Consider the following 115343-nt stretch of genomic DNA (forward strand, 5'->3'; position numbering starts at 1 on the left):
CATAAGCATATGTTTTAGCATCATAAATCGTTACCGCTTTAGAGATTGCATTAGTTACGTACAATTTGTCATTTAAAACAACACTGTAACGTGGGTTCTCAAGTTTTTCAGTAATTGTACCAAGACTTTTAAAAGTATAACGGTTTACTACTTCTACTTCATTAGAATTGTTTACTACAATAAAAGCTTTTTCATTGCTAAAACTTAGAGATTGTGCAACGTCTCCCAAAATAGTTGGAGCGTTTACTACTTTAAAAATATCATTTTGAAAAGTAGCTAAGTCATTCGAAAGATAAGATACCGAAGCATTTACATCTTTAAAATTTCCTTCATTTAAAATAAGTACTCCGTTGTCATATGCACCCAATGGAACATCATTGTTCTCGTCATCATTGCTACAAGAAGCAAATAGAAAAGCAGATGCTATAATTCCTAAATAAAGATTTTTAAATTTCATGTTATTAATAATTAAGGTTTAAATAAATGGTTAAATTTCGTCCAGGCATAAAGCGATTTGGTAATGCTTCGTATTTTTCATTCCAGATATTGGCCGCTTTAACACCTAATTTGAAAATATTTTTTTTGCTAAAATTGTAATCAACCCCAATGTTTGAAACATTATAAGCATCCAATATATATTTAGGATTATTATCTGATGTAGTGAAGATTTCTCCCGTATACATAATTTGATAATAAGCTGAAAGTTTTTTGTAATAATAAGATAACGAACCTGTAAGTTTATGATAAGGAACGTAAAAAAGCTGCTTATCTGTTTTGTCATCCAGTGAAACGTTGTAGGCATAAGTTCCGCTAAAATAAAATGTATGTTTATTGAAGTTCTTTTTCCATCCTAAAAGCGCTTCAGCACCATAAATGGTAACTCTGTCAGTGTTTACAGGTGACCAGTTTCCGGTATTATTAGGCAGCCAGCGAATCATGTCTTTAATTTTCATTCCGTAAGCAGTTACAGTCAATCGGAAATCTTTATATTTAAACTCATTTCCTATCTCGGCCTGAAATGAACTTTCGGGTTTTAAATCAGGGTTTCCGCTGCCTTCCCAATACAAATCGTTGAATGTTGGAATTCTGAAGTTTCTGGATACATTAAATTTAAGCTGATAGAAATCTGAAAAATTGTATCGGGAACCGGCTGAAAAAAGTACAGGACTTTTATAAACATCAGAAACTTCTTTTCGGGCACTCAATTCATAATTCCATTTATCTGTAAGCTGGTGTTTCCATAAAAGACTTGCACCGCCAATTTCTCGTGTGCTGCGACCAATTCCGGAACCAACTCCATCATTTTTAGTATAATCTAAAATAGTACTGATTTTCATTTTAGACGATATGGTGTAATCTAGATCGTATTTTCCAATAAAGCTTTTAACTCCGCCAGAAGTATACCCATTCCGATTTATATCTTCAAAATAATTGTAATGTTCGGTGATGTAGGCCAATTTTACGTTTGATTCGAATTTACTAAATGAGCTACTCCACGTTAATAAATTACGGGTATTATAATCCTGATATTTAGTTTTGGTTTCGTTTGGTGATGTCAAAGAAAAATGGCGTTCACCGTCAAATATTTCACTGTAAAACTTAAGACTGTTTTTATCGTTTATTTTATATCCAATGGCAGCATCAAGGGTATTATTGTAATACTGCCCATTTTTATTCCAGACTTCTTGACCAACAAATTTAAAATCATTGTCGGAACTGTTTCTGGTAAAACTGGCATCAACACTCCACTTTTTAGTAGCAGCAGTAATACCATAAATAGCGCTTAAAGTATTGAAATCGCCATAATAAATTTGAAAATCATTTTTGAAAGTGTCTGTAAACTTCAAATCATTATTTAAATGAATGGTACCACCAATTGCACCGCTGCCATAAACGACACTCCCACCACCGGCTTTTACATCAATAGAATTAAAACCACGTGTTGAAATGGTATTGAAATCAGCCTGTCCTAAAAGCTGTGAGTTAATGTTTATTCCATTCCAGACCACGACAGTTTGTTGCGAAGTCGTCCCTCTGAATGAAGGTGAAGAAGTCATTCCTAATCCATTTTCTTTGAAATATATAACCGTGTTATAATTTAAAAGTGAGGTTAATGAGGATTGGTTTTTGTTTATGATGGAATCATTTAATCGTTGTAACGATTGGGTATTCGAGAAACTTTTAAGATTATTATCTGAAACTACAACTTCTTTTAATTTTGTAATAGAATCGTTCTGCGCTAAAATTAATTGGCACAAGAAAAAGAAACAGAAAGCAAAGCGTATTTTTATAGTCATAATTTCTACACTCTTTTTCCCGAGAGCTCGATATTAGTTACAAAGGCAGGTCTCCTGGCTTGCGTCTTGTTGTTTACCTTCCCATTCGCCGGGGCGAGCAGTGGCTTTGCAGTTTACAACAAGCATTCTTTTCAGAACTAAGCTTACAGTTGCGGGTACAGCTCAAGATTTAACTTGATTCCCTTTTAATGTGTCTATTTATAACACAACCTTAATTTTGTGCAAAGATAAAGTTAAAAATGTCGAATTTTCAAATTTGCAATGCATTTTAGATCAAATTATAAATAAAACCTTTGTTAGGCCTCAATTCTTATAACCTGACCAAAATCGACTTTATTCTGAAAAGCTTCTTTTAATGGTAATGCACTTTGATGGCATAAAATACTTCTAACGACACCTGCGTGCGCAACAATCACAATTGGATGTGTGGTGTTTGCTGGAATTTTTTCAGACAGAAAATGACCAACTCTATCATGTAACTCAACAAAAGATTCCCCATTTGAAACCTGAATATTAACAAAATCTTCCATCCAGGGATTTAATTGTTCCGGCGAAATTTCGTCCCATTTTTTTAGTTCCCAATCTCCAAAATTCATTTCCATTAAACGTTTATCTTCCTGATAAGATATGCTTTTAATGTTTTCTTTAATATGATTCGCCAAAATTACACAACGTTTTAAAGGACTTGAAAAAATAATTGCTTCTGATGGCAGCTGCGATACTATCTGATCAAAAATAATAGTATAAGGTTCTGCGATATCAACATCAGATTGTCCGTAGCAAATTCCCTTTTCACAGATTGTTTCAGTGTGTCGAACTAAATAAATTTCCATATCAAAAGAAGACTTAAATAAAAAATAACTTCGCAGACTTGTTGTGTTGCTCCCAGACAATCGCCTGTGTAACCGTCAATCCATTTTTGGAAATACCTTGCTAAAAAATATCTGGTCAGGAAAACCGGAATTAAAACCAATAGTATTTCGAATTGAAAACAAGAATAAGAGAACACTAATAAAGGAAGTAAACCAAAGAAGAAAGATCCTGATATTTCTTTCCAGGTATGTTTTTTTGCAATAGGTTTACTTTTACTAGTTGCGTCATCTCTCGAATATTCATGTGTAAAAATGATACTAATGGCAGCCAGACGGCTTACAGAATGAGCTGAAATAAAAATCAGGAAAACCAGTAAATAGTTTTTGTGATTTATAAAAGGCAAAATGGATTCTGAGAGCATTTTAAATTTAATTAAAAAGAGTAAAACCAGGCCAATTGCTCCATAAGCTCCAATTGCACTGTCTTTCATAATTAGGAGAATTTTTTCTTTGGTCCAGCCTCCGCCAAAACCATCGCAAACATCAGCAAAACCATCTTCATGAAAGGCACCGGTTGTTAAAACAGAAGCTATAATAGCAAAAATAACTGCTGTTTCAGTCGAAAGAAATAAAGAAAAAATGTAAAAAGCAAGAAATGAAATACTGCCTACGATCCAGCCAATAAAAGGAAAATATCTTGTTGCCTTATTTAGATAATCCGGATCATGATTAATGTTTTTAGGACATGGAATTCGGGTGTAAAACATTAAACAGGTAAAAAAAATATGTAGTTCTTTTTTCATTTGGAGTGCGTTTAATTTGGCTAAAGCCTTTTTTATTGTCAATATTAGACCAACATCTAAAGATGTTGGCAATTCATTATTGTTTTTTTTGAAGAGGCTTCAGATTTATTTTGGGATATTATTAAACCACAAAGAAAAGAGCTTTGGCTAAAAAATCAAAATTAAGTGATTTCGAACATATTTTTGAATTGCTTTTAATTTGTTTGTAACACATAATAAGGGTCTAAAGAAAAGGACTTTACTCAAAAAAAGAATTAGATTATATAAAAACACTCTTTTTAATTGCCTTATGATTTGCTTGATTAAATTAAAGGATAAAAGTTTTACTCAAAACAATAAATAACATCGATCATGTTTTGAATTGCCTCCAGATTTATCTGGAGGTTATAAAAGTATGCGGGGTAAAGGCTTTAGCCAAATTCTATTGAGCGGTTTTATTAAAGCCAAATTTGATTATAAATTCATCATATTCTTCCTGAAAAGTTTTTCTTTTATGATGCTCTTCCTGATTTTTTATATATTCCCGAACTTTGTCAATTATTGATTCTGAAACAGAAACAGCAAAATAATCGTCTTGCCATTCGAATTTTTCTTGTGTTAATTGATTTTTATTAATCCAGTAAGAAGATTCTCCTTTTAATAATTGTATTGTTTTTTGAATGGTCTGATTGTTTCCTAATGAAATTAAACAATGACAATGGTCAGAATATCCATTTATGTAGTCAAGATATATTTCTTTTTTTAATGCATTCTCTTTTATATGATGCCAGACTTTTTGACGTAAATCAATTGAGTTTAAAAATGGAAACCTGTTTTTAGTACTCCAAACACAATGAATATAAATTTTAGTAAATGGCATGTATGAGAATTTAAATAAAAATTGAATATAGCATTCAAAATTACAAATTCAGAAAACAAATAGCAAGTTATTTCCTACTTACGCCAGCGCTCTCAAAACTTGCCATTTCATTCAAAAAAGCTTCAGCAGATTTTAGAATAGGGAAGGCAATTGCACATCCTGTTCCTTCACCTAAACGCAAATCAAGATTTAAAATAGGTTTTGCATTCAAATACTCTAGTAGTTTTTGATGTGCCTGCTCTGCAGAACAATGACAAAAAACAGCATTTTGTATGATTTCGGGATTTAATTTAAAAGCGATTAAAAATGCTGCACTGCAAATAAAGCCATCCACTAAGATTAGCATTTTGTAATCAAAAGCCGTTAGCATTCCGCTGGCCATTTGTAAAATTTCAAAGCCTCCAAAATAAGCCAGTTGGTCTTTTAATTCGGTTTGACCGGAATAATTATCAATTGCTTTTTTTAGAAGACTTTGCTTGTGGAGTAGTTTTTCATGATTAATTCCGGTTCCTTTTCCAACACATTCTTCAAGAGGTAAACCGGTTAAAAGACTCATTAATACAGATGCTGTTGAGGTATTTCCAATTCCCATTTCTCCAAATCCAATGCAGTTAGAGCCAGTTTTTGCAATTTCTTCAACGATCGATTTCCCTTTTTCAAAACATAAGTTAACTTCGGCACTGCTCATTGCGGGAACGTGAAGAAATGATTGAGTGCCTTTGGCGATTTTTGCATTAATCAGTTTTGCGTTTGTTGGAAAATCGTAATTAACACCTGAATCTACAATTGATAATTCAATTTTATTCTGATTACAGAAAACATTTATTGCTGCGCCGCCATCAAGAAAATTAGTTACCATCTGGCGTGTCACATCTTGCGGATAATCACTAACGCCATGATTTGCAATTCCATGATCTGCTGCGAAAACTACAATATTTGGATTTGTTATTTTTGGAGTTAACGTATTAAAAACCGTTGCCATCTGAAAAGCCAGTGTTTCTAAAGTTCCTAAAGCGCCTACTGGTTTGGTTTTAGAATCTATTTTTTCTTTTAAGAGCGCACTGAAATCTTCGGTTATGTGATTTGAAGAAGAAGTATTTAAATTGATTTCTGAAACTGAATTTTTGCTAAGATTTTTGATTTCTGTACAAACTGGAGTTTCAGATTTTTGTTTCCAATGCAATTGTTGCAGCATTGGTTGATTGTTGTAATTTGTTGCTGGTTTTCCAATGCAGAAATAACCGAGAGGTTCTATGTTTTCTGGCAGGTCCAGAATTTTTTTAAACTGGTAATAATTCAGAATAGAAACCCAGCCCATACCATAACCTTGTTCAGTTAGCGAAAGCCAAATATTCTGAGCCGCACAAACCGAACTGAATTTTACCGCTTCATTACTACCAACGGTTCCAATCGTGAATTGATTCAAAACCGAGCGATCATAGGCAATTATTAGTCCAATGGGAGCCTCTTCAATCGCTTCTAATTTCAATGATTTGTAGAGCTCTTTTTGTTCAGGATTATCAGTAAGTTCTTCGGCTTTTTTATTATAATCTAAAAACAGATTCTTAATAGCGTTTTTAACTTTATTAGATTTTATAAGATAATATCTCGTTGCATCTGTCAGACCAACAGAAGGAGCCCAGTGCCCGGCCTGTAATGCTTTTTCAATTACTTGATCAGGAACTTCATCGTTTGTAAAATGTCGGGTATCACGGCGTGATTTTAAAATATCGTCTAAACTAGTCATAAATTCCAATTTTTTAAATCTCAAATTCCACAATCAATTGCAATGTCAAAATTCAATATCAGTTTTGGAATTCCTGTAAAGATACTTCACGATATTGGAATTCGGAATTTTAATATTGGAATTTAACCCTTTATTTTAACCGGAATTCCGGAAACCATTAAAACAACTTCATCTGCATTTGAGGCTAAAAACTGGTTCATCCAGCCCTGAAGTTCAGTAAATTTTCTGCCAATATGAGTTTCAGCATGAACACCCATTCCAATTTCATTTGTTACAATAATTAGAGTCGTATCTTGTTGTGCTATTTTATTAAATTCAGCTTTGGCTTCTTCAAGAGATAATGATACATTGTTTTTAGTATCAATAAAAAAGTTTGTCAGCCATAAGGTTACACAATCGATTAGTGCTACTTTTCCTGAAAAATCAATTTCACTTAAATGTTTTTCTTTTTCAATATTAGTCCAGCGTTCATCTCGTTCTTGTTGATGTCTGTCGATTCTGTTCTGGAAATCGGCATCCCATTTTCTGGCCGTTGCCACATAAATTGGTGAATTAGAAAGTTGCAATGCTAAATTTTGAGCATAACTGCTTTTTCCAGATCGTTCGCCACCGGTAATAAGATAAATCATTTTTTTTGTCAAGTTAAAAGTTATAAGTCATAAGTTATGAATTTTGAGGGGAGTTTAATGTACTGTTTGTTATTTACAAACAGTAATTTATTATCTCATAATTTATAACTTTTAATAAGGGCAATGTCGGCAATCATTCCCACAACAGCTACCTCTTTTGAGATGGAACCAGGGTTTGAAAACATAATTTCCATCTTCAATATAATAGTCAATTCCTTCGATTAGTTTTTCGGTTGCAGGCAGGGATTTTGCTTTATTGGTTAGTGCTTTTTTAGGAGTCATCGTTTCGATGTAAGCATCAATTTTGTCTTCGCAGGCTTCTTTGAAACAAACCGGACAAAGACAATCTCCTCCTTCAGAAAGATTAAAAATGGGTGGATAATCATTACACCAGCATTTGTTTTCAACTGAACTATCTCCACAGCTGAAAGTAGATTCACAGCTTGAGCAAATTTTTGTTTTTGTGGTATTCATTTATGTAAAGATGCAGTTTGTTGAATTTTGTAAGAATAAAAGTAAACAAAAAAATTAGAAAATACTTTACCTTTGTCCTTATCCAAAACGTTAAATATGAAATTTTATTTACCTAAGTTAATATTTTTTATTTCTTTTTTTATCCTTACAGGGTGTAAAAAACAAGAAAATATCGAGGTTGCTAAATCTGATACCGCAAAAAACAGTGTAGAATTTGCTTCTGGACTCTCAATTGTAAAATACGAAGGATATTCGGTTGTCACAATTTCAAATCCCTGGCCAAATGCCAATAAAAATTTCAAGTATATTTTAAAAGAGAAAGAAGCCAAAGTTCCGGATAGTCTTCAAGCTTATGCTACAATAAAAGTGCCTTTGGAGTCTGTTGTCGTGACTTCGACTACAAATATTCCTTATTTAGAAATGTTGGAAGTTGAAGATAAACTAGTTGGTTTTCCTCACACCGATTATATTTCTTCTGAAAAAACAAGAGCGCTTATTGATAAAGGTTCTGTGAAAAACGTTGGACAAAATGAAAAATTAAATGTTGAACAATTAATAGAATTGTCTCCGGATTTAATTGTGACTTTTGGGGTTGATAATAACAATCCCATGCTGGATAATTTGAAAAAAAGTGGTTTAAATGTTTTAATTCAGGGCGACTGGATGGAACAATCACCACTTGGAAAAGCAGAATGGATAAAACTTTACGGAGCTTTATTTGGTAAAGAAGATAAAGCCAAAGAATTGTTTGATAAAATCGTGACAAGTTACAATCAGGCTAAAAAACTAGTTGCTGATAAACCGGCAACTTCAAAAGTTTTGTATGGTTCAATGTACGAAGATGTTTGGTACGTGGCGAAAGGAAATAGCTGGGTTGCACAATTTATGAAAGATGCACAGGCAGATTACTTGTGGAGTAATTTAAAAGGAACAGGAAGTGAAGGATTGTCTTTTGAAAAAGTTTTAGATAAAGCAAAAGCAGCAAATGTATGGATCGTTTCCGGTTCTTATAAAACGCTGGAAGAATTGCAAAAAGCAAATCCGCATTATAGCGAGTTTGATGCTTTTAAGAATAAAACAGTTTATACTTTAGAAAGTAAATTAGGAGCAACCGGAGGAACAATTTATTATGAATTATCACCGAGCCGACCGGATTTGGTTTTAAAAGATTATATCAAAATTTTTCATCCGGATTTATTGCCAGGTTATGAGTTTACTTTTGCACTAAAACTGAATTAAATTGGCAAACAAAAAACGGAATACTATTTTATTTGTGATTTTGGCTTTGGGGCTCCTTCTAATGTTCTTGGCGAGTATTAGTCTGGGATCTGTCACAATCCCATTAAAAGATGTTTTTACAAGTTTAACCGGAGGTCAGGCATCAAAATCAACTTGGGAATATATTATCATTAATTATCGTTTGCCAAAAGCAATTACGGCTGTTTTAGTTGGAACAGGGCTTTCTATCAGTGGACTTTTAATGCAGACTTTATTTCGAAATCCGCTTGCAGGCCCTGATGTTTTGGGATTGAGTTCCGGAGCAAGTTTGGGAGTGGCTTTTTTGATTTTGGGTGCTGCATTTTTACCGTCGTTTTTAAGTGCGATTGCCTTGTCTTCGTACGGAATTGTTTTAGCATCTACAGTAGGGAGCACATTAGTTTTATTATTGGTTTTATTAGTTTCACAGAGATTGCGGGATACAATGGTAATTTTGATTATGGGATTAATGTTTGGAAGTTTTACCATAGCAATCGTTAGTGTATTAACTTATTTTAGTACCGCAGAACAACTTCAGAAATTTACTTTCTGGTCTATGGGAAGTCTTGGAAATCTCTCATGGTCAACAATTGGAATCTTGACTTTTTGCGTTTTAACCGGTTTACTTTTAAGTGCCAATAGTATTAAACCTTTAAATGCATTGCTTTTGGGGGAGAATTATGCAAAAAGTATGGGGCTTAATTTTAAACGCTCAAGGTTAATCATCATTTTTGCTACCAGTATATTATCAGGAAGTATTACAGCTTTTGCGGGACCAATTGCTTTTATTGGTTTAGCGGTTCCACATATTGCAAAGCTAACATTTCAAACTAGTAATCACACGATTTTGTTTTGGAGTACTTTGTTTTTTGGATCTATAATCATGTTGTTTTGTGATATTGTTTCACAAATGCCGGGATTTGATGTCACACTTCCAATAAATGCAATTACATCTATTATTGGTGCTCCGGTTGTGATTTGGCTTTTGGTACGAAAAAGAAATTTCCAATAGATATTGGCCCACAGATTTTACTGATTAAACGGATATTCACAGATTATTTTTAATCATTTTAATCCTTTAATCTGTGTCAGAAGAAAAAACTTAGCCGCTTAGTATCTCAGAACCTTAGCAACTTTAAAAAAAATGATAAGTATCTTAAAAACATCAGATTTAAATATTGGATATAAGTCCAAGAAAGGAGTTACGACTATTGCTGAAAATCTAAATTTAAATTTAGCCTCTGGAAAACTGATTACATTAATAGGAGCAAACGGAATAGGAAAATCAACTTTGCTGCGCACGATCACCGGAATTCAGAAACCATTGTCAGGAAATGTTTATCTGAATGACCAAAATATCTCGGCCTATAAGCCTTTAGAATTAGCTCAGAATTTGAGTCTGGTTCTAACCGAAAAATTACCGCCAAGTAATCTTTCTGTTTTTGAATTGGTGGCACTAGGCCGTCAGCCTTATACCAATTGGGTAGGAACCTTAACTCCGGAAGATATTGTAAAAGTAAACGAAGCTTTAGCATTAACTCAAATCAGCCATTTAGCGCGCAAAAAACATTTCGAAATTAGTGACGGACAACTGCAAAAGGTGTTAATTGCAAGAGCTTTGGCACAGGACACGCCATTAATTATTCTGGACGAACCTACAACACATCTTGATTTGTTGCATAAAGTCTCGTTATTTAAATTATTGAAAAAGCTAACTCAGGAAACTCAAAAGTGTATTTTATTCTCGACTCACGATATAGATTTGGCAATACAATTAAGCGACGAAATGATTGTCATGACACCAAATAATGTTGTTCAGGATCAGCCTTGTAATTTAATTTCAAACGGAAGTTTCAGCGCTTTGTTCAAAGATGAACATATTATTTTTGATGCTGAAAAAGGGAAGTTTATTGTGACTTAATTAGATTGTTTTCTCGATTATATCTATTTCGGTGTATTGTTAGAGCGTGTCCTAATTCACTTGAGTCTGTGCTTAATTTATTAAGGTTAAATTTCATTATTTGACTTGGTTCAATAATATAATAATGAAAGTAATAATTATCATTTTTTTGATTTATATATTCACGTACGATTCTTTCATTTTCGATATTACTCCATGGAACCAAAGGATCATCTCTATATTGAATGCCTTTAGAATTAATCCGAAACTGAATTTCATCAATTCTTTTTATTGCTTTGATAAGTAAAGGAAGTTGAAAAACAAAAAGACAAAATAATGCTGAAACTACAATAAGTTGGTTTTGTGTATAAAAGTAAACAAAGCCTATAAGAGCTCCAACGACAAATAATATTCTCTGAATAATTTCTCCTCTTGTATAATAAATCAGGAATTCTTTAGAAAAACTAAGGTTATTTTCGTCAATGAGTGGTCTCATGTTATTTTTTCAATCCGATCTGTCTTTTAGCTTCACCAACAACAAAAGCAACAGAATTTGCAATATTAAAACTGCGAATTAATTTAGACATCGGAATCGTTAAATGGTTTTCAAATAAAGCTAAAACTTCTTTGCTCAGCCCAACACTTTCTTTTCCGAAAACCAGCCAGTCGCCATCCTGAAAATCAGTTTCCAGATATGATTTTTCAGCATGCGAACTCATCAAAAAAACGCGGGATTTATCCGGAATCTGTTGCATCCATTCTTCCACACTCTGATATTCGGTTACATCAAGATGTACCCAATAGTCCAATCCGGAACGTTTTAGATTTTTATCATTAATTACAAATCCAAAAGGGTGAATTAAATGTAATCGACTTTCTGTACCAACGCACAATCTTCCAATATTTCCGGTATTATTTGGTATTTCTGGTTCTACAAGAACAACGTTTAGCATTTTTTTGAATTATGAGTTATGAATTATGAGTTTTTAAAAATTATCTAATTATCAAATTGATCTACTTCTAAAACTTCGCCGGCTTTTAGGTTTTGCAAATATACATTTCCAATCCGAACGCGAACCAATCGTAGAGTAGGAAAACCGACTGCGGCGGTCATTTTTCTAACCTGACGAAACTTTCCTTCATTTACGGTAATTGAAGCCCAGCTGGTGGGGCCATGACGTTCGTCTCTGATTTTTTTTGCTCTTGGACCAAAATCCGGAATTTCAGTGACTATAAAAGCAGAGCAGGGTTTTGTTTTGTATTTACCGCCTTCAAAACCTATTTCTACACCTTTTTGTAATTGTATAATAGCTTCAGGAGTAATAATACCGTCAACCTGAACGTAGTATTCTTTGTCAACTTTTTTGCTCCTTATTTGTTCGCTTACTTTTCCGTCAGTTGTTAGTAAAAGCAAACCTTCAGAATCTTCATCCAATCTACCAATGGCCATTGTACCTTCAGGGAAATCATGCAATTCGCCCAAAAGTTTTTTCTTTCTTTTTAATTCATAAATAAATTGGCTCAGATAGCCGTATGGTTTAAAAAGAATAAAGTGTCGATGCATGTTTAATTTTTTGCAAAGATAGTTTCTTTAGTAAAACTAGAAGAGAAAGTTTAAGCTTTGATTTTTTTTATCCATAAATAGATAAACCAAATTACTGTTATTGTAAAAATGACAAGTAGTTCAGGATAATAGTTCTTGAAAAAGTCATGAAAATAACTTCCCACTAAAATATAAGCAGATGCCATACATAATTTGATTAGAATAAATTCGGCATTCGACCAGCTGGTTTTTATTTTGAAGAAATTCATAATAACACAATATTAAGTTGTTTTGATTAAAGGTACTAAATTTTGAAAAGTGGTAATTATAAAACAAAGACAATGTGAAACCATAATTTTTTCAAAATCAGAATTCGTAATATTATAATGAGAACACAAAATAATATTAATTATGGAAACGAATAATTTAGGTTCAAAAAAGATAAACGGTGCACAAAAAAATATAGGTGAATCGAAAGGAAAAAACATATCGCATGATGGTGAATCTGATGCTGTAAATTTGAAAAAAGAAGTAGTGACAGATGTTAAAGGGAATAAAGAGATTGTAGAAAGAGCGCGAAACGAAAATGAAGAAATTAATGCAGTTGCAGATGAGGTAAGTCCAGATAATGCAAACGCAAATCGGGGAGTTGAAACAGAAGAGGAAGCAAAAAAAACGGTTGAAAATAAAGATAGAAATTCGGATATTACTCCAAATCGATATCCAAACTCACATCCTGACAATCATGAAGACAGAGGAAATATGAAATTAGACGAAGATGAATAATGGTTATACGGTTTTTTTATGGTATCTGGAGACTATTTAACATCAAATAACATTTGCTTGGCAAAACGGGTTAATGTTATTATAAACTGAGGTTTTGAGGGTGCCCAACGACTAATATCTTCATAAATTGTAGTTTCAAATTTAAATATTAAGAATATGGCACTTTTAGAAAACAAAGTAGCTTTTGTATCTGGCGGAGGTTCAGGAATTGGACGCGCCGTGGCAAAAGCTTACGCTCGAGAAGGAGCAAAAGTAGTAATCTCAGATATTAATGTTGAACACGGAGAAGAAACCGTAAAAAGTATAAAGGATAGCGGTGGAGAAGCCTTTTTTGTAAAAGGAGATTCTTCTGTAGCAAATGATAATAAACACATGGTTGAGGTTGCAGTTTCAAAATATGGTCGATTGGACATTGCATGTAATAATGCGGGAATTGGCGGCCAGGCAAAACCAACCGGAGAATATGATCCTGAAGCATGGGATCGTGTAATTGCACTTAATTTAAGTGGTGTTTTTTATGCCTGCCGTTATCAGCTGGAACAAATGGAGAAAAATGGGGGAGGAAGTATTGTAAATATTGCTTCAATTCATGGACAGGTTGCTGCTCCAAATAGTCCTGCCTATACTGCTTCTAAACATGGAGTGGTAGGATTAACTAAAAATATTGCGGCAGAATATGCTTTAAAAAATATTCGCTGTAATGCTGTTGGTCCTGGTTACATAGAAACAGCTTTGTTAAAAGACAATCTGGCACAAAACGTAATGGATGCTGTTGCAGCAAAAGCACCAATGAATCGTTTAGGTACTGCAGAAGAGGTTGCCGAACTGGTTACTTTTTTGAGTTCTGAAAAATCTTCATTTACTACCGGAAGTTATATTATTGCCGATGGCGGATATACAGCAGTATAAAATTCTATATAAATTATTGGTAAAAACCGTCTGAAGTTCAGACGGTTTTTTTGTTTTTTGAATAAATTAATCGTTTGATGTTTAAATTGTTAGAACTTATAAGAGTGCGTATTACAGTAGTTAAATAAGAAAAATAAGAGAATTAAAATTTAACATCTAATAGTTAATTTTCTGAAATAACTTACAATTAATTTAAGTTTTTACAATATTCTCTTAACTTTAAACAAGATAAATTTGAACTCTAAAACTCTATTCGAAAACGTATGAAAAACAATTACTCTTTCCGTCATTTAATGACTTTTTTAGTTTTTTTATTTTGTTTCGCACTAAATCTGAGTGCGCAAACAATGCCAGCAGTACAAGATTTACCCTTTAGTCAAAATTTTGCAGGATGGGCGGCAAATTCTACAACTTATCCGAACGGTTTTCAGGGCTGGGTTGCAAATACCAGCGGAAATACTGGTGTATACAATACCGGATTATCAGGAGACAGAATTATTATTGGTAGTAGTAATGCGACACAAACTAGCGGTAACATACACAATTATAATGGTATGATTGGGTTTTTAAATACAACCAGTGTCGATCTGGCACTTGGTCTTGCATTTTCAACTTCTAGCAGTAAAGACATAAAAGTAGAATATGATGCTATGGTTTTCCGAAATCAATATGATGGAACGACGGTAAATCGCCTTCAGGAAATGTCTTTGCAATATCGTATTGGAATTACAGGAGCTTTTACTACATTACCTGGTACAGCTTATTCAAACAATAGTACAGTTGCCAGAACTGCGGCCAATCTTCCGGATCCGGTTGCAACAAGATTCGCTGTTATATTGCCGGCTGAATGTAATTATCAACCCATAATTCAAATAAGATGGATTGCAAAATTAATTTCAGGTTCTGCTGGCGGGCGTCAGTCTTTTGCAATTGATAATATTGATATTAAAAGTGATGATAAAGCTCCGGTTAATGCTACAGGTTATCCAAAAACAGGAAATGTCTTAACAGAGAGTTTCGACTATATTCATAAAATAAATGAAATTGGGAAAACATATTATGTACTGTTGCCTTCAGGAAGTGCAGCACCAACCATCGCTCAGATAAAAGCAGGTCAGGATGCAAGTGGAACTGCGGCTTTGCAATCAGGAATTTTTGATGTTACCGATTTTAATAAGGAATATGTAAAAACTTTTGCAGGATTAAGCATCAATACTCCATATTCTGTTTTTTATGTTTCTGAAGATATTATTGGAAATATATCGACAGTAAATAAACTGGATGCTTCTACGGCTCCTGTCTTAATTCCTTCATTAGCTCCAACAGTAGCATCATTAGATTTAGGGTTTTCTGAAGTGGGCTACGATTCAGAAATTTTTAGTTACCAGATTGCAGCTACTAATCTTACTAATGATGTAGTGGTTTCTTCTCCTGCAAACTTCACAATATCCAAAGATAACAATATGTTTGCATCCTCTTTAACATTTGCTGCAGCTGATTTTGCTTTAAATGCTACGCCTACAGTTTATGTGAAATTTACGCCAAATGCAGCGGGAAATTTTACAGATTCAATAACTCATGAAACGGTAGGAGGTACAACAAAAACAGTTAGTTTAACAGCTCTGGGAGTAAATCCTTTTGTGCAGAATTTTGATGATGTAAATATTTTTGTAAATAGCAAATGGTTGCAATACAATGAAGCGGGACCTATAAATAAATGGTCACACACTACTCAGTCACGAAATGTTAATTCTGGAATAGGAGCGGTGTTAATGAACGGATTTTCAGATAGCGGAGCGAGTAAAGATTGGTTAATTTCTCCAAGGTTACGTTTGGATAGTTTTAGTCAAATTCCATTATTATCTTTTTACTCTCGTAAATATTACTATGGACCTTCTTTAAAATTAATGGTTTCAACTAATTATGATGGAGTAAGTGATCCAAATACAGCAACTTGGATACCATTGGATGGTAAGTTTCCTGATGCTACAGGGACTTATGTAAAATCTCAGTATATTAATTTAACAGCTTATAAAACAGACCATACTTATTTAGCTTGGGTTTACGAAACAACTGCGGGCGGAAGTGGTAAGGCAGCAGAATGGTCTTTGGATGATTTTGCAGTTACAAATGTGTCACAATATGTTGATTCGAATCCGATTTTAGATTTTGCAGATGTGAGTCCAAATTCGGTTTCTGTTAGTCAGTCTTTTGTTTTTAAAGCAGCAGGCTATGGTGATATAACAATTGAAGCTCCGGCTTCGTACCAATTATCATCAGATAATATTTCATTTGCCTCAAGTATTATTGTTTCTTCTGCAGATGCACTGGCAGGAAAAACAGTTTACGCAAGATTTGTACCAACAACAAAAGAACCAACAATTTCGGGTGTGTTAACCATTACAGGAACATCATTGAATAAACAAATTGGCTCATTTACGGGATCTTCAATATTAAAAGCAGATACTTTTGATGTTGTTACGTATAATCTGGAGTTTTTTGGTTCAGATGTAAAAGATAAATCCAACAAAGAATTTGGTCCAACAAATGATGCTTTGCAAATTGAAAATGTTGCAAAAGTAATGAATAAGCTAAATGCCGATGTTTATGTGGTTCAGGAGGTTTCAGATGATCCGTCGATTGATATTTTGATTAGTAAAATAAACATCAACGGAAAAACATTTGATAAAACGACTTCAACTTCCTGGTCATATTCGTTTCAGGCCGCAGATCCTTATTTTCCGCCTCAAAAACTAGTGGTGCTTTATAACACTCAGACAACTACTGTAAAAAAGACGCGTGTTATGTTTGAAGAATTTTATAAAGATCTTCGCGACGGAAAAAAATCGTTAACCAATTATCCTGTAGCAGTAACAAATCCTCCGGCAGAAAATCCGAGTGCCAGTTTTTTCTCTTCAGGACGTTTGCCTTATATGGTAACTATTGAAACAAATATTGGAGGAGTTAAAAAAGAAATTAATCTTGTAGATCTTCATGCCCGTGCAAACAGCGGATCAGATATTTCAAAATATAATATGCGTAAGTACGATGCACAGGTTTTAAAAGACAGTTTAGATGCACACTATCCAAATTCTAATCTGATTATTTTAGGAGATTTTAATGATGATGTAAAGGCGTCAGTTATTGCCGGTCAGGTTTCTTCGTATGAAAGTTTCGTTAATGATAACGTCAACTACAATCCGTTAACATTAGAAATCAGTAAAGCAGGTGCTTATAGTTTCTTAAGTTCAGGAGGGTTTTTGGATCATATTGTGATATCTAATGAATTGACAGATCAGTATATTGATAAATCTATCGCAGTTTATGATCCTCGTGCAGATATTACCGATTATACCACTACAACTTCAGATCACGGACCTGTAATTGCTCGTTTTGAATTGAAAAAAGATGTTTTGTCAACAGTAGATTTTGAAACGAACAAAGGTTATCTGGTAAATGCTTATCCTAATCCGTCTTCTGATGTGGTTAATATCGAAGTAAAAACAAAAGACGATAAAAATCTGACTTTAAACCTTTATGATATTACAGGAAGAAGTGTAATTAAACCTATTCAAATAAAAGGAACTCAGGAAAAGAATGCTGCAATTATTCAATTAAGTAATCTTAGAAACGGAATTTATTTTTACACTTTAAGTGAAAACAATAAAGTGATTTACAGCAATAAGATTGTTAAAAAATAGATTTTAAAAAGAGTAAAATAAAGAAGGCGATTCAAACTGAATCGCCTTCTTTATTTTATAAAAAGTTTTGTAAACTTTTCTATTTCTGTTTCTGGAGTTATAGCGTAAAAATAATCCAGTTGCCATTTTTGTGTTTTTTGAGCCTGTTTGCTGTTTGCGTTATCCCAGGGTGGATAAACTCGTGTAGCTCTTATTCCTTCCTTATTTTCGGTGGTAAAAATTCCTTTTTTAAGAAGAATTTCTTTGGGGAATACAAATTGTCCAAACAAATCATCTTTCCTTACACTTACAATAACAAAATCTATTGAATCAGTATAATCAAAGGGTTCAATTGTCCCCTTTGCATTTCTTTTCCATAAGGTTACAAACTGACCCGTTTTGGTTGGCGTAATTTTAGCCGATCTGAATTTTATTGCTCTGTCATCAATTTTAAAATCAAAAGCATCATATTCTTTGCTTTCAATTTCTGGCTGAGGTTCAGAACATTCAAATCCGCAAACATCATAAATTAATTTTTTTGCAGTGCTTAAATTTTTTGGTAAAGAAGTTTCGTCTGCCCAGCTATTTTCAGGTATCATTTACATTTTATATTTCTGTAAAATTATATAAAATAGCTGCGAATTAGAAAGAAACATTTAGGCCAAAGTTCAATCCCCATTGAAATTGGTTAAAAGATTGGCTGTTTAAAGGATTTACATAATAATTAACTGCCGGTTCAACAAAAACATTTGTTTTTTTATACACACGGTATTGTACCGTACTGCTTAAGGTTGAACCGTAAACAAAATCATTTGCATTTACATTTTTCCCTATAGAATAGCCATCTAATGCGACATTATTAGAAATTAATTTACCAACAAATCCTCCTGTGTTTAAAGTAATATTTGCTTTGTTTTTTGAAAAAACAGCATACGAAACTTCCAGCGGCATTTCGATATATCTCAAACTCTGATCTAAATTTCCACTTTGAATGTTATCACTTTTCAGTGCATTTTTAGTGTTATTAGAGACTAATACATAATCTTCGTTTGTTGCAATTTGTGGAACAGTAGAATTCTGAACCAAATAATCGCCAGTACCAAAGAAAGCATTACTTTTTACATTCATATAAGCAACATTTGCTACGCTTTGTCCCAGTTCATTGATTTTGAAACCAGAACCAACAGCCCATTTTTTTGCAACTTTATATTTTGTTTTAACCCCGTAAGTATTGCTTTGCTTAGAATCGTTGACATTACCCAAAGTTCTGTCGTTTTTGTAGTTTTCTGAACTGGCAACACCTGCAAAAACCTGAACAGCCCATTTGTCTGTTTTGTCTAAAGACTCCTCTTTCTTGTCTTTTTTATCTTTTTTGTTTTCTGGAGCCTGAGCGAGAATTCCTTTTTCTAAATTTTGAAGTTCAATAAGCTGAACAGAATCCTGCTTGCTTAAAACATTGCTGAATTTTGAATTGTTTTTTAGATTATGATCTGCAATTGCTTTTTCTGTAACTGTTTTTTCAGATTTTATTTCAGTGCTAAATTCTCTTTTACTGCCACTTACAACAGCCTGGCTGTTATTGTTTTTAAACGAATTTGAAGCAACCGTGTTTGATGAATTGTATTTTTCGAAAACTGAATTTGTTGGTAAAGCATTTGAAGCAGCATTAAAGTGGTTTGTTTTACCAGCCTTAAATGTTTTTTCAGCCAAAACTTTGTCAGCATTTTTCTTTTCAGGATCAGGAAAATAAATTTTTGAAGCTGCGTTAAAAGAATTTTGCTGTTTAGGATAATACCCTTTTTCTGCTACACTTTGTGTTTTATTGTTTTTTGGTGTGTTTAAGTTTTGATGTTTTGAAAATGAATTGAACTGATTTTCTTTTTCTGAAACAGAAGCTTTTTGTGTAGATGAACTATTATCTTCTGTACTAACAACTGCAGATTTTGTATTTAAAACAGCAGAATTAGCATTGACTTTAGAATCGGTGTTAATTATTGCATTTTCGTTGGTTTGTTTTTCAGGATTTTCTACAACTTGTTTTTCTGTTGTATTCGATTTTTGATTGTTATCATTTTTATTTTCATCTACAGATATTGAGCTTTTATCTTTCGATTTATTTTGGTTTTCGTCCAAAACAACACTATTGCTATTGATAACATTACCATTTACAGTTTTAATTCCTGAGTTTGATGTAAAATATAATACAGAAGGAAGCAGTAAGCCTAGTAAAAGGCATGCCGCAGCTGACCACCAAAGAATTGCTCTTTTCTTCTTTTTAGGTTTATCTAATTTTTCTTCAATATTGACCCACAATTCTGGTGGTGGAATACTTGAGAAGTTTTCCATTGATGAAAAAATATCTTCTATCTTTTCTTTTTTCATGCTATTTTAAAATTTTTTATGCTCAAAATTCTTTTCTGCAAAATGCCTTTCGCTCTATTTAAATTTGATTTTGATGTTCCTTCCGAAATATTCAGTAACTCGGCTATCTCTTTGTGTTTCATTTTTTCAAAAACATACAAGTTAAAGACCGTTCGGTACTGATCAGGCAAATCCCTGATATATTCTAATAATTTTTCTTGTTCTATCGGAATCGTATCTAATTCTTCTTCTTCAATAAAATCACTGTCAGGATCAAAGACATCCAGAAAAAAACTTTCTTTTTTCTTTTTATTTAGAGTTTCTATCAGCTTGTTGATAAAAATACGTTTTAGCCAGCCTTCAAAGCTTCCTTCAAATTTGTATTGGCTTATTTTCTGAAAAACGATTACAAATGCTTCCTGGAAAACATCTTTTGCATCATCTTCATTTTTCATATACTTCAGGCAGATACCATACAAAACAGGAGAGAACAACTGATAAATTTTCAGTTGCCCTTCCCGGTTATTTTGCATGCATTGCCTAATGTATTTTTCTAAATCGTCTTTCAAAAAGTGGTAATGTTTGGTTTTGCAAAAATAGTTTTTATAAACTTAAAAAACTATCTTTTAAATATACTACGGCTCGCTTCCTGGTTGTTAGTAGCAATTGTTAGATTCTGATTATCAAGTTTTTCTATGATGTATGTTTTGCCTTCAAAGGTAATCAGGTCATGTTCTGCCTTATCAGAAAAGCCTATTCCTTTTTCGATTTGATATGTACTGACTCTAATTTCTACATCGTTTTTATATGTAATTACTTTTCCATCCGGAGTAAAGACAATCTTTTTTGTAAAACCAATTGTTTTAGGAGTTGCTGTGTAAGGATTGCTTAATCCGCCGGTAGATTTTTCCCAAATCCATGTATTTACAATCGATGCTGAATTGAATTTTACAGGCTCCAGAGAATATCCGGTAGAGAAAAGTCCAAAGAAAATGAAGAATAAAAAGTGTTTTTTCATAATAGGATTATTTTAAACTTTCGATTTTATCTTTAATAGCTTTCTTGAAAAGTTTTATTTCTTCAGTTTGGTCAGCAGTATCAGCATTGTCAATGTAAACTTTGGTAACAAGGTTTCCTTGACGCAATTGAAAGTAAATTCCACCCTGATCTGCAGAATCTGGAGCACCATATGTTTTGGTCTGTCCTTTTAGGCTTAAAATCTCTCCAGGAACACCTTTTAGTAAAGAAGAGAATTCCCCGGTCTTAATTAGACGTGTATATTTATATTGCTCAAATTCATATTTTCCAGCTACAACATTTTGAAATTTCAGTACGTTGAAATTGTTTAATTGAAAGAATTTTTGACAATCTGCACCAGTACAATTTGCAGCATATGTTCCAATTACAATATTATCCGGGTTTTCATTAACTTTATTAAAAACGATAGGTTTGTTTGTTTTTGGTATTAATATAAAATCTGAAGGATAAGTTGGAGTTTGTAAAATTACTTCGCCGGCTTGTGGGCTGCTCTCATAAAAATTAATTATCATTTGACATTTGTTTTCAACAATTGAAGTCATTTTTATGCTATAGCCATTTGTAGGTTTCATTCCTGAAAAGATTCCCACCAATAGATTTTTTGTAAAATCAATAGTAGGATCGCTTGGAACCGTACAGGTGTTTTCGTGTTTGGTAAAGTATTGATCTAATTTTTCTTGTGAACCCAGAACAATAGCGGCCGGATTAGGAGGTAAAGTTTTTATACTGTAATTACATAAAAGTGGAAACCCTGTAAAAGCTACATCTTCATTTGCGCCACAATCAGTATTGATCTCATCATTATTAAGAGAACAAGCGCTGAATCCAAAAGCTATAAACAAGCTCAACATTAATTTTTTCATTGATAATATTTTAATAGTTTATACTAAGTAGATGGTGTTCTTTTTAAATGGTTGCGTAAAGTTTTTTTTTTATTTGATTTTTTTTTAATGTTTAGTTGGTTTAGAATCAGGACTTATTTGTGAAATTTTTAATTTAAGATTAGGTACTACGTATTATTGCGTACTTTTACTTAAAAAAAACGTAGTTATGTTGGACTTTATTCCGCTTTTAGTTGCATTTGTAATGGCTCTTTTCCTTGGGATTTATTTAGGAAAAATGCTCTTTTCCGCTAAATTTCAGTCAGAGAAAGTAAGTTTGGAAGAAAGACTGAATGCAAACGCAAATCAATTGCAGATACAGAAAGAACAAGCTGAAAATGACAGAAACAATTTTAGCAAACAACTTCAGCTAATTAATACTGAGAAAGAAAATATCAGAACAGAAAAAGATAGTCTGGCTATTCAGCTTTCTAAAAAAGAAGTCGATTTTGAGAATTTATGGGAGCGTCATAAAGAACAAAAAAGCGAAATAACTGAGCTCCAGGAGAAATTCACCAAAGAATTTGAAAATCTGGCAAATAAAATTCTGGAAGAAAAGTCGGCTAAATTTACCGAACAGAATAGTGAGAATATGAAAAATATCTTGTTGCCGCTGCAGGATAAAATTCAGGGATTTGAACAAAAAGTAGAACAGACACATAAGGAAAGTATCGATTATCATGCAGCACTTCGTCAGCAGATTATAGGTTTGAGCGAGATGAATGCCCAAATGAGCAAAGAAACCTTAAACTTAACCAAAGCGCTGAAAGGGGATAGCAAAATGCAGGGAAATTGGGGCGAACTTGTATTAGAACGCGTTCTCGAAAAATCTGGTTTAGAGAAAGGCCGTGAATATGATGTACAGCAAAGTTTTGTAAACAGCGAAGGAAATCGTGTTTTGCCAGATGTTGTAATCAATTTGCCTGATGGTAAAAAAATGATTGTAGACTCAAAAGTTTCTTTGGTAGCTTATGAGAAATGGATCAATGAAGAATCTGAGATTCTTAAAACAGATTTACTTCGTGAGCATGTAAATTCGATAAAAAGGCACGTAGAACAACTCGGAAATAAAAATTACCACGACTTGTATCAAATAGAAAGTCCCGATTTTGTGTTACTATTTATTCCAATGGAGCCCGCTTTTGCAATTGCTTTAAATGAGGATCCGGCTTTATACACCAAAGCATTCGATAAAAACATTGTGATTGTTACACCAAGTACTTTGCTGGCTACTTTAAGAACGATTGATAGTATGTGGACAAACCAGAAACAACAGGAAAATGCATTTGAAATTGCCAGACAAGCCGGTGCATTATATGATAAATTTGAAGGTTTTGTGACAGATTTGGTTAAGATTGGAAATAAAATAAAAGATACCAAAACTGAGTACGAAGCAGCGATGAATAAACTGGTTGACGGAAAAGGTAATTTAATCTCAAGTGTAGAGCGACTAAAAAAAATGGGAGCAAAAGCAAAAAAAGCACTTCCTGAAAATATTATTGTCAGAGCTTTAAATTCTGATGAAAATGAATTATTAAATTAAAAGACAATTAATCAAAAAATACCAACAACAACCATGGCTACAGATTTTAAACCCGTTTCTTCATCAAAAATTAGTATTTCAGAATTGATGCTGCCATCGCATACTAACTTTAGCGGTAAAATTCACGGAGGATATATTTTGCAATTACTGGATCAGATAGCATTTGCATCGGCATCAAAATTTTCCGGGCACTATTGTGTAACCGCTTCTGTTGATACAGTAAATTTTTTAAAACCAATTGAAGTTGGAGAACTGGTAACGATGAAAGCTTCTGTAAATTATGTAGGGCGTAGTTCAATGGTGGTTGGAATTCGTGTTGAAGCAGAGAACATTCAAACCGGAGCAATTAAGCATTGTAATTCATCTTATTTTACAATGGTAGCAAAAGATAAAGAAGGAAAAAGTGTTCAGGTTCCAGGGCTTATTCTATCTAATCTCGAGGAAGTTCGTAGATTTAGAAAAGCAATAAAACATATTGAAATTAAGAAAGAGATAGAGGAACATGAAAAAATAGCCAATATAAGCTCAATCGAAGATTTAGCGAGTTTAGATAAATATAATGTTCTTTTAGAAATTAGCTAGAATAACTAAACTGATATAAAATGGTAAAATTTGGATATACAATATTATATGTTGAAGAGGTAGAAAAGGCAATCTCATTTTATGAAAATGTATTTGGTTTTTCAAGAAAATTTATAACGCCTGATAATGATTATGCTGAATTGAACACTGGAGAAACAACAATTTCTTTTGCTTCAAAAAAACTGGCAGCTCAAAATTTAAAAGAAGGTTTTCTGGAAAGTAATCCGGATAATAAACCTTTTGCCATAGAATTAGGTTTTATCACAGACCAAGTTGAAGAACTGGTTCAAAAAGCAACTTCTTTTGGAGCCATTTTAGTAACTGAACCTACTAAAAAACCATGGGGACAAATTGTAGCGTATGTTCGGGATCTGGATGGCTTTTTAGTTGAGATCTGTACCGAAGTAGAAGGTTAGGAATTAATTTTATTAGAATGAAATACATAAAAAACAAGCCTTATATTTTGTTTTTGGCAGTAATAATAATTGTTTTAAGCTTTGGATTTTATAAAGGAAGTGAAGATATTGACATCAATATTCATGATACTTATATTATTATTTCGTATAAACATCTGGCTATACTTTTGTCTCTTATTTATGGATTATTTGCCTTGTTGTATTTTGGGCTTTCGAAAATGAAATTTACTTTGTTCAGCTGGATGACCATTTTTCATGTCTCAGTAAGTATAATTGGTTTGTTTGTGATTTTTGGTTTGTCTAAATTAATACGGGAAAGTGAGCCAGGTGACATGACTTCATTTTTAAATAATATAAATTTCAACGAAAAAATAGGGTATGGAATGGGGTTTTCTATTGTTTTGATAATTGGGGCTCAGATTTTGTTTTTAATTAATGTGACTTATGCTTTGATTAAGAAGATTATTTAAACCTGATCCATTTTTATTGAGTTGAAATATTCACAAATATTTAGGATAAGTTCAGAAACTTTGTACAGAGAAATTACGTAACTTTAAGTATATAATTATTTGGTTATAGAATATTTCACGGAGTACTGCCATTCTATTTTTAAGCCATTATCTTAAGTTCTGATTTTCTCTTCTTAAAATAAAAAAAAATCGAATGACATAATTGTTTAATTGTTAACGATTATGAAAAGAACTACTTTATTAATTTTACTTTTTACCACATTTTCAATACTTGCTCAAAATAAATTTAGAACCAATTCTGCGGTTGTAAATTTTGAGGCCTCAGTACCTTTTTTTGAAGAAGTAAAAGCGGTAAATAAGCTGGGAACATTGGTTCTTGAACCTTCAACAAGTACGCTGATCTGTACTGTTATCATCAAAGATTTTCGATTTAAAATGGATCTGATGCAAGAGCATTTTAATGATAATTATATTGAAAGTCATCGTTATCCAAAAGCGGTTTTTAAAGGTAAAATCGAAAAATTTGATTTGAAAAATATCGATGAAACTGAAAAAGAATTCGATATAAAGGGAAAACTATATCTTCATGGAAAATCAAAGATAATCCAAGTAAAAGCACTAATAAAAAAAGTGCCGGAAGGAATTCAGATTGTATCTACTTTTCCACTTTCGGTATCTGATTTTAACATTGAAATTCCCTATGTTGTAGCCAATAAAATTTCAAAAACAGTGCAGACTGATTTGACCGGAATAATGAGATAAACTACCAAAAACATAAACTACAAATTCTAAAGATTTTTTTGGAGATTTAAAAACTGGATAGCAACAATGTAAACTCTTTTAGAATCTGGAGAATTTGTTGTTTTATGTTTAATTCAGACAACTTACAAGGGTACGTTCCAAATCTGTAAATTGAAATTCGAAGCCTTGTTTTTGAATTTTTTCAGAAGAAACCCTTTGTCCTTTTAAGACTGCAACGCTCATTTCTCCCAAAATGATTTTTAATAAAAACACCGGTACTTTCGGCATCCATATGGTATAACCAAATAAATGCGCTAGTGTTTTTGAAAATTTAGCATTTGTTATATTGTCAGTCACAGCTGCATTATAGGGTCCATGCATTTGGTCGTCTGAAACAGCTTTGCAATAGATCTGACATAAATCCTCGATATGAATCCAGGGCAGATATTGTTTTCCTGTTCCTAAAACAGCGCCAAATCCTGCTTTAAAGTTGGGAGCTACTTTTTTCATAAAACCTTCATCTTTGCCCAAAACAATTCCGGTTCTGATTTTGACAGTCCGAATACCGAGATTTCCTATTTTCTCAACTTCATTTTCCCATTGTTGACAGGTTCTTCCTAAAAAGTCGTTTACAGGCGGAGTCTCTTCGGTACATATTTTATGGCTTGTAATTGCACCATAAATACCAACAGCCGATGCAGAGATAAAAGCATGGAGCTTTTTATTGTGTTTTTCTAAAACAGAAAATATTAAATCGATTGGTTTAGTGCGACTTTCCAAGATGGCTCTTTTCCTTTTTTTTGTCCACCTTTTTTCAACGATTCCTTCACCGGCAAGGTGAATAATATAATCGGCTTTTAAAACCGCATTTTCATCTATTAAATCCTTTTTTAAATCCCATTTGTAGTACGTAATGGTTGCTGTGTTTTCCTGAGCCGATCGACTTAAAACAGACACAGAATACCCAGCTTCAATTAGAACATTTGCCAGATGTTTTCCAATGAATCCATTTCCGCCCGTTAGAAGAACATTTTGAGTCATAATAGTTTATAATATATTTAACAGCCGATCTTGTTTAGGGACAAGTAAAGGTACTTAAACATTGCTTACCTTTAGGGCAAATTCTAAATTTAATAAAAATGGCAACTAAAAAAAAGACTATAACCAGAGATGATATTGTTTCTAAATATATGAATGACGTTTTAGAAAAAGGCCAAAAACCAAAATCAGTATATCATTTTGCCAAAGAAAATGATTTTGAAGAAACCGAATTCTATACTTTTTTTGGAACACTGGAAGGTTTAGAAAAGGAAATATTCAGATTGTTTTTTGTTAATACAGTTGATCTTTTGCATAAAAATGAAGAATATCAACAATATGATATGAAGAATAAAATGTTGAGTTTTTATTTTACTTTCTTCGAAATTCTGACAGCAAATAGGAGTTATGTTTTACAATCTTTAAAACTGGACAGAAATCCACTTAAAAATTTAGTGCAATTGACTTCGCTTCGTGAGGTATTTAAAGAATATGTTTCTGAAATCCTGACAGACGATTACAGACTTGAGCAGGAAAAATTTCAAAAATTCCAGGAAAAAGCCATTCAGGAAAGTGCCTGGCTCCAATTGATGATGACGATAAAATTCTGGATGGACGATGAATCTGCCGCTTTTGAGAAAACAGATATTTTTATCGAAAAATCGGTTAATGCTTCATTTGAATTAATGAATGTGGCACCAATGAATCATTTAATAGATTTTGGAAAATTTCTGTTTAAAGAAAAAATATACGCTAAACAATGAAAACGATCGATTATATACCAACTTCAAAAATAGAAAGAGCCGGTAAATTGGTTCAGACCGGAGCAAAAATTGGAGTTAACTACGTTAAACATTATGCCGAAAAAATTGTCAATCCGGATTTGACAAGAGATAAATTAAACGAGAACAATGCAGAGGATATTTATGACGGACTAAAAAGCCTGAAAGGAAGTGCTCTTAAGGTAGCACAAATGCTAAGTATGGACAAGAATTTTCTGCCACAGGCTTATGTAGAAAAATTTTCGTTGTCGCAATTTTCAGTTCCGCCGCTTTCGGCTCCATTAGTTCTAAAAACTTTCAAGAGCAATTTTGGTAAAACTCCTTATGAGATTTTCGACGAATTCAATGCAAACTCAGTAAATGCAGCAAGTATTGGTCAGGTGCATTTGGCAAAGAAAAAGGACAAGAAACTAGCCGTTAAAATTCAGTATCCCGGAGTTGCTAATAGTATTTCGTCAGATTTGGCTTTGGTAAAACCAATTGCAATAAGAATGTTTAATCTGCAAGGGAAAGATTCTGATAAATATTTTAAAGAAGTTGAAGATAAGCTAATAGAAGAAACCAATTATTTACTGGAATTAAAGCAAAGCCAGGAAGTTGTTGAGGCCTGCAGTAAAATCGAAAACATTATTTTTCCGAATTATTATCCGGAGTTTTCATCGGAGAAAATTATTACGATGGACTGGATGACTGGAATTCATCTTTCAGAGTTTACAGCAAAAAATACCGATCAGGAAGTAGGCGATAAAATAGGGCAGGCACTTTGGGATTTTTATATGTACCAAATTCACGTTTTACGAAAAGTGCATGCAGATCCGCATCCTGGAAATTTTTTAGTTGACGATCAAAATCAATTAATTGCGTTGGACTTTGGCTGTATGAAACAAATTCCCGAAGATTTTTATACACCCTATTTTGAACTAATCAATAAAAATGTAATTACAGACCAGAAGCTTTTTAATCAAAAGCTTTTTGAATTAGAAATACTTCGCCAGGACGATACACCAGCTGAGATGGAATATTTTACCGAAATGTTTCATGATTTGTTGTATCTGTTTACAAAACCTTTCCAAAACGATACTTTCGATTTTGCCGATGAAAAGTTCTTCAATGCAATAGCCGAATTAGGAAAACGTTTTTCTGAAGACACCAACCTAAAAAAAATGAACGGAAACCGCGGTTCTAAACACTTTATTTACATGAACCGTACTTTCTTTGGTCTGTATAATTTAATGTTTGATTTGAAAGCGAAGATTGTCGTTGATCATTATTTGAAATACTAGATGGGGAAAATTCCAATATAAAAATTCCAAATTCCAATTTTTAAATAGCAAATATATAATCTCTCGTTCCTCGTGATGACAAGATTGTGTGTAATTTGAATTTGGAATTTGAGAGTTTGGAATTTTATTTAATTATTCCCGCCTTGTATGTCGCAATCGCGCGATCTCTCGCGAAAGCATGATCAACCATGGGGTCATTGTACCCTAAATCAAATTCAGGAATCCATTTGCGGATGTATTCACCTTTTTCGTCAAATTTCTTTTGCTGGATTTCCGGATTAAAAACCCTGAAATAAGGAGCAGCGTCGCAGCCAGTTCCTGCTGCCCATTGCCAGTTTCCAACGTTTGAAGCAAGTTCAAAATCCAGTAATTTTTCGGCAAAATAAGCCTCGCCCCATTGCCAATTGATTAATAAATGTTTGCATAAAAAACTTGCTACAATCATGCGAACACGATTGTGCATATATCCCGTTTCATTCAATTGGCGCATTCCGGCATCGACCATTGGATATCCGGTTGTTCCGGTACACCAGCGTTTAAAATCTTCTTCGTTATTACGCCATTGAATTCCGTCATATGCCGATTTGAAATTATGATTGACACAATCTGGGAAATTAAACAGAATCTGAATAAAGAATTCTCTCCAGATTAATTCGCTCAAAAAGGTCTGATTCTTACGATTTGCCCAGTTAACCAATTTGCGAATACTTACGGTTCCAAAACGCAAATGAGGAGAAAGATAAGATGTGCTGTCTAAAGCCGGAAAATCTCGTGTTTCTTTATAATTTGCAATTTGTGTTAAGTCATGAGGTTGTACTTTGATAACGCTTTTTTCAAAACCAATTTCTGACAGATCAGGAAACAGGAATTGATTTTTTGCAAAATTCGATTGAAATGGAGCCGAATCATATTCCGGAACTGCGCCAGAAACATGATATTTCTCGAGCCATTTGTTTTTGTAAGGAGTGTAAACAGTATATGGAAGGCCGTCGGCTTTTGTGATTTCTTTTTCTTCGAAGATGACGTGATCTTTAAAAGAGAAAGATTCAATGTCATTCTCCTTTAGTAAAGACGAAATTTCATGATCACGTTTGATAGCAAAAGGTTCGTAGTCTTTATTGAAAAAAACGTTTTGAATATCAAATTCTTCAAGAAGTGATTTCCAGACTTCTTTTGTTTTTCCTTTTTTGATTAAAACAGAAGATTCCAGAGCGTTTAATAGGATATTTATTTTATCAAGTGTATCATAAATAAAAGTAACACGTGCATCATTTTTGGGAAGATTATCCAGAATGTCTTCATCAAAAATAAATAGAGGAATTACAGGAAAATGGGATTGTAAAGCATGAAACAATCCTGTATTATCTTCTAATCGCAAATCGCGTCTGAACCAGAAAAAGGTAACTTTTTGTTTTATCACTGTTGAATATTGCTTTGTGCCACTGATTAAAGGATTTTTTAATCTATGTAAATCTGTGGCTTAGTTTTTTGAAATAGTTCTAGATTTTATAATATTTAAATGGAACGAACAACATTCCGAAACATTCTCCTTTTTCTTTGCTGAGGTGTTTATGATGTATTTTATGTGCTTTTCTGAGCCCGATGAGGTATTTGTTTTTAGTGTTTTTAAACCATTTAAAACGCTGATGAATTAAAACATCATGAATTAAAAAATAGCAGGCACCATACAATGTGACTCCGCATGCAATGAAAAATAAATAATTAAAGCCGCCTTCAACACCAAAATAAAATAAGAGGATACTGGGAATGGCAAAAATGACAAAGAAAATGTCGTTGCGCTCAAATGGATGCTCGTATTTTGGCTGATGATGATCGGAATGAAAGTACCACATAAAACCATGCATGACATATTTATGTGTAAGCCAGGTAACACATTCCATGAACAGAAAAACGCTTAAAAAGATTAAAAAAGAAATCATTCTATAAATGTTGTAATTAAAATTAGGGCCTTATTTTGTTTGAGTTTAGCTTTAAGTTATAAAAGATTAACTCTAAAGATTTTTTTGTTTTCCACAATCTTGTCATTTCGACCGAAGGGAGAAATCACACAAGAAACTCCGTGTAAAATGTCGCCAATCTTTGTCGAATCCCGCGTGTGATTTCTCCCTTCGGTCGAAATGACAAATTGGAGGCATAATCTATACTAATTTAAGCTTATAAGTAACAAAAGACTGAGCTAAAAGCCCCGCTTTTGTATAATTTGAAACCCGGATTCTGGAATTGCCAATTTCGTGATACGGCGTGTTTTTTAGTTTTTGAAGCAATTTTTTGTAATAAACATAAGCAGTGTAAACTCCAAATTTTGCTTCAATTGGCAATTTTACAATTCCCTGATAGGCGATGCGAAAGTCTTCTTCGATTTCCTCAATTATCTGTGCTTTTGAATCTTCTGTGAAATTATTGAGATTAATACCCGGAAAATAAGTTCGGTTTAATATTAGATTATCATCTTTTAAATCTCTCAGGAAATTTACTTTCTGAAAAGCAGATCCTAAACGCATGGCTTCGTGTTTGAGTTGTTCGTATTTATGCTCCTTTCCGGCAACAAAAACTTTGAGACACATTAATCCTACAACATCTGCAGAACCATAAATATACTCTGCATATTCAGCTTGTGTACTATAAGTTGATTTGATAAGATCCTGTTTCATGCTTTTTAAAAATGCCTGAATCAGATTGTCTGTAATATTATATTTTTTGACCGTATGCTGAAAAGAATTTAAAATAGGATTTAAACTAATGCCTGATTCCATCGATTTATAATATTCTTTTTCGAAATCGGCTATGAGATACTCTCTGTCATATTCATGAAATGAGTCGACAATTTCATCGGCAAACCTTACAAAACCGTAAATACTATAAATAGCATCGCGAATGCTTGGTGACAGCATTTTGACAGCCAATGAGAATGAAGTACTGTACTTTTGGGTAACCAGTTTACTGCATTTGAAAGAGACGGTATCAAATAGTGATTTCATTTTTTAAGATCTAAAAGATTTTTGAATTAATTCAGCTACTAGTTTTCCCGAGATTAAAGCAGGCGGAACACCAGGACCAGGAACCGTTAATTGTCCTGTGAAATATAAGTTACGAATTTTTTTGCTTTTTAGTTTTGGTCGTAAAAAGGCGGTTTGTAATAAAGTATTCGCCATTCCATACGCATTACCTTTGTACGCATTATAATCTGTAACAAAATCATTTTTGCAAAATGATTTTTTAAAGATAATGTTGTTTTTTATTTTTTGCTGTGTAAGTTCTTCAAAACGAGTAATTATTTTTTCGAAGTATTCTTCACGTAATTCGTTATTATCCTCAATTCCGGGCGCAAGTGGTACCAGGAAAAAGCCACTTTCCATTCCTTCAGGTGCGGCAGTTAAATCTGTCTTAGACGGGAAATTGGCGTAGAATAATGGAGCATCAGGCCATTTTGGATGGTCATAAATGTCTTTTGCGTGTTGATTAAAATCGGTGTCGAAAAATAAAGCGTGATGCGAAATGTTTTCAATTTTTTTGTTGAAGCCGATAAAAAAAAGTAGGGAAGAAGGGGCAAAAACCCGGCTCTCCCAGTATTTTTCAGAATATTGTCGATGCTCTTTTTCCAGTAAAGTTTCAGAATGATGATAATCGGCACTGCTTAAAATGATATCTGATTTTATGATTTGTCCGTTTACAATAATTCCGGTTGCAATTTTGTTTTCGACTAAAATTTTTTCAACAGAAGAATTGGTTTTAATGGTAACACCAAGTTCTGTGGCTAAATTTTTGATTCCACGAATAACATCAAACATACCCGTTTTTGGATGCCATGTTCCTAAACCGAAATCAGCATAATTCATGAAATTATAAAACGAAGGAGTTTTACTAGGCTTAGCACCCAAAAATAAAACCGGAAATTCTAAAATTTGAACAAGTCTTTCGTTCCTGAATTTTAATCGGATATCATGACTTACATTGCCAAAAAACTGATTTAGTTTTAATGCCGTTTTTGCCGTAATGAGTTCAATAGGGGAAATACCTGGGCGATAAACCAGATCTTTAATTGCAACATCATAATTGCTTTTTGCCTGATTAATGAATTTTTGAAGTTCTTCTCCGCTTCCTTTTTCTATAGTTTCGAAAGTAGATTTTATATCTTCTAAATTATCACAGATATTTATAAAATCATTAATGCCAAAATAAACCCGATAGGCCGGATTTAGTTTTATTAACTCATAATAATCTGAAGGTTTTCTGTTGAAATCATGAAAGAAACGTTCAAAAACGTCGGGCATCCAGTACCAGCTTGGCCCCATATCAAAGGTAAAACCATCTTCTGTAAATTGACGAGCGCGGCCTCCTATAGTTTGATTTTTTTCGTAAATAGTTACTGTGTTTCCTTGTTTGGCAAGATAACATGCAGCGGCTAATGCAGAAAAGCCTGATCCTATTATTGTAATCGTTTTTCTCATTTGTTTAACAAATGTATAAAAACTTTAAACAAAATACTTACATATGGTCGATAGTTTCATCCATAGAATTGAAAATGTGAATTCTATCTGGCAGGTTAGTCTGATCAATATGCTCTACCATATTACCCATAAGCCATATTTCATTGTTTTTTTGCAATAATTTTTGTCCCATTGATTTAACATACTGATTGATGACATTTCGGTCTGGCTGAACCGTCATGAATGAAACAAAAGTGATGTTCTCGAAATGGCGTGTAAGATCCTGCAAATTTTCAATAGGCATACTTTCTCCTAAATAAATGGTTTTGTAGCCGTGGGATAAAATTTCATATTGCAGATAAAGCAGGCCTATTTGATGAATTTCATTTAAAGGCAATGAAAGCACAAAAATTTTATCTGTTTTAATAGGCTTTAATATTTGAAGACTTTCAGTATAAATTAAAATCTTTTGTTTGATCAAATGACTCATAAAATGTTCATTTGCCGGAGTAATGGTTTCAGATTGCCATAGTACCCCCAATTCTTTTAATAAAGGAAGAAAGTTATCTCTGAAAACTTCTTTAAAATTTTTTTCAGAAATAAGCCAGTCAAAAGTATTAAAGAATAATTCCTGATCAAAATTCATCATAGCCATTTTGAATGAAGTAATGGCATAGTTTTGCGAATTTTTCTTTGAAGTGATTTCACGCACCAGTTGCGGAATTTTTTCTTCGGGATAGGTTGCTATTTTAGAAATTTTATAGCCGTATTCATGTAATAATGTAATATTAAGAAGCTTCTGCAGATTTTGCAAATTATAAAGCCTGATATTAGTATCAGTTCGCATTGGTTCAAGAATGTTATATCTTTTTTCCCAAATTCTAATCGTATGAGCTTTTATTCCAGATAAGTTTTCGAGATCTTTAATGCTGAAAACAGTTTTAATATTGTTCATCATTTTTTATAAATTGGCAAACAAAAATAGAATAAAATCCGAGAAAATTGGCATAAACTTGACCAAAATGATCGATTATTAAAAGATTATAGTATCAAAACAATCGATTACCCGAATATTATAGTATCAAAATGATCTAACTGGTCTAAATGCAAGATTGTTTTTGAGCCATCTTTACTGCGATTATACATTGGTTTGAACTTTGCACCATAAATGACTTCATTAAAGGTGTAGGAGGTTCTGGCTGCAACAGTGTTGCTGAACATGTTATCGAATGTTGTGATGAATACTAAAATTTCGCCATGTATTTTTTTGAAATCTTCTTCTGCAAAATTGTATAAAGGGCTGTTTTCGGTTATAGGATGAACTAGTGTCCAGCTTAACGAAAGTGCATTTATCCGGTCTAATTCGAGTTCCAGACTGTAGAATTTGTTGGTTTGTTGTCCGTTTTCTTCAATGCTCATCCCTAAAGTAATTTTTGCTGTTGCATCTGTAAAATTGGTGTTTTTAAAAGGAACAAGCCGAATCATAAGTCCTTTGTTTTCTCCATACGGAGAAATTAAGGCATGGTGTGAAAATTTTAAAAAAGCGGTTGGTTTACTGAATCTTCCAAAAAATAGTCCGGTTGCTATAGCAAAGCTTAGTAAGCCAATCAAAGCCTCGGCAGCAGACAAAGCACTTGTTAAAAATCCTGTAGGGCTAATGTGGCCATAACCAACTGTTGTGAAAGTTTGAGCACTAAAGAAATAAGCCTGGCCAAATTGAGTGAGGACACTTTGAGATTGTGCAATTCCATCCAGATGCTGAATACCAATAGCATAATAGGCAACAGCAAAAATAAAATTGATTGCAATATAAAAAGTAAACAAGATAAGCATGAATTTCCAATTAGGCATATCAATCATAGTGTGATACCAGCTAATTCTGCGAAGTAAATTCATCCCTCGTTTTTCGATATTTGGAGTTCCGTTTTTATTTACAAATCTTCCGCCGTAGCTATTAGCGTTAGATCCAAAACCGGAGTTTTTATCTGTTTGTGCAAAGTGGTTTAGTTTTTTTAAAAGCGCCATATTGGTTAATTTTCAAGCAAATGTATGAATATCTTTTATAGAAAAATAGTCTGTTTTTTAAACAGAAAAGCCATTTGTAAAATCAATTTACAAATGGCTTTTTTTGCTTTTTCAACTTTGTTTATCTGCAAAAGGTTGCTTTGTTTTTAATAGCACTTTGACTGCCTAGCTCAATTGCTTTAGAAAAGTCTTTGCAGGCATTTTTTTTGTCTCCGCTTTTATTGTATGCTAAACCTCTAAGATTATAGGCAATATAATCTTTTGGATTTAAACCAAGAGATGAAGTGCAGTCTTCTATAGTTTCCTTAAAATTCATCAGTTTGTAATTCACATTTGCTCTTCCGGTAAAGGCGTCAGCATTCATACTATCCAAGTCAATGGTTTTACTAAAATCTGCCAGAGCACCTTTTAGGTCGTTAAGTTTTAGTTTGGCTACGCCACGGTTTTGGTAAGCTTCAACAAATTTTGAGTTCATGCTGATTGCTTTTGTATAATCGGCGATGGCGCCTTTGGTATTGCCTGCTTCGGCTTTTTTCATGGCCTTGTCAAAATAAGCCGTTGCAGATTGCGCCCATGAAGAGCAGGTAATCATAATAAATGATACTAATAGTAGGTTTTTCATAAACTAATTTGGGATTAGTGATTAATTATTTCCAAACGAATTTAGTAAAGTTTTACTTTGTAAGAGAAGTTCTGTTGTAAAATAATTGTGATTAAGTACTAAATGTTTTTAATAGAAAAACCACAAGAGAAAGAATGAATTGATTCTCAGTATATTATCCAGACAGGTTGAATTTGCAAAATTTTAAACTCTCAAAGAACCTCTAAAACCTCTTGCGGCATAATAAGATTCTGCACCATTGTGGTAAACGAATACTCTTCCGTAACGATAATCACAGAATACAGCTCCGCCAAGTTTTCTAACATCTGCCGGTGTCAAGATCCAGCTTGAAGTTTTAGTGTCAAAATTGCCAAGTTCTTGTAGTTTCTGGTATTGTTCTTCTGTCAGAATTTCAATGCCCATTTCTTCGGCCATATCAACAGCGCTGTTTTTAGGTTTGTGCTCTTTTCTTGCATCCAATGCCTGGCGATCATAACACAGACTTCGACGTGCTTTTGGACTTTCTGGTACACAATCAAAAAAAATAAATTCATTTGTGTTTTTATCATAGTCTACAATATCCGGCTCACCTTCGGTTTTTTCCATTTGAAGAAGCGACCATAGTTTTTCCGGATTTGCATTTAATTTGGCTTCTACTTTTGTCCATTCAATATCTTTATGCCGCCCCATGTTTTTTTCAAAACGTGTTTGTAGAATGTTGATGATTTGACCTTGCTCTTCCTGCGAAAGTTTGTTTTTGCTATTTTTCATTTGATGATTTTTAAGGTTTTATTCTTGTCGGCGAACCATCTCGTTAATCCAGATTGGAGCAAAAGGAGAGGTGCAGCCTTTTGAGGTTGGGTAGTCTTTGTAAATGCCTAGTTTTTCTCCTATTGAAAGTGCTCTGCTTCTAAATTCAGGAAATTTAATTCCAATTTGTGCCAAAGTACTATTCATGGTCCATTGTACTTCTGGTGCTGCATTGGGCATTTCGGTCTCAATGCGGTCAAGTAATCCCGATAAATCTAAAACTTCGGGATTTCGGGCGACACATCCGCTGGTGAGACTCCATGCCGCACGTCCATGCATAATATCATTTGAATGCATCCATTCTTGTCGCAAAGTTTCTCTAGCTGAATATTCTTTTAGTACATAAGAATAAAACCAATCTGCAATGTGAACAAATTTTTCAGATGAAACCATCTTAGCAATTTGATCTTTTGAAAGTTTTTTGGGTTCGATAATCAATATAGCTAAAAAACGAGCATCGACATTTTTGATATCCCAAAGTTCCAGTGCCAATTGGTGGTTGGTTTTTATCTTTTTTGCTAATGCGCGGATGTCGCCCATTTTAACACCAAATTGATTATCACTGGAACCACGTTTTTTGTTTTGAGCCCGAATTTTTTCGTCACCCAGTGCTTCGAGTTGTTGTAATATGTCTTTTACTTCCATCATAGCGGGATATTAATGTAATAGAAAATTAATCCTTAAGTCCTTTTCCCTCAAGGATGAGCGGAACAAGTTTTTCAACTCTGGCTTCGCGGGTTTTTGCTTGCTTAGGTTGAGAAAAATGCAATAAATAAGCTCTTTGGCGACCCGGAGTTAAAGCTTTGAAAGCTTTTTCAACATGGGGATTTTCATCTAATTTCTTTTGAAACTCTTCAGAAACCGGAAAATCTGATGTTTTTTTCAGGATAACTTTCAGACCAGCTTTTTCAATCTCAATTGCCTGATAAATATATGTTTTTAAAATTGTATTTAAATCGATAACCTCCTTAAGGTTCGTAAATCGAATTTGACGGGCTGCCTGTACGTTGTCACTTTGCTGAATTAAAATTCCGTCTGTATCTTTAAGTAATGCACCTTTAAAAAATAAGAAAGCGCAATAATCCTTAAAGGCGTGAATTAAAACAATGTTGCTGCCCTGGTAAGTATAACAGGGAGTGCCCCATTTTAATTCCTCAGTGAGCTGGCAATCCAAAGCGATTTTTCGCAGTTGTTCCAGTTCTTTCTGCCATTTTTGGGTTTCATCAAAGAAAAAATCGACTGTTGGATTCATTGTTATAATTTTTAAAGTTTAGATGGTGACAACTTTTCTTTCAGCCGGTCTGAAATACCATGAAAGAATAGTCAGGATTATTAAAAGTATGGGGCCAAAGTAGTCTTTTGCGCCATCGCCATTTGCAAAATGCGAAAATACTGCACCTGACATTGCAAAGAAAAAACCGGCATAAGCCCATTCTTTCAAAACGGGAAACTTTGGAATAAGAACCGCTATAACACCCAATAATTTCCAAAGACCTAATAAAGTTAGTAAATAAATCGGATAACCCAAATGTGCTATTCGGTCGGTTTCGTCTTTGTTTTGCAATAATTGTACAATTCCGGTTGCTGTCATTCCTAATGAAAGCCATAGTGTAGTAACCCAATAAATAATTTTGTTTCTCTTTGTCATGATGGTTTATTTAAGATTAGTAAAAATTTCCTGCAAACGATTATGTGCCATATTAAGTCCTTGTTTAAACGGAAGCTGAAGCATCTGATCTCTAAGGGCAGTTGATTTATATACAATATGCATAGTCAATTTGCTTGTTGTATCACTTTGTTTTTCAAATTCCAGAAATTCTAACTGAACAGTAAAAGGAGAGTTTTCCATTTCGAATGTTCTCGTGATTTTTTGGTTTGGTATAAATTCATGTATAACACCATTTGCCTGAAATACGACATTTCCTTTTGTATCACTGGTTTCAAATCGGTAACCGCCATATTTTTTATTTTCAAGTTTTAAAACCTTTGTTCCCATCCATTGTTCAACAATCTCTGGTTCTATATAGGCTTTAAAAAGTAATTCGACAGGTAAATCAAAGTCTCGGGTAATTAGGAGTTCTTGTTTGCCGTCCTGAGCGCTTATTTTTGTTTTCAGTTCCATGTTAGTTTAATTTTCTGGTTTATAGTTTTTCATTATAGTTTCAAGTTTATTAAATCTCTCGTCCCACATTTTTCGGAACGGTTCGATAAATTCTGCTACTTCCCGCATTCTTTCTGCATTGATTGTGTAATGAACTTCACGACCATTTTGCGTTTGCTGGAGTAGTTCACATTCTGTCAGGATCTTTAAATGTTTGGAAACTGTAGGACGTGCGGTGTCAAAATTGGAGGCTATCGCTCCCGCTGTCATGGAGTGCGAAGTCACCAAAAGTAATATAGCTCTTCTGGTTGGATCGGCTATGGCCTGAAATACATCTCTTCTTAAATTCATTTTGTGAAGTTATTTGACTACAAATATATGTGTAGTTATTTAGCTACGCAAATATTTTGATGTATTTATTTTGTAAATAATTGAAAATGTGGTTTTAATGATGAGTGTTAGTAAGGTTTAGACTTTGAATTTATTGGGATTTATGAAGGAAACAAAAATTATTGCCTTTGAGAAAATATTTTAAACGGCTTTGTTTTACTTTTAGCAAAAAAAGACAAGACTTGTAAAAGAAGTTTTGAGTTTTGCTTATAGGAGTTAAATAGTTAAAGAAAGTATGGTTGAAAATATTGCTATCCCGGACGTATTGCAAGAAGCGCTTGGAAATGAAAAAATTGAATTTTTTGTAAAAGCCAAAAAAGACCAGCCAATCAGGAATTGTTGGTCGGTTATTGGTTTTGGTGTTTGCTGGATTCTGGTTATTTGTTTGATATTTTTAGGTTTTGTTTGGGAATTGTTTAGTGGAGAATGTACTACAATTTCGATTGATGGAATTCCAACTGAAGTTTGTCGTGATGATTTGTCTCCATTGAAAAGTTTGTTTATTTATTTTGGTGTTTTTCTATTGCCGGGAATTATAGTTGGTTCGCTGGGTTTTTTAGGACTGTTTAAATCAGGCGGATATTACATTGGAACCGAAAGCAGGCTAATTCGTTATAGCTGGAAAGAAGTAAAATCGTTTCCCTGGGAAGATTTTACTGATGATATTGAAGTATTTGGAACGGAACAGGACGGCAATATAATTTTTAAATTAAAAACCGGAGTTTATGTTACCCGTAATCACAAAAAAGTATTGTCTAATACAAAGCTAAATCTTGGAAGTATTATGTATGCTTTTGAAATTGAGAAATATTGTAGAAATAGGATCACGAAGCTTGCAGAAGTGGAGAATTCGTTGCAAAACGACAATGTGTTGAATTGATTCGGGCATAATGTAAACTAGAAAACCTATTTCATAATGAAATAGGTTTTTTACTTTTAAGCTTTATTGCAAAGAATTCGAGTATTCTGTGAAGTTATTGGCAGATTTTAAGTGAAGTACAGCTGTATTTTTAAAGCTTTTATCAGTCGTACTTGTCCTTCTGTCTAAATTTATCAGTTAGATTATTTACAGTCAAAAAATCATAACCAATGTCAATAGTTTTGTCTTTGTATTTAAAATACCTTCCGTCTGTATAAATTGTTTCTTTTTTGTCTTGATCGTTCCAAAATCCAATTGTGTATTTGTTTTCGAATTTATAAGCTGTTTCTTTTCCTTTAAATATTTCTGTAAAAAGATAAAAACTTTCAGATTTAGAGAGATCACAAATTTGATTTCCTTTCGTAAAACTTATTCGCCACATGGAGAGTAAAGGTTTTTCAGCTTTTAATGGGGTCAGTTTTACTTGTTGGTATAAATATCTAACAGGTGTATAAGCCCAAATTAATTCAACCGGAGATACTCCTCCATAATCACTGATGGATTTTACTATTTTATTGTTTTTAATAAATGTTATAGTGATCGTCTCGTCATCTGTCCAGCTTCCGTGATAATCATCTTCTAGTTTTTTTATGTTAGCTTTTTTAAAACTAGTTTGAATTTTTTGATATTCATTTTTTGAAATCTTAGATTTGAAAAATCCATTTTGAGTATTATAATATTGTCCATAAAATAAGACATTACCATTATTATCAATGCTTATACTTGAGACTGGACAAGAACCGTAGCAGCCGGAAGACGAAACTATAATTTTGTCATAGTTTTCATTTGAATTGATTTTGGGTTCTGTTCTTGCGTATTTTGCAAAGATGCTGTCGTCTACTTTTATCGTTAATGTGTCTCCGATAATTGAATGTATTTTTTGATTTTCCCAAGTTTTAGTTTCTAAATCAAAAATTTTTAAGCTGTCATTTTCAATTTTGTATTTAGTTTCAGTTCCTAAAAAAAAGATCTTTCTGTCTTCTCTTTCGGTTGCTTTGATTCTTTTGAAATATCCAAATTTGTTTTCACACAAATTGTTTTCTGAAAAGACAAATCCTTTTATGTGGTTGCCAAAAGGCCATGGTGGTGGGATTATAACATCATTGCTTTTTTTGGGCTTTCTTTGATCTTCAGTTTTGATATACTTCCATTCACCAAGTATGGTTTTAGTCAATTGCTTGTCGTTATTTTTTTGACAAGAGTATAAAATGAGAATAGTTAAAACGTAAAGTAAAATTTTGTGCTTCATAAATTTATTTCTAACGTTAATTATTGTAGTAGCTTTTTGTTTACAGTTTTGTAAATATAAATGATTTTTGAAGCAATATGAGAACATAATGTGTGCTCTAGTTGATTTAAAATGAAAAAGCGGAAACCTTTATGAATAGAGACTTCCGCTTTTATGGCCATGCTGGAATTTGAATACTAAGTCCTTGTGAGTAGTACTATTTCTTCAAAATGGGATTCTGCCGTTTCTTTACATGAGCTAAAAAGAAAAAAGGTCAAGTAAATTAATACTTGACCTTTTGTGACCCGACTGGGGCTCGAACCCAGGACCCCATCATTAAAAGTGATGTGCTCTACCGACTGAGCTATCGAGTCATTGTTTTCTCTAATGAGGGTGCAAATATAAGTACTTTATTTAGCTTGTAAAGCCTTTTTTTGAGGTTTTTTTTGAATAAATTATAAAAGTCTATTTTACAATAGGATAGATTGGTTGTTTTTTTTATACTGATCCTGTTAATGCAGGAATCGGGTCTTTTATTGGAAGGTTTAACAGGATTAATAAGAGATAGATGTTTTTGATTTTGCAAATAATATAGTTTCCAATCTATTTTTTACGATATAAGAATCATTTGTAAGTGTTGCATAAAATCGCTTAAGAGTATGTTGGCTTTGTTCTTTATTGTATCGTCATTATTTTTTCAGCTTTGTCGTTCCAAAGTATTACATTTTGCTCCACGCTTGATGTAATAATTCTGTTCCCTTCCTTATTCCAGGAAACGCCCCATAAATAATCTTTAGAGTTTCCTTCTAAGATAAGATTGCCTTTAACGTCGAAAATTCTTAATGCATCACTTGCTGTTGCTAATCTGCTTCCTTTTGGATTCCAGGTTAAATTTCTGTATTCACCTTTGCTAATATCAATTGACCTTAAAAGTTCAGCTTTCTCATTCCAATATTGAAGTAATGATTTATCTTGTCTGTCGCCATAGTCGCCTGTTACAAAAAACGAACCTGATTTGTGCCAGGTAACACTCAACAGCATCACTTCTTCTGTTCTGTGTTTAATTGATTTTATCAAATTACCCTGAATGTCAAACAACCGTATTTTGTCTGAAACTGTTATCATTATATTTTTTTTGGGATGCCAATCAACAGCGGTAATTCCTTTGCTGTTTTCATTCTTAAAACGCCTTATTAAATTACCTTTTGGATCGTAAATCAATACTTGTCCGTTATTGTCAGCAACAACTAAATACTCCCCTGTATAATTCCAGTCTATTCCTCTTGCGCCATCGGGAGAGATTCCGTTCAATTCAATTTTTTCATTGGTATCCAAATTTATAATGCATGATTTATCTTCCGATAGTTGGGTTGCAACTGCAATACTATTTTTTGATGGATGCCATTTTATGCGAGTTATTGTACTTTTTATTGGGAATGATTTGTATAATTTAAAATTCTTTTCATTATAAATTTTCAAAGTGTCTAAGTTTCCTCCAATAGCTATGAATTTCCCATCAGAACTCCAATCGGTAGTCCAAAGGATTTTTTTACTAATAGTATCTTGTGCAAAAAGTTGATTATTGAGTATTATTAGTAGAGTTATGCATTTAAGGAGCTCATTTTTTATTTTCATAAATACCTGTTTTTATTTTCAGTTCGTCTTTAAAAATATTATGCTTTTTTGTTGTTTTCTTTATCGAATAGTAAATAATCTAAACTCCATTTTCCTGGTCCAATAAAAAAGAATAAAGCAAAATGCAGAGCAAATAAAAAAGGAAGTTCTCCATTAAAAATATCGCCCTCACTCATGGTATAAATAACACCTGCCATTACAGTAATTAATAGTGGTGTAATAAATTTAGTAAAAAGACCTGCGGCTAATAATATTGATCCTATAAACTCAATAATTTTGGCAGCATACGCGAAAAAAACGGGAAACGGAAAATTTATTTCCTTTAGAAATTTAATGAGTATATGTATATCAAACAATTCTAGAGAATGTCTGAATATATAAAAAGCTACTGCTATTCGGATAATAAAAATACCATTATCCCAAGTTCCATTTGAAGTAAATATTTTTGTCATGACTGTATTGTTTTGTTCTGGCAAACCTACAGTCAATTTGTAAATACAGTAGAATGTATAATGTAAAAGAAATGTAAAAAAAGTAAATTTTTATTAAATCTATTTTTATTAAGCTTCAAAAAAAATACTTTTGAATCATGAAACAAAAATACCTATTTACCTTATTTATACCGGTACTGGTTTTATTAATAATTTTTATTTATCCGGCCTTTCTGCAAGAATCATATGTTGAGAATCCAAGAAACGAAATACTACTAAGAAAAATTGGTCATGAATTACTGAATAGCTCTAAGGATAGCATTTCTAAAGTAATGCCGATAAAAATTTTATCAGCAAATGAGTTTCAAATTAATTTTGAAAATGAGTTTTCTTTTGTGCCAGATTCACTGGTAACAATTGTTCAGAGAAATATTAAGAAAAGTACCTTTCCAAGTGAATATTCTGTAAATGTATTTAAATGCTCAAGTAAGGAAATTATCTATAGTTTTTTAATATCATTAGATAATAAAGAAAATATAATTCCATGTATTGGAAGAAGCATACCTAATAATTGCTACAATATTGCTATTAAGTTTGCTTCAAATGAAAATGCTTTTTTAAACAATAAATCTACCTTTTTTGTTATTGTAATTTTAGTTTTATCTGCTTTGCTTTGGTACCTATTTAACAGAAAAAAAGAAAAAGTAATTCCTAAAAAAGAGTCTGCTAAAAATATTCAAATTGGAAAATATATTTTTTACTACGAACAACATTACGTTGATTATGAAGGTGTAAAAGTTTTATTAACGTCAAAAGAGTCAAAATTGCTGCATATTTTTTTCTCATCTCCCAATAAAATTATCGAAAGAAACATACTGCAGAAAGAAGTATGGACAAATGAGGGTATAATAGTTACAAGAAGTTTGGATATGTTTGTTTCAAAACTTCGTAAGAAACTGGATAAAGATCCGTTAGTAAATATTGTTAATATCCATGGCATTGGATATAAATTGGAGATTGTTAATTATTAAAGCAATTTGCAGTAGTTGATTTAACGTTCTTAAAACCACAAAATATCAGTATGATTTTCGAATCATAAAAAAAGCCTGAGAATCCAGATTCTCAGGCTTTTCCTTTTTTAATGTGACCACGGTGGGATTTGAACCCACACGCCCTTACGAGCACCACCCCCTCAAGATGGCAAGTCTACCGTTTCTCCACGTGGCCAAAAATGAAAAAAGGTCGAGTAAAATAAATTACCCGACCTTTGTGACCCGACTGGGGCTCGAACCCAGGACCCCATCATTAAAAGTGATGTGCTCTACCGACTGAGCTATCGAGTCATTGCTTTCAAGAAACTTATTTTGTTAATCACAAATTTTGTGACCCGACTGGGGCTCGAACCCAGGACCCCATCATTAAAAGTGATGTGCTCTACCGACTGAGCTATCGAGTCATATTCGTTTCTTGAATGCGGGTGCAAATATAAGGAGTTATTTTCGAAGTTTCCAAGCATTTTTATTATAAATTTGCCTTTTTTTACAAAAAGTTTCCAACTTCTTAGTTTATAAGGTTTTATTAATATGAAAAAAATAGTGTTATTAGGTTATATGGGTTGCGGAAAGTCAACAATTGCCCAAAACTTGTCAAAAATTACAAATATTCCGTTTCTGGATTTAGATACTTGCATCGAAAAAAGAGCAAACTTGTCTATAAATGAAATTTTTTCTAAACATGGAGAGGTGTATTTTCGAAAATTAGAACACGAAATGTTTGTCGAATTACTTCATTCTTCAGAAAATAATATTATTGGATTAGGCGGAGGAACGCCTTGTTATGCTAATAATCATTTATTACTTCAAAATGAAGATATCGTTTCTATATATTTAAAAGCATCAATTGATACTTTATATAACAGATTAGTGCAAAACAAAAGCAAACGGCCTTTAATTGCAGATATGAATGAAGAGGAAATGAAAGAGTTTATCGCAAAGCATTTGTTCGACAGAAGCTTTTATTATAACCATGCACAGTACAAAGTGTCGGTTGATAATAAAGCCGTCGAAGAAACTGTTGAGGATATTTTGAAGATCTTAGCTTAAAAAAGCATAATCATCGCCGTTGTCATCAAAAACAACCTGAACATGTTCTAGTAGAGAGGTTGATAAAGAAATGCCTTTAAAGTCGGCTTTTACCGGGTATTTTTTGTGATTTCTGTCTACTAGGACTGCTGTTTTGAATTTCTTAAGCGGAACGTCTAAGAAATGACGTACAGCATATATTAGTGTAGTGCCCGAGTTTAGTACATCATCCACTAATACTAAGCCTTTGTTTTGGTATTCTTCTTTGGTCAATGAAGTCTGAATTGGCAGCTGCGGATTTTGTTTGTCTATTTTAACATCGCAGGTTGAAACCTTTAATGTTGATATACTACTTAAAGCTAAGGCAATTTTTTGAGCAAAAACAGATCCGTTTGAAGCGATTCCGGCAATCACGATTTCTTCTTCGTCAACAAAAGTTTCGTAGATTTGATAAGCGATACGTTTGATTTTGTGTTCGATTTCCTGATTGGTTAAGATGATATTCTTGCTCATGGTGTAATTTTTTTGCTAATATAACTAATTTTAAATTCCAATATAAAAAATCCAAATTCCAATATAAAAAATCCAAATTCCAATTTTTTTAATAGAAATTCTAATGTTGAGTTTTTGATTTTGTAAAGTTTTGGAATTTGAAATTTGGAATTTATTCCGTTTCTTCCTCATCAAAAATTTCATTTCCGTATTCATCAATATCTCTTCTGTCTTTTTTAGTAGGTCTTCCGGTGCCGCTTTTGCGATAATGTTCTTTAGATAGTTTTAAAAGTTCTAAATGTGCATAAGCTTCCGGTGGCGTTTCGTTTTTGCGATATATATCAACAAGTTTTGCGCCCACACGACTTTCCGGAATATCAAGTACGGTAATGATTTGTGTAATCTGATCTTTTCTAAAAGTGATTTTATCTGTAGGGAAAACTTCTTTTGAAGGTTTGGCAACCTGCCCATTTACTGTAATATGGTTTTTTTTGCAGGCTTCGGTAACCATGTTTCTGGTCTTGTAATAACGCACGCACCATAAGTATTTATCTATTCTCATAATTTTTCTAAATTCGAAGTTAAATTCTTTACAAAAATAAATCAATATTGTATCTTGCGCACCTAAAAAATCCACAATAATGAATAAATTTAAATATTACTTTGTATTATTACTGGCAGGTATTGCTATCGTTTCTTGTAATAAGAAAGATGATGATGAGGTAGTGGTAGTCCCTTTGCGTGATTATACAGAGCAATATAAGGCAGATAATGATTCTATTATTAAATATTTAAATAGAAATTATATTACAGTTACTAATGCTCCGGGTACTCCACAAGATCAGGATGTAACTATAAGTAAGATTACAGATCCTGCTACGCAGCCTTCTATTATGTCATATCTTAACAGTGAGACTTTTCCAAAGTTGTTGACCAGAGATGTTTATAATGATAACATTACTTATAAAGTGTACTATCTGGTATTAAGAGAAGGTACTGGTCACTCACCTGTAAATACTGATAGAGTTTACAATACTTATGTTGGAAATTTATTGAACGGGACTCAGTTTGACAGTTCTAATAATATACCAGGATATTGGGATTTGGATGGTTTGGGTGACAGAGGTGTTTTTGTTGATGGGTGGAAAGAAATTTTCCCGAAGTTTAAGACAGGAACTGCTTCAGCGCCTGATGCTTCGGGTGTAGTTACTTATAATAATTTTGGTGCAGGTGTTATGTTTTTGCCTTCAGGGTTAGCTTACTATGGATCATCTCAAACAAATATCCCTGCTTATTCTCCTTTAGTTTTTAGTTTTAAATTAATGGACTTGGCTCGCATTGATCATGATCGTGACGGTGTTTTTGATTTTAACGAAGATGTTAATCATGATGGTTATGTTTATGATTTTAGTAATAAGACTTTATATCCTAATCCACCTGCGAATTTAATTGACGATACAGATGGGGATGGAACGCCGGATTTTCTTGATATTGATGATGATGGAGATGGATATACCACTTTGTTTGAAATAACAAAGCCAACGGGAGCTCCTGTTACAGGAATTAGTAAATATTATCCTTATGATCCAATTCCGGATAGCCCTGTAACGCCAAATATTGATGAAACGGAGACTTGGGGAATTCCAGCGGTTGCTTCTGATGGAACTGTTGATTACATCTCTCCAGGTCGACTAAGACTTCATGTTGATAAAAATCATCATGCGATAAAATAAAATATTTATTGAATTGATATTTTAAAAACCTGTTTGAAACAATCAAACAGGTTTTTTTTATTGTATCAGTATATGTTAATTTTTATTTTATTGTAGGAAAAATAATATAAATATTGTTTGTTTTTATATGTTTGTAAGATTAATAATTAAAATCTAATAATCATGAAAAAATTAATTGTATTGTTTTTGGTTGCAGGTTTTTTTTCCTGCAGTAATGATGAGGGATCTGTTGAACAAGTTTCGGTAAAAGATCAGCTTTCAGTTTTAGATGGTAATATGTTGTCTTTTAAAGATGAGGAATCATTTGTTAAAGAGTACTCTGATCTGGCAGGCTTAAGTACGGATGAGCTTAAAAATTGGGTATCTTCTAAAAAACTGATTTCATTGCTTGAATCATCAGATAGCTCCGAAGGTATAGAAGAAGATGTCGTGCCAGAATCTAGGTTGGTTTATTCTGATGCTTTAAAAGCTACTTTAAACTTTGATGCTAAAGTGAAAATTGGGAGCAAAATATTATGGTTGAATGAACTTGCTTTTTACGTGTTGCCTGAAGAAGATAAAAGTAAGTCATCTGATGAGCTTTTAAGTCTTAAAAATAAACTTCAAATTTATGGGCAAATAACAGGGTTGTCAAAATTAAATCAAAATTTAACTGGCAAAAATTTATTTCCTAACGAGAATAGAATTAGAACTTTCGCATCTCAAGAAATGAATTATAATGGAAGCAGGCTTAGGCATGTTGTCGATCTATTTAATGAAACAATTTATCTTAATGATCAGTTTCAATCTAGTAAAATGTTTATTCGTTCTATTTTGCAATATAGATCATGTTCTACTTGGAGATGTACTTGGAAAGAGGCTGCTAATCAACGAAATCTAACTAGTGATTTTTCGGGATCACCTGCAAGTGGAGTTTGGTCAGTTCCTGATGTATATACTTATTCAGCAATAAGTGGAACACAGACAATTTTATTATCAAGCTGGAATCGACCGCCTGCACCTACTCATCCAGATTTTTGGTATCCGAATTTTGCTATTTCAGGGCCATTGGTATGTACTTTAGTAGTTGTAGCTCCGGCACCTTCGGTGTCTATTGAGTTGTCTTGGTATTAAAAAATATATTAAAGAAGCAAAAAACCTCGAAATGTGAATTTCGAGGTTTTTTTATAAAGTAAGAAAGTAAAAAATTATTTTCTTTTGATCACTCTTTCTACAGCTTCAACAATCGCCTGATTGTTTAATTTGTATTTTTCCATTAATTGCTCCGGAGTTCCAGATTCACCAAAACTATCGTTTACAGCTACAAATTCTTGTGGAGTTGGATTGTTTAAAGCTAATACGCCTGAAACGCTTTCTCCAAGACCTCCAAGGTAGTTGTGCTCTTCTGCAGTAACTACACATCTTGTTTTTGCAACCGATTTAAGAATAGCTTCTTCGTCAAGAGGTTTGATCGTGTGAATGTTGATTACTTCAGCAGAGATTCCTTTTGCTTCAAGAGCTTCTGCAGCAATAAGAGCTTCCCAAACTAAATGTCCTGTTGCGATAATAGTTACATCTGTTCCTTCGTTTAATAAAATTGCTTTTCCAATTACGAATGGTTCGTCAGCAGGAGTAAAGTTAGCAACAACTGGACGACCGAAACGTAAGTAAGCAGGTCCGTGGTGATCTGCTAATGCAATTGTAGCAGCTTTAGTCTGATTGTAATCGCAAGTGTTGATTACAGTCATTCCCGGCAGCATTTTCATTAGTCCGATATCTTCTAAGATTTGGTGTGTTGCTCCATCTTCTCCTAGTGTTAAACCAGCGTGAGAAGCACAGATTTTTACGTTTTTATCAGAGTAAGCAACAGATTGACGAATTTGATCGTAAACTCTTCCTGTTGAGAAGTTGGCGAAAGTTCCTGTAAAAGGAATTTTTCCTCCAATTGTTAAACCAGCAGCGATTCCGATCATGTTGGCTTCAGCGATTCCGATTTGGAAAAAACGCTCCGGGTGATTTTTCTTGAAATCATCAAATTTTAATGATCCAATTAAATCAGCGCATAATGCCACAACGTTTTCATTTTTTTGACCTAACTCAGTCATTCCCGCTCCAAAACCTGAACGAGTATCTTTACTTCCTGTATTTTCGTATTTTTTCATTTTTGTTTTTTGCTTTAGGCAGTAAGCTTTAGGCAATAAGCTTATGGCTTATGGCTTACAGCTTATAGCTTTTTTTAATAATCCGCTAAAGTTGAAATATTTTGAGCTAAAGCACTTGCCAATTGATCATTGTTTGGTGCTTTTCCGTGCCATGCATGTGTATGCATCATAAAGTCAACTCCGTTACCCATTTCTGTATGTAGTAAAATACAAACTGGTTTTCCTTTTCCTGTTCTTGATTTAGCATCATTTAGTCCGGCAAGAATAGCATCTATACTATTTCCTTCTTTAATTTCTAAAACATCCCAGTCAAAAGCTTCAAATTTAGCACGAATGCTTCCCATTGGTAGAACTTCGTCTGTTGTTCCGTCAATTTGTTTTCCGTTAAGGTCAATAGTAGCAATAATATTGTCTACTTTTTTTGCAGAGGCATACATAATAGCTTCCCAGTTTTGACCTTCCTGTAATTCTCCGTCTCCATGTAAAGAATAAATTAAATGATTGTCTCCATTTAATTTTTTTGCCTGAGCAGCACCAAGAGCAACAGATAAACCTTGTCCTAATGAACCAGAAGCTATACGAACTCCAGGTAAACCTTCGTGAGTTGTAGGGTGTCCCTGTAAACGAGAGTTTAATAGTCTGAAAGTTGCTAGTTCTGAAACAGGAAAATAACCGCTACGTGCTAAAACGCTATAAAATACAGGAGAAATATGTCCATTTGAAAGGAAAAACAAATCTTCTCCAATTCCGTCCATATCAAAACCTTCTTTGCGCTCCATAATATTTTGGTATAAGGTTACCAAAAATTCAGTACAACCTAAAGAACCACCTGGGTGACCTGAGTTGACAGCATGTACCATTCGAAGAATATCTCTTCTTACTTGGATAGTTAAATCGCTTAATTGTTGTGTGTTAGGCTTCATTTTGTATGTAAAAGTTAAACTGGGGCAAAAGTAATTGTTATTTTGCGGGGAGACAAATGATTTTCTGCTTTAGTTTGCTGTAATTGTGAAATTTCGTATGTTTTTTATTAATCGTATAAAAAGGGATTAATTATACTATTTTTTTTGAGTATTATTCTTAATTGAGTAAAGAAATTGGGATTTCAAAAAAAAATATAGAAGTTTAGAGAAGTATAGATGCAATTTTGCCACAGATTAAAGGATTAAGCATATAAAAAAATCAGTGCTTGTCAATATAATCTGTGGCAAAAGTGATTAAGGTTATGTAAGTTTAATTGGTATCGCTTTCGCTGTAGAAATTGTTTTCTTCGTCTTCTGATCCTGTTTCTTCCTGCTCATCATCGAGTTCTGAGCCAGGAACATCCAGGTCGTTTCCTAGTTTGTCACTATTTTGTTTCCATTCGTGATTGTCCTGACTGATAGTTTTGTCACTTGAAATTTCTTCCGGATCAATGTCTTCTAATTTGTCTTCCCGATTGTAAATATCTTCGCTCGCGGGATAATTTAAATCTTCTAGATTTTTTTCAATTTGATCTTCTTTTGCCGGGTTTTTATCTTCTGAGTTTATCATGATTTATATGCTTTAAAATGTTTTATAAAGTTAAGAAATCTATGCGTTCTGTTCTTATATTTTCAAAATCAGGATATTATAGTATTTGCATAAAAAAGAAATTATCACATTTTCTAATGGATAAATTCTTTAACTGTAGAAATCTCTTTCCATGTAATTAATTGAATTTGATTTTCTTTTAGTTTCGCTCTGCATTCTGAACTAGTAAAAAAGTCAAAGTCAATCTGACGCCATTCTGATCCAAAGTTTGGATGGTTAATTGTGATACCCTGCATTTCAAAATCATCAAAAGCAGGGTGAAGCAAGAAAACATTGAATCCCGGAATAACATTGTCTAAAGCTTTTTCATATGATTTTCGAAGTTCTCCCTTTTCGAAATCGGCATAATATCCAATCAGAAGATTATCAGCTAAAAGAGTATTTGTAAAATCATATTTTTTATCAGATAAGCTAACTGATTCTATAAAGTCTTTATTGATGAAAACAGGTAAGTTATATGTTTTTCCGAGTTCCTTATAGATTTCTAAAATTTCAGGACTTACTCCAACGCTGCACATATGTGAGTCAAGATGTGTGGGCTGGATTCCGAATTGCAAAGCTTTTTCTATTTGAGCAGTTAATTCTTTTTTGATTTCAGAAAGCTTTGCGTTGTTTTTGAAATCTTTTCGGGTTTTGTAAAAATAACCGTTTTGATCCACTAAACCAGGAACTTCAGAAATAGGAAGAACAGGGCCGAATTTATAATTTTCCCATTCGCAAGTCAGTGTTAAATGAATACCACAATCATAATTTGGGTTGTTTTTGGCAAATTCGGCCATTTCAAAAAACCATGGACATGGTACCATTATGCTATAAGAGTTTACAGATCCGTTTTGAAGTGCTTGTATAGTGGCCTGATTTTCTGAATGAGATAATCCTGCATCATCGGCATGAATCATTAGAAGTTTTGTGTTTTCTGGATATCCGAGTTTTTGAGCTAAATTCATTTTCTTTTTGTTTTTTTGCGATGAGTAAATGGCACGCGGTCCCGATAGCTATCGGGATGCGGGTTTAAACGGATTTTTACTTTTTGTGATTGTGATGGTTCTACTTTGCCCAGCTTTGACTTCGCTCAGCCTGACAATAGTTTTATTCAAATTTAAAAAAATATTATGGAAGCATCACGTCTTTTTGCGTTAGGGATAGTAGTGAAAAGCCCACAGCCTGACGAAGGAAGTGCGAGGACTTGTAGCGGATAGCCCGACCGAAGGGAACGCCCAAATTATTAAATTTCAAATTTTAAAACAAAATCCAAATCCCAAGTTTCAGGTTTTCTTTGTTTCAGGTTTCAGGTTGATTATCTAATTTTCTAATTGCCAAATTATCTAATTAATTTTCCCTGAAATTAGCTTATCTTTGCGCACTGAAAAAAGAAACAGATGAAGTTTGATTTATTACAAAAAGATCCGCAATCGAAAGCGAGAGCAGGAAGTATAACTACAGATCACGGCGTAATTGAAACGCCTATTTTTATGCCTGTTGGAACGGTAGCTTCTGTAAAAGGAGTGCATCAGCGTGAATTAAAAGACGATATTAATCCGGATATTATTCTTGGAAATACGTATCATTTATATTTACGTCCGCAGACAGAAATTCTTGAAAAGGCAGGAGGATTACATAAATTTATGAATTGGGATCGTAATATTCTGACAGATTCTGGTGGATATCAGGTATATTCTCTTTCTTCAAACAGAAAAATTAAAGAAGAAGGTGTAAAGTTCAAATCGCATATTGATGGTTCGTATCACTTTTTTACTCCGGAAAATGTAATGGAAATTCAGCGCACCATTGGAGCCGATATTATTATGGCTTTTGATGAGTGTACACCATATCCATGTGATTACAGATATGCTCAGCGTTCTATGCATATGACTCACCGTTGGTTGGATCGTTGTATTAATCATTTAGATAAGGTGCCTTATAAATATGGTTACGAGCAAACGTTTTTTCCAATTGTTCAGGGAAGTACTTATAAAGATCTGCGTCGTCAATCTGCAGAATATATTGCAAATGCGGGGCAGCAAGGAAATGCTATTGGTGGATTATCAGTAGGGGAGCCTGCTGAAGAAATGTACGCGATGACTGAAGTGGTTTGCGAAATTCTTCCTGAAGATAAGCCTCGTTATTTAATGGGTGTTGGAACTCCGATTAATATTTTAGAAAATATCGCGTTAGGAATTGATATGTTTGACTGTGTTATGCCAACGCGTAATGCCAGAAATGGTATGTTGTTTACAGCAAACGGAACTATCAATATCAAGAATAAAAAGTGGGAAGCTGATTTTTCTCCAATTGACGAAATGGGACATACTTTTGTTGATACGGAGTATACAAAAGCTTATTTACGTCATTTATTTGCTGCCAACGAATATCTTGGAAAACAAATTGCAACGATTCATAATTTAGGTTTTTATATGTGGTTGGTTCGTGAGGCGAGAAAACATATCTTAGCTGGCGATTTTAGACCATGGAAAGAGATGATGGTTAAGAATATGAGTCAAAGACTTTAAATAAAAAAGTTTCAAGTTTTAAGTTTCAGGTTTCAAGTTCTCTACAGAACCTGAAACTTGAAACTTGACTCGAGAGCTTTGCTCGAACAGGCGAAGCAAACAAAACAAACAAATAAATATATGCTGACGATAATAGATAAGTATATTTTAAAAAGATATTTAGCCACTTTCTCGGTGATGATCTTATTATTTATTCCGATTGGAATTGTAATTGACGTTTCTGAAAAGGTGAATAAAATGCTGGAAAACAAGATTCCGTTTATGGATATTGCGATCTATTATTACAATTTTACGGTTTACTTTGCTAATTCGTTATTTCCGATATTCCTGTTTTTGTCGGTAATCTGGTTTACATCAAAATTGGCAAATAATACAGAAATCATTGCGGTTTTAAGTTCCGGGATTTCTTTTACACGTTTTTTGAGACCTTATATTATTGGGGCTTCAATCGTTTCGGTTTTTGTACTTTTAATGGGGTTTTTTATTGTTCCTGCGGCGAGTGAGGGCTTTAATAATTTTAGATATACGTATTTAAAAGGAAATGGTAAAGAGCTTATGCGTGGCGAAAACACCAATGTTTACCGCCAGATTAATGACCATGATTTTATTTTTGTAAATAGTTTTAACGAAGAATCAAAAACAGCTTTTAATTTTACGTTAGAACATTTCGATAAAGAGAAATTAACCTATAAAATTACGGCCAGCCGTATTAAATGGGATCCAAAAAAGAAAACCTACATTTTATACGATTATACTAAAAGAACGCTTGGCGAATTGAATGATGTAATCGAAAAGAATCCGGAAAAAGAAGTTAAATTTAAATTTGAACTGGCAGATTTAACACCGGTTGTTTATATTGCAGAAACACTTTCTTTAGGGAAATTAATTGACTTTATTGAAAAAGAACGAAAAAGAGGTTCCGGGAATATTAATACGTATTTGGTAGTTCTGTATAAAAAATACAGTGTACCTGTTTCTGCCTTTATTTTGACTATTATTGCCGTTGCGGTTTCATCTATGAAGCGTCGTGGTGGTATGGGAACCAATTTAGCTATCGGAATTGCAATTGCTTTCTCATTTGTATTTTTTGATAAAATATTTGGTACTCTTGCCGAAAAATCTACATTTTCACCATTATTAGCTGTCTGGTTCCCGAATATTGTTTTTGGAATTTTAGCAGTTTACTTATTACGCAATGCGAAACGATAATTTAAAAAGTTATTTAAATCTTCACTTAATTGTTTTTATCTGGGGTTTTACAGCCATTTTAGGAGCCTTAATTACAATCGATGCCGAAAATTTGGTTTGGTTTAGAATGCTTCTTGCAATGATTTTTCTTGGAGTATTTATTATCTATAAAAAACAGTCCTTCCAGGTTCCAATAAAAGAGCTCTTTAAATTGATTTTTGTTGGTTTGTTGATTGCTTTACATTGGATTTTCTTTTTTAAAGCAATTCATGTCTCAAACGTTTCAATTACACTTTCCATATTTTCATTGGGAGCCTTTTTTGCGTCTTTATTAGAACCGCTTTTCTTTGGACGAAAAGTGTTGTGGTATGAAGTTTTCTTCGGATTGATTATTATTGCAGGTTTAGCCTTGATATTGCAGGTTGAGATTAAATATCTTACAGGCGTTTATTATGCATTAGCCGCAATAATTTTGGGTGTTTTATTTACTTTAATGAATGGGAAATTAATATCAGATCATGAACCATCTGTAATTACATTTTACGAGTTTGGTGCCGGTGTGTTTTTTATTACTATTTATTTTTTAGTACAAGGAAAATTTAATGCCGATTTCTTTACAATGTCCTTAAATAACTGGGGTTTACTCTTTATTTTGGCTTCAATTTGTACCGCTTATGCATTTACAGCATCAGTAAAAGTAATGCAGAGACTGACTCCTTATACGGTAATGTTAACGACTAATTTAGAGCCTGTGTACGGAATTGTACTGGCTTATTTTATTCTTGGAGGAAAAGAAAAAATGAGTGTTGAATTTTACATAGGAGCAGTCATAATTATTATCACTGTGATTCTCAATGGTGTTTTCAAACATTACCAAAATAAGAAAGAAAACGTGTAATAGTTTCCTTATTTTTAAAAAGCATTTTTATACTTTAAATAACAATTAACTTCGCCAATGATATAATATTTTTATATTTGCGGTTCGATTTAAAAACAAAATTCAAAAATCCATGGAATATTTAGATTTTGAGCTTCCAATAAAAGAACTTGAAGAACAATTAGAAAAGTGCGTTATAATTGGAAAAGAATCTGATGTTGATGTTACGCCAACGTGTAAAGAAATCAACAAGAAATTAGAACAGACTAAGAAAGAAATATATAAAAATCTTACTGCCTGGCAACGTGTACAATTGTCAAGACATCCAAATAGACCTTATACTTTAGATTATATCAGAGCAATTTGCGGTGATACATTCTTAGAGCTTCATGGTGATCGTAACTTTAAAGATGATAAAGCTATGGTTGGTGGTCTTGGAAAAATAAACGGACAATCGTTTATGATCGTTGGTCAGCAAAAAGGTTTTAATACTAAAACACGTCAGTACCGTAATTTTGGTATGGCAAACCCTGAGGGGTACCGTAAAGCTTTGCGTTTGATGAAAATGGCAGAGAAATTCGGAATTCCGGTTCTTACTTTAGTGGATACTCCGGGTGCATATCCTGGGCTTGAAGCCGAAGAAAGAGGACAAGGAGAGGCTATTGCAAGAAATATTTTTGAAATGGTTCGTTTGCAAGTGCCAATTATTACGATTATTGTTGGTGAAGGTGCTTCTGGTGGAGCATTAGGAATTGGTGTTGGAGATAAAGTTTATATGTTAGAGAATACCTGGTATTCTGTAATTTCTCCAGAATCATGTTCTTCAATTTTATGGAAAAGCTGGGAGTACAAAGAACGTGCTGCAGATGCTTTAAAATTGACTTCATCTGACATGAAAAAACAAAAACTAGTTGATGATGTAATTCCTGAGCCACTTGGCGGAGCACACTACGATCGCGAAACTACCTTTAAAACAGTAGCAGAATACATCACCAAAGGATATAACGAATTGAAAGACTTATCAACAGCCGAGCTAATTGCCCAAAGAATGGACAAATACAGCAATATGGGTGAGTATAAAGAGTAAATTCATACAATATGATAAAAAATCCGAAGCCCTGCGGTTTCGGATTTTTTTTTGGTTATCAACAAAAGGAAAATATTTATAAACATTTAATAGTTATAACTAGATAACAATTTTTTTTTAAATTTTGTTACTTTCGCTATATGGAAAATTTCAAGAATGTAAATCCTGTAAAGGTAGATAAAACCACTATTATTAATCTCGAAAAAGGTAAACTTCCTCCGCAAGTATTAGAGATGGAAGAGGCTGTTCTTGGGGCAATGATGATCGATAAAAAAGGGGTAGATGATGTAATTGATATTTTGCAACCCGATGCATTTTACAAAGATGGACATAAACACATTTTTGAGGCGATTTTGCAGCTTTTTACAGAAACGCAGCCAATCGATATTTTAACAGTTTCGGCTCAGTTAAAGAAAAACGGAAAGTTGGATTTGGCGGGTGGAGATTTTTATTTGATTCAGCTTACGCAGAAAATTGCTTCTTCGGCGCATATCGAATTTCACTCTCGTATCATTCTTCAAAAATTTATTCAAAGAAGTTTGATTAGAATTTCTTCAGAAATTATTGAAGCATCATATGATGAAAGTGCAGATGTTTTTGATTTATTGGATCAAGCTGAATCTAAATTATACGAAGTTACACAAGGAAATATCAAGCGTAGTTCTGAAACCGCACAGAGTTTAGTTTTACAAGCTAAAAAGAAAATTGAAGAGATTTCTAAAAAAGAGGGATTAAGTGGTGTTGAAACAGGTTTTCACAATCTGGATAAGCTTACATCAGGATGGCAACCGAGTGATTTAATTATTATTGCGGCCAGACCTGCAATGGGAAAGACGGCGTTTGTACTTTCTATGGCTAGAAATATTGCTATCCAATATGGACATGGAGTAGCTTTGTTCTCTCTGGAGATGGCATCTGTTCAGTTAATTACAAGGCTTATTTCTTCTGAAACAGGATTGTCATCAGAAAAATTGCGTACCGGAAAATTAGAGCCTCATGAATGGACAATGTTGAGTACGAAGGTAAAAGATTTAGAGAAAGCGCCTTTGTTTATTGATGATACCCCCTCACTTTCTATTTTCGATTTAAGAGCAAAATGCCGTCGTTTAGCGTCGCAACACGGTATTAAGATTATTATTATTGATTATTTGCAGTTGATGACTGCAGGAGGGAATTCTAAAGGAGGAGGAAATCGTGAGCAGGAGATTTCGACAATTTCCCGAAACTTAAAAGCTTTGGCAAAAGAGTTAAACGTTCCGGTTATTGCACTTTCTCAGTTGTCGCGTGCCGTTGAGACGCGTGGATCTAGTAAAAGACCTTTACTTTCGGATCTTCGTGAATCTGGAGCGATTGAGCAGGATGCCGATATCGTTTCGTTTTTATACCGACCAGAATATTACAAAATCGAGGAATGGGATGATGAAGAAGCTTCGCCAACTGCTGGTCAAGCTGAAATTATGATTGCAAAACACCGTAATGGTGGTATTGAAAACATTCGTTTGAAATTTTTAGGACACTTAGGGAAATTTGATAACCTTGATGAGTTTTCGGGTAACTATGATGATTTGCCGTCAAAAATGAATCATGATGACAGTTCGTTTATTACAAATAATCTGCCTTCTGCAAACGAAGCATTTGGTAGTAATCTGAATGATGACGATGATGACAGCGATGTTCCATTTTAACAATATTTACTAAAAGCCTTTCTATAAGGCTTTTTTTTATGTTAAAAGGTTAAATTTCTTAATAAAATTCAGTAGTTTAGCATGCCGATTCTAGAAGATTGGACTATTAAATAATAACCAAAAACAAATTTAATCATGAGTGAAGAAAAATTTCCGGGGCCTATTCACGTTCCGGTCTCAACTGCAAAAAAGTGGGAAAAAAGGTATGATGACGATGATTTCGCTACCGAAAAAGCTAAAGACAAAGTAAAAGCTTATTTAATTCCAAGAGAAAGTTTGAAAAAAGTACTGGAGCTTAAAACAGAAGCTGTTTTAGCTTATATTGGAATTAATGATGACAATGAAAAGACATTGCTTTTTGTTGGAGCGAAAAAGGACGCAGAAGGTAAATTTATACCTGTTTATGGACCTCCGACAAAAGAAGATAATCTTGAAGGTGATGAAGAAGTTGCTTATGACGGATCACGCCCTTGCCCTCCATTTTGATATAAAAAAATGATTGATTTTTTAATTTATTCAGGTTATTTGATTTTATTAATAAATCTTATACTATATTCATATAGCTTTTTCCGAAAGGGAAAAGCTAATGTTTTTTTTGTGTCTTATCTGACTTTTATTTTTTTGCTCCAGTTTTACATGGAGATTATATATTTTCTCAGAGGACATAATTTGTATGTAATTAACGTATTCTTCATAGGGCAAATGTTATGGTTAGGACTGTTTTACAATTCATTGATGCGTATAAAAAAGCAAAAGTTATTTGTAAAAGCCAGCATAATATCGGCTTTGGTAGTTTTAGGCGTGCAATTTGTTATAGATTCAGATCAGTTTTTTAAATTTAATTTATTCGTGATTACTTTAACAAATTTATTGATCGTTGTTTTTGCCTTGATTCATTTCTATAATATGCTTACAGAAAATAAAGAATACTATTATATCAGTATAGGTTTAGTTTTTTATTTGTTAACCAGTACAGTATTATATGTAGTGGGGAACCTTGCTTTAGAATTTAGTGCAGATTTTAAATATATAATTTGGTTAGTAAATGCATTTTTTATTTTAATATACTATTTGTTTATTTTATACGAGTGGAAAGTAACATTTTTTGACAAACCAAAGATGGATTTAAGCAATAACTAATATATATGGGTAATCATTCAATTCCTGAAAAAGAACTTGTTGTTATAATTCTGTATACATCCCTTTTTTTTATTGTTGTAGCAGTTGCATTAATTATATTTTTCTATTTTTCCAGAAAGAAAATAATTCAAAAGGAACTTGAAAAAATAGATCTGATGGTGCAATATCAAAAAGAACAGTTGCATGCCGTTATTTTTACACAAGAAGAAGAACGTAAAAGAATTGCTCAGGATTTGCATGATGATATCAGTTCTAAACTTAATATTGTTTCTTTAAATACTCATTTGCTTTCAGCTCCTAATTTGTCTGAAGACGAAACCAAAGAGATTACCGAAAATGTTATAAATCTTACTGCAAAAGCACTTGAGAATTCAAGAAAAATAGCCCATAATTTATTACCGCCAGTTTTTGAGAAGTTTGGACTCAATGCGGGAATTGAAGAGTTATGCGGAGAATTTGAAAGCAGTAAATCAGTCAAAGTTCATTATACTAACAATATCGATTTTGATGAAAAAGAAATCGATCGGCATTTGCATGTTTTTAGAATTTTGCAGGAGTTAATGAATAATTCGCTTAGACATGGCAAAGCAAATGAAATTTGGATTTCGTTTGCCAATATTGGTGAAGCTAATACTTGTAATTATAAAGATAATGGTATTGGGTTTGATGCCAAAAATTGTGAAAATCAGAAAGGATTAGGAATGAAAAACATCGATAGCCGAATCTCTTTTTTAGATGGCACAATCGAAATTACATCAGAATTAAATAAAGGGATTGCCGTAATTTTCACATTTTAAAGTCTAAATTTCTATATAAACAGGCTTTTTATATATTATATAGGATTACTTCGCTATTTTATGCTACTTATTTCGTAATTTCGGCAGACCAAAGACTAAAAACTAAACTAAGAATGAATGCGGCTATTAAAATTGCTTTAGTTGATGATGAAGTTTTATTTCGAAAAGGGATTGCATTTTTATTACAGCGAGAACATAATATCGAAATAATATTTGAAGCATCAGACGGCGAAGAACTTATTTTGAATCTGGAAAAATTTGAAGATAAACCAGATATTATTATTATGGATCTGAAAATGCCGGTCCTAAACGGCGTTGAAGCCACAAAAATTATTCGAAAATCCTATCCGGATATTAAAATAATTGCGCTTACAAGTTATGATACCAAATCATTTATTGCAAATATGATTCAGGTTGGTGCTGTTGCATATCTTATAAAAAACACAACTCCTAAAGATCTGATTCATACTATAAACGAGGTTGCCAGAAAAGGATTTTATTATAACGAAAATGTTCTGAGAATTATACAAGAGACCATTGTTTCATCAAAAAATTCGAAAGGGCAATTAGAAACAAGCTTTCTTTCTCCTCGCGAAATTGAAATTCTTCAGCTTATTTGTCAACAAAAAACAACTACAGAAATTGCAGAACATCTTTTTTTAAGTCCAAGAACGGTAGAGGGACATCGCAATAACTTATTACTTAAAACAGAATCCAGAAATATAGCAGGATTAGTAGTGTATGCTATTCAGAATGAAATTGCAGTACTGACACTCTAATTAGTTGCTTGTTAAAAATTGAATTGACAATATATAATAAAAAATGATTGTCACTACAAGAACGCAAATACCTATTTTCTGTATTATATTAAGCCCATTACGTTGGTTATTTCTCTCATTGAATTTCATCGTCTTCTTTTTTATTGATTTATTTTTCAATGATTTGGGTTACCAAATGTAAGTAGAAAAAACTTTTGCGAAATGCGTGTTTTTACGTGTTTTTGCAAAATAGTTTTCGCTATTTTATTTAACAATTCTAATTGCCATAAAACAAAGTGATGTATGGTGTTTTTTGATCCTTCCTTTATATCTTTACTAAAATAATATTCGCATGAAGAAGAGTTTGGTTTGTATTTTTTTATTTCTACTATCCTTATCAGCACGTGCTTCGTTTATTTTACTTCCAATGGACGAAACAACGCAGCAGAATCATCTAAAAGCTTATGGAATTACATATTGGTGCTTAAGTAAGGATTATAAGGCCAGCTGGCTTCTGAATTATAGAGGAGGTTCTTTTCTATTGCCTGATGCTGAAGAAATTAGAAAAGAATGCAAAATTCGTGGTGTAAGTTTTGAAGTGCTTTCTGATAGTGAAGAGGCTGCAATTTTGAACGAAATTTCGAGTCCTTCGCAAAATATGGAATCTGTTATTTTAGAAAAAGCGCCCAAAATTGCGGTTTATACTCCAAAAGGTAAACAACCATGGGATGATGCAGTAACGTTAGTATTAACTTATGCGGAAATTCCTTTTACTCCAATTTATGATGAAGAAGTTTTAAGTGATCAATTGCTGCTTTACGATTGGCTACATCTGCATCACGAAGATTTTACAGGACAATATGGTAAATTTTATGCTGCCTATAAAAATACACCCTGGTATATTGATCAGAAAAGAGATGCAGAAGCTCTGGCAACAAAACTTGGATATGGCAAAGTTTCACAAGAAAAGGGAGCAGTCGCCAAAAAAATCCGTGATTTTGTAATAGGTGGTGGTTTTATGTTTGCCATGTGTTCTGCAACAGACAGTTTTGATATTGCACTTTCTGCCGATGGAGTTGATATTTGCGAAGCAATGTTTGATGGTGATGCAAGTGAATCAAACTATCAGTCAAAACTGGATTATGGAAATTCTTTTGCCTTTAAAAACTTTACTTTAGAAAGAAGACCTGAGGTTTATGAGTTTTCAGATATTGATATGACTACTAAACGAAGAGTTCCTATGGACAAAGATTATTTTACTTTGATGGAATTCTCGGCAAAATGGGATCCAATTCCAAGTATGTTATGTCAAAATCATACACAGCTCGTAAAGGGTTTCATGGGACAAACTACTTCATTTGACACTTCATTAATAAAATCGAATGTTCTAATAATGGGGACATGCGAAATTAATGGTGAATCAAGATATATTCATGGAGAAAAAGGAAAAGGTATGTTTACTTTTTTTGGCGGACATGATCCGGAAGATTTTCAACATCAGGTTGGAGATCCGCCAACTGTTCTTGATTTGCACCCTAATTCTCCGGGCTATCGATTGATTCTAAACAATGTTTTGTTTCCTGCTGCAAGAAAGAAAAAGCTGAAAACATAATTTAGTTTATTGAAAACTCAAACCAAATCGGAATATGATCGGAAATTTTTTTTGCTTCTGATAGTGAATCGAATTTTTTGTAAAAAGGAATTATACCAGAATTAATGTAATGTAAGGTATTTGATCGATAAAACATATTGTCAAATTCTGACGCCAGACATACATTTTCCCTGCATTTATGTTTCAAAGTTGTTTTCTGATTTTGCAGAATAGGGGTGTAACCCATTTTTTTTAAAGGATTAAAAACAGTATGTGATTGAGGGCAGTTAAAATCGCCCAGAAAAATTAAGTTTAGATCAGGATATTCAGCCGGTAAAAATTTGAAATATTTAATTTCTGTTTCAGGTTGCTTACTTTTGGTGATGGCGTGAAAATTGGAAAGTGTTATAAGCTTTTTATTTACTTTAAATGTAGCAAAGTAAGGTTCACGATCAATTTCAAGATGGTATTTTTTTTCCAGCCAGGGTTTCCCTTTTAATTGTGCTTTGCTGGTTTTCCAGATAAAAGCATAACGTTCCGTTTTATAACTGCTGCTGCTTGTTGGATCACTAATGGTATAGTCCCAATGAGATCCTTTTTCGTTTAAAACTGCGGCAAGTTTTGCTACCGCCTGTGCACCGCCATATCCTGCCACAACTTCCTGAAGAGCAATGATATCGTAATCCTGAACGGTAGTGGCAATAAAATTTATTTCAGATTGGGATTTAGATTTTCCAAAATTTTCAATGTTCCAGGAAACAATTTTGATTTGAGAAAAAAGGAAAACGCTATAAAAAAAGAAAATGAGGCTTAGAGTATTTTTCATGCAGTATTTAAAATATCAAATATAAGCATTTCAAAATTTCACTTTTACTAAGTTTTAATGCTTTTTGTATCTGTTTTTTAGAGCGGTTCCAATAATTATAATTTGTAAAACCAAAAGTGCTGGTATAAAAACCATTTTCCATTCGATCTTAAGCCATCCGCTCTTTTCTGAGATAAAGACAAAACTTATCGATAAAAAAATACATAGCAACATTGTTTTCATAAGTATTTTGTTATTAGTTGTATATATTTTTGAAATTAATTTTTGATAAAAACTTTCATCAAAAAAAATGTTATTCTTGGCTTTCATCAGGTTAATTAATAGATTATTACACAAAATTAGATTTATATAAAATCATTTCCTTACGGAAAGCCGTAAATGGTATTATTTTTTATACTAAACCAAAATCTTTTGCAATTGCAATAAGATGAACATTATTGTTGGCTTTAAAATATATTTTTAATTTATTGATTCTTTTTTCTATACTGCTCGTACCATTTGGAGTAATAGAAGAAGATTTAAATTCACTGGAGATGTTTTCTAAAATATAACCTTTAGCTAAAAGTTTTAAAATAGAAATATCATAAGATTCGATTTCAATTAAGGCTTTATCTGTAAAATTAAAAGATAAGTCTGATGAAAGGATTTTTTCTTCGTTTTGAAAAGTACCTTCAATAGCTTTTCTTAGCTCGCTTATACTGTTTCTTCCTTTAGAAACATAACCATTAATACCCAAATCATTAAATAGAGATTTGATACGGTATGATTTATCTTCAATCGAAAATACAATTTTCTTTAATTTTGGCTGTACCTCATTAATCGCTTCTATTAGTTCTTCCCCGCTATTAAGAGATGTTTTACGGTGATCAGTCTTAAAAGATAAATCACTAATTAGTAGGTCATACGGTTCATTGTCAGTTAATGCTTTTTTTATTTTTAAAAGCCCGTCATCACAGTACTTAACATGGTCAATTACGGGTATTTTAAGATCTTCAAGCACTTGAATAACGGCTATACTTATACTATCTAAATCTTCGGCAACTAAAACTTTTTTGAACATATTGTTATTTTTATAAAGGAAAGGTGAAACTTATTTTAATACCCTTTTCGAAATTATTGTCAAAAGTAATTGTTCCTTTTATTGTTTTAATACGGTTTTCCACATTTTGAAGATCATTTTTTAAAATTTGTCGATTATGATCTGTTTCCATCCCATTATTGATATAGGTAAAAGTGATGTTTTTAGAGGCTAATTTGAAGGTAAGACTCACTAAACTAGGATTGTTATGCTTGGCCGAATTTAAAAGTATCTCCTGAATAATTCTGTAAACTGTAATCTTTTTATTTTTTTCAATTTTATTCCAGGGTACAGTATCGAAGCCATTTAATAGAATATTCAGGTTTGAGGTTTTAAAACCGGCAATCATTTCTTTTAAATCCTGTGGATAATTTATATCAGTTTTGATTAAACTATTCTCTTTAGAAATATTTCTGGTTTTAGAATAGATTTGATCCAAATGGAGAAGTAAAATTTCTTTATTTTCTTTTTGTTGCAAATCTTTGGCTTTAGCCAAGGTTAAAGTTTGGTAAACATCATTGGTAAGTTCATTATGCAATTTTTGAGCTATTCTTGATTCGCTTTCGTAGATGGCTTTGAAATTTTCTTTTTTTCGTTTCGAGGTTAAATAAAAATAAAGAAATAATAGTATCGTGAAGGTCAAAGAAATTATGGTATAGGAAATAAAGCTTCTGTTTTTTTGTCTTTGTAATTGAAGTTCGTTTTCTGCTTTTTGCGCTTTAAGTAATAAATTTTCTTCTTTATCTTTATTTGAATTGTATTTAATATTAGAAGACTGATTCTTTTGATTTATTCTAAGATTAGTAATACTGTCAGTAAACTTAACGTAAAGATTGGAATATTTTTTTAAGTCACTGCCTTTACTGCATTGAATAAGGGAATACAGTGAATATTTCTTTGATTGATAATTGTTAATTTCACGAGCTATTTTATAAGCCTTTTCAGCATACTTTTTAGCAAGTGAGGGATTCTTTTTTAAATAGTAATCGGAAAGGTTTGAATAACTAAGTGCAACATTGTCGAAATCATCTGTTTCAAGTCTTATTTTTAGTGCTTCATTAAAATAGTGCAAAGACTTAGAGTCGTTTGTTTGAAAGTAACAAATTCCTAAATTATCTAACGATATGGCAAAATCTTTTAATTCATAATCTTTAAGAGTATTAGTTTTTTTGTTTTCTGCCAAAAAACCTTCAGATGTTAGTTTACTGTATATCTTAATAGCTCTTTTGTAATCTTTTTGATGCATGTAGGTTAGTCCTATATTTGCTAAGGCATTTGACTTTCTTCGTTCCTTAGTGTTTAAGTTGTAAGCTTTTTTAAAATATAAGATGGCATTATCAAAATTTTTTGTTCTAAGATAAGAACAGCCTAAGATATTATATGTGTCCCATGCAAATCTTGGCTTTTTTAAATACTTTAAGTGAGGTAGTATTTTGATTACGGTTGCCTCGCTTTGTACATAATCGCCTTGATCTAGATAGATATATCCTATCGATATTAACGCATCAACATAATCGATTCTATCTTTTACGGGATCGGATATGGCAATAATTCTCTCATAAAGTTTGAAAGCGTTTTTATTGTCAAATTTGTCAAAGTAATTATCAGCAATTATTGTAAGTCTTTTAACTTCTGCCGTGTTGTTACACTTTTTTACAAAAACTGGTTTCTCTTTTTTGCAAGAAGTTGAAACTACGAGCAAAAAAAATGCAGAAACTAGAATTTTAACTAAATCAGAAATTTTCATTTGAAGACTTTGTGGCTAAAGCATTATTATATGGGGAATTTAATAAAAGCTTTAAAACCTACAGTAGAAGTTTCATCGACTTTAATTTTACCTTTTACATCAAGAAGTCTTAATTCGATATTTTGAAAATCGTTTTGGAGATTCATTTTATTAAGATCAGTCCTTTGGCCGTTATCAGTATAATTGAGTTCAATATATTTTTCTGTTTTTTTTAGATTTATTCCAACTAACGTTGCATTACTGTGTTTTTTCATGTTTAAAAGTAATTCCTGCAAAACTCTGTAAAGTGTTATTCTTTTATTTTTATCAACTTCATTCCATAAAATAGCATCAAAACCATTTATTAGAATGTTTAGGTTAGAAGATTTAAAACCTGAAATCATCTCTTTTAAAACTTTAGAATAATTCTGATCTATTTTGATTAGACTATTTTCTTTCGAAATGTTTCTGACTTTTGAATAGAGTTGATCAAGATTGCTAAGTAGTTTTTCCTTGTTTTCTTTTTGATCCAGTTCGTGTATTTCTGCAAAAGCTAAAGTTTGGTATACATCATTAGCAAGTTCATCATGTAATTTTTTGGATATTCGGGATTCACTTTTATAAATGGCCTGGCTTTTTTCTTTTTTCCCTTTTGACTTCAGGTAATAAACAAGAAAAAGTGCTAAAAAAACACTAAATGATAATACTACATACGATATAGTACTTCTGTTTTTTTGTCTTTGTAATTGAAGTTCATTTTCAATTTTTCTGGCTTTCAATAATAAATTTTCATCTTTATCTTTTTTCGAACTATATTTTATTAATGCAAATTGATTTTTTTTATTCTGTCTGGACGTGTTGACACTATCAGTAAGTTTGATATATTTTAAAGAATAGTCTTTTAACTCAGAACCTTCGCTACAATCAATTAATACGCTTAAAACACGCATTCTAAGAAATATCGACTTGAGCTGGAGTGATTTGTGGTACGCAAGTTTTGCATATTTCTTCGCCAGTGATGGGTTTGTTTTTTGATAATATAAAGCAAGATTTTGATGACTGTACATTATCTTCTCTTCATCTTTTAATTCAGTTTTAATTTTTAAACTTTCTTCATAACATTTTAATGCTTTAGGGTTTTTGAGGATAAAATAACAGTAACCTAAATTATCTAATGTTCTGGCATATTCAATTTGGTCGATTGCACTATTTTTTTTGTAAACACCTTCACTTTCACATAATAAAACCAGAATTGTTATTGCTTGTTCGTATTTTTTCTGATCTCTGTAAACAGAACAGATTTTATTTAATGTGGATGCTTTTTTCCCTTTTGATATAATGTAGTGTAGCGCTTCTATATGATATTTAATCGCATTGTTGTAATCGAATGTTGCATGATAATTTTGGGCCATAACCGTATATGCAAACCATGGATATCTGGGTCTTGTGGTACTTTTTAAATAAGGCAATGTTTTAGCAAGGATGCTTTCACTTGTAATGTAATCTCCTTTAAGCTGTACAATTTCAGCCATACAGGATAAAGAATAAACATAATAATTGGTGTTTTTTTTCGGGTCGCAAAGCGAATAAGCTTTATCGAAGTAAAAATAGGCACTGTCGAGTTTATTATTATCAAATAAGAAATCGGCCTTGTCAAGGATCCTGTGGATTTCGGTGCGATGATTTTTCTGCTTTGGTTTAGGTTGGTTTTCCTTTTTACAAGATGCCAACAATGTAACTGCTGTTAATAATACAAATAAATATAACAGAGTTTTTTTTGACCAGTTTATTTTTCTAAAAGTGAATGTACTTTTCATTGCTATATAGGAAATTTGATAAAGACTTTAAAACCTTTATCTGGAGCCGAATCAATATCGATTTTCCCTTTAATATTAAGGATTCTGGTTTCAACATTATGAAGACCACTTTTAAGAATCATTTTGGTTACATCTACACCTTTACCATTGTCATTATAATTGATTTCGATATTTTTTTCTGATTTTTTAAAATTGATACCAACTAAAGTTGCTTTGCTGTGCTTTGTCATATTGACCAATAATTCCTGAAGTACTCTGTATAAAGTGATCTTTTTATTTCTTTCAATATCATTCCATGAAATGGTATCTAGTCCATTTAGTATAAGGTTGATATCTGGGGTATTAAATCCTGAAATCATTTCTTTTAAATAAAAAACATAATTCTCGTTACTTACAATAGGATTGTTTTCTTTTGAAATATCGCGTGTTCTGGAATATATGGCATCCAGATTATTTAATAATTGTTCTTTGTTTTCTGTAATCGACAAATTTTTGTTCTCAGCAAAAGCCATTGTATGATAGATATCATTAGCAAGCTCATCGTGTAATTTTTTGGCAATTCTTGTTTCACTTTTGTAAGTTGCCTCTATTTTTTCTTTATTCCCTTTAGAAGTTAAATAAAAATACAATGCTAAAAGAAGACTTAAACTTATTATGATTATAATATATGAAATTATATTTTTGTTTTTTTGTTTTTCTAATTGAAGCTCATTCTGCACTTTATGAGTTCTTAGTTTTAGATTTTCATTCTTTTCTTTTTTAGAATCATATTTAATTTTTGCAAATTCATTCTTTGCTTTCTGTCTTATTTCAAAAATACTATCTACAAGATGTATATAAATAGTTGAATAGTTTTTTAATTCCTGATTAGAACTGTTTCTAATAATTAACTTTAGTAATGTTAGTCTTTCCTCAGGATTGTTTACTTCACTAAAGTTTTTATAACTTAAAAGCATGTACTTTTTGGCTAGAGGAGGATTATTCTTTTCATAGAATTCTGCAAGATGAGCATAGGTTTTTCCTAAACCATTGGTGTCTTTTGTTTTTTGTTTGACTTCAAGACCTTTGTTTAAGTATTGAAGTGCCATTTGAGATTCGTCTAGTTTTGTGTAACATAAACCTATATTATCCAATAAAGAGCCATAAAAAGCAGTGTTTTTTATTACTTCTTTTTTTGTGATTAAGGGTAAGAAAATTTCAAGAGCTTCATTGTATCTTTTGTCTTGGATCAAAACGACAGCTATGTTGTTTTTAGCAATAAGTTTCTTAAAGTTTGATGTGTTTAATTGTAAAGCCTTTTGATTATAGAGAATTGCGTTTTTGTAATCGTAGGTGTTTAAAAAGTTAGTTCCTAAAGTGATATACGTATTCCATACATGCAAACTATTTTTTACATATTTCAGATAGGGTAAAGCTTCAGTAATTGTAGATTCGCTCCCGACAAAATCAGCTTGTGATTGTTGAATAATTGCCATACGATTTAATGTACTGACATAATTTTCGGGATCTTTTAGCGGGTTACAAATAAATTTTGCTTTGTTGTAGTAGTAAAAAGAACTGTCGAGTTTTTTATTTTCGAAAAATGAATCAGCAATCGTAATTAGTTTTTCAACTTCGGCTTTTGTGTTTTTTGTATTGTTTGGTGTACTATCTTTTTTCTGGCAGGATAAGAAAAGCAGAAAGGTAATAATATATAGGGATGCTCTTAATTTTGGTGGTATCATGTGCCAAAAATAAAGAATTTTATTCCGTTAAAAAATGTACAAATGAGGTAATTTGTATATTTTTCGGTTTGTAAGTGTTATTTATACTTGTATAAAATAAGTCCCTCTAATAGAGGGACTTATTTTTGTAATTAGACCTGTTTTGTATCGGTATTTTATACAGCTCGCATACCTGTGGTGATGGCTAATCTGTTCCATGAATTTATAGTAATAATAGCTAATATTATCTCAGCAAGATACTTTTCATCAAATAATTTTGCTGCATTTTGATATACTTCTTCAGATACGTGACCGCTTATCAAAGTCACTTCTTCGGTTAATGCTAGTATAGCTTTTTCTTCTTCAGTATAATAGTCAGCTTCGCGCCATGCACTTATCAAATAAATACGTTGCTCAGATATGCCCTGTTTTCTGGCATCAGCGGTATGCATATTAATACAGTATGCACATCCGTTTATTTGAGAAGCACGAATTTTAATTAGCTCTTTATGTATGGGAGTTAATGAAGTAGAAGAGATGTATTTTTCTAAATTCATTAAAGCTTGATATGCTTCAGGGGCAACATTTGGGATAACGATTCTTGGTTTCATTTTTATGTGTTTTAAAAGTTCATTACAAAGGTCAGTAAAGTATACTTGTAAAAACTTGAAGTACTTCAAGAAATATGATTAGATTTTGCCAGCTCTTATTTTACTCATAAATTCAGCTGAAAAATCGAGATAAGAAGCAATCATATATTGTGGAACGCGCTGTACAAATTCTGGGAAATGGTCATTGAAATGATGATATCGTTCTTCTGCGGACATCGTAAATAAGTATTTAATGCGCATTTGCATGGCGCCAAATGTTTTTTCAGATACAATTCTAAAGTAACGTTCCAGACTCGGAATTTCAATTAAAAGTGCTTCTAATGCGTTTTTTTCAATCGCAATTACTTCTGTGTTTTCTACAGCCTGTAAATAAAAGCTGGACGGAACATGATTGTGATAGCTTAAGTAATCTGTAATCCACCAGTTTTCAATAGCAAATTGCAATGTTTGTTCTGTACCTCTGGAATTGATGATGTACTGTCTCATGCAACCTTTAACTACAAAGTAGATAGTGTTGCAAATTTGACCTTCTTTCAATACATGTTCTTTCTTTTTTATTCTTGAAAGATTAAGTACCGATTCTAATTTATCAATTTCTGTAGGGTTTAATGTGGTGAATTTTTCAATATGATCAAAAAGAGATTTGCACATAAGTCTGACTTGTATTGTACAAATGTAGTTTTTTAAATATGATTTCTTGATGGGGAATTTGACACTTCTCTATAAATAAAAAACCATTCGCGTTAACGAATGGTTTTTCTATGATAAGTAAGTAAATCTAAATTGAGTTTATAAAACGTTTATTTTACTTTATTAAGTATTGCTTTGAAAGCTTCAGGGTGGTTCATAGCTAAATCTGCAAGAACTTTACGGTTCAATTCGATTCCGTTAGCTTTTACTTTCCCCATGAATTGAGAATAAGACATTCCTTCCAATCTAGCTCCAGCGTTGATACGTTGAATCCATAAAGCACGGAAATTTCTTTTGTTTTGTTTTCTATCGCGGTAAGCGTAGCACATTGCTTTCTCTACTGCATTCTTAGCAACTGTCCAAACGTTTTTACGTCTTCCAAAGAAACCTTTGGCTTGCTTCATTATTTTTTTTCTTCTTGCTCTTTTAGCAACTGAATTTACCGATCTTGGCATAATTTTAATGTGTTTTTGTAGCAGGCGTCCTGAATTGAATCAAAGGAACTTAATGGCCATACTCCAAGGTTATATAAATAATTTTTTAACCTAAAGAAAATCTTTAGTCTAATGTCTTAAAGTCAAATGTCTAAAGTCAGCTACTGACTTTTAAACTTTATGACTTTCTAACTTTTGACTTATAATTAGATAATTCTTAATTGTTGTTTGATGCTTTTCATATCTGTAGAGTGAACTAGCGCTGAGTGAGTCAAAGCTAATTTACGTTTTTTAGATTTTTTAGTCAAGATGTGACTTTTAAAAGCATGCTTTCTTTTAATCTTTCCAGAACCAGTAACTTTGAAACGTTTCTTGGCGCTAGATTTTGTTTTCATTTTAGGCATTTTTCCTAGTGTTTTAATTTATTCTTACTTACTTATATTTTTAAAAGCTTTAGGCTTTAGGCTTTAAGCTTTAGGCAAAAGTTTAATAAACGATTTGCTTAAAGCTTATTGCTTACTGCTTATGGCAAATAATTATTTTTTCTTTTTAGGAGCAATGAACATAATCATTCTCTTTCCTTCCAAAACAGGCATAGCTTCAACTTTCCCGTGTTCTTCTAAATCTGTAGCCAAACGCAATAATAAAATCTGCCCTTGATCTTTATAGATGATAGAACGACCTTTAAAGAATACGAAAGCTTTTAATTTTGCACCTTCTTTAAGGAACTTTTCAGCATTCTTTCTTTTAAATTCATAATCGTGCTCATCTGTTTGAGGACCAAAACGAATTTCTTTTACTACAACCTGAGTTGATTTGGCTTTTAGAGCTTTGTCACGTTTCTTTTGTTCGTAAACAAATTTCTTGTAATCCATGATTTTACAAACCGGCGGTTCAGCATTTGGAGAAATTTCAACCAAATCCAATTCGAACTGATCTGCTAATCGTAAAGCTTCTGCCAGCTTAAAAACACCAGGTTCGATGTTTTCACCTACTAGTCTTACTTCTTGTACACCACGAATATTGTTGTTTATTCTGTGTGCATCTTTTTTTTCTACTCGAGGTTGAAAACCTCTGTTGCTTCTTATTGCTATGACTTTATAATTTAAGTTAAACTGTAAAAACTTTTAATGTCTTTTTTATTTCTTCGTTTACAATCGAAGCAAATTCTTCAATAGAAACTGTAATGTTACCTTTTCCTTCTTGTCCGTGGCGACGAATAGAAATTGTGCCGTTTTTCTCTTCTTCCTCGCCTACAATCAGCATAAATGGGATTTTTTGCATTTCCGCATCTCTAATTTTCTTGCCAATTGTTTCGTTTCGATTGTCAATTAGGGCGCGAATTTCGTGATTTTCTAGCAAATCTAAAACTTTTTTAGCATAATTTTCGTATTTCTCGCTCAAAGACAAGATTATAGCCTGTTCAGGCATTAACCAAAGTGGGAAATTTCCTGCTGTGTGTTCTAATAAAATTGCTATAAAACGTTCCATAGATCCAAAAGGAGCTCTGTGAATCATAACTGGGCGATGTAATTCATTATCAGCGCCTTTGTATGTTAAATCGAAACGTTCTGGTAAGTTGTAATCTACCTGAATTGTTCCTAATTGCCATTGTCTTCCAAGAGCATCTTTAACCATGAAATCTAGTTTCGGACCATAAAATGCAGCTTCGCCATATTCAACAACAGTATTTAAACCTTTGTCTGCAGCGGCATTGATAATGGCATTCTCAGCTTTTTCCCAGTTTTCATCCGTACCGATGTATTTTTCTCTATTTTCCTGATCTCTTAATGAAATTTGAGCTGTAAAGTTTTCAAAACCTAACGAACCAAATACATATAAGACAAGATCAATTACTTTTTTGAACTCTTCGTCTAATTGTTCTGGAGTACAGAAAATGTGAGCATCATCCTGAGTAAATCCTCTAACACGAGTTAAACCATGTAATTCTCCGGATTGCTCGTATCTGTATACTGTACCAAATTCTGCATAACGCTTAGGTAAATCTTTATAGGACCAAGGTCTTACATTGTAGATTTCACAGTGGTGAGGACAGTTCATAGGTTTCAATAAAAACTCTTCGCCTTCTGCTGGCGTATGAATTGGCTGAAAACTATCTGCTCCATATTTTGCATAGTGTCCAGAAGTCACGTATAGTTCTTTCTGGCCGATATGTGGACTAACAACTTGCTCATATCCTGCTTTCTTTTGAGCTTTCTTTAAAAATTGCTCTAGACGCTCTCTAAGTGCAGCGCCTTTTGGTAGCCATAAAGGTAAACCTTGACCAACCTTTTGTGAGAAAGCAAACAATTCAAGTTCTTTTCCTAATTTGCGGTGGTCACGGCGTTTTGCTTCTTCAAGAAGTTCAAGATATTCAGTTAGATCTTTTTGTTTAGGGAAAGAAGTTCCATATACACGAGTCAACTGTTTGTTTTTTTCGTCACCTCTCCAGTAAGCACCTGCAACGCTCATTACTTTCATGGCTTTGATGATTCCAGTATTTGGAATATGTCCACCACGACATAAATCAGTAAAAGTAGCGTGATCGCAAAATGTAATTGTTCCATCTTCAAGATTCGAAATCAATTCAGTTTTGTAAACATTGTCCTTGTACATTTCTAATGCATCAGCTTTGCTAACCGGACGCATTTTGAATTCGTGTTTGCCTCTTGAAATCTCAAGAACACGATCTTCGATCTTTTTGAAATCTGCTTCAGAAATTTTCTGATCTTCAAAATCTACATCATAATAAAAGCCATTGGCAATTGCAGGTCCAAGAGTTAGTTTGATCCCTGGGTACAATTCCTCAAGAGCTTGCGCCATTACGTGCGAAGTTGAATGCCAGAAAGCTTTTTTTCCTTCCGCATCATTCCAAGTGTATAATATAAGATTACCATCGGTCGTTAATGGAGTTTCGGTTTCAATAGTTGTACCATTAAAAGATGCTGAAATCACATTTCTAGCAAAACCTTCGCTAATGTTTTTAGCGACCTCCATTGGAGTTACGCCTGAAGCGAACTCTCTAATTGACCCGTCGGGTAAAGTAATCTTGATCATTGTTTATAATTTTGTGAATGCAAATATAAGTGATTAGAAAAACACATACAATATATATGTATAAGTTTACTCTTTATTATATAGGTAAGGTTTTTTGTTCTGCTATATATTAAGAGTAAATCTCATTCACAACCCGACAGTTTTTAGAAACCTGTCGGGTTTGTTTTTTATACAGATGTATTAAGTAGGAAGTTCTTTTTGTGTCATAGCATGGTTTTTTGTTGTATATAATGTATGAGATAGAATAACATTTGCAACCCGACAGTTTTTAGAAACCTGTCGGGTTTGTTATTGTAGATATATAAGTATAAAGTTCTACTATTATATATGTGGGTAGAAGTCTGTCGGATTGAGCGGAATCAAATAGTTTGAAATTTGGAATTTCAAAATTTGGAATTTAATAAGGAGTTTAATGCTGCTATCGGCGACAATCTTTTATTTAGAACCCCAAAATAAAAGGATTTCTATGACTATCGGGGCTGTTTGGATTGTTTTGAGAATAGATTAGAGGATTAGCTGGTATAAGAGAGAGATAAAAAGATAGAAAAAAGCGAGGATAAGGATTAAAAAACATGAAAACTCATCAAAAAGTAAAGACTGAAACAGGCAAAAATTACCAAAACCACAGCTAAAACAAGAAAAACCTTACACATAATAGAAAAAGTATGATTTGTAAAGTATGTGTTATCAGAGCATTAAGAAAAAGGATAAAAAAAGGACAAAAAAAGTGGTTAAAAAGTATTGTAAATGCGGATAAAGGTTCTACTTTTGCACCCGCAACAACGACAAACGTTCCCTGAAATACTGACAAGCTACTAAAACAAACGGAAAGAAATTTTCGAAAAAAAAGATTAGAAAAAGCTTGTGAGATTTAAAAACGGATGTTACATTTGCACCCCGCAAAACACGGAAAGTTCATTGACAGATTGGTAAATTGGGAAGTATGAAATGAAAAGAAATTTTCAAAAAAAAACTTCAAAAAACATTTGCCAGTTAGAAATAAGTTTTCTACTTTTGCACCCGCTTTGAGAGACAAGCGAAACAAAAAGAAATACACGTTCGTAGACATATTGAATTGACAGCCGTTCCGATGAAAATCGGAACAAAAGAATAAGAGTAATAGAATTGAGAGATTCGAAAAGAACCACTAGATAATACATCGCAATATAATATAAAAAATATACGATGAAGAGTTTGATCCTGGCTCAGGATGAACGCTAGCGGCAGGCTTAACACATGCAAGTCGAGGGGTATATGTCTTCGGATATAGAGACCGGCGCACGGGTGCGTAACGCGTATGCAATCTACCTTTTACAGAGGGATAGCCCAGAGAAATTTGGATTAATACCTCATAGCATAGCAACTTCGCATGAAGTCACTATTAAAGTCACAACGGTAAAAGATGAGCATGCGTCCCATTAGCTAGTTGGTAAGGTAACGGCTTACCAAGGCAACGATGGGTAGGGGTCCTGAGAGGGAGATCCCCCACACTGGTACTGAGACACGGACCAGACTCCTACGGGAGGCAGCAGTGAGGAATATTGGACAATGGGCGCAAGCCTGATCCAGCCATGCCGCGTGCAGGATGACGGTCCTATGGATTGTAAACTGCTTTTGTACGAGAAGAAACACTCCTACGTGTAGGAGCTTGACGGTATCGTAAGAATAAGGATCGGCTAACTCCGTGCCAGCAGCCGCGGTAATACGGAGGATCCAAGCGTTATCCGGAATCATTGGGTTTAAAGGGTCCGTAGGCGGTTTAGTAAGTCAGTGGTGAAAGCCCATCGCTCAACGGTGGAACGGCCATTGATACTGCTAAACTTGAATTATTAGGAAGTAACTAGAATATGTAGTGTAGCGGTGAAATGCTTAGAGATTACATGGAATACCAATTGCGAAGGCAGGTTACTACTAATGGATTGACGCTGATGGACGAAAGCGTGGGTAGCGAACAGGATTAGATACCCTGGTAGTCCACGCCGTAAACGATGGATACTAGCTGTTGGGAGCAATTTCAGTGGCTAAGCGAAAGTGATAAGTATCCCACCTGGGGAGTACGTTCGCAAGAATGAAACTCAAAGGAATTGACGGGGGCCCGCACAAGCGGTGGAGCATGTGGTTTAATTCGATGATACGCGAGGAACCTTACCAAGGCTTAAATGTAGATTGACCGGTTTGGAAACAGATCTTTCGCAAGACAATTTACAAGGTGCTGCATGGTTGTCGTCAGCTCGTGCCGTGAGGTGTCAGGTTAAGTCCTATAACGAGCGCAACCCCTGTTGTTAGTTGCCAGCGAGTCATGTCGGGAACTCTAACAAGACTGCCAGTGCAAACTGTGAGGAAGGTGGGGATGACGTCAAATCATCACGGCCCTTACGCCTTGGGCTACACACGTGCTACAATGGCCGGTACAGAGAGCAGCCACTGGGCGACCAGGAGCGAATCTATAAAACCGGTCACAGTTCGGATCGGAGTCTGCAACTCGACTCCGTGAAGCTGGAATCGCTAGTAATCGGATATCAGCCATGATCCGGTGAATACGTTCCCGGGCCTTGTACACACCGCCCGTCAAGCCATGGAAGCTGGGGGTGCCTGAAGTCGGTGACCGCAAGGAGCTGCCTAGGGTAAAACTGGTAACTAGGGCTAAGTCGTAACAAGGTAGCCGTACCGGAAGGTGCGGCTGGAACACCTCCTTTCTAGAGCCTCGAATGTTAGTGCTTGCACACGTTGAGGAAAAAAGATGTGAATCGAATGGATCTGAATATTAAAATTCAATTACTCTTGCTGTTAATTTAAAAATAATGAAAATTAAGTAAAACAGAGTCTCGTAGCTCAGCTGGTTAGAGTACTACACTGATAATGTAGGGGTCGGCAGTTCGAGTCTGCCCGGGACTACTATTTAACTTAAAACAAAGGAAATTTTAGAGGTTGAGACCTTATGAGCAATAATTCATAACTCATAACTAATAACTCATCACTAAGAAAATGGGGGATTAGCTCAGCTGGCTAGAGCGCCTGCCTTGCACGCAGGAGGTCAACGGTTCGACTCCGTTATTCTCCACGATTTTAGTCATAAAGATTAAAGTCATAAAGTCCAAAGTGATTCACTTGACGACTTTTGACTTTTGACCTTCGACTAAATAAAGTTCATTGACATATTGAGATAAGAAAATAATAAAAAGTAGAAAGCGTTTTTTGTTATTAGTAGTAATACAAATAATAAAAGACAAAAAAAAACGGTCATAATTAAATTTATGATTGGTACAATAAGCAAAATAAGGGCGTATGGGGGATGCCTAGGCTCTCAGAGGCGAAGAAGGACGTGATAAGCTGCGAAAAGCTGCGGGGACGAGCACACATCGATTGATCCGCAGATATCCGAATGGGGCAACCCACTATGTTGAAGACATAGTACACCGATAGGTGGGCAAACCCGCTGAACTGAAACATCTAAGTAGGCGGAGGAGAAGAAAACAAAAGTGATTCCGTAAGTAGTGGCGAGCGAACGCGGATTAGCCCAAACCAGTGCTGTTACGGCAGTGCTGGGGTTGTAGGACCACGACATTTCTTGCACAAAGAATTAGAATCTACTGGAAAGTAGAACCATAGAGGGTGATAGTCCCGTATAGGTAATGAGTGTAAAGGATAGTGGTATCCTGAGTAGGGCGGGGCACGTGAAACCCTGTCTGAATTTGGCGGGACCATCCGCTAAGGCTAAATACTCCTGAGAGACCGATAGTGAACCAGTACCGTGAGGGAAAGGTGAAAAGAACCGTGAATAACGGAGTGAAATAGATCCTGAAACCATACGCTTACAAGCGGTCGGAGCCCTTTCGTGGGGTGACGGCGTGCCTTTTGCATAATGAGCCTACGAGTTAACGTTGCTGGCAAGGATAAGTGATTAAGTCACGGATCCGTAGCGAAAGCGAGTCTGAATAGGGCGCTTTAGTCAGTAGTGTTAGACGCGAAACCGTGTGATCTACCCATGGGCAGGTTGAAGCTGTGGTAACACACAGTGGAGGACCGAACCGGTTGACGTTGAAAAGTCTTCGGATGACCTGTGGGTAGGGGTGAAAGGCCAATCAAACTCGGAAATAGCTCGTACTCCCCGAAATGCATTTAGGTGCAGCGCTGATGATAGTTATATAGAGGTAGAGCTACTGATTGGATGCGGGGGCTTCACCGCCTACCAATTCCTGACAAACTCCGAATGCTATATAATGTTTCACAGCAGTGAGGGCTTGGGTGCTAAGGTCCAAGTCCGAGAGGGAAAGAACCCAGACCATCAGCTAAGGTCCCCAAATATATGTTAAGTTGAAAGAACGAGGTTTGTCTGCCCAGACAGCTAGGATGTTGGCTTGGAAGCAGCCATTCATTTAAAGAGTGCGTAACAGCTCACTAGTCGAGCGGACGAGCATGGATAATAATCGGGCATAAACATATTACCGAAGCTATGGATTTACAGTCTGACTGTAAGTGGTAGGGGAGCATTCTAACAGGGTTGAAGGTGTATCGTAAGGTATGCTGGACTGGTTAGAAAAGAAAATGTAGGCATAAGTAACGATAATGCGGGCGAGAAACCCGCACACCGAAAAACTAAGGTTTCCACAGCTATGCTAATCAGCTGTGGGTTAGTCTGGTCCTAAGGCGAACCCGAAAGGGACAGTCGATGGCTAACGGGTTAATATTCCCGTACTACTAATTACTGTGATGGGGTGACGGAGTGATGAAAGCGCCGCGAACTGACGGAATAGTTCGTTGAAGTACCTACCTATAAGAGATGCAGGCAAATCCACATCTTTTGGGGAAATACGATAGTACTCGGAGTCTTCGGACAAAGAGATAGTGCGCCTAAGGGCTTCCAAGAAAAACCTCTAAACTTCAGGTAATTAGTACCAGTACCGTAAACCGACACAGGTAGTTGAGGAGAGAATCCTAAGGTGCTCGAGAGATTCATGGCTAAGGAATTAGGCAAAATAGACCTGTAACTTCGGGAGAAAGGTCGCCAGCGCAAGCTGGCCGCAGTGAAGAGGTCCAGGCGACTGTTTATCAAAAACACAGGGCTCTGCAAAATCGTAAGATGAAGTATAGGGCCTGACACCTGCCCGGTGCTGGAAGGTTAAGAGGAGATGTTATCTTCGGAGAAGCATTGAATTGAAGCCCCAGTAAACGGCGGCCGTAACTATAACGGTCCTAAGGTAGCGAAATTCCTTGTCGGGTAAGTTCCGACCTGCACGAATGGTGTAACGATCTGGACACTGTCTCAGCCATGAGCTCGGTGAAATTGTAGTAACGGTGAAGATGCCGTTTACCCGCAGTGGGACGAAAAGACCCTGTGCACCTTTACTATAGCTTAGTATTGACCTTGGATAAATGATGTGTAGGATAGGTTGGAGACTGTGAAGTGGCGTCGCCAGGCGTTGTGGAGTCATTGTTGAAATACAACCCTTTGTTTATCTGAGGCCTAACCCCGCGTTGTGGGGGACATTGCTTGGTGGGTAGTTTGACTGGGGTGGTCGCCTCCAAAAGAGTAACGGAGGCTTCTAAAGGTTCCCTCAGTACGCTTGGTAACCGTGCGTAGAGTGCAATGGCATAAGGGAGCTTGACTGAGAGACATACAGGTCGATCAGGTACGAAAGTAGAGCATAGTGATCCGGTGGTTCCGCATGGAAGGGCCATCGCTCAAAGGATAAAAGGTACGCCGGGGATAACAGGCTGATCTCCCCCAAGAGCTCATATCGACGGGGGGGTTTGGCACCTCGATGTCGGCTCGTCACATCCTGGGGCTGGAGAAGGTCCCAAGGGTTGGGCTGTTCGCCCATTAAAGTGGCACGCGAGCTGGGTTCAGAACGTCGTGAGACAGTTCGGTCTCTATCTACTGTGGGCGTTAGAAATTTGAGTGGATCTGATTCTAGTACGAGAGGACCGAATTGGACAAACCTCTAGTGTATCTGTTGTCCCGCCAGGGGCACCGCAGAGTAGCTACGTTTGGAAGGGATAAGCGCTGAAAGCATATAAGCGCGAAACCCACCACAAGATGAGATTTCTTTTAAGGATCGTGGAAGATGACCACGTTGATAGGCTATAGATGTAAAGGCAGTAATGTCATAGTCGAGTAGTACTAATAATCCGTAAGCTTATGTACACCCTTTTCCCGAGAGCGAAAGCTCTCGGGAGGAAACTTTCTAAATACTTTTATGTTTCTTTATCTCAGTATGTTAAAATATTAGCTCGACGCGAGCAGTCTTTAAGTCGAAAGATTAAAGTCATAAAGTCGAAAGACTTTTAAACTTTAAGACTTGTGACTTTAGACTAACAACCTTAAGGTGGTTATTGCGGCGGGGCTCACCTCTTCCCATCCCGAACAGAGTAGTTAAGCCCGCCTGCGCAGATGGTACTGCAGTTATGTGGGAGAGTATGTCGTCGCCTTTCTTTTAAAAACCCTTTATCAATTGATAGAGGGTTTTTTGTTTTACAACATTTTTTAATGGTACTGCAATTATGTGGGAGCCCCGATAGCTATCGGGGGTCGTCGCCTTTGCTTCGCCAGTTCGGCCAAAAGGCCTCGAGTCTTTTAAGAATCCTCATCATTTATTTGATGAGGATTTTTTTGTTTTTGGTGGTTTTTAAAACTGTTCTGAAAACCGGATCACTGTTGTGTTAGTGATGTAGGTGAGAGCTCTTGATTAACAAATAAGATAAGACTTTTCATCTGTAGTTTTCACAAGCGCACAGTACACTGTAAAAGGAAATGTCATATGCTAAATTGCATGAATGGAATTTTGTTAAATTAAAGTCAATATTTAGGTTTTAAATTGGTCATAACTAGACTTTTTGGATGTGAATCCCTATTTTTGTTTTAAATATTATAATTTAAGTATGAAAAAAACTATTGTATTGTTGACATTGTTTGTGATAGCAAATTTAAATGCTCAGCAGCGCCCTAAGTTGGTTGTAGGTATTGTTGTAGATCAGATGAAGATGGAATATTTATATCGTTTTTCTGATGATTTTACTCAAAATGGATTCAAGAGATTAATGAATGAAGGATTCACTTTTCAGAATATGCATTATAATTATATGCCTACTTATACAGCTCCTGGTCATGCTTCTATTTATACAGGAACAACACCAGCAACTCATGGTATTGTTGGGAACGAGTGGTTTAGCAGAACTTTAGGAAAAGAAATGTATTGTACTGATGATGCAGGAGTAAAAACAGTTGGTGACGGAACAGCAGAAGAAGGCGCTATGTCTCCAAAAAACCTGCAAAGTACGACTATTACTGATGAAGTTAGAATGGCAACCAATTTTGCCGGAAAAGTAATAGGGATGAGTCTTAAAGATCGTGGGGCAATTTTACCTGCCGGACATTTTGCAAATTGGGCTTTTTGGTACAGTAAAACGGGGTCTTTTATTTCCAGTACTTTTTACGGAGAAAAGTTACCTGATTGGGTGACACAATTTAATAATGAAAAACATTATTTGCCTTATCTGAATAAAGGATGGGATTTATATAAACCAGCATCGACTTATAATGAAAGTTTACCTGATAATAATCCGTACGAAGGTAAATTGTATGGAAGCGCTGCACCAGTTTTTCCATATGATTTAAAATCTATGTATGAGAAGAATGATGCAGGAGTGATTAGAGCAACACCTTTTGGTAATGATCTTTTGGCAGAATTTGCAAAAAGAGCAATTGAAAAAGAAGATCTTGGTAAAGATGATATTACGGATTTTTTAACAGTAAGTTTTTCGTCAACAGATTATGTTGGACATTTACTTGGACCTCGTTCGATGGAGCTTCAGGATACTTATTTAAGATTGGATCAAACTATTGCTGATTTTTTAGCTTATTTGGATAAAACTGTGGGTAAAGGAAATTATCTTTTGTTTTTAACTGCGGATCATGCCGGAGCGGAAAATGTAATTTATTTGAAAGATCGTAAATATAATGTTGATAATTATCCATCAAAAGATGTACGCAAAAGTCTTCAGGATTTTTCCATAAAAACTTTTGGAGTGGATTTACTACTGAATTATTCTAATTTTAATATTTTCTTCAATAAACAAATCATTAAAGATAAAGGATTAGAATTAACAAAAGTAAAGCAGGCTTTCAAAGAATTTTTAATTTCACAGCCTCAGGTTAAAAAGGTTTATACGGAAGAAGAGATTTTAGCTAACGGAGGAAATGATTATTACTTAAATTTTGTTGCAAAAGGTTATGATGTGACTCAGGATGGTGATATGGTTGTAATTGATAAGCCTGGAAATATTGAATATTCAACAACCGGGACATCTCACGGAACTCCTTATAGTTATGATACTCACGTACCGGCTATCTTTTTTGGATGGCATATTAAAAAAGGGGAATCATACGATAAAAAAGCTATTACGGAAATTGCACCAACAGTAGCGCAAAAAATTAAAGTTACTTTCCCAAATGGAACTGAAGCAAAAGTAATGCAGGAAGTTTTAGATGAGAAAAAAGAAGGTTCGAATGTGAAAAAATAAATTCACGGATATTATAAAAAACAAAGCCAGTCAATTGACTGGCTTTATTTTTTCTACTAAAAAAGGCTTTTCAATTAAGAAAAGCCTTTTAAGTAGTGTTTAGTAAGCACTTATTTTAATGTCAGCACTATGCGTTTGCTAACACTAATTCTTCGTTATAAGGAAGATTCCAAGCTTCAGCAACTCCTTTGTAAAGGATTTTTCCATTAGCTACGTTTAATCCTTTTTTCAATTCTTCGTTTTCGTTACAAGCTTTTTCCCATCCTTTATTTGCTAATTGTAATGCGTATGGCAAAGTAGCGTTAGTTAAAGCTAAAGTTGATGTATAAGGTACCGCTCCAGGCATGTTAGCTACACAGTAGTGAACAATATCATCAATAATGAATGTTGGGTTTTCGTGAGTTGTCGGAGTACAAGTTTCAATACATCCACCTTGATCTACAGCTACGTCAACAACAACAGCTCCCGGACGCATTAATTTAAGCATATCACGTGTGATTAAGTGTGGAGCTTTTGCACCAGGAATCAATACAGCACCAACTACTAAATCTGCATCTTTAATTGCTCTTGTGATGTTATAGTGATTAGACATTTCTGTGTTTACATTTGCAGGCATGATATCATCTAATTGACGTAAGCGAGGTAAACTTAAATCCATGATAGTAACCTGAGCTCCTAAACCAGCAGCCATTTTTGCAGCTTGAGTTCCTACAATTCCACCACCTAAAACCAATACTTTTGCAGGAGGAACACCTGGAACACCACCTAAAAGAATTCCTCTTCCTTTTAATGGTTTTTCAAGATATTTTGCTCCTTGTTGAATAGCCATACGACCAGCAACTTCAGACATTGGAACTAAAAGAGGTAAACTACGATCTGTTTTTTCAACTGTTTCATACGCTAAACACACTGCACCTTTTTCAAGCATAGCATGTGTTAATTCTTCTGATGAAGCAAAGTGGAAATAAGTAAAAAGTAATTGATCTTTTTTGATCAAAGGATATTCAGAAGCAATTGGTTCTTTTACTTTGATGATCATTTCTGCGATTGCATAAACTTCTTCAATTGTTGCAAGAACTACTGCGCCAGCAGTTGTGTATTCATCATCACTAAATCCACTTCCTAAACCAGCAGTAGATTGTACATAAACAACATGTCCGTGTTTTTTCATTTCAGAAACTCCGGCTGGAGTTAATGCTACACGATTCTCATTGTTTTTAATTTCTTTTGGAACACCTATTATCATTTTGTTATATTTTTTGTTTTTTTTTTTGAATTTGCTTTTACAAAGCTACAGATAGAGAATATATTATTGATATTTGCTATATAAATAAGAAAATATTATTTTATTTTATATTTTTACAGAAATTTATTCTCTTTAAGGAGTTTTTTGCTTCTTAAAAAAGAAAAAACAACTGATTTTTATTTGCAAATGAAAACGTTTTCGTTATGGCTTTAGATGAAATAGACAAAAAAATCTTACGACTTTTACAGGAGAATGCACATTATACGTTAAAAGACATTGCAAATAAAATTAATTTGTCTCTTACACCTGTTCATGATCGTGTTAAACGTCTTGAAAAAGAGGGTATTATAGAGAAATATGTTTCGATTTTAAACAAGAAAAAACTCGGTAATAATCTCACGGTTTATTGTCAGGTTACGTTGACAAAACAAACATATGATACCTCCGAAGGGTTTAATCAATCCATTTTAAATTTACCCGAAGTTGTAGAATGCAATTATGTTTCGGGTAATTTTGATTATATGCTTAAAGTTATTATTCCCGATATGGAAAGTTATCATCATTTTCATCAGAAGAAGCTATCTATTTTGCCTGAGGTATCTTTGATTAATACTGTTTTTGTGATTTCAGAAGTAAAGAGCACAACTGTTCTTCCTATTTAATAAAAAAACCATCAAGAGAACTTGATGGTTTTTAGAAATAGTTGGTTTTGGTTTTATATTAATAGTAAGTAAAGCGTCTTACTTTTGCAATATATTTCGCTAAACGAATTACCTGATGGCTATATCCATATTCATTGTCATACCAAATGTAGAGTACAATGTTTTTTCCGTCTTTTGAAACAATTGTTGCATTGCTATCGTAGATAGAAGGCGCCGATGTCCCTACAATATCAGATGATACCAACTCATTATTTAATGAATATTTAATTTGTTCTACAAGCTCTCCTTCCAGAGCGTATTTTTTCATGATTTTATTAATGGCTAAAACTGAGGTAGCTTTTTTTACTTCTAGATTTAAAACCACAAGTGAACCATTTGGAACCGGAACGCGAATGGCATTTGAAGTAAGTTTTCCTTCCAATGAAGGCAAAGCTTTTGCAACAGCGCTTCCTGCACCAGTTTCAGTAATTACCATATTTAAGGCTGCAGCTCTGCCACGACGATATTTTTTATGCATATTATCAACCAGATTTTGGTCGTTTGTATAAGCATGAATAGTTTCTAAATGTCCTTTTACAACACCTATTGTATCTTCAATTGCTTTTAAAATTGGCGTTATGGCATTTGTTGTGCATGACGCAGCTGAGAAAATATTAATTTCATCTGGGTTGAAATCATTATGATTCACACCGTGTACTATATTCGGGATTCCTTTTCCAGGTGCTGTCAATAAAACTTTGCTGGCTCCTTTTGAAGTTAAATGTCTTTTAAGAGCTTCCTCAGTTGTAAAAGCACCTGTGTTATCAATTATTAAAGAATCGTTGATGCCATATTGTGTGTAATCAATTTCTTCCGGAGCATTTGCTGTTATTATATGTACTGTTGTTCCGTTTATAATTAGGGCATTATTTTTTGGGTCAGCAGTTACAGATCCGTGAAAATCTCCATGAATAGAATCATATCGTAATAATGAAGCTCTTTTTTCTAAACTAGATGCATCATTTTTGTCTCGGGTTACAATAGCTCTCAAACGCAATTGATTTCCTTTTCCGGTTTTAGACATTAGCTCTCTTGCCAATAAACGTCCAATTCTTCCAAAACCATATAAAACAACATCTTTAGGCTGAATTTCTTCTGAAGATTTTGCTTTTTTTAATTTATCCATAACAAAGTATCTCGCGTCTGGATATTTTTCATCTTCTAAACGATACTCGTAAGTCAGTTTTCCTAAATCTATTTTTGCAGGAGGTAAATCTAATGATAAAACAACTTTTGCGATTTCAACCGAATCAAAAATGGTAATTGGTTTGCCAACAAATTCACCTGCATATTGATGCAGATTGATTATCTCGCTGACATTTTGATCCAGTAATTGATTTTTAAATAAAACCATTTCGATAGACTTGTCATACCATAAATCGCTTATGATTTTTATTAATTCGACACCAGCTCTTCTTCGGTCGACTTGTAATGATACCTCTTTTTGGTACAAAGATTTTTTGCTCATAATTGATTAAATTGAAAAAATAAAATGCTCACTATTTTAAAATTTGGCGCAAAAGTATCCATTTCAATCGATTTCGTAAACTATTTTATGATTTATTTTTGAAAATAAAAAAGCCATCTTAATTTTAAGATGGCTTTGAAAATGATAAATTTTAATTTTTTTAAATGATAATTCTAAAGATTTCTCCGTTTCTGTTGATCATCTCAATGCGGACACTTTGTCCTTCATCTTTTTTGCTTAAAAGTTTAGAAACAGTTTCAACATTTGTTGCTTTTACATTGTCAATACTTAATATGATGTTGCCTTGCAGTTCATTTTGATATTGCATTAAATTTTCATTGGTGATATTTTTGATTTTAACACCATAATCAATTCTAAATTTCTTTTTATCAGCAGCATCGATATTTTCTAATTCGATTCCTTTAAATTCGGCACTGTAAAATTCATTTTTACTCAGCGTTACAGGAACAGATTTTGTTTTTCCATCTTTGATGTAGGTAACTTTTACAACATCATTTGGTCTTTTAGTATTAATATAACCTGAAAGATCTGCATAAGTTGCAATGTTTTGTTCATCTAGTTTTACGATAATATCTCCTTTTGTAAGTCCGGCTTTTTCTGCTCCTGAATTTTTGGTTACTCTATTAATATAGAATCCCTGTGTTTCTGTAATTCCTAATTCTTTAGAAGCTGTACTGTTAAGTTCGCCACCTTCTACACCAAGAATTCCTCTTTGAACATTTCCGTATTCCATAATATCCTCAATAATTTTTCGGGCAATATTAGATGGAACAGCAAAAGAATATCCAACATAAGATCCAGTCATTGAAGAAATCATGGTATTAATTCCGATTAATTCACCTCTTGCATTTACTAATGCCCCACCGCTATTTCCCGGATTTACTGCAGCATCTGTCTGAATGAAAGACTGAATTCCGCTTTGATCTAAATTTCTGGCTTTTGCAGAAACAATTCCGGCTGTAACAGTCGAGGTTAAATTATAAGGATTTCCAACAGCCAAAACCCATTCACCAACTTTTACAGAATCAGAATTAGCAAAAGCAGTATAGGGTAATTTTTCATCGGCATTAATTTTTAAAAGGGCAATGTCCATTTTAGAATCCGTACCAATTAATTTTGCTTTGTATGATTTTTTATTGTTTAAGGTAATTTCAATTTCTGTCGCGTCTTTGATTACGTGATTATTGGTTACAATATATCCATCCTCAGAAATAATTACTCCAGAACCAGTTCCTACCTGTTCTTGCTGCTGCTGTCCGCCATAGCCATAGAAAAATTCCAGCATCGGATTGCTTACGGTTCTTCTCGAAACGTTTTTTACGTGAACAACAGTATGAATAGTTTTGTCTGCAGCTTCAGTAAAATCAACTGCTTCAGCTGCTAAACCAACATTTCTTCCAAATGAGTTTGGGGCGAGAGTTACAACAGAATTTCTTTTTCCAAAAAATGAATTGTTGCTTTCAAATAATAACTTGTAAGCACCAAGAGTAATAGCACCACTAAGTAATGATACTAAAAATAAGGCTGAAAATCTTTTCATATTAGAGTTTGTAATTAAGTTATTAGAATTTTGTTTCATGTTTAATTTAACGTAAAATTACTTCAAAAAATTATTTGTAAAAACGGTTTAACGCTCTTTAACAATGATTAACATTTCCTTAATTAATTGTTTGTACTTTTGTACTTCTAACAACTAAAAAATGCAAGTAGAATTTTATAAATATCAAGGTACAGGGAACGATTTTGTAATGATTGACAATCGTTCTAATTTTTTTCCGAAAGAAGATATTCAATTAATTGAGCGTTTATGTGACAGACGATTTGGTATTGGTGCAGACGGACTTATCTTACTTGAAAATGATTCAGATACAGATTTCAGAATGGTTTACTATAATTCTGATGGAAATCAAAGTTCAATGTGTGGCAATGGCGGAAGATGTCTTGTTGCTTTCGCTAACCAATTAGGGGTAATTGATGATAAAACTACTTTTATCGCTACCGATGGATTGCATCATGCTTCTGTTGGAAAAGACGCTATTGTTTCTTTGCAGATGATTGATGTTGACCAAATACAAAAACAAGATTCATATACCTTCTTAAATACGGGTTCGCCACATCATGTTCAGATTGTTGAAGATTTGAAAAATTACAATGCAAAAGAAAATGGAGCTGCTATTCGTTACGGAGAATTATATGGTGAAAAAGGAAGTAATGTTAATTTTGTAAAGAAGATTGATGAAGATACTTTTTCGCTTCGTACTTACGAGAGAGGTGTGGAGGATGAAACTTTGGCCTGCGGAACCGGAGCTACAGCTGTAGCAATTGCAATGAATGCTATTGGGGAAACAGATAAAACTTCGATTAATTTGAATGTAGAAGGAGGGAAACTTGTTGTCTCTTTTGATAAAATTGGAGATCATTTTACGAATGTTTTTCTAACCGGACCAGCAAAATTTGTTTTTAAAGGAACTATTGAAATTTAAGTCTCAGTTTAATCTAAATTTCATATTTTAAATGATAACACTCAAAGGAGAATCGATTTATTTACGAGCATTAGAACCTAATGATTTAGAGTTTGTATATGCTATGGAAAATGATCAGAGCATTTGGGAAGTCAGTAATACCAATACACCATATAGTCGCTTTTTGATTCGGCAATATCTTGAAAATGCACAGCAGGATATTTATGAAGCAAAACAATTGCGTTTAGCAATTTGTCAGGATGAAGATTTTCCGGCAATTGGATTAATAGATTTATTTGAATTTGATCCCAGAAACAATAAAGCCGGAGTTGGAATTGTAATTCAGAATAAAGATAACAGAAACCAAAACATTGGTTCTGAGGCGCTGGGATTATTAATTAAATATTCATTTCACCATTTAAATTTGCATCAATTATATGCAAATATTAATGTAGGAAATGAAGCTAGTATAGCTCTTTTTACTAAATTTGGTTTTGAGAAAATAGGAATTAAAAAAGATTGGATTTTGCTAAATAACCACTATCAAGACGAAGCAATTTTTCAGTTAATTAACAAACATATTTAATATTTTAAACTTTGAAATTAAAAAAAATCATCACAATACTAGCTGTAGCCGTAATTTCTGTTTTAATGATTTACGGATTTATTTTAATTAGCAGAATATTTAGTGCTAATACTAAATTTGAAGAAAAAGAACTTTATGTATACGTTCCTACAGGAGCTAACTATACAGATGTAAAAAAAATATTAGAACCATACATTAAGAATTTCGACAATTTTGAATTAGTAGCCAACAAAAGAAGCTATCCTGAAAATGTAAAATCAGGTCGCTTTTTGCTTAAAAAAGACATGAACAATATTGATTTGGTACGTGCTATGCGCTCTAATGTTCCGGTAAAATTGGCTTTTAATAATCAGGAGCGTTTAGAGAATTTTGCTGGCAGAGTGGGTTCTGAAATTGAAGCTGACAGTTTATCTTTATTAAAAGCAATAAAAGATTCTACTTTTATGGCAGCAAACGGATTTAATGAAGAAAATGTTTTTGCCATGTTTATTCCAAACACTTATGAAATTTACTGGAATACTTCTGCAGAAAAGTTCCGTGATAAAATGATTAAGGAGTATCATAATTTTTGGACAGCTGAAAGGATTGAAAAAGCAAAAAAACAAGGTTTAACTCCGGTTCAGGCTACTATTTTAGCTTCAATTGTTCACAAAGAGTCGGTTAAAAAAGATGAACGTCCACGTATTGCTGGTGTTTATTTAAACCGTTTGCGTTTGGCAATGCCTTTGCAAGCTGATCCAACTGTAATTTATGCTTTAAAATTAAGAGATAACAATTTTGATCAGGTTATTAAGAGAGTTTTTTATAATGATTTGGTTATGAAATCGCCTTATAATACTTATGTAAATATTGGGCTTCCTCCGGGGCCAATTGCAATGCCTGATATTACGGCACTTGATGCAGTTTTAAATCCTGAGAAAAACGATTATATTTATTTTTGTGCGAGTGTAGAACGTTTCGGTTATCACGAATTTGCTTCAACTTTGGCAGAACATAATGTTAATGCGAAAAAGTATTCTGACTGGATTGCAAGTCAGGGTGTAACAAGATAATTAGTTATTAAAAATAACATTATAAAAAACCGAAGCTTTTAAGCTTCGGTTTTTTTATGATTTAAGTTTATGGCTTCAGTTAAATTTTATGCAATCAGAGCTAGAAAAAATGTTTTGTTTGCAAGGTAATTTTCGTACAATATGATTCGATTCTCAGAATAATTTTTGAAAGATTAAAGGTGTTTTTTGTTCATTAAGATTAGAAAACGATGTTTTTTATGGTTTTTATCTTACAAATTTTTTGCAAATTTTTAGAACAAGGATTAAATTTGCGTTAGTAAATTGGAAGTTATTGTGAGTTTTGTCTTATTATTTTAACTAATTTGGTAAAAATTTGATAAAAATGATGTTTTTTGGTTTTATTTTTTGAGGCTATTTCCGAAGTTTTTGATCTCTGCCAAATCTCCCGAAAAGTGCATTACCAGAGGGTTTTAGGAGGATTTTAAATTTCTTAAAAACATGTAAAGTGTTGATTTATAAGGTAGTTTTGTATTTGTTATCTTTGCATCGTAGAAATTTCAAAAGGGTGACAGCGTTTTGAAGAAAAACAATTTATGATAAAGAAATGGTATTTTTACGCGAGTTTGATCGTTATTATTACATTTTTAAGTTTGGGTTTTAAACCCTTCAATCTGGAGACCAAGCCTTGGTTCTTAACAGAAAAAACAGATGGAACAGAATACATGTTTCCATCACAAGAAAAGGATGATTATCCTAATTTAAACTTCCCATACACCGGAAACCATTTAATAGGCTTTAAAGAAGCAGTTGCTTTTAAAGAATCTCAAGGAAAGTACCGTTTGGTCAATTCACTTGGTTATATGGGGAAATATCAATTTGGGGCTGAAGCTCTAAGAGCTATTGGTATTAAAAACAACAAAAACTTTTTAAAAGATCCGGCATTACAAGAAAAAGCTTTTATTGCATTACTATCCAAAAACAAATGGATTTTGCGTAATGAAATTCAAAAGTACGAAGGACAGATTATTAGTGGTATTGAAATTACCGAATCTGGTATTTTGGCTGCTGCGCATCTTGGCGGAGCTGGCTCAGTAAAAAACTTCTTTAAGAATAAAGGGAACAGGCATTTTAGAGATGCTTACGGAACTTCTTTAAGAAGTTATTTAAAAGCTTTTGGAGGATATGATCTTTCGTATATTGAGGCAGATAGTAACGCCACAGTAAACGATTAAGAATGAAAAGAAGAATAAAAAAATCCCGAAAACTTCGGGATTTTTTTATTGCTATTATTAGTCAATTAAGATTTCTAAAATTTGAATGGCTGCTTCACTGATTTTAGTTCCGGGACCAAAAACGGCTACAGCACCGGCATCAAATAAATATTGATAGTCCTGCGCCGGAATAACACCACCCACAATCACCATAATATCGTCGCGACCATGTTTTTTTAGTTCTTCGATTACTTGTGGGACCAGAGTTTTATGTCCGGCAGCTAAAGAAGAAACACCTAAAATGTGAACGTCATTTTCGACAGCTTGTTTAGCGGCTTCAGCAGGAGTTTGAAAAAGTGGACCTATATCGACATCAAAACCTACATCTGCATAACCAGTTGCTACAACTTTTGCGCCTCGGTCATGCCCATCTTGCCCCATTTTGGCAATCATGATTCTTGGACGTCTTCCTTCTTGTTTTGCAAAAGCATCTGCTAACTGCTTAGCTTTTTCAAAATTTTCGTCATTTTTTATTGCTGCACTATACACACCGCTAAAGGATTTAATTTGTGCTTTAAATCTGCCAAAAACACTTTCCAGAGCATCGCTAATTTCTCCTAATGTTGCTCTTTCGCGAGCAGCTTCAGTAGCAATTTCCAGTAAGTTTCCTTGTCCGGTTTTGGCACAATGAATTAATTTTTCCAGTGATTGATTTACTTTTTCAGTATTTCTTTTTGCTTTTATGTCAGTAAGACGTTCAATTTGCTGCTTACGAACCATTTGGTTGTCAACATCTAAAATATGTAACGGATCTTCTTTTTCTAATCTAAATTGGTTTACACCAACAATAATATCCTGACCGCTATCAATCTTTGCTTGTTTTCTTGCGGCAGCTTCTTCGATTCTAAGTTTAGGGATTCCGGCTTCGATAGCTTTTGTCATACCGCCTAATTCTTCAACTTCCTCGATTAGCTTCCAGGTATTTTTTAGGATTTCATTAGTCAATGATTCAACATAATAACTTCCTCCCCAAGGATCAACTGTTTTGGTAATTTTAGTTTCTTCCTGTAAAAATATTTGAGTATTACGGGCAATTCTGGCAGAGAAGTCAGTTGGAAGTGCAATTGCTTCATCAAGTGCATTGGTATGCAATGATTGCGTTCCTCCAAATGCTGCTGCTGTAGCCTCGATACAAGTTCTCGCTACATTGTTAAAAGGATCCTGTTCTGTTAAACTCCAGCCACTAGTTTGGCAATGTGTTCTAAGAGCTAAGGATTTATCACTTTTTGGATTAAATTGCTGAATTAATTTTGCCCAGATCATTCGGCCGGCTCTCATTTTTGCGATTTCCATGAAATGATTCATACCAATAGCCCAAAAGAAAGAAAGGCGAGGGGCAAATTCATCAATTGACATTCCGGTTGATAATCCTGTTCTAATGTATTCTAAACCATCTGCTAACGTATAGGCTAACTCAATATCTGCTGTCGCGCCTGCTTCCTGCATATGATAACCTGAAATAGAGATAGAATTGAATTTCGGCATTTTTTTGCTCGTAAATTCAAAAATATCAGCGATGATTTTCATAGAAGGTGTTGGTGGATAGATATAAGTATTACGCACCATAAATTCCTTCAAGATGTCATTTTGAATTGTCCCTGACAATTTACTTAATGCAACTCCTTGTTCTTCGGCCGCAACAATGTAAAAGGCCATAATTGGCAGGACAGCTCCGTTCATAGTCATTGAAACTGACATTTCATCTAATGGAATCTGATCGAATAATACTTTCATATCTTCAACAGAATCAATCGCAACTCCGGCTTTTCCAACGTCACCAACTACTCTTTCATGATCTGAATCGTAACCTCGGTGTGTGGGTAAATCAAAAGCAATAGATAGCCCTTTTTGTCCTGCAGCAAGATTTCTTCTGTAAAAAGCATTACTTTCTTCTGCTGTTGAAAATCCTGCATATTGACGAATTGTCCATGGGCGTCTTACATACATTGTAGCATAAGGTCCGCGTAAATTGGGTGCAAAGCCAGCCCCGAAATCAAGAAATTCTAAATCTTCAAGATCTTTTTGTGAATAGTTTTTTTTGATTTCAATTCCTTCAGCAGTCATGAAGTTTTCGGTCATTTGTTGATTCTGATCAACATCTGACTTCTCACTTTTAACTTCTAATTTTATATGTTTAAGGTCTTTTCTTATCATGGAGACACTTCTTTGTAAGAGATTATTAATTACTTTAAAAGACTATTCAAGTTCTAAACGTTCTTGTTCCAGTTTCTCTGCTAATCTTTTTTCTATTATTGGTGTAATTAATGTTTTTCTTGGTTTAATTTTTACAAAAGGAAACAGTTCTAAATCATGTTTCATTTTGTCTTCTTTGTTGGGATATTTATTCGTTCCTAATAAAACTTCTTTTTTTGAATCGAATAAATCTTGTTCTTTATTGGCGCTTTCCTGAATTTTCTTTTTGATCGTTCCGTCGTTTAATAATTTTAAGAAACCACCATTGGATTCAATATCTTTAAATAAGGTAAGACTTTTTTCTGCCAGTTGTGTGGTTAAGCTTTCTATATAATAACTGCCGTCAGCCGGATTATTTACTTTGTCAAAATAGCTTTCGTGTTTCAGGACTAACAATTGATTTCGAGCAATACGATCTCCAAATTCATTGTCTTTATGGTATAAGGCGTCATAAGGTAAATTGGCTACAGAATCTGCTCCTCCTAATATTGCCGACATGCATTCGGTTGTGGTACGAAGCATATTAACATTGTAATCGTAAATGGTTTTATTACGCCTCGTTGGTGTTGCCAGAATATGACATTCGATATCAGGATTATATTCTGCAGCAATTAATTTAAAAAGCATTCTTAAAGTGCGAAGTTTTGCAATTTCAAAGAAATAATTCGTTCCAATTGATACCTGGAAAACAATTGGAGTTACAATATTTGGTAAACGATTTAAATATTCGTTTGCGTGCGCTAAGCTGTAAGCGATTTGCTGTGTAATATTGGCTCCTGCATTTTGGTACAAACCTAAATCAATACTTAGGAGTGAAAGATTGGTGACTGTTTTTGAAATATTTTCCAGTGTTTCAAAATTATTTTTGTCAGATGTTGTGAACCAGTTTCCTTCTCTTGCAAAATGGCCAATTGGATCTATATTACAGAAAAAAGTTGCTTTTTTCTGAATTGAAATTGAATCCAGTTTTTTTACGAAATCGATTGAGATAAAACTCAAATTAAAGTAAACGATTTTGTTTTCTAAAGGAAGAGTTTCAAGTAGTTTTTGAATATCGATATTCTCATTTTCTATTGAAAAACGTAAACTTTCAGCACCTCTTTCGATAGTGTTGATGGCTCTTTGAATCGATTTCTCGACATCATGAACAAAAATATTTTGACAGATTGTAAAGTTTGAAACCTGAGTTTCTGCAGACGCAGCACCAGCAAACTCATCGCGGTGATAAAAAGGTTTTACCTGAATATCTTCTGGAGAGTTCCAGATAACTGTTTCGTTGTAATCAGCTCCATCCAGTTCAAACTGAATTTTTTGTTTCCATTGCTTGGATGAAATCGGATTGAAATCGTTGAACAGGGTAGTGGCCATTGGGTGTTTTTTCTAATTATTCTTTATCTTGAATGGTATCTCCTTCAAATTGGATGATGTAAATATCTTCGCTGTCCTTTTTCATAAAGTATTTTTCGCGAGCATATTTTTCTATTTGTTCAGGATTCTTAAGTTGTTTAATCTGTTCCTGATCTTTTTTTATTTCTTGCTGATAATATTTTTTATTGTCTTGCAATTCATTTATCTGGCCATCAAGAAAGCGATGATCAAAATAGGAGTAGTTGTCTAAAAATAACATCCAGACAATAAAAAACAGAAGGACCCAAACATATTTATTGCCAAGGTATTTGAACCATTTTTTGCCTTTGTATGGATTTTTTAATTTCATTTTTAAACGAATATTTTTTTTGAATTGGATTGTTTTTTGACCCCGATTACTTCACCAAGTTACTGCCTTTTATTTGTGTTCAGTGAACTTTGTTTGAGCCGGTTTTCTTTTTATGTCTGCCGCAGCAGACATAAAAAGATAAAGGCGAAAACAGGAATCAGCTCCTAATTATTATGGTTTAAATTTACGATAAAAATTATAAAATTCGCTGATTAATTACAGCACGCACAACATCAATTGCTACAGTGTTGTATTTGTCATTCGGGATAATAATATCAGCAAATGCTTTTGACGGCTCTATAAATTGCTCGTGCATAGGCTTCAATGTGTTTTGATAACGGTTTAAAACCTCGTCGATATCACGTCCTCGCTCTGAAATATCTCTTTTTAAACGACGGATTAATCTTTCATCTGAATCTGCGTGAACGAAAATTTTGATATCAAAAAGTTCCCGTAATTCCGGATTTGTCAAAATTAATATACCCTCGACAATCATTACTTTTCTAGGGTGAGTTGAAACCGTATCGTCAGTTCTGTTATGCTGAATAAAAGAATAAACAGGCTGATCAATAGTTTCTCCGGCTTTTAGCGCTTTTAAATGTTTTACTAATAATTCAAAATCAATAGCTCGAGGATGATCAAAATTGATTAATGCTCTTTCGTCAAAAGATAAATTATCGGTTTGTTTATAATACGAATCCTGAGAAATTACGCCCACTTCAGTGTCTGGTAATTCGTTCATGATTTGGTGTACTACCGTTGTTTTTCCACTTCCTGTTCCTCCTGCAAGTCCAATAATGAGCATAAAATTTTTGTTTGATATTTGTTTGGCAAAAATAATAATTTAACTGAATTGCTAAACATATTATGTAATTTAACCATATAAGTAGGGTAAGTAAATTTAAGCAAGTAGAATATTTAAACAATTTGTTACTTCATTGAACTTATATCACTTATATGGTGAAAAAGATAAAAAAAATCCCGATGAGCAATGCTATCGGGATCTTGTGCAATCAGTATAGTTTTAATAAAATATTCTGAGTTTAGTAAGCACTTGTAATTATTTATTCTTTTTTGCTTTTATCATCATTTCAAGCTGATCCCAAAGTTCTTCTGGAATTGCTTCTAATAAATTGAATTGTCCGGCACCTTTTAACCATTCGCCTCCGTCAATTGTAATTACATCTCCGTTTACATAAGCAGAGAAATCGGAAACTAAATAAGCAGCTAAATTGGCTAATTCCTGATGATCTCCTACACGTTTTAATGGCACTTTTTTAGACATATCAAATTTTTCGGCAAGATCTCCCGGTAATAATCTGTCCCATGCACCTTTTGTAGGGAATGGCCCCGGAGCAATCGCGTTAGAACGAATTCCGTATTTTGCCCATTCTACAGCAAGACTTCTTGTCATAGCTAAAACTCCTGCTTTTGCAGTAGCACTTGGTACTACGTAAGCTGAACCTGTCCAGGCATAAGTAGTAACAATATTTAAAATTGTAGCCGATGTTTGTTTAGTGTCAATCCAGTGTTTTCCAAAAGCAAGTGTACAGTTTTTAGAACCTTTCAGTACAATATCGATAACAGTATCGAAAGCATTGGCAGATAATCTTTCAGTTGGAGAAATAAAGTTTCCGGCTGCATTGTTCAAAAGAACATCTACTTTTCCGAATACTTTTAATGTTTCCTGAAGCATGTTTTCTACTTCTTCATAATGACGAACGTCACATTGAAGAGGCAAACATTTTCCGCCAGTTTCACTTTCAAGTTCTGCAGCAGTAGCTTTAAGCTTTTCTAAATCTCTTGAAGTAATCGCTACCTGAGCGCCTAATTCTAAGAAATATTTTGTCATTGCTTTTCCTAAACCACTTCCGCCGCCAGTAACTACAATGACTTTACCTTTTAAGGCGTCATCTCGTAACATTTTATCTGTATAGCTCATACTTTTCTTTTTTTACAATATTAATTAAAAAAATAGGATGCACGCATACTATTGTTATAAAATTTTGATAAAGTTTATATTTTGGACAATTTTTTTGCTGCTGACTCTAATGTAAAATTGTCTTTGGCAAAGCAAAAACGGATTAATTTCTGGTCTTTATGATCTGAATAAAAAGAGGAAATAGGAATAGCGGCAACACCATGATCTGTAATTAGTTTTTTACAAAAAGTAATATCGTCATCGTTTGAAATATTGGCATACGAGGCAACCTGAAAATATGTCCCTTCGCATGGTTTAAGTTCAAATTGGCTATTTTTAAGCAGTTTCTGGAAATAATCTCTCTTTTCCTGATAGAATTTCCCAAGCAAATTAACATCAACAACATCTAAATATTCGCTGATGGCAAACTGAGAAATACTGTTTACGCTGAAAACCAGAAATTGATGTACTTTTTTGATTTCTTTCATTAAGTGTTCAGGAGCAACAGTGTAGCCAATTTTCCATCCCGTGATATGAAATGATTTTCCAAATGAAGAAACCATAATACAGCGATCTAAAAGAAAACTTTTGGTATGTGCCGAAATGTGTTTTTCTTCAAAAGTGATGTATTCGTAAACTTCATCAGATAAAACCAGTAGATCGGGATATTTTGATAGTAATTTTTCTAATTGAAGGAAATCTGCTTCGGTTAATATTTTTCCAGTCGGATTATGCGGATTGTTGATGATAATCATTCGGCTTTTCTCCGAACAAGCTTTTTCGATTATTTCCCAATTTGGGGTATAATCATCATTTAAGGCTACCCGAACAGGTTTTGCTTTACAAAGTAAAACAGGTGACTCGTATGAATCATAACTCGGATCGAGAATAATGACTTCGTCATTTTCTTTTACCAAAGCCAAAATTGAAGTAAAAATTCCCTGTGTGGCCCCAGCTGTAACTAAAAGTTCTAAATCAGGATTGATTGTTCTGTTATAAGAACTCTGAGTTAACGCTGCAATTTTACTCATCAATGGCGGATAACCTGCCATTGGCGTATATTGATGGACGTTTTCCTTTGATAATCGGGCAACAATATCCGTCAATCTTTCATCAACAGGAAAATTTGGAAATCCTTGAGAAAGATTTATCGCATTATATTCGACTGCCATTTTTGACATTACCGTAAAAATGCTTGTGGTTACGTTTGGGAGTTTACTCATGGTAAAAGTTTGATTTGGAGAAACTTGTTTGAGAAAATATTAGGATGTTAATTTATAACTATAGGCATAGAATATAAAACTCGAACTACTTTGTTATTTTGTTTTCCGGGAGTCCATTTTGGAGAATTTTTTAATACTCTAATTGCTTCTGCACCCGTACCGAATCCAATGTCTCTTAAGATTTTTATATCACTTAAAGAGCCATCTTTTTCGATAATAAAAGTAGCATAAACTTTTCCTTTTAAATCATTTTGTGGTTTTTTGTAATTGTCTTTTAAAAAATGTTCTAAGGCTTCTTGGCCACCTGGAAATTCAGGTCTTACTTCTATACCTGCGGTATTATAAACTTGATTTTCTTCTTCAATAACAGGTATAACTGAACTGCTTTGAGTAGAGTTATACAATTTGACTGCGTTTGGTGGTTCGTTTCCAGTTACATTTATAGGAAATGAATATTGCCATCTTACAGGTTTACCATTTTTCTTTGCAGGAATCCATTTTGGAGATATTTTTAGAACTCTAATAGCTTCTTCTCCAGTTCCATGACCAATATCTCTTAAGACTTTTATATTGCTTAATGTTCCATTTTGTTCAACCATAAAAGCAACATAGACTTTACCTTTTAAGTTACTTACGTTAGGCATCTTGTAATTTTTCTTAAGAAAATCGTTGTGTAAAGCCTCTGGCCCTCCAGGAAATTCCGGTTTGGTATCTATGGTTGGAATTTCTTCTGTTTTATTAAGTACTGCATCTGGATCTGATTTGATTGTTGGTTCTTTATATTGTGAAAATGTATTTTGTAGAAAGCAAATCAAAACAAGTAGAAGTAACTTTTTCATTACGGTGTTTTTAGGGTTAGTTTACATTTACATGAATTACAAAAATTGTCAGTCTGTTATGAAGATTTACTTTCAATTTTTTTGGATAGAAATTTTAATTATAAATGTACTTGTTTTTTGAAGTAAATCAATATTTTTTTCTTTTTTAGATATAAAAAAAACATTAAATAATGACTTCGTGCCAGTAAATCAGTTATTTAATGTTTTTCTTATAATTGTTTTATTGTATAATTTCTCCGGTTGGTTTGATTACTAGTTTGATAATTTCATTGTCTTTTTTGATTTTCAGATTGTATTCTTTTTGTTTGATATCGCCTTGTTCTTGAGTATACGTAAATTTGTCTTTTACTATTGTATATCCTGGGTATTTCGAATATATCGCGTAAATTACTTTGCCGGGAAGTTTTACGTTTTCATAATTTTCAACGACACTGGTTAGTTTTCCATTCTCATTATAGGTTGCAGATAAGGAGCCTTGTGCGGATTCAAAGACTACTAAGTACGAGTCATAGCCTTCATAATCTTTTCCTAAATTATAAGAAATAAAATGTTTTTGAAGCGCTTTAACTCCTTGATCCGGATTTCTGTCAGGTAAGTAAATCGAAAAATCCTTTCCTACGCTTTTAATTACAACAGCAGGTAAATCTGCCATTTTTATTTCAGCATCTTTTGGGCTGATAATTTCGCCTTGAGAGTAAGAATTTGTCGTCAGACTAAAAAATAATATAAAAAAAAGAAATGCTTTCATGATATTTAATTTTAAAATATTAATTAATTAAGTTAATCTTAATGATTTAAAATTATATGAAGGCTTCCTTATTTTCTTCCCCTTTTTGATGATGTTTTTAATGTTAAATCATTAAACTGTAGGGTTTTGAGTGTTTTTTTTTGGAACCAGATAAAAGTAACTCTTTTACCTATGTATAAGAGTTAAAAATATCTTTATAGATTGTTAATTTAAAGCAGTTTAAGAGTGTTTTTTTAAGAAAAGATTATAACGGATCAACTCACATTGTTTAATAACAACAAGTGGTGTAGAAATTTGAACTAATAATTACTGATATCTACCGGAATTATAGTGATTACATTTTGTGAATAATAAAAATCGTAGGTCTGCTATGTAAAAATTCTCTGAGAAAGATTTATCGTATTATATTCGGATGCCATTTTGGCTATTACCGTAAAGATGCTTGTCATTATTTTTGGAAGTTTGCTCATGACAAAGTTTGGTTTTGAGGAAATTTGTGAGTGAATAAAATAAACTTAATTTATTACCATTGCAATGGAGTAGAGAACTCTAATGGTTTTATTGTTTTGTTTTCCAGGGCTCCATTTTGGAAATAGTTTCAAAACTCTTATGGCTTCCGTGCCTGTTTCGTGTCCAAGATCTCTTAAAATTTTAGTATCGCTTAATGATCCGTCTTTTTCAATAATAAAAGTGGCGTATATTTTTCCTTTTAAACCTTCTTTTGGATTTTTGAAATTTTGTTTTATAAATCCGTTCATTGCGTCTACTCCTCCCGGAATTCTGGTCTTACATCTATTCCTGCTGTATTGTAAACTTGGTTTCCTTCAATAATAGCTCTTTCTGAATCACTTATATATCTTTTAGGTTCTTCAATTTGAGAAAATGCATTTTGAGCAAAACAAATTGCAATCAGGATTAAAAACTTTTTCATAAGGAGGTTTTAAGGTTAGCTTACATTTTATGAATAATAAAAATCGTAGGTCTGTTATGTAAATCCACTTTTAATTTTTTCCAATCCGAAACTTTCATTGTTTTGATGAACTCTGTTGGTAAAGTAATATCTGTAGCAATACAAAGATGTGTTGACGGGTTTAAAATCTGTAAAAGATCTTCAACCAATTTGTTGTTTCTATAAGGTGTTTCAATAAAAATTTGAGACTGATTTTTATCCTGAGATAATTTCTCAAAATGCCTTAAAGCTGATTTTTTCTCGTCTTTGTCAATTGGCAAATATCCATTGAAAGTAAAACTTTGTCCATTCATTCCGGAAGCCATCATAGCTAATAAAATAGAAGAAGGGCCAACTAAAGGTACCACTTGAATCCCTTTTTCATGCGCTAATTTTACGATAACTGCACCTGGATCTGCTACACCCGGACAACCTGCTTCACTCATTAAACCCATATTTTTTCCTTCTAATAAAGGTTTGATAAAGTCTAGATGTTCACTTGGTTCTGTACGTTTGTTAAGGGTAAAAAGAACCAGTTCAGATTGTTTCTTTTCAGGATAAACTGCTTTTATAGATTTTCGAGCTGTCTTGTCATTTTCTACAATGTAGTGGTCTATCAACTCTATACTTCTTCTTACTGTTTGTGGTAAAACATCCATTGGATCGCTTTCACCCATTGTAGTTGGAATTAAATATAGTTTTCCGAGAAGTTTCATTTGATGCTATTTTAGAGTTTAAAAAGAAAATGTATTTCAATTATTAACTTAATAATTAAAATACATGGAGAATTTATGAATGTTTTTTGATGAGTTTTTGTGCAATAATGTCGGCCACTTCATCAAGCATTTGATATACATTGTCGAAACCATTAACGGCTCCGAAATAAGGATCGGGGATATCTACATTTTCATCTGGAAATAGTTCATTTAAAATTAAACGAACTTTATTTTTGTGTTCTGGTGTTTTGGCAAGTTGAGTGACATCGCGGTAATTTGAATTATCCATGACATAGATATAATCAAATTCATCAAAATCTGAAGTTTTAAATTGTCTTCCTCTTTGATTGTCTATACTTAAACCGTTTTTTTGAGCAACGGCGATAGAGCGTTTGTCAGGTGCATGTCCTACATGCCAGGATCCAGTTCCGGCAGAATCAACTAAAAATTTGTCTTTTGGTAATTTTGATGCTAATATACCTTCTGCTAAAGGTGATCGGCATATATTCCCCAAACAAACCATTAAAATTTTTATTGGCATGATTCGCGTTTATAGCGTTAGTTTTTTGTTGATATCTTCGACAAACTTTTTGAATTGTTTGTCTGTAGAAACTAAATTGTCAACAGTTTTGCAAGCATGTAAAACGGTAGCGTGATCGCGATCTCCAATTTGTGAACCAATGTTTGCCAAAGAAGCTTTGGTAAATTTCTTTGCAAAAAACATAGCCAATTGTCTCGCTTGTACAACGTGCCTCTTTCTTGTTTTAGATTGAAGCGTTTCTATATCCAACTGGAAATAATCAGATACGATTTTTTGAATATAATCGATAGAGATTTCTCTCTTTACGTTTTTAACAAATTTTTCAACTACACTTTTTGCTAATTCAATTGTAACTTCTTTTTTGTTGAAAGAAGATGAGCAATTAGCGAAATAATTGCGCCTTCAAGTTCTCTAACGTTAGATTTGATATTACGGGCAACATATTCTAAAATGTCTTCCGGCATATCAACACCATCACGATAAAGAATGTTCTTCAGGATCGAAATACGAGTTTCGTAATCAGGCTGATGTAATTCTGCAGATAATCCCCATTTAAAACGAGATAATAAACGTTGTTCAATATCTTGCATGTCAACCGGAGCTTTATCAGATGTTAAGATTACCTGTTTTCCGTTTTGGTGCAAATAGTTGAAAATGTGGAAGAATACGTCCTGAGTTCCTGATTTTCCAGATAAAAACTGAACGTCGTCAATAATTAAAACATCAATCAGCTGATAAAAATGAATAAAATCATTACGATTATTCTTTTTTACAGAATCAATATATTGTTGTGTGAAAATTTCGGCAGAAATATATAAAACCGTTTTTTCTGGATATTTGTCTTTTACTTCAACACCAATAGCATGTGCTAAGTGTGTTTTCCTAAACCAACTCCTCCAAAAATCAATAAAGGATTAAAAGAAGTTCCTCCAGGTTTATTGGCAACAGCCATACCCGCAGATCGAGCCAAACGGTTTGAATCTCCTTCAAGGAAATTGTCAAAACTGTAATTTGGGTTTAGCTGTGATTCAATTTTTAAATTTCGGATTCCCGGAATTACAAAAGGATTTTTAAGCTCAGGATTTAAGTTTTTAAACGGAGCATCCACCTCTTGTGGTTTTCATTGGCACTCTGTTGGAACTTGGCAGCTGTTCGGTAAACGGCTGTTTGTTTCCATAAGTGTTTTCCATTTTAATTTTATACAGTAACTTTGCGTTTTTTCCCAGTTCTTTGGTAAGCGCAACTTTCAATAATTTAACGTAATGTTCTTCTAGCCATTCGTAGAAAAATTTACTAGGTACCTGAATGTATAATGCGTTGTCGGTTAGCTCAACTGATTTGATTGGTTCAAACCAAGTTTTATATGCTTGATCTTGAATATTGTCTTTTATAAAGGACAAACAGTTTTCCCATACCGATTGAGCAGTTTTAGTCATAGATTCAGATAAGTTTTTTATTATTGATAAAGATTCTCCTAATAAAAAAGGAGCAAATTTTTTCCGTATTTCGGGATAACAAATATGTGAACAAATTTCTGTAAAAAAAAATATTTTGGAGTCTAATTTTATAAAAAAATGTTGTAAGTGAACTTTGGGAATTTAATTTTTTTTAATCTATAAATAATGAAAAATCATCAAACGCAAGTGCGTGTTCGTTACTCAGAAACGGATCAAATGGGAGTCGTTTATCATGGGAATTATGTGCCATATTTTGAGATTGGACGCGTGGAATGGCTTAGAAACAAAGGGATTTCGTATGCAAGCATGGAAGAGAGCGGTATTGGATTGCCGATTGTTTCAATGCAAATTAATTATAAAAAATCGGCACGTTATGATGAGCTCTTAACAATTCATACAGCTTTCAAAAGTCAGTCATCTGTTAAGATTGAATTTGACTGTGCTATTTATAATGAAGCGAATGAGTTATTAACAACGGCAGTGTTTATTTTAGTATTTATTTCGTTAAAAACAGGTCGTCCAACGGCCCCTCCAAATTACATTTTGGAATTATTTAAAACACTAGTATAATTGTTAAAATGAAGTACGTTTTAATGTTAATTTAGATAATTTTAATATCGATTTCAAACATTAAATCAAAAATGTCGAATACTGATTCGGCATTTTTTTTTCGGCTTTTTGTGGTTATTTTGCCAATTGGAAGCCCGGAAATTTCATCAAATTCCATTTCCTGAGAGATGATTTCCAGTTTTTTTTCCTTAATTACACGCATTACTTTATTCATGTTTTTATAATCAAAAGAGATTAAAAAATGAACGTCAATTGTCTTTTCAACAATTTCACAGATATCGAGTGTTAACTGTGCTGTTGTTTTATAGGCTGTGATTAATCCGCCGACACCCAGTTTAATACCACCAAAAATACGAACTACGACTACCAGTATATTGGTAAGCCCAAATGATTGTATTTGGCCGTATATGGGTGCGCCAGCTGTATTACTTGGTTCTCCGTCGTCATTAGCCCGATATGATATTTTAGGTGCGGTTCCTAGTTGATAAGCGTAGCAATAATGTACAGCATGAGGATGAAGTTTTTTTAAGTCTTCTATAATTGGTTTTACTTCTTCTTCGCTTTCTATAGGAAAAGCATAACCAAAGAATTTACTGCCTTTTTCTTTAAAAAGCACTTCTTCAGATTCAAAAGCAATGGTTTGATAAGTATCGGAGTATTCCAAAATTGAATTTCTAAATTATGTTTAAAGGTTTTTTAGCCACTCCCGATAGCTATCGGGATTCACAGATTAAAAAGATTTTTTTGAACTGAGTTTTGCCGTGAATTTCACGAATCTACACGAATTATTTTATTAATAATTACGATGAAGCTTTGTGAACTTTGTGTAAATCTTTGCGTTCTTTGCGGTTAAATTATGCAAGGAATTAAATCATTTTAATCTGTGGCAAAAATAATAAAGTGTCTATAATATTTTTTTCTCAAATAAATCGACAACATCTTCCTGGCCGACTTGTAAATTCCAAACATTAAATCCTAAAGCAGCAGCTGAGTCTGTGTTTTCTTTTTTGTCATCAACAAACAAAGTTCGTTTTGGCGACAGTTCATGCTTATTGATTAAATATTGAAAAACATCAGCATTTGGTTTTCTCATTCCGATTTCAAATGAAAAATAGACTTTCTCAAAACATTGATAGAAGTCGCTGTAAAATGAAACTCCGCTTGTGTTTTCAAAAGTTTCAATATGAATAGAGTCCGTATTACTTAATAAAAAAAGACGATATTTTTTAGTGAGCATTTGTAGAAACTCTAAACGATATAATGGAAAGTCTGCCAAAATTGCATTCCATGCCTGTAGAATTTCTTCGATCGAGGCATTAGGAAGTTCTTTTTGGAAACCTGCTAAAAAATCATCATGCGAAATATCTCCGGTTTCAAATAAAAGATTCAAACGGTCTAATTCAGAATTCCATTCAGTCATACCTAATTTCTGCAATCCCGAAATAGTTGCCTGTTTATCTAAATTGATAAAAATATCTCCGAAGTCAAAAATTATAGTATCAATCATGATTTCTAAGGTATATTAATTCGTCGTTTTGAATATAACTTTTGGTTTTAGTTCCTTTTTGAATAACTGGTGCTTTTGTTCCTTTATTAAAAGTAGTTTTGCCAATAAAGATACGGGCTTCATCCCAGATATCTTCGTTGATAAAAGTTTGCAAAGTTTGTAAACCGCCTTCAATAATAATAGATTGAATCTGATTTTGATACAAAACCTCTAGTATTTGAGGAATTATATTTTTATTGAAATCGATTGCTACAAAGGTAGTGTTTTCTGTAGAAAGGTTGTTTGATGATTTTGTAAATACAAGAGTTTTTACACTATCATCAAAAATAAAACTATCTTTTGAAATACGATTGTTTTGATCCAAAACAACTCGCACAGGATTGTTTCCTGCCCAATCTCTGGTATTTAATTTGGGGTTATCATCAATTACAGTTTGTGTGCCCACTAAAATAGCCTGTTCTTCGCTACGCCATTTATGAACCAATTGTCTGGAATAGGGATTAGTGATCCAAACAGGTTTACGTTCCTGATCAATTTGTTTTTCGGGTGCAAGAAAACTATCTTCACTTTCGGCCCATTTTAAAATGATATAAGGTCTCTTTTTTTGGTGAAAGGTAAAAAAGCGTTTATTAAGTTCGTGGCATTCGTTTTCTAATACACCTACAGTTACATTTGCACCAGCTGCAATTAATTTTTTAATGCCGTTTCCTGCTACTTTTTCATTTGGATCTACTGTTCCAACAACAACATTAGGGATTTCATGGGCAATAATTAAATCACAACATGGCGGTGTTTTTCCAAAATGGCTACAAGGTTCCAAGCTTACATATATAGTAGCTTTTTTTAATAACGATTTGTCTTTTACAGAACGAACAGCATTTACCTCGGCATGTGGCTCTCCGGCCTTTTTATGCCAGCCTTCGCCAATTATTTTATTGTCATAAACAATTACGCTTCCAACCATCGGATTCGGATAAGTAGTTCCAAAACCGTTTTGAGCAAGTTTGATGCAGCGTTTTATGTATTTCTCATGTATATTCACAATGCAAAAATAGTTATTTTGAGTTTAATCTTCATAGTTATAAGGATTGATAAGGGTCTATCGAAAAAGTATTTTTACTTTTGTAGATATATTATATTAATAAAGAGATATGAAAAATTGGAAGATCAGGCCAATTAAGAAAGAAGATAATCAGGCAGTTGCTAAATTAATAAGATCAGTTTTTGACGAAATGGAAATTCCAAAAGTGGGTACAGCATATGCAGATCCTTATTTGGATTTAATGTTCGAAGAATACAATAAACCGGAATCAGCATATTTTGTGGTAGAAATGGAAGGGCAGGTTGTGGGTTGTTGCGGAATTGCTCCTTTAGAGAATGGCACGGCAGAAATTTGTGAATTGCAAAAAATGTATTTTTTACCGGAAACGCGCGGATTAGGAATTGGTAGTCAGATGATGGAAAAATGTCTGGAACAGGCAAGAAGTTTTGGGTTTAAAAAATGTTATATCGAGACGATGCCTTTTATGCTTGCGGCTCAAAAATTATATAAAAAATCAGGTTTTGAATATTTGGATGCTCCATTAGGAAATACAGGGCACTGTTCTTGCCCGTTTGGATGTTGAAAGTTTTGTAAGATCTGTTGTAACAATATTGATTTTACCTGACTTATTGAGAAGAAAATCGGCTTTGCTGAAAATTAATACTCTAGTACCGAAATGAAAATAAAACAATACCGGACACAATTTATAAAAGAATTATCGCCTTTTTACGATGCGTATGAAGCGGAGAGTTTTTTCTATTTAATATTAGAAGACAAACATAAGTTACGTCAGATTGATCTGGCTCTTAATCACGAATTAAATTTTGCTGAAAATGATTTTGTAGTTTGGAATTCGTTATTGGCTCAGCTAAAAAAGGAAGTTCCAATTCAATATCTATTAGGGAAAACAAGTTTTTATGGTTTAGACTTTGAAGTAAATGAAAATGTTTTAATCCCAAGGCCAGAAACAGAAGAATTGGTTGACTGGATTATCAACGAAAACAAAGGAATTGATAAGTCTAAAGAAATTAAGATTTTAGATATAGGAACAGGAAGCGGTTGTATAGCAATTTCGTTGGCTAAAAATCTTCCGAATGCAAAAGTTTATGCCATTGATGTTTCTAAAAAAGCTTTAGAAACAGCTAAATTGAATGCTGTAAATAATAAAGTAGAAGTTACTTTTATGCTTAAGGATGTATTACAATTAGAAGTATTAAAGTCTGATTATGATATTATTGTTTCGAATCCGCCTTATGTTCGCAATTTAGAAAAAGTAGAAATCAAAAAGAATGTACTGGACTATGAACCGCATTTGGCTCTCTTTGTTGAAGATAATAATGCATTGATTTTTTATAAAAAAATTGCCGAATTAGCTCAGAAAAATCTTTTAGAAAATGGACAGCTTTATTTTGAAATTAACCAGTATTTAGGGCAGGAAACTAAGAATATGCTGGAGGAAATGAATTTTAAAAACACAGAACTCCGAAAAGATATTTATGATAATGATCGTATGATCAAAGGGAATATTTAGATTTCAATTTTTCAGTCGAAGTTTTCAGGGAAAAACTACGACTGAGAATTATTCATAACGTAATGCTTCAATAGGATCTAATTTTGAAGCTTTAATGGCCGGATATAAACCGGAAACTATAGCAACCATAAAGCTGGTAGCAAATGCAGCGAAAATTGCCATCCACGGAATTACGAATGCAAAATTCATTATACCTGCAAAAGCAAAACCAATTAAAATTCCCAATACAATTCCGACCAATCCACCAATTTGTCCAATTAATAAAGTTTCGATAAAAAACTGAACCGAAATGGTCACTTTTGTGGCGCCGAGAGCTTTACGAACACCAATTTCTCTCGTTCGCTCTGTAACAGATACAATCATAATGTTCATTAAGGCAATAGATGATCCTAGAATGGTGATAATGCTAATGATCCAGGAAGCCCAGCCCAGATATTTTGTGATTCCTAAAATCCTGTTAATTAAATCATCACTTCGGCCAATACCAAAATTATTATCACGAACCGGACTTAGTTTACGAACTCTGCGCATAGTACTTGTTGCATTGTCTGCTGCTTCGTCCAGAAGTTCTTTTTTAGCAACCATAACACTTATAGTGTAATTGATGTTTGGAGCTGTAAATAAAGAACGTGCTACCTGAATAGGGATTAAAACACGTAAATCCTGACTGTGTCCAAACGTAGATCCTTTCTCTTTTAAAACTCCAATCACTTTAAAACGCGCACCTCGAATAGAGATTATTTTATCTATTGGATTAACATCTTTTAATAAACCTTTCTCAAAATCTGATCCAACAACGCAGGAATAAGTGTTGTTGTCTATATCAAATTGATTGAAAGATCGCCCTAAAGTGGTTTCTAAACCTGAATTGGTAATAAAATGTTCATCAACACCTACAATTGTAATTTCGGGATCTGTTTTTGTATCTAAATATTTTACTTCTGCTTTTGATGTTGCTGTAAAAGAAAGCGAGGTTTCGGTAAATGGATATTTGTATTTGTTTTTGAAAGCAACAGCTTCCGGTAAGAAATTATGGGATTGATAACTTCACGTTCGTTTCCGCCACGATTTCGAACCGTGTTTTCATATTGGTTGATGTTAAAAGTATTCGCACCCATTGAGGCAAAATTAGTCGAAACGGTGTTTTCAAGTGCGGTTACAACGGTTAGAATTCCTACCAGCGCCGTAATCCCGATGGCAATAATTAAAACAGTAAGAATGGTTCGCAGCAATTGAGTTTTGATAGAACCAAAAGCAATTCGGATATTTTCTTTAAATAATTTTAGCATCATGACCAATTTGTCACGAAAATACGTTTTTTGTTACAAGTTTGTTTTCGAAGTGTTATTATTTATTTTAAAAAGTAAGATATTTGCAGACGATTTAACTTAAGTCGAAAGTTGGAAAGTCATAAAGTCGAAAGTCTAAAAAGCCAACTGTCTAAAAGAATCAGAAATAAATTAATTTTAAAGGTTTTAGATTTTAGATCTCAAAGAAATCTAGAATCTAAAATTAGAAATCTAAAATAAAAAGAGATGGCTTCAAAACCAAGTATTCCAAAAGGAACGAGAGATTTTTCACCTGCCGAGGTGTCAAAACGTCAATATATTATTCAGACCATAAAAGCTAATTTCGAAAAATTTGGTTTTCAGCCAATCGAAACACCTTCGTTTGAAAATTCAGATACTTTGATGGGAAAATATGGTGAAGAAGGAGATCGTCTGATTTTTAAAATACTGAACTCAGGTAATTTTTTCTATAATAAAAGTAAAATTGAATTGCCGGAATCTATTGAAGAATTGCAAATTAATTCTGCTGAAAAAATAAGTTTAGAGCAAAGAATTGAATTGAATAAATTTACAGGAAAAATTTCTGAAAAAGCTTTGCGTTACGATTTAACGGTTCCGTTTGCAAGATATGTGGTGCAGCACCAAAGCGAAATTGAATTTCCTTTTAAAAGATATCAGATTCAGCCGGTTTGGAGAGCAGATAATCCGCAAAAAGGGCGTTTTAGAGAGTTTTTTCAGTGTGATGCTGATGTAGTTGGATCAAAATCATTATGGCAGGAAGTGGAATTAGTTCAGCTTTATGATACTGTTTTTACTTCTTTAGGTTTAGAAGGGGTGACTATTAAAATAAATAATAGAAAGATTTTATCCGGAATTGCTGAGGTAATTGGTGCCTCAGATAAATTAATCGATTTTACAGTTGCTCTTGATAAATTAGATAAGATCGGAGAAGATGGCGTTAAAAAAGAAATGATTGAAAAAGGTATTTCTGAAACTGCTTTGGTAAAAGTGCAACCGCTTTTTAGTTTTACAGGAACATTTTCAGATAAAATTAATCAGCTTTCAGATTTATTGTCGACTTCAGAAGAAGGAATGAAAGGAGTTGAAGAACTTAAATTTATTTGTGACAATGTGGCGTCTTTAGGATTATCTACGGCAACTTTAGATCTTGATGTAACTTTGGCACGTGGTTTAAATTACTATACAGGAGCTATTTTTGAAGTTGCAGCACCAAAAACTGTTGCAATGGGTTCTATTGGAGGTGGCGGAAGATACGACGATTTGACGGGTATTTTTGGCTTGAAAAATATGAGCGGTGTTGGAATCTCTTTTGGATTGGATCGAATTTATTTGGTTTTAGAAGAGTTACAACTGTTTCCTGAAACTGTCGCAGCGACTTCAAAAGCAATATTTATTAATTACGGAGATAAAGAAGCTTTGTATGCTTCAAAAGCTATTCAGAAATTAAGACAAGAAAACATAAAAGTAGAATTATATCCTGATAATGTTAAAGTTGGAAAACAATTTCAATATGCAGATAAACGATTAATCCCGTTTGCTGTAATTGTCGGTGATCAGGAAATTGCTTCAAATTCGTATGCACTTAAAAATTTAGTGACAGGAGAGCAGGTTACAGTAGATTTTGATGGATTGAAAAATGCATTAATCTAATTGTCAGCTTTAAAAGATTTTGTTTCACGCTCCCGATAGTTATCATGATTGCAGATTTGAGCAGATTATATTTGGTTTTCTGCTAAAAAAATCTGTGCACATCTGCTTTAATTTTTTTAAAATCTGCTTGAAATAATTTGTCAGAGAAGGAGAAAAAACTTTTCAGGGTTAACTGTCTGTAGTAAAGGTTTTTGCTTTGGATTGTACAGATTTAAAGGATTTTCTTTTGAAATCTCTGCATGAAATAGTTGCTGGAGAAGAAAAAATACTTTTAATTTGCCGACCTTAAGTTACGGGCGTAGTTCAAGGGTAGAATAGCGGTCTCCAAAACCGTTGATGGGGGTTCGAATCCCTCCGCCCGTGCAAAAATAAACAGATTAAAATGTTTTTGTACCGCAAAGACCGCAAAGATTTTTATCTAAGAATACTTTAAAAAGCACAAAGTTCGCAAAGCTGTATCAATACAAAGCTTTGCGAACTTTATCTTTTTTATAAAGCTTAAGAGTAAAAAAAAACTTTGCGTTCTTTGCGTTAATTTTTTTTTTGCTGTTCAGGTTTTGTCATTAATACATAAAAGATGAAGAAATGCATAAAAAAAGCTTCGTCTCTCTATAAGGCGAAGCTTTTTTTAATATAAGGTAAACTTGAATTAATAATTATTTATGAGGCCTAAGCCAACCCTTAAATTCAATTTTGATAGGTAATAATTTTGCATCTCAAATGTACAACAACTAAAACGTAATAGTCTTAAAATTTTAATAAAATTTTATTGCCTAAGTTTGCTTTTTAAAGGTCTAGTAATTAATAAAGTGACAATTTGACATTTTATGAGATTTGGCAGTACTTTTGCAATCACAAAAAAGAATAAAAATGAAGTTTAAGAATATTTTTAAAAATAAAAGTAATATGACTACGGAAAATACAGAATTCGATCAGGAATTAGACGATGTAACGTTAGAGAACAATGCCAACGGTGAGCAGTTAATTGTTGAAGAATTAAGTGTTGAAGAGCAATTAGCTCATGACTTGGCAAAAGAAAAAGATAAGTTTTTGAGATTATTTGCCGAATTTGAAAATTACAAAAAAAGAACTTCAAAAGAGCGTATCGATCTTTTTAAAACTGCAAACCAAGAAGTTTTGTTAGCAATGCTTCCTGTTTTGGATGATTTTGACAGAGCGATTGTAGAGATCAACAAATCTGAAGATGAAACTTTGACAAAAGGAGTTGAGTTAATTCACGAAAAACTAAAAAGTACTTTAGTATCTAAAGGATTAGAACAAGTTGACATTAAAGCAGGCGATGCTTTTAATGCTGATGTTGCTGAAGCTATTACTCAAATCCCGGCTCCATCTGATAAATTAAAAGGAAAAATTGTTGATGTAATTGAAAAAGGATACAAATTAGGAGACAAAATCATTCGTTTCCCTAAAGTTGTAGTTGGAAATTAAAAAATGCAAATAAAATTCTAAGAGCCAATTTGTTAATTGTTGGAATTTGGAATTTGTAGTTTGGAATTTAAACCTAATTATGAAAAAAGATTTTTACGAAATACTAGGCATTTCAAAAAGTGCTGATGCTGCCGAAATTAAAAAAGCATACCGAAAAAGTGCTTTGAAATATCACCCGGACAAAAATCCAGGAGACAAAGAGGCAGAAGAAAACTTCAAATTAGCAGCAGAAGCTTATGAGGTTTTAAGTGATCCAAATAAAAAAGCAAAGTATGATCAATACGGTCATCAGGCTTTTGATGGCTCTGGCGGATTTGGCGGAGGTCATGGTGGTATGAATATGGATGACATTTTCAGCCAGTTTGGTGACATTTTTGGAGGCGGATTTGGCGGTTTCGGAGGCGGAGGCGGAGGTCCTCGTCGCGCTAAAGGAAGCAATCTTCGAATTAAAGTTAAATTAACTTTAGAAGAGATTGCAAATGGAGTAGAGAAAAAAGTTAAAGTAAAACGTAAAGTTCAGGCCAAAGGGGTAACCTATAAAACTTGTACGACTTGTAACGGTCAGGGACAGGTTATGCGTGTAACCAACACTATTTTAGGAAGAATGCAATCTGCATCTACTTGTCCTACTTGTGGTGGTTCTGGTCAAATTTTAGATAAAAAACCTTCTGAGGCAGATGCGCAAGGAATGGTTCAGGAAGATGAAACAGTATCAATCAAAATTCCTGCGGGAGTTGTTGACGGAATGCAGTTGAAAGTTTCTAACAAAGGTAACGATGCGCCTGGAAATAGTATTCCTGGTGATTTAATTGTTGCAATTGAAGAAGTTGAACACGAATTCCTTAAACGTGAAGGAGAAAATGTTCACTACGATTTATACATTAGTTTCCCTGAAGCAGTTTTGGGAGCTTCAAAAGATATTGAGGCAATCAACGGAAAAGTTCGTATCAAATTAGAAGAAGGAATCCAGTCCGGTAAAATCTTAAGATTAAAAGGAAAAGGAATTCCAAGTTTAAACGGATACGGAAGCGGTGATTTACTGGTTCATGTAAATGTTTGGACTCCAAAAACATTAAATAAAGAGCAAAAACAATTCTTTGAAAATGCTTTAACAGACGAACACTTTGTTCCAAGTCCGGAGAAATCAGAGAAATCATTTTTTGAGAAAGTAAAAGATATGTTTTCATAAACGAAACTTTTTCTAAAAGGCTCAAATAAATACAAAAACCCATTCTAGTACAAATTAGAATGGGTTTTTTGCGTAATATAACGCAATTTCGCTTCGAATTATTTACTTTTACACTCGCTGAACCACAATGGGTAAAGTGATGCAGAAAATCTAAAAAACAAAATGAGCAACTTACTTGAAGTACATAAAGTCGTAAAACAATATGGCGATTATGTAGCGCTTAACGAAGTTTCATTGAATGTGCCGAAAGGTAGTATATATGGACTTTTAGGTCCAAATGGAGCAGGAAAAACTTCCCTTATCAGAATTATAAATCAAATTACGATGCCGGATAGTGGCGAAGTAATTTTGGACGGAGAAAAATTGCACCCAAAACATGTGCAGACCATTGGATATCTTCCGGAAGAAAGGGGGTTGTATAGCTCTATGAAAGTGGGTGAGCAATGTTTGTATTTGGCTCAAATGAAAGGACTTTCTAAAGCCGAAGCCA

The 115343-nt window shown here is 33.5% G+C and carries 108 protein-coding genes, 7 tRNA genes, 3 rRNA genes, 3 pseudogenes and 1 riboswitch (2 of these 122 running past the window's edge); of the genes and pseudogenes, 47 read left to right on the top strand and 74 right to left on the bottom strand.

Annotated features, from left to right (window positions below; all coding sequences use genetic code 11):
- The 8 genes from OLM51_RS07060 to OLM51_RS07095 all read right to left on the bottom strand — a co-directional run.
- A protein-coding gene (locus tag OLM51_RS07060; RefSeq protein ID WP_264553631.1) for a YncE family protein crosses the window boundary here: on the bottom strand, nt 1–457 show its 5' portion. It extends 572 nt beyond the left edge of the window; only the first 457 of its 1029 coding nucleotides appear in the window; the start codon lies at nt 455–457; its stop codon lies beyond the left edge, outside the window.
- 4 nt (nt 458–461) lie between these two features.
- A complete protein-coding gene (locus OLM51_RS07065) occupies nt 462–2297 on the bottom strand; it encodes a TonB-dependent receptor plug domain-containing protein (RefSeq protein ID WP_264553632.1) in 1836 nt (611 codons plus the stop codon).
- Nucleotides 2298–2323: 26 nt separating this feature from the next.
- Nucleotides 2324–2526: riboswitch (cobalamin riboswitch) on the bottom strand.
- A 67-nt stretch (nt 2527–2593) separates the two neighbouring features.
- On the bottom strand, nt 2594–3130 hold the full coding sequence (locus OLM51_RS07070) for a histidine phosphatase family protein (protein ID WP_264553633.1): 537 nt from the start codon (nt 3128–3130) through the stop codon (nt 2594–2596).
- Nucleotides 3115–3912 carry an adenosylcobinamide-GDP ribazoletransferase gene (locus OLM51_RS07075; RefSeq protein WP_264553634.1) on the bottom strand — a complete coding sequence of 266 codons (798 nt, stop codon included), beginning with the start codon at nt 3910–3912 and terminating at the stop codon, nt 3115–3117. The genes OLM51_RS07070 and OLM51_RS07075 overlap by 16 nt, the downstream gene beginning before the upstream one ends.
- Nucleotides 3913–4333: 421 nt before the next feature.
- Complete coding sequence (gene tnpA / locus OLM51_RS07080) at nt 4334–4771, bottom strand: IS200/IS605 family transposase (protein ID WP_264553635.1); 438 nt, start codon at nt 4769–4771, stop codon at nt 4334–4336.
- Nucleotides 4772–4838: 67 nt separating this feature from the next.
- A complete protein-coding gene (gene cobT / locus OLM51_RS07085; protein WP_264553636.1) occupies nt 4839–6518 on the bottom strand; it encodes a nicotinate-nucleotide--dimethylbenzimidazole phosphoribosyltransferase in 1680 nt (559 codons plus the stop codon).
- Nucleotides 6519–6640: 122 nt separating this feature from the next.
- Nucleotides 6641–7147: a bifunctional adenosylcobinamide kinase/adenosylcobinamide-phosphate guanylyltransferase gene (gene cobU / locus OLM51_RS07090; protein WP_264553637.1), complete on the bottom strand. Its 507-nt coding sequence runs from the start codon at nt 7145–7147 to the stop codon at nt 6641–6643.
- Between the two features lie 111 nt (nt 7148–7258).
- Nucleotides 7259–7621, bottom strand: coding sequence for a DUF5522 domain-containing protein (locus OLM51_RS07095; RefSeq protein WP_264553638.1), 363 nt, complete (start codon nt 7619–7621; stop codon nt 7259–7261).
- A 96-nt stretch (nt 7622–7717) separates the two neighbouring features.
- Between OLM51_RS07095 and OLM51_RS07100 the strand changes: the two genes are divergently transcribed.
- The 3 genes from OLM51_RS07100 to OLM51_RS07110 all read left to right on the top strand — a co-directional run bounded on the left by OLM51_RS07100 (nt 7718) and on the right by OLM51_RS07110 (nt 10799).
- Nucleotides 7718–8860, top strand: a complete 1143-nt coding sequence (locus tag OLM51_RS07100) for an ABC transporter substrate-binding protein (protein ID WP_264553639.1) — start codon at nt 7718–7720, stop codon at nt 8858–8860.
- Between the two features lies 1 nt (nt 8861).
- On the top strand, nt 8862–9890 hold the full coding sequence (locus OLM51_RS07105; protein ID WP_413614533.1) for an iron chelate uptake ABC transporter family permease subunit: 1029 nt from the start codon (nt 8862–8864) through the stop codon (nt 9888–9890).
- Nucleotides 9891–10022: 132 nt separating this feature from the next.
- Nucleotides 10023–10799: an ABC transporter ATP-binding protein gene (locus tag OLM51_RS07110; protein WP_264553640.1), complete on the top strand. Its 777-nt coding sequence runs from the start codon at nt 10023–10025 to the stop codon at nt 10797–10799.
- On the opposite strand, the gene OLM51_RS07115 is transcribed toward OLM51_RS07110, so the two are convergent.
- The 3 genes from OLM51_RS07115 to OLM51_RS07125 are packed head-to-tail and all read right to left on the bottom strand — an operon-like array spanning nt 10786 to nt 12342.
- The gene (locus tag OLM51_RS07115; protein WP_264553641.1) at nt 10786–11274 is read right to left on the bottom strand and encodes a hypothetical protein; all 489 of its coding nucleotides are present in this window, start codon (nt 11272–11274) and stop codon (nt 10786–10788) included. The two genes, OLM51_RS07110 and OLM51_RS07115, sit on opposite strands and share 14 nt — an antisense overlap.
- A 1-nt stretch (nt 11275) precedes the next feature.
- A complete protein-coding gene (locus OLM51_RS07120) occupies nt 11276–11731 on the bottom strand; it encodes a tRNA (cytidine(34)-2'-O)-methyltransferase (RefSeq protein ID WP_264553642.1) in 456 nt (151 codons plus the stop codon).
- Between the two features lie 44 nt (nt 11732–11775).
- Nucleotides 11776–12342, bottom strand: coding sequence for a pseudouridine synthase (locus OLM51_RS07125; RefSeq protein WP_264553643.1), 567 nt, complete (start codon nt 12340–12342; stop codon nt 11776–11778).
- Between the two features lie 390 nt (nt 12343–12732).
- Between OLM51_RS07125 and OLM51_RS07130 the strand changes: the two genes are divergently transcribed.
- The 3 genes from OLM51_RS07130 (at nt 12733) to OLM51_RS07140 (ending at nt 17717) form a co-directional block, all read left to right on the top strand.
- Complete coding sequence (locus tag OLM51_RS07130) at nt 12733–13107, top strand: hypothetical protein (protein ID WP_264553644.1); 375 nt, start codon at nt 12733–12735, stop codon at nt 13105–13107.
- A 156-nt stretch (nt 13108–13263) separates the two neighbouring features.
- Nucleotides 13264–14016: an SDR family NAD(P)-dependent oxidoreductase gene (locus OLM51_RS07135; protein WP_264553645.1), complete on the top strand. Its 753-nt coding sequence runs from the start codon at nt 13264–13266 to the stop codon at nt 14014–14016.
- A gap of 347 nt (nt 14017–14363) precedes the next feature.
- The gene (locus OLM51_RS07140) at nt 14364–17717 is read left to right on the top strand and encodes a T9SS-dependent choice-of-anchor J family protein (RefSeq protein ID WP_264553646.1); all 3354 of its coding nucleotides are present in this window, start codon (nt 14364–14366) and stop codon (nt 17715–17717) included.
- 50 nt (nt 17718–17767) lie between these two features.
- Here the strand turns inward: OLM51_RS07140 and OLM51_RS07145 are convergent, their stop codons facing one another.
- Genes OLM51_RS07145 through OLM51_RS07165 form a run of 5 tightly spaced genes read right to left on the bottom strand, consistent with a single transcriptional unit; the run spans nt 17768 to nt 21958 of the window.
- Nucleotides 17768–18295 (bottom strand): MepB family protein, encoded by a 528-nt coding sequence (locus tag OLM51_RS07145; protein WP_264553647.1) that lies wholly within the window; start codon nt 18293–18295, stop codon nt 17768–17770.
- Between the two features lie 43 nt (nt 18296–18338).
- Nucleotides 18339–20078 carry a hypothetical protein gene (locus OLM51_RS07150; protein ID WP_264553648.1) on the bottom strand — a complete coding sequence of 580 codons (1740 nt, stop codon included), beginning with the start codon at nt 20076–20078 and terminating at the stop codon, nt 18339–18341.
- Nucleotides 20075–20626, bottom strand: coding sequence for an RNA polymerase sigma factor (locus tag OLM51_RS07155; protein WP_264553649.1), 552 nt, complete (start codon nt 20624–20626; stop codon nt 20075–20077). The genes OLM51_RS07150 and OLM51_RS07155 overlap by 4 nt, the downstream gene beginning before the upstream one ends.
- A gap of 50 nt (nt 20627–20676) precedes the next feature.
- Complete coding sequence (locus OLM51_RS07160; RefSeq protein ID WP_264553650.1) at nt 20677–21075, bottom strand: hypothetical protein; 399 nt, start codon at nt 21073–21075, stop codon at nt 20677–20679.
- A 7-nt stretch (nt 21076–21082) separates the two neighbouring features.
- Nucleotides 21083–21958 (bottom strand): protease complex subunit PrcB family protein, encoded by an 876-nt coding sequence (locus tag OLM51_RS07165; protein WP_264553651.1) that lies wholly within the window; start codon nt 21956–21958, stop codon nt 21083–21085.
- Nucleotides 21959–22145: 187 nt separating this feature from the next.
- Here OLM51_RS07165 and rmuC point away from each other — a divergent pair, with 187 nt between their 5' ends.
- The 5 genes from rmuC to OLM51_RS07190 all read left to right on the top strand — a co-directional run bounded on the left by rmuC (nt 22146) and on the right by OLM51_RS07190 (nt 25749).
- Nucleotides 22146–23519 carry a DNA recombination protein RmuC gene (gene rmuC, locus OLM51_RS07170; protein ID WP_264553652.1) on the top strand — a complete coding sequence of 458 codons (1374 nt, stop codon included), beginning with the start codon at nt 22146–22148 and terminating at the stop codon, nt 23517–23519.
- Between the two features lie 33 nt (nt 23520–23552).
- Complete coding sequence (locus OLM51_RS07175; RefSeq protein WP_264553653.1) at nt 23553–24101, top strand: acyl-CoA thioesterase; 549 nt, start codon at nt 23553–23555, stop codon at nt 24099–24101.
- Between the two features lie 20 nt (nt 24102–24121).
- Nucleotides 24122–24517, top strand: coding sequence for a VOC family protein (locus OLM51_RS07180; protein ID WP_264553654.1), 396 nt, complete (start codon nt 24122–24124; stop codon nt 24515–24517).
- Nucleotides 24518–24534: 17 nt separating this feature from the next.
- Entirely contained in the window at nt 24535–24987 is a 453-nt protein-coding gene (locus tag OLM51_RS07185; protein ID WP_264553655.1) for a hypothetical protein, read from the top strand.
- Nucleotides 24988–25209: 222 nt separating this feature from the next.
- Nucleotides 25210–25749, top strand: coding sequence for a YceI family protein (locus tag OLM51_RS07190; protein ID WP_264553656.1), 540 nt, complete (start codon nt 25210–25212; stop codon nt 25747–25749).
- A gap of 108 nt (nt 25750–25857) precedes the next feature.
- On the opposite strand, the gene OLM51_RS07195 is transcribed toward OLM51_RS07190, so the two are convergent.
- The gene (locus tag OLM51_RS07195; protein WP_264553657.1) at nt 25858–26769 is read right to left on the bottom strand and encodes a TIGR01777 family oxidoreductase; all 912 of its coding nucleotides are present in this window, start codon (nt 26767–26769) and stop codon (nt 25858–25860) included.
- 98 nt (nt 26770–26867) lie between these two features.
- On the opposite strand from OLM51_RS07195, the gene OLM51_RS07200 reads away from it, so the two are divergent.
- Nucleotides 26868–27530: a TetR family transcriptional regulator C-terminal domain-containing protein gene (locus OLM51_RS07200; protein ID WP_264553658.1), complete on the top strand. Its 663-nt coding sequence runs from the start codon at nt 26868–26870 to the stop codon at nt 27528–27530.
- Nucleotides 27527–28831, top strand: a complete 1305-nt coding sequence (locus OLM51_RS07205; protein WP_264553659.1) for an ABC1 kinase family protein — start codon at nt 27527–27529, stop codon at nt 28829–28831. The genes OLM51_RS07200 and OLM51_RS07205 overlap by 4 nt, the downstream gene beginning before the upstream one ends.
- A 124-nt stretch (nt 28832–28955) precedes the next feature.
- Here the strand turns inward: OLM51_RS07205 and OLM51_RS07210 are convergent, their stop codons facing one another.
- The 13 genes from OLM51_RS07210 to OLM51_RS07270 all read right to left on the bottom strand — a co-directional run bounded on the left by OLM51_RS07210 (nt 28956) and on the right by OLM51_RS07270 (nt 39167).
- Nucleotides 28956–30251 (bottom strand): cryptochrome/photolyase family protein, encoded by a 1296-nt coding sequence (locus OLM51_RS07210; RefSeq protein WP_264553660.1) that lies wholly within the window; start codon nt 30249–30251, stop codon nt 28956–28958.
- A gap of 79 nt (nt 30252–30330) precedes the next feature.
- Nucleotides 30331–30771: a sterol desaturase family protein gene (locus OLM51_RS07215; RefSeq protein WP_264553661.1), complete on the bottom strand. Its 441-nt coding sequence runs from the start codon at nt 30769–30771 to the stop codon at nt 30331–30333.
- 219 nt (nt 30772–30990) lie between these two features.
- The gene (locus OLM51_RS07220; RefSeq protein WP_264553662.1) at nt 30991–31830 is read right to left on the bottom strand and encodes a phytoene/squalene synthase family protein; all 840 of its coding nucleotides are present in this window, start codon (nt 31828–31830) and stop codon (nt 30991–30993) included.
- A gap of 3 nt (nt 31831–31833) precedes the next feature.
- Nucleotides 31834–33300, bottom strand: a complete 1467-nt coding sequence (locus OLM51_RS07225) for a phytoene desaturase family protein (RefSeq protein WP_264553663.1) — start codon at nt 33298–33300, stop codon at nt 31834–31836.
- Between the two features lie 37 nt (nt 33301–33337).
- On the bottom strand, nt 33338–34237 hold the full coding sequence (locus tag OLM51_RS07230) for a MerR family transcriptional regulator (RefSeq protein WP_264553664.1): 900 nt from the start codon (nt 34235–34237) through the stop codon (nt 33338–33340).
- Between the two features lie 104 nt (nt 34238–34341).
- Nucleotides 34342–35304, bottom strand: coding sequence for an ion channel (locus OLM51_RS07235; protein WP_264553665.1), 963 nt, complete (start codon nt 35302–35304; stop codon nt 34342–34344).
- Between the two features lie 121 nt (nt 35305–35425).
- Nucleotides 35426–35926 (bottom strand): tetratricopeptide repeat protein, encoded by a 501-nt coding sequence (locus tag OLM51_RS07240; protein WP_264553666.1) that lies wholly within the window; start codon nt 35924–35926, stop codon nt 35426–35428.
- Nucleotides 35927–36109: 183 nt separating this feature from the next.
- Entirely contained in the window at nt 36110–36676 is a 567-nt protein-coding gene (locus OLM51_RS07245; protein WP_264553667.1) for a DUF4256 domain-containing protein, read from the bottom strand.
- 18 nt (nt 36677–36694) lie between these two features.
- Complete coding sequence (locus OLM51_RS07250) at nt 36695–37360, bottom strand: DNA alkylation repair protein (RefSeq protein WP_264553668.1); 666 nt, start codon at nt 37358–37360, stop codon at nt 36695–36697.
- A gap of 28 nt (nt 37361–37388) precedes the next feature.
- Nucleotides 37389–37967: a YdeI/OmpD-associated family protein gene (locus OLM51_RS07255; protein ID WP_264553669.1), complete on the bottom strand. Its 579-nt coding sequence runs from the start codon at nt 37965–37967 to the stop codon at nt 37389–37391.
- Nucleotides 37968–37985: 18 nt separating this feature from the next.
- Entirely contained in the window at nt 37986–38363 is a 378-nt protein-coding gene (locus OLM51_RS07260; RefSeq protein WP_264553670.1) for a DoxX family protein, read from the bottom strand.
- Nucleotides 38364–38369: 6 nt separating this feature from the next.
- Entirely contained in the window at nt 38370–38837 is a 468-nt protein-coding gene (locus OLM51_RS07265) for an SRPBCC domain-containing protein (protein ID WP_264553671.1), read from the bottom strand.
- 6 nt (nt 38838–38843) lie between these two features.
- A complete protein-coding gene (locus OLM51_RS07270) occupies nt 38844–39167 on the bottom strand; it encodes an ArsR/SmtB family transcription factor (protein ID WP_264553672.1) in 324 nt (107 codons plus the stop codon).
- Nucleotides 39168–39441: 274 nt separating this feature from the next.
- On the opposite strand from OLM51_RS07270, the gene OLM51_RS07275 reads away from it, so the two are divergent.
- Nucleotides 39442–40086 (top strand): hypothetical protein, encoded by a 645-nt coding sequence (locus OLM51_RS07275; RefSeq protein ID WP_264553673.1) that lies wholly within the window; start codon nt 39442–39444, stop codon nt 40084–40086.
- Nucleotides 40087–40228: 142 nt separating this feature from the next.
- On the opposite strand, the gene OLM51_RS07280 is transcribed toward OLM51_RS07275, so the two are convergent.
- From OLM51_RS07280 to OLM51_RS07295, 4 genes are all read right to left on the bottom strand, one after another.
- A complete protein-coding gene (locus tag OLM51_RS07280) occupies nt 40229–41374 on the bottom strand; it encodes a DUF6438 domain-containing protein (protein WP_264553674.1) in 1146 nt (381 codons plus the stop codon).
- A 280-nt stretch (nt 41375–41654) separates the two neighbouring features.
- Nucleotides 41655–41727: transfer RNA gene (locus OLM51_RS07285), tRNA-Lys, on the bottom strand.
- A gap of 301 nt (nt 41728–42028) precedes the next feature.
- A complete protein-coding gene (locus tag OLM51_RS07290) occupies nt 42029–42988 on the bottom strand; it encodes a WD40 repeat domain-containing protein (RefSeq protein WP_264553675.1) in 960 nt (319 codons plus the stop codon).
- Between the two features lie 38 nt (nt 42989–43026).
- The gene (locus OLM51_RS07295; protein WP_264553676.1) at nt 43027–43440 is read right to left on the bottom strand and encodes a DoxX family protein; all 414 of its coding nucleotides are present in this window, start codon (nt 43438–43440) and stop codon (nt 43027–43029) included.
- Between the two features lie 137 nt (nt 43441–43577).
- On the opposite strand from OLM51_RS07295, the gene OLM51_RS07300 reads away from it, so the two are divergent.
- Nucleotides 43578–44450: a helix-turn-helix domain-containing protein gene (locus OLM51_RS07300; protein ID WP_264553677.1), complete on the top strand. Its 873-nt coding sequence runs from the start codon at nt 43578–43580 to the stop codon at nt 44448–44450.
- 113 nt (nt 44451–44563) lie between these two features.
- Here OLM51_RS07300 and OLM51_RS07305 read toward each other — a convergent pair.
- The 3 genes from OLM51_RS07305 to OLM51_RS07315 all read right to left on the bottom strand — a co-directional run bounded on the left by OLM51_RS07305 (nt 44564) and on the right by OLM51_RS07315 (nt 44875).
- A tRNA-Leu gene (locus OLM51_RS07305) sits at nt 44564–44646 on the bottom strand.
- 43 nt (nt 44647–44689) lie between these two features.
- A tRNA-Lys gene (locus tag OLM51_RS07310) sits at nt 44690–44762 on the bottom strand.
- 40 nt (nt 44763–44802) lie between these two features.
- Nucleotides 44803–44875 (bottom strand) — tRNA-Lys (locus tag OLM51_RS07315).
- Between the two features lie 127 nt (nt 44876–45002).
- On the opposite strand from OLM51_RS07315, the gene OLM51_RS07320 reads away from it, so the two are divergent.
- On the top strand, nt 45003–45521 hold the full coding sequence (locus OLM51_RS07320; RefSeq protein WP_264553678.1) for a shikimate kinase: 519 nt from the start codon (nt 45003–45005) through the stop codon (nt 45519–45521).
- On the opposite strand, the gene OLM51_RS07325 is transcribed toward OLM51_RS07320, so the two are convergent.
- Nucleotides 45513–46013, bottom strand: a complete 501-nt coding sequence (locus OLM51_RS07325; RefSeq protein WP_264553679.1) for a phosphoribosyltransferase domain-containing protein — start codon at nt 46011–46013, stop codon at nt 45513–45515. The genes OLM51_RS07320 and OLM51_RS07325 overlap by 9 nt on opposite strands.
- 151 nt (nt 46014–46164) lie before the next feature.
- Nucleotides 46165–46554 (bottom strand): RNA-binding S4 domain-containing protein, encoded by a 390-nt coding sequence (locus tag OLM51_RS07330; RefSeq protein WP_264553680.1) that lies wholly within the window; start codon nt 46552–46554, stop codon nt 46165–46167.
- A 79-nt stretch (nt 46555–46633) separates the two neighbouring features.
- On the opposite strand from OLM51_RS07330, the gene OLM51_RS07335 reads away from it, so the two are divergent.
- Both OLM51_RS07335 and OLM51_RS07340 read left to right on the top strand, forming a co-directional pair.
- Complete coding sequence (locus OLM51_RS07335; protein ID WP_264553681.1) at nt 46634–47725, top strand: FKBP-type peptidyl-prolyl cis-trans isomerase; 1092 nt, start codon at nt 46634–46636, stop codon at nt 47723–47725.
- Nucleotides 47726–47887: 162 nt separating this feature from the next.
- Entirely contained in the window at nt 47888–48838 is a 951-nt protein-coding gene (locus tag OLM51_RS07340; RefSeq protein WP_264553682.1) for a hypothetical protein, read from the top strand.
- Nucleotides 48839–48912: 74 nt separating this feature from the next.
- Here the strand turns inward: OLM51_RS07340 and OLM51_RS07345 are convergent, their stop codons facing one another.
- The 4 genes from OLM51_RS07345 to OLM51_RS07360 form a co-directional block, all read right to left on the bottom strand.
- A complete protein-coding gene (locus OLM51_RS07345) occupies nt 48913–49866 on the bottom strand; it encodes a transketolase family protein (protein WP_264553683.1) in 954 nt (317 codons plus the stop codon).
- A gap of 74 nt (nt 49867–49940) precedes the next feature.
- Nucleotides 49941–50789 (bottom strand): transketolase, encoded by an 849-nt coding sequence (locus OLM51_RS07350; protein ID WP_264553684.1) that lies wholly within the window; start codon nt 50787–50789, stop codon nt 49941–49943.
- Between the two features lie 310 nt (nt 50790–51099).
- Nucleotides 51100–51399, bottom strand: coding sequence for a hypothetical protein (locus OLM51_RS07355; protein ID WP_264553685.1), 300 nt, complete (start codon nt 51397–51399; stop codon nt 51100–51102).
- Nucleotides 51400–51512: 113 nt separating this feature from the next.
- Nucleotides 51513–52385: a polysaccharide deacetylase family protein gene (locus tag OLM51_RS07360; protein ID WP_264553686.1), complete on the bottom strand. Its 873-nt coding sequence runs from the start codon at nt 52383–52385 to the stop codon at nt 51513–51515.
- 432 nt (nt 52386–52817) lie between these two features.
- On the opposite strand from OLM51_RS07360, the gene tgt reads away from it, so the two are divergent.
- The 10 genes from tgt to OLM51_RS07410 all read left to right on the top strand — a co-directional run bounded on the left by tgt (nt 52818) and on the right by OLM51_RS07410 (nt 63092).
- Nucleotides 52818–53948: a tRNA guanosine(34) transglycosylase Tgt gene (tgt, locus tag OLM51_RS07365; protein WP_071634924.1), complete on the top strand. Its 1131-nt coding sequence runs from the start codon at nt 52818–52820 to the stop codon at nt 53946–53948.
- Nucleotides 53949–54068: 120 nt separating this feature from the next.
- The gene (locus OLM51_RS07370) at nt 54069–55157 is read left to right on the top strand and encodes an LptF/LptG family permease (RefSeq protein WP_264553687.1); all 1089 of its coding nucleotides are present in this window, start codon (nt 54069–54071) and stop codon (nt 55155–55157) included.
- Nucleotides 55144–56034: a DMT family transporter gene (locus OLM51_RS07375; RefSeq protein ID WP_264553688.1), complete on the top strand. Its 891-nt coding sequence runs from the start codon at nt 55144–55146 to the stop codon at nt 56032–56034. The genes OLM51_RS07370 and OLM51_RS07375 overlap by 14 nt, the downstream gene beginning before the upstream one ends.
- Before the next feature lie 112 nt (nt 56035–56146).
- Nucleotides 56147–57100, top strand: a complete 954-nt coding sequence (locus tag OLM51_RS07380) for an acetyl-CoA carboxylase carboxyltransferase subunit alpha (RefSeq protein WP_264553689.1) — start codon at nt 56147–56149, stop codon at nt 57098–57100.
- A gap of 140 nt (nt 57101–57240) precedes the next feature.
- Nucleotides 57241–58785, top strand: coding sequence for a replicative DNA helicase (gene dnaB, locus OLM51_RS07385; RefSeq protein WP_264553690.1), 1545 nt, complete (start codon nt 57241–57243; stop codon nt 58783–58785).
- Nucleotides 58786–58920: 135 nt separating this feature from the next.
- Nucleotides 58921–59271: a hypothetical protein gene (locus OLM51_RS07390; protein ID WP_264553691.1), complete on the top strand. Its 351-nt coding sequence runs from the start codon at nt 58921–58923 to the stop codon at nt 59269–59271.
- 249 nt (nt 59272–59520) lie between these two features.
- A complete protein-coding gene (locus tag OLM51_RS07395; protein WP_264553692.1) occupies nt 59521–59925 on the top strand; it encodes a hypothetical protein in 405 nt (134 codons plus the stop codon).
- Between the two features lie 5 nt (nt 59926–59930).
- Entirely contained in the window at nt 59931–60722 is a 792-nt protein-coding gene (locus OLM51_RS07400; RefSeq protein WP_264553693.1) for a sensor histidine kinase, read from the top strand.
- A 113-nt stretch (nt 60723–60835) separates the two neighbouring features.
- Nucleotides 60836–61501, top strand: coding sequence for a response regulator transcription factor (locus tag OLM51_RS07405; protein WP_264553694.1), 666 nt, complete (start codon nt 60836–60838; stop codon nt 61499–61501).
- 331 nt (nt 61502–61832) lie between these two features.
- The gene (locus OLM51_RS07410; protein ID WP_264553695.1) at nt 61833–63092 is read left to right on the top strand and encodes an asparagine synthetase B; all 1260 of its coding nucleotides are present in this window, start codon (nt 61833–61835) and stop codon (nt 63090–63092) included.
- A gap of 1 nt (nt 63093) precedes the next feature.
- On the opposite strand, the gene OLM51_RS07415 is transcribed toward OLM51_RS07410, so the two are convergent.
- The 11 genes from OLM51_RS07415 to thrS form a co-directional block, all read right to left on the bottom strand.
- Nucleotides 63094–63897, bottom strand: coding sequence for an endonuclease/exonuclease/phosphatase family protein (locus OLM51_RS07415; RefSeq protein ID WP_264553696.1), 804 nt, complete (start codon nt 63895–63897; stop codon nt 63094–63096).
- A 391-nt stretch (nt 63898–64288) separates the two neighbouring features.
- A complete protein-coding gene (locus tag OLM51_RS07420; RefSeq protein ID WP_264553697.1) occupies nt 64289–64957 on the bottom strand; it encodes a response regulator in 669 nt (222 codons plus the stop codon).
- Nucleotides 64958–64967: 10 nt separating this feature from the next.
- On the bottom strand, nt 64968–66722 hold the full coding sequence (locus tag OLM51_RS07425) for a tetratricopeptide repeat protein (protein ID WP_264553698.1): 1755 nt from the start codon (nt 66720–66722) through the stop codon (nt 64968–64970).
- A gap of 26 nt (nt 66723–66748) precedes the next feature.
- Nucleotides 66749–68518 (bottom strand): tetratricopeptide repeat-containing sensor histidine kinase, encoded by a 1770-nt coding sequence (locus OLM51_RS07430; RefSeq protein WP_264553699.1) that lies wholly within the window; start codon nt 68516–68518, stop codon nt 66749–66751.
- Nucleotides 68519–68520: 2 nt separating this feature from the next.
- A complete protein-coding gene (locus OLM51_RS07435) occupies nt 68521–70242 on the bottom strand; it encodes a tetratricopeptide repeat-containing sensor histidine kinase (RefSeq protein WP_264553700.1) in 1722 nt (573 codons plus the stop codon).
- Between the two features lie 155 nt (nt 70243–70397).
- Entirely contained in the window at nt 70398–70832 is a 435-nt protein-coding gene (locus OLM51_RS07440) for a carboxymuconolactone decarboxylase family protein (protein WP_264553701.1), read from the bottom strand.
- A 78-nt stretch (nt 70833–70910) separates the two neighbouring features.
- Entirely contained in the window at nt 70911–71483 is a 573-nt protein-coding gene (locus OLM51_RS07445; RefSeq protein WP_264553702.1) for a Crp/Fnr family transcriptional regulator, read from the bottom strand.
- A 149-nt stretch (nt 71484–71632) separates the two neighbouring features.
- Nucleotides 71633–71977 (bottom strand): 50S ribosomal protein L20, encoded by a 345-nt coding sequence (gene rplT, locus OLM51_RS07450; protein ID WP_007810721.1) that lies wholly within the window; start codon nt 71975–71977, stop codon nt 71633–71635.
- A 185-nt stretch (nt 71978–72162) separates the two neighbouring features.
- Nucleotides 72163–72360, bottom strand: a complete 198-nt coding sequence (gene rpmI / locus OLM51_RS07455) for a 50S ribosomal protein L35 (RefSeq protein ID WP_007810722.1) — start codon at nt 72358–72360, stop codon at nt 72163–72165.
- Between the two features lie 132 nt (nt 72361–72492).
- A complete protein-coding gene (gene infC, locus OLM51_RS07460) occupies nt 72493–72990 on the bottom strand; it encodes a translation initiation factor IF-3 (RefSeq protein WP_243739305.1) in 498 nt (165 codons plus the stop codon).
- Between the two features lie 76 nt (nt 72991–73066).
- The gene (gene thrS, locus OLM51_RS07465; RefSeq protein ID WP_264553703.1) at nt 73067–75013 is read right to left on the bottom strand and encodes a threonine--tRNA ligase; all 1947 of its coding nucleotides are present in this window, start codon (nt 75011–75013) and stop codon (nt 73067–73069) included.
- Nucleotides 75014–76195: 1182 nt separating this feature from the next.
- Between thrS and OLM51_RS07470 the strand changes: the two genes are divergently transcribed.
- From OLM51_RS07470 to pafA, 6 genes are all read left to right on the top strand, one after another.
- Nucleotides 76196–77709: ribosomal RNA gene (locus tag OLM51_RS07470) — 16S ribosomal RNA — on the top strand.
- Between the two features lie 125 nt (nt 77710–77834).
- Nucleotides 77835–77908 (top strand) — tRNA-Ile (locus tag OLM51_RS07475).
- A 92-nt stretch (nt 77909–78000) separates the two neighbouring features.
- A tRNA-Ala gene (locus OLM51_RS07480) sits at nt 78001–78074 on the top strand.
- A 203-nt stretch (nt 78075–78277) separates the two neighbouring features.
- Nucleotides 78278–81158: ribosomal RNA gene (locus tag OLM51_RS07485) — 23S ribosomal RNA — on the top strand.
- A gap of 177 nt (nt 81159–81335) precedes the next feature.
- A 5S ribosomal RNA gene (rrf, locus tag OLM51_RS07490) occupies nt 81336–81445 on the top strand.
- Together the 16S, 23S and 5S rRNA genes with 2 tRNA genes alongside form the textbook arrangement of a ribosomal RNA operon.
- Before the next feature lie 447 nt (nt 81446–81892).
- On the top strand, nt 81893–83533 hold the full coding sequence (gene pafA, locus OLM51_RS07495; RefSeq protein ID WP_264553704.1) for an alkaline phosphatase PafA: 1641 nt from the start codon (nt 81893–81895) through the stop codon (nt 83531–83533).
- A gap of 127 nt (nt 83534–83660) precedes the next feature.
- Here pafA and ald read toward each other — a convergent pair whose 3' ends face one another.
- A complete protein-coding gene (gene ald / locus OLM51_RS07500) occupies nt 83661–84779 on the bottom strand; it encodes an alanine dehydrogenase (protein ID WP_264553705.1) in 1119 nt (372 codons plus the stop codon).
- Between the two features lie 203 nt (nt 84780–84982).
- On the opposite strand from ald, the gene OLM51_RS07505 reads away from it, so the two are divergent.
- Complete coding sequence (locus tag OLM51_RS07505; RefSeq protein ID WP_264553706.1) at nt 84983–85441, top strand: Lrp/AsnC family transcriptional regulator; 459 nt, start codon at nt 84983–84985, stop codon at nt 85439–85441.
- 58 nt (nt 85442–85499) lie between these two features.
- Here OLM51_RS07505 and OLM51_RS07510 read toward each other — a convergent pair whose 3' ends face one another.
- Nucleotides 85500–86948, bottom strand: coding sequence for a glyceraldehyde-3-phosphate dehydrogenase (locus tag OLM51_RS07510; RefSeq protein ID WP_264553707.1), 1449 nt, complete (start codon nt 86946–86948; stop codon nt 85500–85502).
- Nucleotides 86949–87108: 160 nt separating this feature from the next.
- On the bottom strand, nt 87109–88509 hold the full coding sequence (locus OLM51_RS07515) for a trypsin-like peptidase domain-containing protein (RefSeq protein ID WP_264553708.1): 1401 nt from the start codon (nt 88507–88509) through the stop codon (nt 87109–87111).
- Nucleotides 88510–88669: 160 nt separating this feature from the next.
- Between OLM51_RS07515 and dapF the strand changes: the two genes are divergently transcribed.
- The 4 genes from dapF to OLM51_RS07535 all read left to right on the top strand — a co-directional run bounded on the left by dapF (nt 88670) and on the right by OLM51_RS07535 (nt 92262).
- Nucleotides 88670–89452 carry a diaminopimelate epimerase gene (gene dapF / locus OLM51_RS07520; protein WP_264553709.1) on the top strand — a complete coding sequence of 261 codons (783 nt, stop codon included), beginning with the start codon at nt 88670–88672 and terminating at the stop codon, nt 89450–89452.
- A gap of 31 nt (nt 89453–89483) precedes the next feature.
- Complete coding sequence (locus OLM51_RS07525; RefSeq protein WP_264553710.1) at nt 89484–90017, top strand: GNAT family N-acetyltransferase; 534 nt, start codon at nt 89484–89486, stop codon at nt 90015–90017.
- A gap of 11 nt (nt 90018–90028) precedes the next feature.
- A complete protein-coding gene (mltG, locus tag OLM51_RS07530; RefSeq protein WP_264553711.1) occupies nt 90029–91069 on the top strand; it encodes an endolytic transglycosylase MltG in 1041 nt (346 codons plus the stop codon).
- A gap of 554 nt (nt 91070–91623) precedes the next feature.
- Nucleotides 91624–92262 carry a peptidoglycan-binding protein LysM gene (locus tag OLM51_RS07535; protein ID WP_264553712.1) on the top strand — a complete coding sequence of 213 codons (639 nt, stop codon included), beginning with the start codon at nt 91624–91626 and terminating at the stop codon, nt 92260–92262.
- A 57-nt stretch (nt 92263–92319) separates the two neighbouring features.
- Here the strand turns inward: OLM51_RS07535 and scpA are convergent, their stop codons facing one another.
- The 13 genes and pseudogenes from scpA to dnaA form a co-directional block, all read right to left on the bottom strand.
- Complete coding sequence (gene scpA, locus OLM51_RS07540; RefSeq protein ID WP_264553713.1) at nt 92320–94455, bottom strand: methylmalonyl-CoA mutase; 2136 nt, start codon at nt 94453–94455, stop codon at nt 92320–92322.
- Nucleotides 94456–94497: 42 nt separating this feature from the next.
- Nucleotides 94498–95862, bottom strand: coding sequence for a methylmalonyl-CoA mutase subunit beta (locus tag OLM51_RS07545; protein WP_264553714.1), 1365 nt, complete (start codon nt 95860–95862; stop codon nt 94498–94500).
- A 16-nt stretch (nt 95863–95878) separates the two neighbouring features.
- Nucleotides 95879–96211: an FtsB family cell division protein gene (locus tag OLM51_RS07550; protein ID WP_264553715.1), complete on the bottom strand. Its 333-nt coding sequence runs from the start codon at nt 96209–96211 to the stop codon at nt 95879–95881.
- A 196-nt stretch (nt 96212–96407) separates the two neighbouring features.
- A complete protein-coding gene (udk, locus tag OLM51_RS07555; protein WP_264553716.1) occupies nt 96408–97016 on the bottom strand; it encodes a uridine kinase in 609 nt (202 codons plus the stop codon).
- A gap of 255 nt (nt 97017–97271) precedes the next feature.
- On the bottom strand, nt 97272–98153 hold the full coding sequence (locus OLM51_RS07560; RefSeq protein WP_264553717.1) for an SDR family oxidoreductase: 882 nt from the start codon (nt 98151–98153) through the stop codon (nt 97272–97274).
- A gap of 74 nt (nt 98154–98227) precedes the next feature.
- A complete protein-coding gene (locus tag OLM51_RS07565; protein WP_264553718.1) occupies nt 98228–99355 on the bottom strand; it encodes a methionine aminotransferase in 1128 nt (375 codons plus the stop codon).
- 47 nt (nt 99356–99402) lie between these two features.
- The gene (locus OLM51_RS07570; protein ID WP_264553719.1) at nt 99403–100194 is read right to left on the bottom strand and encodes an energy transducer TonB; all 792 of its coding nucleotides are present in this window, start codon (nt 100192–100194) and stop codon (nt 99403–99405) included.
- A gap of 220 nt (nt 100195–100414) precedes the next feature.
- Nucleotides 100415–100942, bottom strand: a complete 528-nt coding sequence (locus OLM51_RS07575; protein WP_264553720.1) for a hypothetical protein — start codon at nt 100940–100942, stop codon at nt 100415–100417.
- Nucleotides 100943–101457: 515 nt separating this feature from the next.
- Nucleotides 101458–101700 (bottom strand): energy transducer TonB, encoded by a 243-nt coding sequence (locus OLM51_RS07580; RefSeq protein WP_264553721.1) that lies wholly within the window; start codon nt 101698–101700, stop codon nt 101458–101460.
- Between the two features lie 5 nt (nt 101701–101705).
- Entirely contained in the window at nt 101706–101873 is a 168-nt protein-coding gene (locus tag OLM51_RS07585; protein WP_264553722.1) for a hypothetical protein, read from the bottom strand.
- A gap of 20 nt (nt 101874–101893) precedes the next feature.
- Entirely contained in the window at nt 101894–102607 is a 714-nt protein-coding gene (locus OLM51_RS07590) for an SAM-dependent methyltransferase (RefSeq protein ID WP_264553723.1), read from the bottom strand.
- Between the two features lie 73 nt (nt 102608–102680).
- Nucleotides 102681–103148, bottom strand: coding sequence for a low molecular weight protein-tyrosine-phosphatase (locus tag OLM51_RS07595; protein WP_264553724.1), 468 nt, complete (start codon nt 103146–103148; stop codon nt 102681–102683).
- A 9-nt stretch (nt 103149–103157) separates the two neighbouring features.
- Nucleotides 103158–104584: pseudogene (dnaA, locus tag OLM51_RS07600) on the bottom strand (chromosomal replication initiator protein DnaA).
- Between the two features lie 186 nt (nt 104585–104770).
- Between dnaA and OLM51_RS07605 the strand changes: the two are divergent.
- Nucleotides 104771–105175, top strand: a complete 405-nt coding sequence (locus tag OLM51_RS07605; RefSeq protein WP_264553725.1) for an acyl-CoA thioesterase — start codon at nt 104771–104773, stop codon at nt 105173–105175.
- Between the two features lie 31 nt (nt 105176–105206).
- Here the strand turns inward: OLM51_RS07605 and OLM51_RS07610 are convergent, their stop codons facing one another.
- The 3 genes from OLM51_RS07610 to ribD all read right to left on the bottom strand — a co-directional run bounded on the left by OLM51_RS07610 (nt 105207) and on the right by ribD (nt 107724).
- The gene (locus tag OLM51_RS07610; protein WP_264553726.1) at nt 105207–105839 is read right to left on the bottom strand and encodes an IMPACT family protein; all 633 of its coding nucleotides are present in this window, start codon (nt 105837–105839) and stop codon (nt 105207–105209) included.
- Nucleotides 105840–106079: 240 nt separating this feature from the next.
- Nucleotides 106080–106682, bottom strand: coding sequence for an HAD family hydrolase (locus tag OLM51_RS07615; protein WP_264553727.1), 603 nt, complete (start codon nt 106680–106682; stop codon nt 106080–106082).
- Entirely contained in the window at nt 106675–107724 is a 1050-nt protein-coding gene (ribD, locus tag OLM51_RS07620) for a bifunctional diaminohydroxyphosphoribosylaminopyrimidine deaminase/5-amino-6-(5-phosphoribosylamino)uracil reductase RibD (protein ID WP_264553728.1), read from the bottom strand. Before ribD ends, OLM51_RS07615 begins: the two co-directional genes overlap by 8 nt.
- A gap of 109 nt (nt 107725–107833) precedes the next feature.
- Here ribD and OLM51_RS07625 point away from each other — a divergent pair.
- Nucleotides 107834–108318 (top strand): annotated as a pseudogene (locus OLM51_RS07625) (GNAT family N-acetyltransferase).
- An 82-nt stretch (nt 108319–108400) separates the two neighbouring features.
- On the top strand, nt 108401–109255 hold the full coding sequence (gene prmC, locus OLM51_RS07630) for a peptide chain release factor N(5)-glutamine methyltransferase (protein ID WP_264553729.1): 855 nt from the start codon (nt 108401–108403) through the stop codon (nt 109253–109255).
- 48 nt (nt 109256–109303) lie between these two features.
- Here the strand turns inward: prmC and OLM51_RS07635 are convergent.
- Nucleotides 109304–110547 (bottom strand): annotated as a pseudogene (locus OLM51_RS07635) (ABC transporter permease).
- Between the two features lie 243 nt (nt 110548–110790).
- Between OLM51_RS07635 and hisS the strand changes: the two are divergent.
- The 5 genes from hisS to OLM51_RS07660 all read left to right on the top strand — a co-directional run.
- Nucleotides 110791–112215, top strand: a complete 1425-nt coding sequence (gene hisS, locus OLM51_RS07640; RefSeq protein WP_264553730.1) for a histidine--tRNA ligase — start codon at nt 110791–110793, stop codon at nt 112213–112215.
- A gap of 292 nt (nt 112216–112507) precedes the next feature.
- A tRNA-Trp gene (locus OLM51_RS07645) sits at nt 112508–112578 on the top strand.
- A 507-nt stretch (nt 112579–113085) separates the two neighbouring features.
- Nucleotides 113086–113664, top strand: a complete 579-nt coding sequence (locus OLM51_RS07650; RefSeq protein WP_264553731.1) for a nucleotide exchange factor GrpE — start codon at nt 113086–113088, stop codon at nt 113662–113664.
- A gap of 79 nt (nt 113665–113743) precedes the next feature.
- Complete coding sequence (gene dnaJ / locus OLM51_RS07655) at nt 113744–114853, top strand: molecular chaperone DnaJ (protein WP_213257809.1); 1110 nt, start codon at nt 113744–113746, stop codon at nt 114851–114853.
- Nucleotides 114854–115015: 162 nt separating this feature from the next.
- Nucleotides 115016–115343 carry the beginning of an ABC transporter ATP-binding protein gene (locus tag OLM51_RS07660; RefSeq protein ID WP_264553732.1) on the top strand. Its footprint extends 602 nt past the window's final position, so only the first 328 of its 930 coding nucleotides appear in the window; the start codon lies at nt 115016–115018; the stop codon falls past the right edge of the window.

It is taken from the genome of Flavobacterium sp. N2038, from assembly GCF_025947185.1.
Classification (GTDB): Bacteria; Bacteroidota; Bacteroidia; order Flavobacteriales; family Flavobacteriaceae; genus Flavobacterium.

Bases quoted from the DNA above. Each gene is read 5' to 3' on its own strand.
- OLM51_RS07370 (WP_264553687.1), top strand. From the start codon at position 54,069: ATGCTGACGATAATAGATAAGTATATTTTAAAAAGATATTTAGCCACT.
- OLM51_RS07325 (WP_264553679.1), bottom strand. From the start codon at position 46,013: ATGAGCAAGAATATCATCTTAACCAATCAGGAAATCGAACACAAAATC.
- thrS (WP_264553703.1), bottom strand. From the start codon at position 75,013: ATGATCAAGATTACTTTACCCGACGGGTCAATTAGAGAGTTCGCTTCA.
- OLM51_RS07330 (WP_264553680.1), bottom strand. From the start codon at position 46,554: ATGAGAATAGATAAATACTTATGGTGCGTGCGTTATTACAAGACCAGA.
- OLM51_RS07510 (WP_264553707.1), bottom strand. From the start codon at position 86,948: ATGAGCAAAAAATCTTTGTACCAAAAAGAGGTATCATTACAAGTCGAC.
- OLM51_RS07290 (WP_264553675.1), bottom strand. From the start codon at position 42,988: ATGAAAATAAAAAATGAGCTCCTTAAATGCATAACTCTACTAATAATA.
- OLM51_RS07525 (WP_264553710.1), top strand. From the start codon at position 89,484: ATGATAACACTCAAAGGAGAATCGATTTATTTACGAGCATTAGAACCT.
- OLM51_RS07405 (WP_264553694.1), top strand. From the start codon at position 60,836: ATGAATGCGGCTATTAAAATTGCTTTAGTTGATGATGAAGTTTTATTT.
- OLM51_RS07420 (WP_264553697.1), bottom strand. From the start codon at position 64,957: ATGTTCAAAAAAGTTTTAGTTGCCGAAGATTTAGATAGTATAAGTATA.
- OLM51_RS07115 (WP_264553641.1), bottom strand. From the start codon at position 11,274: ATGAGACCACTCATTGACGAAAATAACCTTAGTTTTTCTAAAGAATTC.
- OLM51_RS07440 (WP_264553701.1), bottom strand. From the start codon at position 70,832: ATGAAACCAAGAATCGTTATCCCAAATGTTGCCCCTGAAGCATATCAA.
- OLM51_RS07435 (WP_264553700.1), bottom strand. From the start codon at position 70,242: ATGATACCACCAAAATTAAGAGCATCCCTATATATTATTACCTTTCTG.
- OLM51_RS07235 (WP_264553665.1), bottom strand. From the start codon at position 35,304: ATGGCGCTTTTAAAAAAACTAAACCACTTTGCACAAACAGATAAAAAC.
- dnaJ (WP_213257809.1), top strand. From the start codon at position 113,744: ATGAAAAAAGATTTTTACGAAATACTAGGCATTTCAAAAAGTGCTGAT.
- rpmI (WP_007810722.1), bottom strand. From the start codon at position 72,360: ATGCCTAAAATGAAAACAAAATCTAGCGCCAAGAAACGTTTCAAAGTT.
- OLM51_RS07595 (WP_264553724.1), bottom strand. From the start codon at position 103,148: ATGCCAATAAAAATTTTAATGGTTTGTTTGGGGAATATATGCCGATCA.
- OLM51_RS07175 (WP_264553653.1), top strand. From the start codon at position 23,553: ATGGCTACAGATTTTAAACCCGTTTCTTCATCAAAAATTAGTATTTCA.
- hisS (WP_264553730.1), top strand. From the start codon at position 110,791: ATGGCTTCAAAACCAAGTATTCCAAAAGGAACGAGAGATTTTTCACCT.
- OLM51_RS07615 (WP_264553727.1), bottom strand. From the start codon at position 106,682: ATGATTGATACTATAATTTTTGACTTCGGAGATATTTTTATCAATTTA.
- OLM51_RS07140 (WP_264553646.1), top strand. From the start codon at position 14,364: ATGCCAGCAGTACAAGATTTACCCTTTAGTCAAAATTTTGCAGGATGG.
- OLM51_RS07195 (WP_264553657.1), bottom strand. From the start codon at position 26,769: ATGACTCAAAATGTTCTTCTAACGGGCGGAAATGGATTCATTGGAAAA.
- OLM51_RS07135 (WP_264553645.1), top strand. From the start codon at position 13,264: ATGGCACTTTTAGAAAACAAAGTAGCTTTTGTATCTGGCGGAGGTTCA.
- OLM51_RS07445 (WP_264553702.1), bottom strand. From the start codon at position 71,483: ATGTGCAAATCTCTTTTTGATCATATTGAAAAATTCACCACATTAAAC.
- OLM51_RS07130 (WP_264553644.1), top strand. From the start codon at position 12,733: ATGGAAACGAATAATTTAGGTTCAAAAAAGATAAACGGTGCACAAAAA.
- OLM51_RS07185 (WP_264553655.1), top strand. From the start codon at position 24,535: ATGAAATACATAAAAAACAAGCCTTATATTTTGTTTTTGGCAGTAATA.
- OLM51_RS07425 (WP_264553698.1), bottom strand. From the start codon at position 66,722: ATGAAAATTTCTGATTTAGTTAAAATTCTAGTTTCTGCATTTTTTTTG.
- OLM51_RS07335 (WP_264553681.1), top strand. From the start codon at position 46,634: ATGAATAAATTTAAATATTACTTTGTATTATTACTGGCAGGTATTGCT.
- pafA (WP_264553704.1), top strand. From the start codon at position 81,893: ATGAAAAAAACTATTGTATTGTTGACATTGTTTGTGATAGCAAATTTA.
- OLM51_RS07400 (WP_264553693.1), top strand. From the start codon at position 59,931: ATGGGTAATCATTCAATTCCTGAAAAAGAACTTGTTGTTATAATTCTG.
- OLM51_RS07205 (WP_264553659.1), top strand. From the start codon at position 27,527: ATGAAAACGATCGATTATATACCAACTTCAAAAATAGAAAGAGCCGGT.
- OLM51_RS07160 (WP_264553650.1), bottom strand. From the start codon at position 21,075: ATGAAAAAACACTTTTTATTCTTCATTTTCTTTGGACTTTTCTCTACC.
- OLM51_RS07245 (WP_264553667.1), bottom strand. From the start codon at position 36,676: ATGAAAAATAGCAAAAACAAACTTTCGCAGGAAGAGCAAGGTCAAATC.
- OLM51_RS07190 (WP_264553656.1), top strand. From the start codon at position 25,210: ATGAAAAGAACTACTTTATTAATTTTACTTTTTACCACATTTTCAATA.
- OLM51_RS07225 (WP_264553663.1), bottom strand. From the start codon at position 33,300: ATGAGAAAAACGATTACAATAATAGGATCAGGCTTTTCTGCATTAGCC.
- rplT (WP_007810721.1), bottom strand. From the start codon at position 71,977: ATGCCAAGATCGGTAAATTCAGTTGCTAAAAGAGCAAGAAGAAAAAAA.
- OLM51_RS07230 (WP_264553664.1), bottom strand. From the start codon at position 34,237: ATGATGAACAATATTAAAACTGTTTTCAGCATTAAAGATCTCGAAAAC.
- OLM51_RS07575 (WP_264553720.1), bottom strand. From the start codon at position 100,942: ATGAAAGCATTTCTTTTTTTTATATTATTTTTTAGTCTGACGACAAAT.
- ald (WP_264553705.1), bottom strand. From the start codon at position 84,779: ATGATAATAGGTGTTCCAAAAGAAATTAAAAACAATGAGAATCGTGTA.
- OLM51_RS07275 (WP_264553673.1), top strand. From the start codon at position 39,442: ATGGTTGAAAATATTGCTATCCCGGACGTATTGCAAGAAGCGCTTGGA.
- OLM51_RS07255 (WP_264553669.1), bottom strand. From the start codon at position 37,967: ATGAATCCAACAGTCGATTTTTTCTTTGATGAAACCCAAAAATGGCAG.
- OLM51_RS07200 (WP_264553658.1), top strand. From the start codon at position 26,868: ATGGCAACTAAAAAAAAGACTATAACCAGAGATGATATTGTTTCTAAA.
- dapF (WP_264553709.1), top strand. From the start codon at position 88,670: ATGCAAGTAGAATTTTATAAATATCAAGGTACAGGGAACGATTTTGTA.
- OLM51_RS07580 (WP_264553721.1), bottom strand. From the start codon at position 101,700: ATGAACGGATTTATAAAACAAAATTTCAAAAATCCAAAAGAAGGTTTA.
- OLM51_RS07415 (WP_264553696.1), bottom strand. From the start codon at position 63,897: ATGAAAAATACTCTAAGCCTCATTTTCTTTTTTTATAGCGTTTTCCTT.
- OLM51_RS07605 (WP_264553725.1), top strand. From the start codon at position 104,771: ATGAAAAATCATCAAACGCAAGTGCGTGTTCGTTACTCAGAAACGGAT.
- OLM51_RS07280 (WP_264553674.1), bottom strand. From the start codon at position 41,374: ATGAAGCACAAAATTTTACTTTACGTTTTAACTATTCTCATTTTATAC.
- udk (WP_264553716.1), bottom strand. From the start codon at position 97,016: ATGCTCATTATTGGACTTGCAGGAGGAACAGGAAGTGGAAAAACAACG.
- OLM51_RS07360 (WP_264553686.1), bottom strand. From the start codon at position 52,385: ATGAATTTAGCTCAAAAACTCGGATATCCAGAAAACACAAAACTTCTA.
- OLM51_RS07430 (WP_264553699.1), bottom strand. From the start codon at position 68,518: ATGAAAAGTACATTCACTTTTAGAAAAATAAACTGGTCAAAAAAAACT.
- OLM51_RS07145 (WP_264553647.1), bottom strand. From the start codon at position 18,295: ATGATACCTGAAAATAGCTGGGCAGACGAAACTTCTTTACCAAAAAAT.
- OLM51_RS07410 (WP_264553695.1), top strand. From the start codon at position 61,833: ATGAAGAAGAGTTTGGTTTGTATTTTTTTATTTCTACTATCCTTATCA.
- OLM51_RS07075 (WP_264553634.1), bottom strand. From the start codon at position 3,912: ATGAAAAAAGAACTACATATTTTTTTTACCTGTTTAATGTTTTACACC.
- OLM51_RS07355 (WP_264553685.1), bottom strand. From the start codon at position 51,399: ATGATAAACTCAGAAGATAAAAACCCGGCAAAAGAAGATCAAATTGAA.
- cobT (WP_264553636.1), bottom strand. From the start codon at position 6,518: ATGACTAGTTTAGACGATATTTTAAAATCACGCCGTGATACCCGACAT.
- scpA (WP_264553713.1), bottom strand. From the start codon at position 94,455: ATGATAAGAAAAGACCTTAAACATATAAAATTAGAAGTTAAAAGTGAG.
- OLM51_RS07390 (WP_264553691.1), top strand. From the start codon at position 58,921: ATGAGTGAAGAAAAATTTCCGGGGCCTATTCACGTTCCGGTCTCAACT.
- OLM51_RS07345 (WP_264553683.1), bottom strand. From the start codon at position 49,866: ATGAAAAAATACGAAAATACAGGAAGTAAAGATACTCGTTCAGGTTTT.
- OLM51_RS07350 (WP_264553684.1), bottom strand. From the start codon at position 50,789: ATGAAGCCTAACACACAACAATTAAGCGATTTAACTATCCAAGTAAGA.
- tnpA (WP_264553635.1), bottom strand. From the start codon at position 4,771: ATGCCATTTACTAAAATTTATATTCATTGTGTTTGGAGTACTAAAAAC.
- OLM51_RS07650 (WP_264553731.1), top strand. From the start codon at position 113,086: ATGAAGTTTAAGAATATTTTTAAAAATAAAAGTAATATGACTACGGAA.
- OLM51_RS07070 (WP_264553633.1), bottom strand. From the start codon at position 3,130: ATGGAAATTTATTTAGTTCGACACACTGAAACAATCTGTGAAAAGGGA.
- OLM51_RS07570 (WP_264553719.1), bottom strand. From the start codon at position 100,194: ATGAAAAAGTTACTTCTACTTGTTTTGATTTGCTTTCTACAAAATACA.
- OLM51_RS07395 (WP_264553692.1), top strand. From the start codon at position 59,521: ATGCGTATAAAAAAGCAAAAGTTATTTGTAAAAGCCAGCATAATATCG.
- OLM51_RS07560 (WP_264553717.1), bottom strand. From the start codon at position 98,153: ATGAGCTATACAGATAAAATGTTACGAGATGACGCCTTAAAAGGTAAA.
- OLM51_RS07165 (WP_264553651.1), bottom strand. From the start codon at position 21,958: ATGAAAAAATTAATGTTGAGCTTGTTTATAGCTTTTGGATTCAGCGCT.
- OLM51_RS07585 (WP_264553722.1), bottom strand. From the start codon at position 101,873: ATGAAAAAGTTTTTAATCCTGATTGCAATTTGTTTTGCTCAAAATGCA.
- cobU (WP_264553637.1), bottom strand. From the start codon at position 7,147: ATGATTTATCTTATTACCGGTGGCGAACGATCTGGAAAAAGCAGTTAT.
- OLM51_RS07150 (WP_264553648.1), bottom strand. From the start codon at position 20,078: ATGAAAAAAGAAAAGATAGAAGATATTTTTTCATCAATGGAAAACTTC.
- OLM51_RS07270 (WP_264553672.1), bottom strand. From the start codon at position 39,167: ATGAATTTAAGAAGAGATGTATTTCAGGCCATAGCCGATCCAACCAGA.
- OLM51_RS07125 (WP_264553643.1), bottom strand. From the start codon at position 12,342: ATGCATCGACACTTTATTCTTTTTAAACCATACGGCTATCTGAGCCAA.
- OLM51_RS07295 (WP_264553676.1), bottom strand. From the start codon at position 43,440: ATGACAAAAATATTTACTTCAAATGGAACTTGGGATAATGGTATTTTT.
- OLM51_RS07375 (WP_264553688.1), top strand. From the start codon at position 55,144: ATGCGAAACGATAATTTAAAAAGTTATTTAAATCTTCACTTAATTGTT.
- OLM51_RS07250 (WP_264553668.1), bottom strand. From the start codon at position 37,360: ATGGAAGTAAAAGACATATTACAACAACTCGAAGCACTGGGTGACGAA.
- OLM51_RS07095 (WP_264553638.1), bottom strand. From the start codon at position 7,621: ATGAATACCACAAAAACAAAAATTTGCTCAAGCTGTGAATCTACTTTC.
- OLM51_RS07065 (WP_264553632.1), bottom strand. From the start codon at position 2,297: ATGACTATAAAAATACGCTTTGCTTTCTGTTTCTTTTTCTTGTGCCAA.
- OLM51_RS07320 (WP_264553678.1), top strand. From the start codon at position 45,003: ATGAAAAAAATAGTGTTATTAGGTTATATGGGTTGCGGAAAGTCAACA.
- OLM51_RS07515 (WP_264553708.1), bottom strand. From the start codon at position 88,509: ATGAAAAGATTTTCAGCCTTATTTTTAGTATCATTACTTAGTGGTGCT.
- OLM51_RS07220 (WP_264553662.1), bottom strand. From the start codon at position 31,830: ATGAAATCACTATTTGATACCGTCTCTTTCAAATGCAGTAAACTGGTT.
- OLM51_RS07340 (WP_264553682.1), top strand. From the start codon at position 47,888: ATGAAAAAATTAATTGTATTGTTTTTGGTTGCAGGTTTTTTTTCCTGC.
- OLM51_RS07550 (WP_264553715.1), bottom strand. From the start codon at position 96,211: ATGAAATTAAAAAATCCATACAAAGGCAAAAAATGGTTCAAATACCTT.
- OLM51_RS07545 (WP_264553714.1), bottom strand. From the start codon at position 95,862: ATGGCCACTACCCTGTTCAACGATTTCAATCCGATTTCATCCAAGCAA.
- OLM51_RS07265 (WP_264553671.1), bottom strand. From the start codon at position 38,837: ATGGAACTGAAAACAAAAATAAGCGCTCAGGACGGCAAACAAGAACTC.
- rmuC (WP_264553652.1), top strand. From the start codon at position 22,146: ATGTTGGACTTTATTCCGCTTTTAGTTGCATTTGTAATGGCTCTTTTC.
- tgt (WP_071634924.1), top strand. From the start codon at position 52,818: ATGAAGTTTGATTTATTACAAAAAGATCCGCAATCGAAAGCGAGAGCA.
- prmC (WP_264553729.1), top strand. From the start codon at position 108,401: ATGAAAATAAAACAATACCGGACACAATTTATAAAAGAATTATCGCCT.
- OLM51_RS07380 (WP_264553689.1), top strand. From the start codon at position 56,147: ATGGAATATTTAGATTTTGAGCTTCCAATAAAAGAACTTGAAGAACAA.
- OLM51_RS07300 (WP_264553677.1), top strand. From the start codon at position 43,578: ATGAAACAAAAATACCTATTTACCTTATTTATACCGGTACTGGTTTTA.
- OLM51_RS07100 (WP_264553639.1), top strand. From the start codon at position 7,718: ATGAAATTTTATTTACCTAAGTTAATATTTTTTATTTCTTTTTTTATC.
- OLM51_RS07120 (WP_264553642.1), bottom strand. From the start codon at position 11,731: ATGCTAAACGTTGTTCTTGTAGAACCAGAAATACCAAATAATACCGGA.
- OLM51_RS07180 (WP_264553654.1), top strand. From the start codon at position 24,122: ATGGTAAAATTTGGATATACAATATTATATGTTGAAGAGGTAGAAAAG.
- OLM51_RS07215 (WP_264553661.1), bottom strand. From the start codon at position 30,771: ATGATTTCTTTTTTAATCTTTTTAAGCGTTTTTCTGTTCATGGAATGT.
- OLM51_RS07535 (WP_264553712.1), top strand. From the start codon at position 91,624: ATGATAAAGAAATGGTATTTTTACGCGAGTTTGATCGTTATTATTACA.
- OLM51_RS07110 (WP_264553640.1), top strand. From the start codon at position 10,023: ATGATAAGTATCTTAAAAACATCAGATTTAAATATTGGATATAAGTCC.
- dnaB (WP_264553690.1), top strand. From the start codon at position 57,241: ATGGAAAATTTCAAGAATGTAAATCCTGTAAAGGTAGATAAAACCACT.
- OLM51_RS07260 (WP_264553670.1), bottom strand. From the start codon at position 38,363: ATGACAAAGAGAAACAAAATTATTTATTGGGTTACTACACTATGGCTT.
- OLM51_RS07505 (WP_264553706.1), top strand. From the start codon at position 84,983: ATGGCTTTAGATGAAATAGACAAAAAAATCTTACGACTTTTACAGGAG.
- OLM51_RS07240 (WP_264553666.1), bottom strand. From the start codon at position 35,926: ATGAAAAACCTACTATTAGTATCATTTATTATGATTACCTGCTCTTCA.
- OLM51_RS07590 (WP_264553723.1), bottom strand. From the start codon at position 102,607: ATGAAACTTCTCGGAAAACTATATTTAATTCCAACTACAATGGGTGAA.
- OLM51_RS07565 (WP_264553718.1), bottom strand. From the start codon at position 99,355: ATGAGTAAACTCCCAAACGTAACCACAAGCATTTTTACGGTAATGTCA.